At 50.3% G+C, this 115,343-nt stretch carries 101 protein-coding genes, 1 tRNA gene and 1 pseudogene (1 of these 103 running past the window's edge); 51 read left to right on the top strand and 52 right to left on the bottom strand.

Annotated elements, in window-relative coordinates; all coding sequences use genetic code 11:
- The 4 genes and pseudogenes from JMI88_RS00005 to JMI88_RS39185 form a co-directional block, all read left to right on the top strand.
- A partial coding sequence (locus tag JMI88_RS00005; protein ID WP_201359708.1) for a DUF2156 domain-containing protein occupies window positions 1-921 on the top strand: 921 nt, incomplete at its 5' end.
- Between the two features lie 58 nt (window positions 922-979).
- Window positions 980-1,561, top strand: a complete 582-nt coding sequence (locus JMI88_RS00010; protein ID WP_236022748.1) for a GtrA family protein — start codon at window positions 980-982, stop codon at window positions 1,559-1,561.
- 104 nt (window positions 1,562-1,665) lie between these two features.
- Window positions 1,666-2,088 (top strand): annotated as a pseudogene (locus JMI88_RS40450) (glycosyltransferase family 2 protein); the annotation flags it as partial.
- A gap of 99 nt (window positions 2,089-2,187) precedes the next feature.
- A complete protein-coding gene (locus JMI88_RS39185) occupies window positions 2,188-3,423 on the top strand; it encodes an epoxide hydrolase family protein (RefSeq protein WP_373323723.1) in 1,236 nt (411 codons plus the stop codon).
- Between the two features lie 184 nt (window positions 3,424-3,607).
- Here JMI88_RS39185 and JMI88_RS00025 read toward each other — a convergent pair whose 3' ends face one another.
- The 3 genes from JMI88_RS00025 to JMI88_RS00035 form a co-directional block, all read right to left on the bottom strand.
- Window positions 3,608-4,519 carry an LLM class flavin-dependent oxidoreductase gene (locus JMI88_RS00025; RefSeq protein ID WP_201359710.1) on the bottom strand — a complete coding sequence of 304 codons (912 nt, stop codon included), beginning with the start codon at window positions 4,517-4,519 and terminating at the stop codon, window positions 3,608-3,610.
- A gap of 148 nt (window positions 4,520-4,667) precedes the next feature.
- Complete coding sequence (locus JMI88_RS00030) at window positions 4,668-5,018, bottom strand: hypothetical protein (RefSeq protein ID WP_201359711.1); 351 nt, start codon at window positions 5,016-5,018, stop codon at window positions 4,668-4,670.
- A gap of 36 nt (window positions 5,019-5,054) precedes the next feature.
- Complete coding sequence (locus JMI88_RS00035; protein WP_201359712.1) at window positions 5,055-5,906, bottom strand: helix-turn-helix transcriptional regulator; 852 nt, start codon at window positions 5,904-5,906, stop codon at window positions 5,055-5,057.
- Between the two features lie 204 nt (window positions 5,907-6,110).
- On the opposite strand from JMI88_RS00035, the gene JMI88_RS00040 reads away from it, so the two are divergent.
- From JMI88_RS00040 to JMI88_RS39985, 4 genes are all read left to right on the top strand, one after another.
- Window positions 6,111-6,944 carry an aldo/keto reductase family oxidoreductase gene (locus JMI88_RS00040; RefSeq protein WP_236022750.1) on the top strand — a complete coding sequence of 278 codons (834 nt, stop codon included), beginning with the start codon at window positions 6,111-6,113 and terminating at the stop codon, window positions 6,942-6,944.
- Entirely contained in the window at window positions 6,934-7,326 is a 393-nt protein-coding gene (locus tag JMI88_RS00045; RefSeq protein WP_201359714.1) for a hypothetical protein, read from the top strand. The genes JMI88_RS00040 and JMI88_RS00045 overlap by 11 nt, the downstream gene beginning before the upstream one ends.
- Window positions 7,327-7,338: 12 nt before the next feature.
- Window positions 7,339-7,509, top strand: coding sequence for a hypothetical protein (locus tag JMI88_RS00050; RefSeq protein WP_201359715.1), 171 nt, complete (start codon window positions 7,339-7,341; stop codon window positions 7,507-7,509).
- A gap of 268 nt (window positions 7,510-7,777) precedes the next feature.
- Window positions 7,778-7,912, top strand: coding sequence for a hypothetical protein (locus JMI88_RS39985; protein WP_268905947.1), 135 nt, complete (start codon window positions 7,778-7,780; stop codon window positions 7,910-7,912).
- A gap of 85 nt (window positions 7,913-7,997) precedes the next feature.
- On the opposite strand, the gene JMI88_RS00055 is transcribed toward JMI88_RS39985, so the two are convergent.
- The 5 genes from JMI88_RS00055 to JMI88_RS00075 form a co-directional block, all read right to left on the bottom strand.
- Entirely contained in the window at window positions 7,998-8,441 is a 444-nt protein-coding gene (locus JMI88_RS00055; protein ID WP_201359716.1) for a cytochrome P450, read from the bottom strand.
- 507 nt (window positions 8,442-8,948) lie between these two features.
- Complete coding sequence (locus JMI88_RS00060; protein WP_201359717.1) at window positions 8,949-9,716, bottom strand: ABC transporter permease; 768 nt, start codon at window positions 9,714-9,716, stop codon at window positions 8,949-8,951.
- Entirely contained in the window at window positions 9,717-10,478 is a 762-nt protein-coding gene (locus JMI88_RS00065; RefSeq protein ID WP_201359718.1) for an ABC transporter ATP-binding protein, read from the bottom strand.
- Between the two features lie 10 nt (window positions 10,479-10,488).
- Entirely contained in the window at window positions 10,489-11,358 is an 870-nt protein-coding gene (locus JMI88_RS00070) for a pentapeptide repeat-containing protein (RefSeq protein ID WP_201359719.1), read from the bottom strand.
- A gap of 15 nt (window positions 11,359-11,373) precedes the next feature.
- Window positions 11,374-11,703: a PadR family transcriptional regulator gene (locus JMI88_RS00075; RefSeq protein WP_201359720.1), complete on the bottom strand. Its 330-nt coding sequence runs from the start codon at window positions 11,701-11,703 to the stop codon at window positions 11,374-11,376.
- Window positions 11,704-12,021: 318 nt separating this feature from the next.
- On the opposite strand from JMI88_RS00075, the gene JMI88_RS00080 reads away from it, so the two are divergent.
- The 3 genes from JMI88_RS00080 to JMI88_RS00085 are packed head-to-tail and all read left to right on the top strand — an operon-like array spanning window position 12,022 to window position 13,094.
- Window positions 12,022-12,507 carry a hypothetical protein gene (locus tag JMI88_RS00080; RefSeq protein WP_201359721.1) on the top strand — a complete coding sequence of 162 codons (486 nt, stop codon included), beginning with the start codon at window positions 12,022-12,024 and terminating at the stop codon, window positions 12,505-12,507.
- Window positions 12,500-12,625, top strand: a complete 126-nt coding sequence (locus JMI88_RS39990; protein ID WP_268905948.1) for a hypothetical protein — start codon at window positions 12,500-12,502, stop codon at window positions 12,623-12,625. The genes JMI88_RS00080 and JMI88_RS39990 overlap by 8 nt, the downstream gene beginning before the upstream one ends.
- Window positions 12,612-13,094, top strand: a complete 483-nt coding sequence (locus JMI88_RS00085; RefSeq protein WP_201359722.1) for a Tn3 family transposase — start codon at window positions 12,612-12,614, stop codon at window positions 13,092-13,094. Before JMI88_RS39990 ends, JMI88_RS00085 begins: the two co-directional genes overlap by 14 nt.
- 127 nt (window positions 13,095-13,221) lie before the next feature.
- On the opposite strand, the gene JMI88_RS00090 is transcribed toward JMI88_RS00085, so the two are convergent.
- Entirely contained in the window at window positions 13,222-13,440 is a 219-nt protein-coding gene (locus tag JMI88_RS00090; protein WP_201359723.1) for a helix-turn-helix domain-containing protein, read from the bottom strand.
- Between the two features lie 148 nt (window positions 13,441-13,588).
- Between JMI88_RS00090 and JMI88_RS00095 the strand changes: the two genes are divergently transcribed.
- Window positions 13,589-15,079 (top strand): zinc ribbon domain-containing protein, encoded by a 1,491-nt coding sequence (locus JMI88_RS00095; RefSeq protein ID WP_201359724.1) that lies wholly within the window; start codon window positions 13,589-13,591, stop codon window positions 15,077-15,079.
- A 134-nt stretch (window positions 15,080-15,213) separates the two neighbouring features.
- Here the strand turns inward: JMI88_RS00095 and JMI88_RS00100 are convergent, their stop codons facing one another.
- Together JMI88_RS00100 and JMI88_RS00105 are read right to left on the bottom strand one after the other, a co-directional pair.
- On the bottom strand, window positions 15,214-16,356 hold the full coding sequence (locus JMI88_RS00100; RefSeq protein ID WP_201359725.1) for a hypothetical protein: 1,143 nt from the start codon (window positions 16,354-16,356) through the stop codon (window positions 15,214-15,216).
- A 215-nt stretch (window positions 16,357-16,571) separates the two neighbouring features.
- On the bottom strand, window positions 16,572-17,648 hold the full coding sequence (locus JMI88_RS00105; RefSeq protein ID WP_201359726.1) for a LacI family DNA-binding transcriptional regulator: 1,077 nt from the start codon (window positions 17,646-17,648) through the stop codon (window positions 16,572-16,574).
- A 205-nt stretch (window positions 17,649-17,853) separates the two neighbouring features.
- Between JMI88_RS00105 and JMI88_RS00110 the strand changes: the two genes are divergently transcribed.
- The 6 genes from JMI88_RS00110 (at window position 17,854) to JMI88_RS00135 (ending at window position 22,584) form a co-directional block, all read left to right on the top strand.
- On the top strand, window positions 17,854-18,645 hold the full coding sequence (locus JMI88_RS00110; protein ID WP_201359727.1) for a sugar phosphate isomerase/epimerase family protein: 792 nt from the start codon (window positions 17,854-17,856) through the stop codon (window positions 18,643-18,645).
- Between the two features lie 92 nt (window positions 18,646-18,737).
- Window positions 18,738-19,727 (top strand): Gfo/Idh/MocA family protein, encoded by a 990-nt coding sequence (locus JMI88_RS00115; RefSeq protein ID WP_201359728.1) that lies wholly within the window; start codon window positions 18,738-18,740, stop codon window positions 19,725-19,727.
- Between the two features lie 11 nt (window positions 19,728-19,738).
- On the top strand, window positions 19,739-19,912 hold the full coding sequence (locus JMI88_RS00120) for a hypothetical protein (protein ID WP_201359729.1): 174 nt from the start codon (window positions 19,739-19,741) through the stop codon (window positions 19,910-19,912).
- A 91-nt stretch (window positions 19,913-20,003) separates the two neighbouring features.
- Entirely contained in the window at window positions 20,004-20,765 is a 762-nt protein-coding gene (locus tag JMI88_RS00125) for an SDR family NAD(P)-dependent oxidoreductase (RefSeq protein WP_201359730.1), read from the top strand.
- Between the two features lie 2 nt (window positions 20,766-20,767).
- The gene (locus JMI88_RS00130) at window positions 20,768-21,502 is read left to right on the top strand and encodes an SDR family oxidoreductase (protein ID WP_201359731.1); all 735 of its coding nucleotides are present in this window, start codon (window positions 20,768-20,770) and stop codon (window positions 21,500-21,502) included.
- Between the two features lie 212 nt (window positions 21,503-21,714).
- Window positions 21,715-22,584: an aldo/keto reductase gene (locus JMI88_RS00135; RefSeq protein WP_201359732.1), complete on the top strand. Its 870-nt coding sequence runs from the start codon at window positions 21,715-21,717 to the stop codon at window positions 22,582-22,584.
- A 603-nt stretch (window positions 22,585-23,187) separates the two neighbouring features.
- Here the strand turns inward: JMI88_RS00135 and JMI88_RS00140 are convergent.
- Window positions 23,188-23,790: a plasmid pRiA4b ORF-3 family protein gene (locus JMI88_RS00140; protein WP_201359733.1), complete on the bottom strand. Its 603-nt coding sequence runs from the start codon at window positions 23,788-23,790 to the stop codon at window positions 23,188-23,190.
- 1,009 nt (window positions 23,791-24,799) lie between these two features.
- Here JMI88_RS00140 and JMI88_RS00150 point away from each other — a divergent pair.
- The 6 genes from JMI88_RS00150 to JMI88_RS00175 all read left to right on the top strand — a co-directional run bounded on the left by JMI88_RS00150 (window position 24,800) and on the right by JMI88_RS00175 (window position 31,968).
- Window positions 24,800-25,417 (top strand): hypothetical protein, encoded by a 618-nt coding sequence (locus JMI88_RS00150; protein ID WP_201359735.1) that lies wholly within the window; start codon window positions 24,800-24,802, stop codon window positions 25,415-25,417.
- A 31-nt stretch (window positions 25,418-25,448) separates the two neighbouring features.
- A complete protein-coding gene (locus JMI88_RS00155) occupies window positions 25,449-27,641 on the top strand; it encodes a hypothetical protein (protein ID WP_201359736.1) in 2,193 nt (730 codons plus the stop codon).
- Window positions 27,642-27,773: 132 nt separating this feature from the next.
- The gene (locus tag JMI88_RS00160; RefSeq protein WP_201359737.1) at window positions 27,774-29,246 is read left to right on the top strand and encodes a protein kinase family protein; all 1,473 of its coding nucleotides are present in this window, start codon (window positions 27,774-27,776) and stop codon (window positions 29,244-29,246) included.
- Between the two features lie 87 nt (window positions 29,247-29,333).
- Window positions 29,334-30,890 (top strand): amidohydrolase family protein, encoded by a 1,557-nt coding sequence (locus JMI88_RS00165; protein WP_201359738.1) that lies wholly within the window; start codon window positions 29,334-29,336, stop codon window positions 30,888-30,890.
- A gap of 76 nt (window positions 30,891-30,966) precedes the next feature.
- Window positions 30,967-31,674 (top strand): hypothetical protein, encoded by a 708-nt coding sequence (locus tag JMI88_RS00170; RefSeq protein WP_201359739.1) that lies wholly within the window; start codon window positions 30,967-30,969, stop codon window positions 31,672-31,674.
- 135 nt (window positions 31,675-31,809) lie between these two features.
- Window positions 31,810-31,968 (top strand): hypothetical protein, encoded by a 159-nt coding sequence (locus JMI88_RS00175; protein ID WP_201359740.1) that lies wholly within the window; start codon window positions 31,810-31,812, stop codon window positions 31,966-31,968.
- A gap of 5 nt (window positions 31,969-31,973) precedes the next feature.
- On the opposite strand, the gene JMI88_RS00180 is transcribed toward JMI88_RS00175, so the two are convergent.
- Together JMI88_RS00180 and JMI88_RS00185 are read right to left on the bottom strand one after the other, a co-directional pair.
- Window positions 31,974-32,129, bottom strand: a complete 156-nt coding sequence (locus JMI88_RS00180; RefSeq protein WP_201359741.1) for a hypothetical protein — start codon at window positions 32,127-32,129, stop codon at window positions 31,974-31,976.
- A gap of 19 nt (window positions 32,130-32,148) precedes the next feature.
- Window positions 32,149-33,045, bottom strand: a complete 897-nt coding sequence (locus JMI88_RS00185; protein WP_201359742.1) for a polyprenol monophosphomannose synthase — start codon at window positions 33,043-33,045, stop codon at window positions 32,149-32,151.
- Window positions 33,046-33,317: 272 nt separating this feature from the next.
- On the opposite strand from JMI88_RS00185, the gene JMI88_RS00190 reads away from it, so the two are divergent.
- Both JMI88_RS00190 and JMI88_RS00195 read left to right on the top strand, forming a co-directional pair.
- Window positions 33,318-34,178 (top strand): YwqG family protein, encoded by an 861-nt coding sequence (locus JMI88_RS00190; RefSeq protein ID WP_201359743.1) that lies wholly within the window; start codon window positions 33,318-33,320, stop codon window positions 34,176-34,178.
- 405 nt (window positions 34,179-34,583) lie between these two features.
- The gene (locus JMI88_RS00195; RefSeq protein ID WP_236022751.1) at window positions 34,584-37,592 is read left to right on the top strand and encodes an alpha-mannosidase; all 3,009 of its coding nucleotides are present in this window, start codon (window positions 34,584-34,586) and stop codon (window positions 37,590-37,592) included.
- Between the two features lie 102 nt (window positions 37,593-37,694).
- On the opposite strand, the gene JMI88_RS00200 is transcribed toward JMI88_RS00195, so the two are convergent.
- The 4 genes from JMI88_RS00200 to JMI88_RS00215 all read right to left on the bottom strand — a co-directional run bounded on the left by JMI88_RS00200 (window position 37,695) and on the right by JMI88_RS00215 (window position 41,087).
- Window positions 37,695-38,249 carry a hypothetical protein gene (locus JMI88_RS00200; protein ID WP_201359744.1) on the bottom strand — a complete coding sequence of 185 codons (555 nt, stop codon included), beginning with the start codon at window positions 38,247-38,249 and terminating at the stop codon, window positions 37,695-37,697.
- A 38-nt stretch (window positions 38,250-38,287) separates the two neighbouring features.
- Complete coding sequence (locus JMI88_RS00205) at window positions 38,288-38,965, bottom strand: hypothetical protein (protein WP_201359745.1); 678 nt, start codon at window positions 38,963-38,965, stop codon at window positions 38,288-38,290.
- Between the two features lie 56 nt (window positions 38,966-39,021).
- A complete protein-coding gene (locus JMI88_RS00210; protein WP_201359746.1) occupies window positions 39,022-39,594 on the bottom strand; it encodes a PadR family transcriptional regulator in 573 nt (190 codons plus the stop codon).
- A 281-nt stretch (window positions 39,595-39,875) separates the two neighbouring features.
- Window positions 39,876-41,087, bottom strand: a complete 1,212-nt coding sequence (locus JMI88_RS00215; protein ID WP_201359747.1) for a cytochrome P450 — start codon at window positions 41,085-41,087, stop codon at window positions 39,876-39,878.
- A gap of 235 nt (window positions 41,088-41,322) precedes the next feature.
- Between JMI88_RS00215 and JMI88_RS00220 the strand changes: the two genes are divergently transcribed.
- Window positions 41,323-42,342 carry a zinc-binding alcohol dehydrogenase family protein gene (locus JMI88_RS00220; RefSeq protein WP_201359748.1) on the top strand — a complete coding sequence of 340 codons (1,020 nt, stop codon included), beginning with the start codon at window positions 41,323-41,325 and terminating at the stop codon, window positions 42,340-42,342.
- Between the two features lie 174 nt (window positions 42,343-42,516).
- On the top strand, window positions 42,517-43,140 hold the full coding sequence (locus JMI88_RS00225; protein WP_201359749.1) for an NUDIX hydrolase: 624 nt from the start codon (window positions 42,517-42,519) through the stop codon (window positions 43,138-43,140).
- Between the two features lie 119 nt (window positions 43,141-43,259).
- Here JMI88_RS00225 and JMI88_RS00230 read toward each other — a convergent pair whose 3' ends face one another.
- The 16 genes from JMI88_RS00230 to JMI88_RS00305 form a co-directional block, all read right to left on the bottom strand.
- A complete protein-coding gene (locus JMI88_RS00230) occupies window positions 43,260-45,077 on the bottom strand; it encodes an ABC transporter ATP-binding protein (protein ID WP_201359750.1) in 1,818 nt (605 codons plus the stop codon).
- 6 nt (window positions 45,078-45,083) lie between these two features.
- Window positions 45,084-46,169, bottom strand: coding sequence for an energy-coupling factor transporter transmembrane component T (locus tag JMI88_RS00235; protein ID WP_201359751.1), 1,086 nt, complete (start codon window positions 46,167-46,169; stop codon window positions 45,084-45,086).
- Between the two features lie 253 nt (window positions 46,170-46,422).
- Window positions 46,423-47,472: an ABC transporter permease gene (locus JMI88_RS00240; RefSeq protein ID WP_201359752.1), complete on the bottom strand. Its 1,050-nt coding sequence runs from the start codon at window positions 47,470-47,472 to the stop codon at window positions 46,423-46,425.
- A gap of 13 nt (window positions 47,473-47,485) precedes the next feature.
- A complete protein-coding gene (locus JMI88_RS00245) occupies window positions 47,486-48,445 on the bottom strand; it encodes an ABC transporter permease (RefSeq protein WP_201359753.1) in 960 nt (319 codons plus the stop codon).
- An 88-nt stretch (window positions 48,446-48,533) separates the two neighbouring features.
- Window positions 48,534-50,246, bottom strand: coding sequence for a peptide ABC transporter substrate-binding protein (locus JMI88_RS00250; protein ID WP_201359754.1), 1,713 nt, complete (start codon window positions 50,244-50,246; stop codon window positions 48,534-48,536).
- A 264-nt stretch (window positions 50,247-50,510) separates the two neighbouring features.
- Window positions 50,511-51,191 carry a GTP cyclohydrolase I gene (gene folE / locus JMI88_RS00255; RefSeq protein WP_236022752.1) on the bottom strand — a complete coding sequence of 227 codons (681 nt, stop codon included), beginning with the start codon at window positions 51,189-51,191 and terminating at the stop codon, window positions 50,511-50,513.
- Between the two features lie 49 nt (window positions 51,192-51,240).
- Entirely contained in the window at window positions 51,241-51,999 is a 759-nt protein-coding gene (queE, locus tag JMI88_RS00260; protein WP_201360137.1) for a 7-carboxy-7-deazaguanine synthase QueE, read from the bottom strand.
- A gap of 6 nt (window positions 52,000-52,005) precedes the next feature.
- Complete coding sequence (locus JMI88_RS00265; RefSeq protein ID WP_201359755.1) at window positions 52,006-52,461, bottom strand: 6-pyruvoyl trahydropterin synthase family protein; 456 nt, start codon at window positions 52,459-52,461, stop codon at window positions 52,006-52,008.
- Window positions 52,462-52,498: 37 nt separating this feature from the next.
- A complete protein-coding gene (queC, locus tag JMI88_RS00270) occupies window positions 52,499-53,251 on the bottom strand; it encodes a 7-cyano-7-deazaguanine synthase QueC (protein WP_201359756.1) in 753 nt (250 codons plus the stop codon).
- Window positions 53,252-53,295: 44 nt separating this feature from the next.
- Window positions 53,296-53,745 carry a preQ(1) synthase gene (gene queF / locus JMI88_RS00275; RefSeq protein WP_201359757.1) on the bottom strand — a complete coding sequence of 150 codons (450 nt, stop codon included), beginning with the start codon at window positions 53,743-53,745 and terminating at the stop codon, window positions 53,296-53,298.
- A gap of 302 nt (window positions 53,746-54,047) precedes the next feature.
- Window positions 54,048-55,109 carry a DUF2332 domain-containing protein gene (locus JMI88_RS00280; RefSeq protein ID WP_201359758.1) on the bottom strand — a complete coding sequence of 354 codons (1,062 nt, stop codon included), beginning with the start codon at window positions 55,107-55,109 and terminating at the stop codon, window positions 54,048-54,050.
- Between the two features lie 60 nt (window positions 55,110-55,169).
- Entirely contained in the window at window positions 55,170-55,709 is a 540-nt protein-coding gene (locus tag JMI88_RS00285; RefSeq protein WP_201359759.1) for a GNAT family N-acetyltransferase, read from the bottom strand.
- Between the two features lie 180 nt (window positions 55,710-55,889).
- Complete coding sequence (locus JMI88_RS00290; RefSeq protein ID WP_201359760.1) at window positions 55,890-57,752, bottom strand: protein phosphatase 2C domain-containing protein; 1,863 nt, start codon at window positions 57,750-57,752, stop codon at window positions 55,890-55,892.
- Between the two features lie 168 nt (window positions 57,753-57,920).
- The gene (locus JMI88_RS00295) at window positions 57,921-58,757 is read right to left on the bottom strand and encodes a hypothetical protein (protein ID WP_201359761.1); all 837 of its coding nucleotides are present in this window, start codon (window positions 58,755-58,757) and stop codon (window positions 57,921-57,923) included.
- Window positions 58,758-58,831: 74 nt separating this feature from the next.
- Window positions 58,832-60,715, bottom strand: a complete 1,884-nt coding sequence (locus tag JMI88_RS00300) for a hypothetical protein (RefSeq protein WP_201359762.1) — start codon at window positions 60,713-60,715, stop codon at window positions 58,832-58,834.
- Window positions 60,712-62,181: a DMT family transporter gene (locus JMI88_RS00305; protein ID WP_201359763.1), complete on the bottom strand. Its 1,470-nt coding sequence runs from the start codon at window positions 62,179-62,181 to the stop codon at window positions 60,712-60,714. Before JMI88_RS00305 ends, JMI88_RS00300 begins: the two co-directional genes overlap by 4 nt.
- 688 nt (window positions 62,182-62,869) lie before the next feature.
- On the opposite strand from JMI88_RS00305, the gene JMI88_RS00310 reads away from it, so the two are divergent.
- Together JMI88_RS00310 and JMI88_RS00315 are read left to right on the top strand one after the other, a co-directional pair.
- Complete coding sequence (locus JMI88_RS00310; protein ID WP_201359764.1) at window positions 62,870-63,154, top strand: hypothetical protein; 285 nt, start codon at window positions 62,870-62,872, stop codon at window positions 63,152-63,154.
- A gap of 691 nt (window positions 63,155-63,845) precedes the next feature.
- Complete coding sequence (locus JMI88_RS00315) at window positions 63,846-64,679, top strand: Stp1/IreP family PP2C-type Ser/Thr phosphatase (RefSeq protein WP_201359765.1); 834 nt, start codon at window positions 63,846-63,848, stop codon at window positions 64,677-64,679.
- Between the two features lie 143 nt (window positions 64,680-64,822).
- Here the strand turns inward: JMI88_RS00315 and JMI88_RS00320 are convergent, their stop codons facing one another.
- From JMI88_RS00320 to JMI88_RS00335, 4 genes are all read right to left on the bottom strand, one after another.
- Complete coding sequence (locus JMI88_RS00320) at window positions 64,823-66,487, bottom strand: tetratricopeptide repeat protein (protein ID WP_201359766.1); 1,665 nt, start codon at window positions 66,485-66,487, stop codon at window positions 64,823-64,825.
- The gene (locus JMI88_RS00325; protein WP_201359767.1) at window positions 66,433-68,724 is read right to left on the bottom strand and encodes a DUF6788 family protein; all 2,292 of its coding nucleotides are present in this window, start codon (window positions 68,722-68,724) and stop codon (window positions 66,433-66,435) included. Before JMI88_RS00325 ends, JMI88_RS00320 begins: the two co-directional genes overlap by 55 nt.
- A gap of 530 nt (window positions 68,725-69,254) precedes the next feature.
- Complete coding sequence (locus tag JMI88_RS00330) at window positions 69,255-69,644, bottom strand: secondary thiamine-phosphate synthase enzyme YjbQ (RefSeq protein ID WP_201359768.1); 390 nt, start codon at window positions 69,642-69,644, stop codon at window positions 69,255-69,257.
- Between the two features lie 123 nt (window positions 69,645-69,767).
- The gene (locus JMI88_RS00335) at window positions 69,768-70,736 is read right to left on the bottom strand and encodes a helix-turn-helix transcriptional regulator (RefSeq protein WP_201359769.1); all 969 of its coding nucleotides are present in this window, start codon (window positions 70,734-70,736) and stop codon (window positions 69,768-69,770) included.
- A 213-nt stretch (window positions 70,737-70,949) separates the two neighbouring features.
- Between JMI88_RS00335 and argE the strand changes: the two genes are divergently transcribed.
- Window positions 70,950-72,176, top strand: coding sequence for an acetylornithine deacetylase (gene argE, locus JMI88_RS00340; RefSeq protein WP_201359770.1), 1,227 nt, complete (start codon window positions 70,950-70,952; stop codon window positions 72,174-72,176).
- Window positions 72,177-72,234: 58 nt separating this feature from the next.
- Here argE and JMI88_RS00345 read toward each other — a convergent pair.
- Window positions 72,235-72,306, bottom strand: a tRNA-Asn gene (locus JMI88_RS00345).
- Between the two features lie 301 nt (window positions 72,307-72,607).
- Between JMI88_RS00345 and pulA the strand changes: the two genes are divergently transcribed.
- Entirely contained in the window at window positions 72,608-75,082 is a 2,475-nt protein-coding gene (pulA, locus tag JMI88_RS00350; RefSeq protein WP_201359771.1) for a type I pullulanase, read from the top strand.
- A gap of 133 nt (window positions 75,083-75,215) precedes the next feature.
- Here the strand turns inward: pulA and JMI88_RS00355 are convergent, their stop codons facing one another.
- Window positions 75,216-77,480, bottom strand: coding sequence for a peptidase domain-containing ABC transporter (locus JMI88_RS00355; protein ID WP_201359772.1), 2,265 nt, complete (start codon window positions 77,478-77,480; stop codon window positions 75,216-75,218).
- Between the two features lie 3 nt (window positions 77,481-77,483).
- Window positions 77,484-77,912: a hypothetical protein gene (locus tag JMI88_RS00360; protein ID WP_201359773.1), complete on the bottom strand. Its 429-nt coding sequence runs from the start codon at window positions 77,910-77,912 to the stop codon at window positions 77,484-77,486.
- 645 nt (window positions 77,913-78,557) lie between these two features.
- Between JMI88_RS00360 and JMI88_RS00365 the strand changes: the two genes are divergently transcribed.
- The 6 genes from JMI88_RS00365 (at window position 78,558) to JMI88_RS00390 (ending at window position 86,542) form a co-directional block, all read left to right on the top strand.
- Window positions 78,558-78,806, top strand: coding sequence for a hypothetical protein (locus JMI88_RS00365; protein WP_201359774.1), 249 nt, complete (start codon window positions 78,558-78,560; stop codon window positions 78,804-78,806).
- A gap of 247 nt (window positions 78,807-79,053) precedes the next feature.
- Window positions 79,054-79,443, top strand: coding sequence for a mersacidin/lichenicidin family type 2 lantibiotic (locus JMI88_RS00370; protein WP_201359775.1), 390 nt, complete (start codon window positions 79,054-79,056; stop codon window positions 79,441-79,443).
- 240 nt (window positions 79,444-79,683) lie between these two features.
- Window positions 79,684-80,058: a mersacidin/lichenicidin family type 2 lantibiotic gene (locus tag JMI88_RS00375; protein WP_201359776.1), complete on the top strand. Its 375-nt coding sequence runs from the start codon at window positions 79,684-79,686 to the stop codon at window positions 80,056-80,058.
- 267 nt (window positions 80,059-80,325) lie between these two features.
- Window positions 80,326-83,625 carry a type 2 lanthipeptide synthetase LanM family protein gene (locus tag JMI88_RS00380; protein ID WP_201359777.1) on the top strand — a complete coding sequence of 1,100 codons (3,300 nt, stop codon included), beginning with the start codon at window positions 80,326-80,328 and terminating at the stop codon, window positions 83,623-83,625.
- Between the two features lie 208 nt (window positions 83,626-83,833).
- The gene (locus tag JMI88_RS00385; protein WP_201359778.1) at window positions 83,834-85,075 is read left to right on the top strand and encodes a glycosyltransferase family 4 protein; all 1,242 of its coding nucleotides are present in this window, start codon (window positions 83,834-83,836) and stop codon (window positions 85,073-85,075) included.
- A gap of 228 nt (window positions 85,076-85,303) precedes the next feature.
- Complete coding sequence (locus JMI88_RS00390) at window positions 85,304-86,542, top strand: glycosyltransferase (protein WP_201359779.1); 1,239 nt, start codon at window positions 85,304-85,306, stop codon at window positions 86,540-86,542.
- A gap of 28 nt (window positions 86,543-86,570) precedes the next feature.
- Here the strand turns inward: JMI88_RS00390 and JMI88_RS00395 are convergent, their stop codons facing one another.
- Window positions 86,571-87,485: a CPBP family intramembrane glutamic endopeptidase gene (locus JMI88_RS00395; RefSeq protein ID WP_201359780.1), complete on the bottom strand. Its 915-nt coding sequence runs from the start codon at window positions 87,483-87,485 to the stop codon at window positions 86,571-86,573.
- A gap of 233 nt (window positions 87,486-87,718) precedes the next feature.
- On the opposite strand from JMI88_RS00395, the gene JMI88_RS00400 reads away from it, so the two are divergent.
- The 6 genes from JMI88_RS00400 (at window position 87,719) to JMI88_RS00425 (ending at window position 90,937) form a co-directional block, all read left to right on the top strand.
- On the top strand, window positions 87,719-88,327 hold the full coding sequence (locus JMI88_RS00400; RefSeq protein WP_201359781.1) for a nucleotidyltransferase domain-containing protein: 609 nt from the start codon (window positions 87,719-87,721) through the stop codon (window positions 88,325-88,327).
- The gene (locus tag JMI88_RS00405; RefSeq protein WP_201359782.1) at window positions 88,324-88,506 is read left to right on the top strand and encodes a hypothetical protein; all 183 of its coding nucleotides are present in this window, start codon (window positions 88,324-88,326) and stop codon (window positions 88,504-88,506) included. Before JMI88_RS00400 ends, JMI88_RS00405 begins: the two co-directional genes overlap by 4 nt.
- Window positions 88,507-88,687: 181 nt before the next feature.
- A complete protein-coding gene (locus JMI88_RS00410) occupies window positions 88,688-88,924 on the top strand; it encodes a hypothetical protein (protein WP_201359783.1) in 237 nt (78 codons plus the stop codon).
- A 5-nt stretch (window positions 88,925-88,929) separates the two neighbouring features.
- Complete coding sequence (locus tag JMI88_RS00415) at window positions 88,930-89,484, top strand: sensor histidine kinase (RefSeq protein WP_236022780.1); 555 nt, start codon at window positions 88,930-88,932, stop codon at window positions 89,482-89,484.
- Window positions 89,471-90,124, top strand: a complete 654-nt coding sequence (locus tag JMI88_RS00420) for a response regulator (protein ID WP_201359785.1) — start codon at window positions 89,471-89,473, stop codon at window positions 90,122-90,124. Before JMI88_RS00415 ends, JMI88_RS00420 begins: the two co-directional genes overlap by 14 nt.
- Window positions 90,125-90,262: 138 nt before the next feature.
- Complete coding sequence (locus tag JMI88_RS00425; protein ID WP_201359786.1) at window positions 90,263-90,937, top strand: histidine phosphatase family protein; 675 nt, start codon at window positions 90,263-90,265, stop codon at window positions 90,935-90,937.
- 871 nt (window positions 90,938-91,808) lie between these two features.
- Here the strand turns inward: JMI88_RS00425 and JMI88_RS00430 are convergent.
- On the bottom strand, window positions 91,809-95,879 hold the full coding sequence (locus JMI88_RS00430) for a DUF6788 family protein (RefSeq protein ID WP_201359787.1): 4,071 nt from the start codon (window positions 95,877-95,879) through the stop codon (window positions 91,809-91,811).
- 651 nt (window positions 95,880-96,530) lie between these two features.
- The gene (locus JMI88_RS00435) at window positions 96,531-96,980 is read right to left on the bottom strand and encodes a YiiD C-terminal domain-containing protein (protein ID WP_201359788.1); all 450 of its coding nucleotides are present in this window, start codon (window positions 96,978-96,980) and stop codon (window positions 96,531-96,533) included.
- 345 nt (window positions 96,981-97,325) lie between these two features.
- Here JMI88_RS00435 and JMI88_RS00440 point away from each other — a divergent pair, with 345 nt between their 5' ends.
- Entirely contained in the window at window positions 97,326-98,660 is a 1,335-nt protein-coding gene (locus tag JMI88_RS00440) for a hypothetical protein (protein ID WP_201359789.1), read from the top strand.
- A gap of 54 nt (window positions 98,661-98,714) precedes the next feature.
- Here the strand turns inward: JMI88_RS00440 and JMI88_RS00445 are convergent, their stop codons facing one another.
- A complete protein-coding gene (locus tag JMI88_RS00445; protein ID WP_201359790.1) occupies window positions 98,715-99,662 on the bottom strand; it encodes an aminoglycoside phosphotransferase family protein in 948 nt (315 codons plus the stop codon).
- Between the two features lie 229 nt (window positions 99,663-99,891).
- On the opposite strand from JMI88_RS00445, the gene JMI88_RS00450 reads away from it, so the two are divergent.
- Window positions 99,892-100,866 carry an HAD family hydrolase gene (locus JMI88_RS00450; protein ID WP_201359791.1) on the top strand — a complete coding sequence of 325 codons (975 nt, stop codon included), beginning with the start codon at window positions 99,892-99,894 and terminating at the stop codon, window positions 100,864-100,866.
- A gap of 151 nt (window positions 100,867-101,017) precedes the next feature.
- On the opposite strand, the gene JMI88_RS00455 is transcribed toward JMI88_RS00450, so the two are convergent.
- The gene (locus JMI88_RS00455; RefSeq protein WP_201359792.1) at window positions 101,018-101,935 is read right to left on the bottom strand and encodes a hypothetical protein; all 918 of its coding nucleotides are present in this window, start codon (window positions 101,933-101,935) and stop codon (window positions 101,018-101,020) included.
- Between the two features lie 558 nt (window positions 101,936-102,493).
- Here JMI88_RS00455 and JMI88_RS00460 point away from each other — a divergent pair.
- The 3 genes from JMI88_RS00460 to JMI88_RS00470 all read left to right on the top strand — a co-directional run bounded on the left by JMI88_RS00460 (window position 102,494) and on the right by JMI88_RS00470 (window position 108,114).
- Window positions 102,494-103,801, top strand: coding sequence for an O-antigen ligase family protein (locus JMI88_RS00460; protein ID WP_201359793.1), 1,308 nt, complete (start codon window positions 102,494-102,496; stop codon window positions 103,799-103,801).
- A gap of 114 nt (window positions 103,802-103,915) precedes the next feature.
- Complete coding sequence (locus JMI88_RS00465; protein ID WP_201359794.1) at window positions 103,916-105,178, top strand: glycosyltransferase family 4 protein; 1,263 nt, start codon at window positions 103,916-103,918, stop codon at window positions 105,176-105,178.
- Between the two features lie 194 nt (window positions 105,179-105,372).
- A complete protein-coding gene (locus JMI88_RS00470) occupies window positions 105,373-108,114 on the top strand; it encodes an alpha/beta fold hydrolase (protein ID WP_201359795.1) in 2,742 nt (913 codons plus the stop codon).
- A gap of 64 nt (window positions 108,115-108,178) precedes the next feature.
- On the opposite strand, the gene JMI88_RS00475 is transcribed toward JMI88_RS00470, so the two are convergent.
- A complete protein-coding gene (locus JMI88_RS00475) occupies window positions 108,179-108,412 on the bottom strand; it encodes a hypothetical protein (protein ID WP_201359796.1) in 234 nt (77 codons plus the stop codon).
- Between the two features lie 334 nt (window positions 108,413-108,746).
- On the opposite strand from JMI88_RS00475, the gene JMI88_RS00480 reads away from it, so the two are divergent.
- Window positions 108,747-109,703: an amidohydrolase family protein gene (locus tag JMI88_RS00480; protein ID WP_201359797.1), complete on the top strand. Its 957-nt coding sequence runs from the start codon at window positions 108,747-108,749 to the stop codon at window positions 109,701-109,703.
- A gap of 37 nt (window positions 109,704-109,740) precedes the next feature.
- Here JMI88_RS00480 and JMI88_RS00485 read toward each other — a convergent pair whose 3' ends face one another.
- The 4 genes from JMI88_RS00485 to JMI88_RS00500 form a co-directional block, all read right to left on the bottom strand.
- Window positions 109,741-110,415 (bottom strand): class II aldolase/adducin family protein, encoded by a 675-nt coding sequence (locus JMI88_RS00485; protein ID WP_201359798.1) that lies wholly within the window; start codon window positions 110,413-110,415, stop codon window positions 109,741-109,743.
- A 113-nt stretch (window positions 110,416-110,528) separates the two neighbouring features.
- Window positions 110,529-111,017, bottom strand: coding sequence for a hypothetical protein (locus tag JMI88_RS00490; RefSeq protein ID WP_201359799.1), 489 nt, complete (start codon window positions 111,015-111,017; stop codon window positions 110,529-110,531).
- 207 nt (window positions 111,018-111,224) lie between these two features.
- On the bottom strand, window positions 111,225-113,675 hold the full coding sequence (locus JMI88_RS00495; RefSeq protein ID WP_201359800.1) for a peptidase domain-containing ABC transporter: 2,451 nt from the start codon (window positions 113,673-113,675) through the stop codon (window positions 111,225-111,227).
- Entirely contained in the window at window positions 113,672-114,244 is a 573-nt protein-coding gene (locus JMI88_RS00500; RefSeq protein ID WP_201359801.1) for a hypothetical protein, read from the bottom strand. Before JMI88_RS00500 ends, JMI88_RS00495 begins: the two co-directional genes overlap by 4 nt.
- Before the next feature lie 380 nt (window positions 114,245-114,624).
- Here JMI88_RS00500 and JMI88_RS00505 point away from each other — a divergent pair, with 380 nt between their 5' ends.
- The gene (locus JMI88_RS00505; protein ID WP_201359802.1) at window positions 114,625-114,843 is read left to right on the top strand and encodes a DUF2795 domain-containing protein; all 219 of its coding nucleotides are present in this window, start codon (window positions 114,625-114,627) and stop codon (window positions 114,841-114,843) included.
- 299 nt (window positions 114,844-115,142) lie between these two features.
- Here the strand turns inward: JMI88_RS00505 and JMI88_RS00510 are convergent, their stop codons facing one another.
- On the bottom strand, window positions 115,143-115,343 hold the end of the coding sequence (locus JMI88_RS00510) for an extracellular solute-binding protein (RefSeq protein WP_201359803.1). It continues 1,173 nt past the right edge of the window; the window shows 201 of its 1,374 coding nt (coding positions 1,174-1,374); its start codon lies off the right edge, out of view; it ends in the stop codon at window positions 115,143-115,145.

Consider the following 115,343-nt stretch of genomic DNA (forward strand, 5'->3'; position numbering starts at 1 on the left):
GAACAAGCTACACGTAGTTTCCTTGATTTTTGCTCCCTGCATCGTTGGCGTGTCGCTTTCTATCAAGCAGCCCCTGAGCGCCTGGCCGCCTATCGCTCCCTGCATTTGCGCACATTCAAGATGGGTGAAGAAGCAGTCCTCCATCCTCAAACCTTTACGCTGCAAGGCTCGGCTCTGGCAAATGTGCGCACCAGTTGTCGGCGCGCCGAACGCGAGGGTGTACGCATCCAGTGGTATGAAGGTGTGCCTCCCCTGGAAGTGATGCAGCACCTCGAAGACATCTCAAGGGTCTGGTTGGGCCAGAAAGCTGGCAAGCAGGCAACGGAGAGAGGCTTCGGCATGGGGAGAGTGGATGAATTGACCGAGTCAGCTGAACGGGCTGAAATGATTGCTGCCATCCCCATACCAGCTACCGCCTCACTCCTTGCCGCCCCACAGCATCTCGTCGCAGTTGCTAAGACGAGCACTGGCCAGTCCTGCGCCTTTGTGACTTTTACCCCCATCTATGGATGTTTCACAAGTAAAGCCACGGTGCCAGGGAAGCAATCCGAGATGCAGGGATGGGGGTGGACACTCGATTTGATGCGTCGGGTAAGAGATGCCCCACCAGGAGTGATGGAACTATTATTGGTGCGGGCTATGGAGCGCTTTCGTTTATGCGGAGCGCACAGGGTCAGCCTGGGCCTGGTTGCCCTGGCCGATAGCAGGCAGGAAATGACTGCTGCAGGGCGGGCACTTGCCGGTTTTGTCACTGATCGGACGGCGCTGTTGGGCCCCAGCCGGACACTTTTCGCCTTTAAACAGAAATTCGATCCATGCTGGGAGAGTCGATACCTGGTCGCCAACACCACATTGGGCTTACCGAACATCGCACGAGCTGTCCTCCAACTCCGAAACTCCTCAGGGTATGGACAAGGCTGAGAATACAATGGATACCATTTTTGCAATATGCTCGCTTTTCAAGCGGGAGGGAGTAATCGTGATCTTGAGAGAAAAAAAAGAAAGACAGATACAAGCAGTTATATCGAAGACAATATCCAATACTCCTATCCATCACGACAATAACTGGAGCAGTCTCCTCTGGCAGTCGTTCCGCTACTGTCTAATAGGTGTAGCGAACACGCTCATAGATGTATTGGTCCTCAGTATCCTGCTCTGGCGCTTTCCCACGACACAGGTGCAGATCCTGGTCATCTACAATTCTCTTGCCTATATCGCTGGTGCCGTGAGTAGTTTTTTCCTGAACAAGTATTGGACGTTCGGGCGCAAGCAGAGACCGACCCGCCAGGAAGTGGGACGCTTTCTCTTGAGCATGGCTCTCGAAATCCTGTCGAGCAATGGGCTGCTGTGGCTCATAGGCAATGCCTTGCATCCACTTCTCGCCGATGCCATGATATGGGGGAATGTCTCAAAGCTACTGGCGGTTGCTGCGAACACCGTGCTCTCTTACCTCCTCATGCGCTTCTGGATCTTTAGCAGCGGGTCACACCATCGCCTGAAACAACAGATACCCATTCATTCAGCACTTTCTAGATCGACGAGAGACGAACTCACCCCCTGAAGAAAACGGAGCCAGTTGTGCAAGAGAACATCACCGGAGCGAGTATATCAGTGATTCTGCCAGCCTATAACGAAGAGGTGGTAATTGCCAGCACAGTAGCCACTGTGCTTGAGACACTGGCAACATGGTCGTTGGATTTTGAGGTCATCGTGGTAAATGATGGGAGTCAGGACGCAACTTCCGCCATTTTGGAGAGCATCGCGGCAACTCATCCGCGCTTAAAGGTTCTGCATCATGTCGTAAATCAGGGGTATGGGGCTGCCCTGATGAGTGGTTTCAAAGCGAGCACCAAAGACCTGATCTTTTTTATGGACGCCGATGGGCAATTTGATATTCGCGATCTGGAGCCTTTCTTGCCCTTATTGCAGGAGTACGATGCCGTGCTGGGCTACCGTATCAAGCGCCAGGATCACTGGATGCGCAAGCTCAATGCCTGGAGCTGGAAGGTGTTAGTGCGAATGGTTTTTGGCGTGTCAGTACGGGATATCGACTGTGCATTTAAACTCTATCCCGGCAAGTTCCTGCGCGAGCTTCGCCTGGAGACGCGTGGAGCAATGATCAATACAGAGATCCTCTCTAAATTCAAGCGCGCTGGCTTGACCTATACCCAACTGGGTGTGCGCCACCTGCCGCGTAAAGGGGGCCAGGCAACGGGCGCGAAGCCAGCGGTGATCCACGTCTCCGACGAACAACTCTCGGACCTTCGCACCCGGCTGAAGCTCACCCGATGGCCTTTGGGCGTTGGCAATGACGACTGGTATTATGGGGTTGGTCGAACCTACCTTGAGGAGCTTGTTGACTACTGGCTGGGTGCCTATGACTGGCGCAAAGCGGAGGCGATGATCAACCGCTACGAACATTACCAGGTGAACGTCGATGGCGTTCCCGTGCATTTCATGCGCAAACCTGGTGTTGGCCCGAATCCGATCCCACTAATCCTGACGCATGGTTGGCCGTGGACCTTCTGGCATTGGTCCAAAGTCATTGATCCGCTTGCCGACCCCGGCGCATTCGGTAGCGACCCTGCTGAGGCGTTTGAGGTCATCATCCCCTCACTTCCCGGTTTCGGCTTCTCGACTCCCCTGCCAAACCACCCGGATATGAATTTCTGGAAAGTTGCTGATCTCTGGCACACCCTGATGACAGGCATCCTGGGCTACGAAAAGTACGCCGCCGGTGGATGCGATGTTGGGGCTCTGGTAACTGGCCAGCTTGGGCATAAATATGCCAATGAACTGTACGCGATCCATATTGGCTCTGCACAAAAGTTGAGCTTGTTTAATGGGGATCGGGCATGGGATCTCAGCGGCGGGCATCCCATTCCAGAGGGGGTTCCTGAGCACATCCAGGCCAGGATCATCTCGCTCGATCGCCGTTTCGCCGCACATCTCGCCGTACATGTGCTCGATTCGAGTACCCTCGCGTACGGACTCAGCGACTCCCCGGTGGGGATGCTGGCCTGGATTCTTGAACGATGGGCGAACTGGAGCGATAACAATGGCCATGTTGAGCACGTCGTCTCAAAAGACGATCTCCTCACCCATGCCATGATTTTCTGGGTGAATAATGCCATCGAAACCTCCATGCGCATGTATGCGAATGCCAACCGCTATCCGTGGGCACCTGTCCACGCGCGCTGGCCAGTCGTCGAAGCTCCCACCGGGATCACGTTCGTGGGCTATGAGAACCCGCCCGGGGTTTCTACGGAAAATCGTGTGCAGCATTTCCTGAGCAGTGATCGGGCTGCCTGGTACAACCATGTGAATATCACCGTTCACGATCGCGGTGGTCATTTCATCCCCTGGGAAATTCCGGACGGTTGGATTGACGACGTGCGTCGCACCTTCCGTCACCACCGATAATCGAGCGCAGGAGGAAGAGCTTGATTAAGCTCGCGCGAGAAGCTCACAACGCAAGGCGTCAGATCGCTTGAGGTCGAGCAGCGCAATGGAGAGCTGAGAAATCTCTACGGTGCTGGCAGAACTCTACCTGAACATCACTCTGTGTTCGATCAATTTTATATGGTGTGCTGCCTGTAGGGCCATCTTAGCGATTGAGTAGCGGCAACACCTCATAGGCTAACATTTTTAACGTGGTCAGGTTGGGAAAGTCGCTTGTGTCGATGATAAAGTGATCGAAACCGAGATCAATGAAAGGGCGCAATTGTTCTACAACCTGTGCGGGTGTGCCAGAGAGCGACCAATTGGGATTGACCTCTTTGTTGCCGATGATCTGCTTGAGCTCTGTTTCGGTTGGTGCGCAATAGCAGCCTAATTGTAGGAGACGTTTGATGCTTGTCCGGCCGCGTCCGATTTTATCGCATGCCTCATTTAATGATTCGACCTGCGCAGTGATTTTTGGTATTTCAGCTCCCTGAGTCACCCACCAATCGGCATGACGAGCGGCAAGGCGCATCATGCGTGGTTGGAAAGCTGCAACCATGATAGGAGGAATAGGGTCAGGCTTTGGCTGACAGTTCGCATCTTTCACGCTGTAATATTTGCCCTCGATCGTCACATGGTCCTCGCGCCACAAAGCCTTCACAATCTGGAGTGTCTCTTCGAGCTCCTCGATACGCACGCCTGGGGTCGGGAACTCAAAGTTATAGGAATTGCACTCTTCCTGATGCCAGCCGGTGCCCAATCCAAGGATAAAGCGTCCTTCGCTCATGTATTGTAGGGTTGCGGCCATTTTTGCCAGCAGGGCAGGATTGCGGAAGAGTTGACAGAGGACGAGGTGTCCAAACGTGATATTTGAAGATCGAGCCGCCAAGTAACTCATAGCTGTCCATGCTTCAAGGACAGATTTCTCGCCGAATTGCACATGATCACCCATCCAGGCAGTATCAAAATGGCCAGAGATAATATCCAGACCTTGCTGATAAGCCGTGAGTTGCTCTGTACGGGATCGATCGCCACTTTCAAATGGGATACACCAACCAAACTGAATACGAGCCATTGTATTTCTTTCTAGTTCCGGGGAACAAATATTGGGATCACGTAAACGGGCGAAAGTAGGTGGGCGATGCCAGTATGTGACACTGACTATCTCCTGTCAAAACACAACATTTATTTCATAAAGTATAACACATGAATATTGCACATGCTCACCAGCTCAAGGCCCACGTGCTCCTCCACAGAAAACGAGCCAGGGAGCCCCAGTCTTTGCAAGCCGGGGCTCCCTGGCGGTTCCTTATGGGCTGGTTCAGGAAGCCAGGACGTTTCCTAGCGATCAGCCACCTGCTGGCTTTGGGCCGGTGCGCCTGGAACAGAATGATGTGGCCGTGCTCCTGCGCAGTGATTCGCTCAACAACATCATGGAGGGCACCAATACGTTGTTCGGAACGGGAAGCAACCAGACGGGCAGTCTGTTCAACGTGACGAGTATCCGCAGAGGCTTTACCGGCGGCGGGCACACGGGCAACAGAGTCTAGCGAGCCAACTCGCATTACATACATCTAAGATCTCTTGAAGAAGTGCAAGTTGCCGGGTGTTCATAAGAAGATCCTTGCTACACCCTGATCCATCAACTGCTGTAGCTTTTCCAGCGTATCTGTTTCGGGTAGTGGTGTATAGATCATGATTTTGAGTTCGGGCATAGTAGGCACCTGCAAGGTTGTATGCTCGAACATCAGGCACCCCACCAACGGATGCTCTATGTCTTTCCGTGCATCGGCTCTACCGCGTACATCGTGACGGGGCCACCATGCGCGAAACTCAGGACTTACGCGCTGCAAATCAGCTATCAAGCGTTTGAACCATTCTTCATCGGCATAACGCGCACTATCAGCACGGAATTCCGCGAGCACTCTCTGCGCTACCTGCTCCCACTTCGGGTTGTATAAATGACTCATCGGATCAGCAAACATACGCCAGACCGCATTATATTCATATGGCGGCACCGACTTCGACAGCAACAAGACATGCTCAGCAGCGGTGTTCCAGGCGAGATAATTCCAACGACGACCAATGACGTAGGCCGGTATAGGATTGAGCGCGTCAAGCACACGGCGTAACGCAGGGCTTACCTGTTCATCAGATGCGTGTGTATCGACGAGGTGTTGCTGATTAGCAAGCAAGAAAAGATGTCGCCGTTCGTCGGGCGTAAGTTGTAACGCATCAGCAATGCTCTGGAGCACCTCGCTTGAAGGGTGAATAGCGCGTCCTTGCTCCAAGAGGGTATACCAGGAAACGCCCACATTCGCTAGCTGCGCCACCTCTTCGCGCCGTAATCCTGGGGTGCGCCGCCTCCCACCACGTATCAACCCGACCTGTTCAGGCGAGAGGCGCATACGTCGAGTGCGTAGAAAATCCGCAAGGTCCTGTCTGCGTTGTTCGTCGCTCATCGTCCTCTTTGCTCCTTATCCTGCGAGTCTCAATCATATGATAGAGGGACTCTGGTTATACGATAGCCCTCGTGCCATACTCTCAAGTGTATCACACATCGTGATTATCGTCGTTTCAACGAGAGAAAGAGGACATTTTCTATGGTATCGCATTCAGCAAATGAACAGAGTAATCTGCCAGCCACAGCCGCAGGAACGTTCACCATGGCCGAGGATCTGACGGTCACTCGCATAGGGTACGGCGCGATGCAGTTGGCTGGCCCGCACGTGTTCGGCCCACCTGCCGACCGCGACGCTGCCGTGGCCGTACTGCGTGAGGCAGTGGCGCTGGGTATCACGCACATCGACACCAGCGACTTCTATGGCCCATACGTCACCAACCAGATCATCAAAGAAGCCCTGCACCCCTACCCCGACTCGTTGCACATCGTGACCAAGGTCGGAGCGTTGCGTGACGCCGAGGGGAACTGGCCGCAGGCGCTAGCCCCCGAGCAGTTGCGCCAGGCCGTATTCGACAATCTAGATCACCTCGGACTAGACGCACTCGACGTCGTCAACCTGCGCGTCGGTGGATTCGACAGCCCCACTCCTGGCTCGATCGCCGAACCGTTCACGGTACTTGCGCAACTGCAGCAAGAAGGACTGATCAAGCACCTCGGTCTCAGCAACGTGACCGCCGAGCAGATCGCCGAGGCACAGTCCATCGCGCCGATTGTGTGCGTGCAGAACTTCTACAACCTCGCCCACCGGGTCGACGACGACCTGATCGACTCCCTCGCCGCACAGGGCATCGCCTACGTGCCCTACTTCCCGCTCGGTGGCTTCTCCCCTCTTCAGTCCGACAAGCTGGAATCAGTCGCCACCCGCCTCGACACCACACCGATGGCCGTTGCGCTGGCATGGTTGCTCCAGCGCTCACCGAACATTCTGCTTATCCCAGGTACCTCATCCGTCGCGCATCTGCGCGACAACGTCACCGCTGCTGCGCTGACCCTTTCCGAGGATGATCTGGCCGAGCTGAACGGCGTTGCCTCATAAGCACGACCACCGCACGACCTACGATCGGGTTCATCGGCCTGAGCGACCAGGGACTACTTATGGCGACCGCCATCGCCGAAGCGGGCTCCCTCCCCCTTGCATGTGTGAGCCCGCGTCACCCCGGCTCGCTCGATGCGCTGGGCTCGCGTCGCGCACGTCCGCCACGACGCGAGCCCAGACCTGGCCGCCTCGTGCGACATCGTCGCGTTGTGCGTCAGCACCAATCGTTGCGACCATCTATCGACGCGCCGATCTGTTTATGCTCGTCCAGCACGCAAACCCTGCTCTTCAGAGGCGTCAGGCGGAGCAGGTCTATCAAAAAACCATTCAGCAGCTGCAAGAAGCGTTAGAGAAAGCGCGAGCTGATGCTGAGTATTACTAGAAAGAAGCCCGGATGGCAAAACTCGGAGAGCGTCGGATGCCACAGGAAGTGATCCAGCTCAAGAAGACAATCCTTGCCTTACAGCGTCAAGTGACGTGCCTCGAAGACTTGTTGGCCCGCTGTACCTATGGTGTGCATCAAGCAATGCCTTCACCTTTCATGGTCTCTGATACGCTCAGCTAACGATACAGGCAGAAGCTGAGACAATCAGGCGAGCTACAGGACAGACAAGTTGGGATAGCGGGAGGACGTGGACGAGGAAAAAGAGATGAGACCAACAACTCTTTTTGGAGAAGCCTACAACTTGACGCGCGTCGTCTCGCTTCCGGCAGGACCAAAGCAACCAGCAGAAGTAACCTAGATCACGCCCGGATCGCATATGCAGCAAACACATACTTCGCGCGTTGGGGTGCCCAACGCGCGAAGTTCTATCCCCAGAAAGGAATGAGATATGGCACTCTCACATACTTCAAGAACCCTCCGGTCCCATACTGAATTCCTCAAATTGTGGATCGGGCAGTCCATCTCTGGCTTTGGGTCTGCCATTACCACCCTGGCTCTGCCACTGACCGCCGTCGTCTGGTAGGATTGTGAAGATCAAGATGATCCTTGCTCTTCCGCAAATATAAGTCTACGAAAGAATTGCAGTGTGGGAATGTGTCTTTCGACGATCAGGCATATCTGAAAATTGCATTGAAGGCATCGGACCACTGCTTGAAATCCTCACGCTGCTCTGTAGGGATACCCAACAACTCCGCAATGACCGTGACAGGCAGAGGAGCAGCCAGATCCCTGATCACATCCATCTCACCCAAAGCCTGCACCTGGTCGAGCAATCCGCTGGTGATCTCCTTGATGCGCGACTCCATTTGAGCCACCATGCGCAGCGTGAAGGCTTGCGAAACGAGCTGGCGCAATTGGCGATGGCGCGGCGGGTCCATGCGTAGAATGCTCGAACTGAGCGGGCTGGAATCGCGGTACTCGGCTGGCACGAAGCGGTTCTGATCGGAAGAAAACGTCGCGTGATCACTCAGCAGGCGTGCCACATCGTCGTAGCAGAAGATGTGCCATGCCTGCACATTCTGGTCGAAGAAAACTGGCTGTGTCTCACGCATCTGACGATACTAGTCATACGAGGCAGTGAGCTGTTCTCTATTGGGCTTTGTCTGCATAATCCTTCTTTTTTCTCTTTTTAGTATCTTCTACTTGATTAGTGTAAATATCCCACGCACGTGAGCAAATCTGGCCCGCAAACGTGGAACATTGCCAAGAGTCTTGAGCGCTGTCGTCGTTTCGTGCTACCTGGTTGCATAAACCAGGTGTTCTTTGCTGCCGAAAGCGCTGGCAATCTCGCCGGAAGAGCGCTCTCTCATGACGGTAGCTCCTTCTCACGAGACGACGACACGGAATCTTGTCATGGAGAGCATAAGACCAGGATGTGTTCTTCTGTGACGGTAGAAATGGCCGCATTTTGGCTCGTCTTCTCTCAGGTCTTCTGGAAGCATTTCCGTTCTTCACAGGCTACCGTACGTCCTGTCGTCTCTATGTCATATGGACGTACTTAAAGTGCCGATCAAGAGTAGAGATGGTGTGAACTCCTTTCCTCGAATACTGCCCTCTTTTCACACTCGCTTTTTATATGCCCTCATCGCAAAGATGTAGGCCACACACAGAATGCCGACGCACCATGCAAGAGCAACCCATATATCATGAGACACTGGCTGTCCAGACAGTAACGCACGGATGGTTTCCACTATCGCTGTCACTGGCTGGTTTTCGGCAAAGACCTTGACGACCAGCGGCATCGACTTAGTTGGCACAAACGCCGAGCTGATAAAGGGCAGGAAGATAATCGGATACGAAAATGCGGTGGCGCCGTCTATCGATTTTGCGGTCAGTCCGGGAATCACCGCAACCCAGGTTAAAGCCAGCGTAAACAACGCGAGGATGCCGACGACGGTCAGCCATGACAGGATGCCCGCCGACGAACGAAAGCCCATAATCAACGCGACGAGAATGATGACCACCACCGAAATCGCGTTGGATACCAGCGAGGTCAGGACGTGCCCCCACAGCATGGTGGAAGGGGCAATCGGCATGGAGCGAAATCGCTCAATGATCCCCCGTTGCACATCGGTAAACAAACGGTAAGCTGTATAGGATATCCCGCTCGCAATAGCAATCAGTAAGATCCCAGGTAATAAGTAATTCACATAATTACCTGTCCCGGTTTGAATTGCGCCGCCGAACACATACACGAACAGCAACATAAACCCAATAGGCATGATCGTGACCGTGATGATGGTGTCCATACTGCGGAAAATATGCCGCATGGAACGACCAAGCATCACGCTCATATCGCTGAAAAAGTGTTTCTGTATCGTTTCCATTTACTGTTCTTCCTTTTTGCCAATGATGGTAAGAAAGATCTCCTCCAATGTTGGTTGTTTTTCAACATACTCCACCTGAGCAGGTGGAAACAGCTTCTTTAGCTCCATGAGCGTGCCGCTGGCGATAATCTTTCCCTCATGGAGAATGGCAATGTGATCAGCAAGCTGTTCAGCCTCTTCCAGGTACTGCGTGGTCAAGAAGACGGTTATGCCACCATCAGCAAGCTCCTTCACAACCTTCCACACCTCGATGCGTGCCTCGGGGTCAAGCCCGGTGGTCGGCTCATCAAGGAAAAGGATCTGCGGTGTTCCCACCAGGCTCATGGCGAGGTCAAGCCTGCGGCGCATCCCGCCTGAATACGTCGACGCCCTACGGTTTGCGGCATCTGTTAAACCGAAGCGGGTCAGCAAATCGTCGGCAACCTGGCGCGGATGTTTGAGGTGTCGCAGCCGGGCGATCATGATAAGATTTTCTTGTCCGGTCAAAATCTCATCCACGGCGGCAAATTGCCCGGTCAGACTCAGTGATTGCCGCACGTGGTATGGCTGTGACGCCACATCAAATCCGTTGACGATGGCCGTTCCGCCGTCCTGTTTGAGCAGCGTGGTAAGGATTTTGACAAGCGTGGTCTTGCCCGCGCCGTTGGAGCCAAGCAGGGCAAAAATGCTGCCCTGCTCCACGGTGAAATTCACGCCTTTTAAAACATCGAGATTCTTGTATGATTTCTGCAGATCTTTTACCTGAATTGAAATGTTTTGCACAATGTATTCCTTATGATAGAACAGTCACCTTCGACAAATCAACCTCCAGGCCTTTGAGCGCGGCATACGTGAGCTTATCCATCATCGCGCCGTCAAAGGAAATGGTTTTCAGGGCACGATAATATTTCTTCGACAAGGGAAACCTTGAACGGAAAGACACATTTTTGAGGGTCGCGCCCTGAAACGATGCGTCCTTGAGTCCCGCATCGTCAAACGTGACACCGATAAAGGTCTGCCCATCAAATCGCTGTCCGCTCAGATCCGAAGAGGTGAAGTCCACGCCGAGAAAGCGACAGCGTTCAAAGGTGGTTTTTCCCAGGTAGGTCTTCGTCAATTTGACATCAGTCAGCGTGACGCCGATGAATGTTGCTCCGACCAGCCACGACGTGCTGAAGTTGGTGCGAACAAGGATGGCTTCACGGAAGTTCGCATCCTGAAGGTCAAGGGTAGAGAAGTCGCAATCGGTCAGATTTGCGCCTGCAAAATTGGCTTCACGGACGTCGCTGCTCCGAAACGAGCTCCCGGTTAAATCTGCGCCCGTAAAGTCAGAGCCGCGCAACGCACTCGCTTGAAAATTTCCTTTCTGCGCGATAACGCCCGCAAAGTCGCTCTGTGTCAGATTGCTCGCACTCAAGTTGATGGCCACCTGCCGCTCCAGAGAGCGGGAGAGGTTGGCGACCTCCTGGACGGTTTGCTCAATGTCGCCGATACTCTCAATGGTCATGTTAAAGGCTGTTTCATCATCCTTGCCCTCGGCTTTGAGTTCACGGAATCGCTCCTGCAAATCGGAGAGCAGATCAGCCTTTAATTCGGTAGCGCTTTTTACCCCATCGTAGGGAGCAAAAACGCCGTTTACATAGTTGGTCAATTTCTCATCCATAACAACATCTTTCCTTTACAAGAGGTTATCCAGCACGCGCTTCGCGTACTCCCAGTTGCTTTTGTTGCGATCGTACGTTGCTTTCCCTTTTTCAGTAATCCTGAAGTATTTCCTCCTTCCGCCTTGAGATTCATCACCCCAATACCATTCGATATCACCGTCCACCTCAAGCCGCCGAACGCTGGAGTACATCGTGGCTTCCTTTAATTCATATTCCCCACCCGAGCGCTCAGCAATCAGTTTGACAATCTCGTAGCCGTAGCGGTCAGCTTCCGATAAGAGCCGTAAAATCATCGTATCGGTATGTCCGCGCAGCAGGTCGGAGGTCAGTTTGTTTTCACTCATATCATCACCTCGTAGTTGGATTATACGTCATATTACTATGATTGTCAAGGTACTATTTCGATTTTAATACTTTGTTTGATAAACCAGCTCTCCGTTCTTTCGTCACTAGCACATCAGATGAAGCGTCCTGAGAAGACCTTTCAGAGCTTACCGTATGTTTCGCCCGCTGTGATCTAGTGACCCCTTGCACTTGCAACGGGAACCACGCTGTATGAGACCATCATAGGCCGATTAGACGAACAGGCGAAAGCCTCGCTTGATGCCTTACTCGTTGAGACGCCTCCATCGGAGGGGGACCAGACCACCGATGAGGAACCGGTGACGATTCATATGCTTCGGATGGACCCTGGTCAGGTCGGAGTCGAAACCTTGCTCAAGGAGGTGGCAAAGCTGCGTCAAATACGTGCTTTGGGTCTGCCCAAAGACCTTTTTAGCCACCTGTCTCCAAAGGTTGTGCGTGTCTATCGGCAGCGTGCGAGCGCGGAAGCACCCAGTCACTTGCGCGCTCACCCAGATCAGATCCGTTACACGTTGTTGGCGGCACTGTGCTGGCAGCGCAGCCAGGAGATTACTGATAGCCTCGTCGATCTCTTGATCCAAATTGTGCATCGCATTGGCGCGCGAGCGGAGCGGAAAGTCGAGGAGGTGTATGTTCAGGAGCTCAAGCGGGTGGTCGGAAAGGAGAGCATCCTCTATCACATTGCCGATGCTGCCGTCAAACAGCCCGATGAATTGGTGCGCGATCTGGTGGTCGAAAAGGATGAGGATGGCACCGAAAAAGTCAACCGGATTAATTATGAGTGAGGTCTGTCTCTTACAGGCGCTGCGCGACAAGGTACGCAGCAAGGAGATCTGGATCGTGGAGGCCAACCGCTATCAGAATCCTGATCTGGACTTACCGACCGATTTTGAGCAACTATGAGGCCCTCAAGCAGCCGACGGAGGCAAACGCCTTTGTAGAGCAAGTACGTACAGCACTCCAACAGGCGCTGCGCTCTCTCGACGCGGCGATGCCGCGTCTTTCCCCACAGGTCAAAATCCTCACTCGCCGCAATGGCTGGATTCATCTTTCCTCATTGGAGGCACAACCAGAGCCGGTGAACCTGGCCCGCTTGAAGTTGGATGTGGCGACCCGATGGCCAATGACGAGCCTGTTGGATATGCTCAAGGAAACCGACTTGCAGGTGGGATTTACCGATCTGTTCACCAGCATCAGCCAGCGCGAGATCCTTTCGCGTGAAACCCTTCGGAAGCGCCTCTTGCTGTGTCTGTATGGACTGGGAACCAATACGGGACTCAAGTCGAGCTGTGTAGGCTCTGCCACTATAAGGGCGGCCTGGCCTCCTGTCAAGTTCGGAGGAAGGCGCGTCAGGGCAGCAGGGCACGTGTGAAGAAAGGTGCCTCTTTGTTTGAGCTTATCTCGTTGCGCATCCCGTGGGCCTTTCATACGATCGTTGACAAAAGGGGCTTTAGCCCGCCGCAAGCCGCTGGGGTTTTAACCCAGGCGGTTAGGCGTGTTCAGGCTTTAGCCCGTGGCCCCTTCGGACCTGGTTTCCTTTTCTGTGCCAGAAAAGCATCAAGGGAATCGGTATAAACAAACCATTCCCTTGCTAAACGGAACCCTTCTACCTTATTATTCCTCAACAAGTATGTAATGTAACTGAGTGTGAAGTCTGCATGCTCGGCAGCCTGTGGCGTGGTGAGATACGGTCGGTTTGGGTCCATAATGTTTGACATGATTCCCCTCCTCAATAGAGTAGAGATAGTATATCATAATCACCTTATTCACACAAATATTTTCTCTTTGTCAAAATTTTTTGTTTTGACGAATCATTTGTTTTTATGATATAATCCAGAAAACAAAACGGAATGAGAGGAGCCAAGGATGGCGAAAGCAACCACCACTATCAGGCAGGTCTTGACCTATCAGGCCAATTATGGCGACTGGTTTGCCTCCAACCAGGCTCTTTTCAATCAAGTAGCATCCTTCTATTTTGATGTTATCCAGGCACATATCAATGTGCTGGATCATCCCAATAAAGAAGCACTTACTATTCTTGAAACACTTACTCATACTACACAACGCAATCCCAACCCGGTCATGCCTCTTTCTGACATTGCAAAAGATATTCCCGCTTATTTTCGTCGAGCGGCAATTCATGCAGCCTTGGGCTCTGCTCACTCCTTTCACTCTCACCTTGAGAAATGGAGGCAGCGCAAAGAGAAAGTCATAGCCAAGGGTAAGAAATTCCATCAACGTCCACCAGTTCCCCCGCGTTCTTGGAATAAATCAGTAGTCCTCTATCAAGGCATGTGGAAAGAGCGTACTGAGAACAGCATGATGATCAAGGTATGGAACGGGACATGTTGGAGTTGGATCAAGGTTCGTATTACCGGGCGTGAGCTGCCTGCTGATGTGGAATTAGGAAGCCCTCAACTCATTCGAAAAGGAACGCAGTGGTGGTTACATACCCCTATTGAGAAACAATTTCAAAGTCCTGGAAAAATTGAGAAGCAAGTCACCACGAATGCACAAACAAAAATCTGTGCAGTCGATTTAAATATCAATGAAAATCTTGCTGTGTGTACGATCCAAACTGTTGAAGGTACGATCCTTGCCACCACATTTATGAAAGGTGGTCAAGAGATATCCGGCTTTAGGAAGAAGCAGTTGGGCCGTATTGCACGTAACCGATCCCTGACAGGTATCATTGCAGAGAATGAACAAGATAATGGAGACCTCTGGAAGAAGATTCGCCATGTAGATGAGCAAGCCGCCCATCTTATCAGTGCTCGTATCGTTCAGTTTGCTAAACGGCATGAAGCTACCATACTAGTATTTGAACACCTGGAGAATCTTCGACCTGCCAAGGGCAAGTATAGCCGTAGGAGCAATACCAAACGGGCCTACTGGATGAAGGGACGTATCTTTAACTACGCCAAATATAAAGCGTACAACATGGGTATCTTTACCAGTAGAGTGAGTCCAAGAAACACCAGTCGGGAATGTGCATGTTGCCATAGCCTGATTGCTCGTTATGATGCAGGCCAGCCAGCAGAAGGGTATACGCCTGGTGCTCCGTTGGCTTATTGTGCTGAATGTGGGATGAAGGGAAATGCAGATCGCAATGCCAGTCTGGTGATTGGTCAACGCTTAATAGAACGTTATCATCCAAAGGAAAAGCCTCAAGCTCTTCGGAGGGTATCGAAAGATACAGGTGTTGTTGTTTCCCAAGACGCCAAATGTGAAGAAGGACCATCTATCCTTCCATCAGGGCATGGAGATAGCAACGAGCATGGCACCGCTCAAGATGCAATGTTCAGGATGGATGAACATGCATCAAATATTCCTACTCAACTACGGTTTCTCTTTTGAGACGTAGCTATGCTACCCATTCTCAAGAAACCGCGTACAGAGGAGTGTCAGAAGCTACGGGGCTTTAGCCCCTGCGGAGTGTCACAGACTACTAGTCGTAGCTAATCGCAATGATGCCGTGCCTATTTGAACCACTAATCCACAATATATATCTCCCAGCCCGTCCCAGTTGGTCCTCTGTCAGCCTGCATCGTCACGTGTCCATCATTGGGATTACCGCCCAGGTATCGATAATCTCCATTCTTCCCGCAGCACTTTAGGGTGTAATAATTTCTTGCACTGGAGACCTGTTCAACGTACCATCGCGTTCCAGTAGGGCTATTGTTGGCTTGCAGCTCGACTTTTCCGTTGTTTGGGTTACCATCAAGGTACAATCCTGAACCATTGCCATTGAATGAATACAGGCTCGGCCCTATTTCCACCAGTGACCAAGCCGTAGCTTGACTTGTATCGGGCACAAGAGAAACACTGCCGTTTTCGTTCGCCTTGAGCCACCTGCGATCTCCGGATGCTCCCAAGCACTTGAGCCTGGCCTTTTTTCCTCGCCAGTTTGGGTACCGAGGGCGCTGATCGTCGGTGAAACGGAAGGGGGTTCCGCCAAGGATCTGTGAACTAAGCATGGTAGGACACCACTTCTCCTCGATGTATTTCACAACCAGGTCCGTCCCAGCGAAATGATCGATCTTTGGGTTTTTACGATGGTCATACATCGTATCAGTTAAATCGCGTAATAAGTAGACTTGCTTCAGCTTCCCTGCGTTTTTCAGAGCAACGAGGGTATTGATAGAAAAGGAGCGGGTATGAAGGATGCACATGTTGGCATGTACACCCATGACGATCACGTTCTCAATGTTCCTCGACTTGAACAGATTATAGATTTCTTGGATATTATCACTCACCGCATCCTTCTCCTCATCAACAATGATAGCAGCATGTTCGCGTGTCCAAGGGGTTCCTTGAGAACAGTGAGGGGTATCATCACACCCCCCTCCCGAATCATCTATCGGCAAATCCACTCCATGAGCATGGAGGCCGTCAAGTGATTGGAAAGGCGCCCTTTCTGCATTATGGCGAGCACTACAATCCTTATAATATCCCATCGTATCACTTGGCGCATGAATGATAAGCGCGCCTTTTGCGCGGGCATATATGATGACTTCATTGACAACTGGAGCTAACTCCCCAACTCTTTTTGTTGCCCCTTTGCACCAATGCTGATTCCAAAGGTCAGTAAGAATCAGTGCGTAGCTGCCATCAATTGGTTTAAAATCGACCATAGCAATCCTGCCTTTCTGCTTCTGAGGAGATCATTCTCCTCTTGCTTTATTCTCTCAGCTTCTTCCTGCCAGGCAAACACGCTCTAATACTACAGTGCCACTTGGCTCGTAAGACGGCCTGGGAAGACGATTGACGTTATGGCATGTGCTGATTGCTCACCCAAGCTCTCAGGCCACTTCGCGGTGAATTTTCTCACGTAAGTGGTGCTGTAGTACTAAGTGGGCGCGGGACCCGTTGAACCTCGGATGATCAGCTCGGGAGGAAATGAATGATGGGCGACACTCCTGGCATCGTCTGCCTTTTCGAGACGTTCGATCAAGCACTCGACCGCGACGCGTAACATTTCTTGCAATGGTTGGCGAATCGTGGTCAATGGCGGTTGAGCGATCTCGGCAAACATGATGTCGTCAAAACCAATGATGGAGCAGGCGGATGGGACAGAGAGCCCTACATCATGCGCCCCTGCATAGGCACCCAGCGCGTAGAGATCGTTAATGCCAATGATGGCCGTGGCAGAATTTTCCTGGCTGAGCACCTCGCGTGCGCCCATGCGACCTAACGCTGCTCCCTCAATATCACCAAATGGTGAGTCGGATGCCGCTTCCCAGATCAGATGAGGATCAAATGGAATTCCGGCGTTTGCCAGAGCTGCGCGATAACCTCTCAGACGATCAATGCGGCTAACTGTACGGATGGGACCGGAGAGGAGGCCGATACGTCGGTGGCCCAACGCAATAAGATGCTCCGTTGCCAGGCGCCCTGCCAGCATATTGTCGATGCTGACACTATCGATATCGAAGGAATCATCCTGCTGAGTATGGCGATCGAAGGTAATGGTATGTAAGCCACGCTCTACCAGACTGAACAGGTGTGTCAATGAAAGTGATGATGAGCCAAAAATAATCGCCCGGATACCCTGAGCCCACATATCCTCTGCATATGATTGCTCACGCGTCAGATTGCGCTCACTGTTACATAACAAAACACGGAACCCATGCCGCAATGCCGTCTCTTCGGCTGCACTAGCAAAGGCACCCCAGAAGGGATTTGCTACGGACGGGACAATGAGACCGATAATAGGCACATAACCGGTCTTCAACTGACGGGCTACCAGACTGGGCGTATACCCCAGTTGCTTAATTGCACGTTGAATACGCGCAACCGTTTCCTTTCCCATGCGTTCAAAACGCCCATTGAGGACATTGGAGACGCTTGAAGGTGATACTCCCGCCAGACGGGCGACATCCTGGATCGTCACCTCACGGAAGGATTTCTTTTTCTCTTTGACCATGCATTTATCCTTTTGCTGTATCGATATACTAATTATCTATAATCAGGATGTAATGCGGAATTTAGCTGTTTCTAGCCTTGAAAAGTGTATCGATTTAGTGTAACCTTACATTAAGACTAGTATAGATCAGATTGATTGTCAACCATTTCTTTGGCAACGAAGTCAGGAGCGAATACCTAACGAATATAAAGAGGAGAAACAGTTAATGAGCACTTCACAGGTCACTTTTACTGTTTTCACGAAACCCTGGAAAACTCCGCTTCCACAGTTGGGAGCGTTCCTCCAGAAACTGGGTTTCAATGGGGTTGAACTACCAGTCAGGCCAGGCTATCAGGTAACACCGGAAAGCAGGCGTAAGAGACTTCCAGAAGCTGCCCATATTTTAGCTGATTGTGGTCTTACCATCAACAGTATCGCCGGGCCAACAGATGAAGCCATGATCGCGCTTTGTGCAGAGTTGAAAATCCCCATTATCCGTATCTGCCTGGATATCCCGAAAGAGACAAATTATCTCGTATACGAGGAGCACCTGCACCGTGAATTTGATGCGCTGGTACCGTTGCTGGATAGATACGGTGTGACGCTGGGCATACAGAATCACAATGGACGCAATGTTGCCAATGCCATGGGTATTCGTCATCTTATCGAGAAGTATGATCGGAAACATATTGCGGCCGTGCTCGATCCTGCTCACTGCGCGCTGAATGGAGAGATTCCCGAACTAGCACTGGATATTGTCTGGTCGCATCTTTGTATGGTGAATCTGAAGAATGTTCTCTGGCAACGTACGAACGGACCCGAAACGCCGGTCGCGGCCTATACGCACTACTGGACGAGTGGACGGCAGGGCCTTGCTTCCTGGGAATGTGTCACATCGGAGCTCAAACGGCGCAACTATAGCGGTCCAATCTGCCTGACCGCCGAATATAGTGACGAAGCTGCCGTGGATCGTTTGATTGCAGAAGATATTGCTTACGCGAAGTCCCTCTTTGCATAACTGTGCGTCTGTGTAGGGTCACAAAAATAGATCTCTTGTTCCATTTTCCTATTTCCTATGTCTCCTATGTAAAAAGCGGGAAGGAAGTATATATGTCCGAGCAGTTTGTCAGGAAAGAAAAAGTACGCATCGCCGTCATTGGAGCGGGAAGGCTGGCCAACCAGATCCACTATCCCTCCCTGGCATCTTTTGACGACGTTGAGATCGTTGGCATCTGTGATCTGGATGAGCAGCGGCTCCATGCGACAGCTGATACCTATCACATTCAGAATCGCTATACCAACTATCAGAGCATGATTGAATCCTGCGCACTAGATGGTGTCTATGCGATCGGTCAACCGCACATCATGTTCGACATCTGGCTCTGGTGTTTACAGCAGGGACAGAATCTCTATATTGAAAAGCCGATGGGTATTACCTGGCATCAGGCGCAACTATTGAGCTACCTGGCTGAGCAGAAAGGCGTCATGACGCAGGTCAGCCATCAGCGCCGGAGCAGTCCCATGCTGGTCAAACTGCATGAGGAGTGTCTCAAGCAAGGTCCGATTACCCATGCAATATGCGAGTTTTATAAGTATGCACAGGAGCCCTTTTTCAATGCACGGGACCATATGCTCGATGATTGCACGCATGCGATCGATACCCTCCGCTATATGTGTGGAGGCGAAGTAATTGGTATTGAGAGCCAATGTAAGCGCATTGGGGTTCCTGATATTAACTGGATCGGGGCTCAACTCCACTTTGATAATGGCTCAACAGGCTTTGTCATCAATAGTTGGAGCAGTGGCAAGCGCGTATTTCGGGTGCAGATGCATGCACCCGGCATCTTTGTCGAGGCTGATGTAGAGGGGGAGGCGCGTCTCTATAAACATGGAGATCTCGAGGGCAAAGTCTATCATGCCCGGGAAGAGGCGGGGGGAGATCAGTTTTTTATTTATGGTGGCTTCCAGGCAAAAAGTCGCGAGTTTATCGATTCATTGAAATATGGAAAAGAAGTTACGACTTCCCCATTTCGTGATTGCCTCAAGACCATGGAAGTGGCCGAAAAGATTTTAGCGCGTGCTGTGCTGTCAGGGGAATAGAGGCCGAACATGTGTCCTGGCGTGCGCTGTGTAGAAATCGTCCACGTAAACGCCATACCTCAATCTCCTGGAACTTACTCATGGCGGCCGCGACTTTAGCGATCGTACCAATTGTTGCGCTGTACATCTTTGCACAGCGCTGGTTTGTGCGTGGTATCGTTATCTCTGGCTTTGGAGGACGCTAGTAAGCGATACGCATAGAGAGTGCGACAGGAATTCTCACCATCCGTTCACGGCTGGTCACGGCTGGAACAGCAACAGAAAGGAAAAAGATACATGGATTTCGCATTTAAGGATCAGGTCATTTTAGTCACCGGCGGCGCTTCTGGCATTGGTCGCAGCATTGCAGAGGCGTTCGGGCGCTACGGTGCGTCCGTGGTGTTGACCTATTATACCAGCGATGCCGATGCCAGAGAGGTCGTGGCGACTATTGAGCAGGCAGGAGGCAAGGCGCTCTCGTTCTATGGTGATCTGACGCAGGAAGCCGACGTCGCACACGTCGTGGCCGCGACGATAGAGCGTTTTGGCAAGGTAGATGTGCTGGTTGCCAATAGCGGGGGCATCCTGCAACGTTCGAAGGTCAAGGACTGTTCACTTGAGTTATGGAATCAAGCGATTGCCGTCAATCTCACGAGCACGTTCTTGTGCTGCCGGGCTGTGTTGCCACATATGGAGCGAGCAAAGCAGGGCACAATCATCACGATAAGTTCGCTTGCTGCTCACGATGGTGGCGGAGCAGGGGCCGCGCACTATGCGGCGACGAAAGGTGGTATCCTGACCTTTACCCGGTCGCTAGCGAAAGAAGTCGGTCCACTGGGTATCCGCGTTAATGGTATTGCGCCGGGCCTGATCGCAACGCGCTTCCATGATCGCTTTAATACGCCGGAGGGTCGTCAGGCCGCAGTGAACCGCACACCGCTGGGTCGAGAGGGCTTGCCAGAGGAGGTTGCAGGCGCAGCCCTGTTCCTGGCCTCGCCGTGGTCAACATTTATTGCTGGCGAAACCATAGAAGTTAATGGCGGACAGGGGGTTTTTTAAGTATGACACATCAACACGATCTCAGTAAACAGGTAGTTCTGGTGGCAGGGGCAAGTAGCGGCATGGGAAAGGCCACAGCCATTGCTGCGGCGGAAGCAGGCGCGCACGTGGTACTTGCCGCACGTGATGCTGCGGCTCTTGAACACATCGCTGCCTCCATCCAACAAAAGGGAGGATCGGCCCTCGCGGTCGCAACGGATATGCTGAAGCGGGATGAGATAGACCACCTGCTAGAGACGACCTTGCAGACCTACGGTCGGATCACCACCGTCGTCTACTCGGTCGGCACCAATCTTCTCCGTCGCACCATCGATGAGCTGACCCCTGAGAGTTGGGCGAACATGATGGCAATCAATTTAACGACTGCGTTTCATCTGACGCAGGCCATCGTCCCAATTTTTCGTCAACAGGAGGAGGGACTGCTGATCTACATCTCCTCATCGGCCGCGAAAAAGCCCGATCGCTCCGGCATCTCCTATCAGACGGGCAAGGCCGGGATCGTCGGGCTTGCACATGGCACCATGGAGGAAGAGCGCGAGCATGGCGTACGCACGACGGTTATTTTCCCGGGTCTGACCGATACGCCGATGGTGTTGAAACGGCCAGCACCAACGCCCCCAGAGGTGATGGCTCGGGCGCTGCAACCGGAGGATGTTGCGGACGCATGCCTCTTCGTGATAGGTCTGCCTGCACGTGCGCATGTGCCTGAGTTGACGCTGTATCCAAGCCGCCTTTAAGGCGATTGCAGAGAAAGCATGTTCCGCAAAGCATCTTTGATCTCTTGGAGATTCGTTGACTGCATATCCCACCTCCTCATGGGGAAGAAGCTATATTGGGCGTGGTAAGAACGAACAACTGATCATGTTTCCCCATCAGAACACTGAAACCTTGCTTCCTGCTGTCTCGTGCAATAGACTAAAGGAAGTCGACGAAAAAAGGAGCCACCTCTATGAGCACGATTAATGCTGCGGCCAGTGGTCAGTTCACCATTGGCGGTGACATTCCCATACATCGTCTTGGCTATGGAGCTATGCGCATCACGGGGAAAGGCATTTGGGGAGAGCCTGAGGATCGTGAGGAGGCGCTGCGTACATTGAAACGGCTACCAGAGCTTGGCATAAACTTTATTGACACTGCGGATAGCTATGGTCCTGAGGTCAGTGAAAACCTGATTCATGAGGCACTCTATCCCTATAAGAGCATGCTTATCGCGACCAAGGGCGGTTTGACCCGTCATGGGCCGGATATCTGGGCTCCCGTAGGACGACCCGAATATTTGCGGCAGTGTGTGCTGATGAGCTTGCGCCGCTTAGGGCTGGAGCGCATCGATCTCTGGCAATTGCATCGTATCGACCCAAAGGTGCCGCGCGATGAGCAATTTGATGCGATCAAGCAGATGCAACAGGAGGGCTTGATTCGTCACGTTGGTCTCAGTGAGGTCACTGTCGAAGAAATTGAGGCGGCTCAGAAGTTCTTTCAGGTGGTAACGGTACAGAATCTGTATAATCTGGTGACCCGCCAGAGCGAGGATGTCCTTGATTATTGTACCACGCATACCATTGGTTTTATTCCATGGTTTCCGCTGGCTTCTGGCGATCTAGCCAAACCAGGAACACTCCTTGATACCATCGCCAAGAAACATAATACCACCCCCAGTGGCATCGCTCTTGCCTGGATCCTTAAGCGTAGCCCTGTGATGCTCCCAATTCCTGGGACCAGTAATGTGAAACACCTGGAGGAAAATGTCGCGGCGGTCAATATTCAGCTCAGCGACGAAGACTTTAAACAACTCGATCTTCAAGGACGTCAGGCTCAATAAAACCCGACACAGACCTGGTACATGCAGGCCTGGAGAAGAAACAGAGCTCAAGCCTCTCTTCCTTTCATACCTGCCTACAAAGCAAGGTTGCTGCATAGGCAGAGCAAACAGGGATCGCATCCCGCACGGACCCGAGGAACATTCGTGATTCCTGGGGGTCTGTGCGGGATGCGACCAGTACTACACACTCAATTTCCTCTCCGATTCGTCATTGCACGTTGAACATGGATCTTATCTTACCGATAAATAAAACGAGGAAGACAATAGGTCTGATCATCCATTCTGATCTGCTATAGCTCTACGTACAAATAAAATCTGGTGAGATCGAGATCGAGAGGTTTCTTCCAGGCTGGTTCCGCGAGCAACTTATTCGATCCAGCCCACTCGATCTCTAAGGCTGGGTTTTTCTTCCGCTTCTTTGCCCTGGTGAGCATCAAGGAAGGCTTGTATACCTGAGTTTGATGCGGAAACCGGAATAAGCGCAAACGCTTTTCTGCTGCAAGAGCGGAGGCAAAACGCCAGGGTGTGAAAGAACGCACTTCATTTCCCTGGCTTTTTTGAGACTCCGCATCAACCACTTCAATGCGTGTTGAGAGGTTCCCATCAGTCCACAACCGCCAGCGCTGAATTGACCTGCTGGACGGAAAAAAGCTCAGGGTTGTAATACGCGCCTGCCCACTGGCGCAGACGCGTGTGCTCAGGATGCGTTGGATTCTGCCATGCCTCAAGGAACAAAGCGTATCCGCCTATCCCGCCGACATCCTCTGGGGGACAAGCTCGTTCACCAGCCAGACAACGAGGTGTAATCCAGAGAGCATCCTCATTCAGGTTTTCATCATCCAGATGCTCAATTTTTTCAATCGTAATCTGGTGCATCCAGCTATCTCCCAGGTCATATTCGTATGTCAGCTTCAGCCAATCGGTCCAGACGGTCGCATCGAGCTTTGTTCGTCGACTATCTCTGATGCGTATGTCTGCGCGCTCCCAATCAGGGTCAGGGAGACCATATATGGTTGTCTTCTCGTTGATCGTCAGCCTGAACAAATAGAGATGAGCGTTTTCCCACCCCATCACCACTTGAAGCATTTTATGGAGGGTATGAAGGCTGATGGCTCCAGGCACAACTATTTTCCGCCAAATAGGTGGCTCAATGCCAGTTAACTGGATGTGCAGGTAATAGCGGCTCTCTGACTGATAACTTCCCATGTGCGTCTTTTTTCTCCGTCTTATTTTCTAGTAAAGCCCGGCTTAGCTCAGTATCTTTCCAGAACTGGAAGGTTTTCGTGAACGTTGTTTGCTCTTTCGCCATGCTCCTTTTCCCCTTGTCTTTCTCTAGTATATTCCATCCTTTCTGATTGGACCAGAGTGGGGCAAGTTCAGTTGAGCATTGGCAGCCAGCATATTACACAAAGAACAATCAACCAGAGCGAGAGAGGCAGCACAGGGGAAAGGCAGGAAGAGGTAGGGGCAGCTTCAAAGCTATCCTTAATAATTCACCTTTACAGCAATTAACTGGCACACAGATACAAAAGCTGTATACGCTGCTGCGTAACTATGGTATCTCACCGAATACGGTACATCTTATTCATACCATCTTGAATGCAGCCCTCAATGATGCGGTCAAGTGGCATCGCATAGCACTCAATCCTTGTAAGCACCTGACTGCACCACGAACCCAGAAAGCTGACAGCCAATTTATCCGAACAAGACGGTTTAAGACGCATCATGACGCGTCGGTACGCATGCACTTTTGAGATCACTTCTCCAGAAAAGACATCTTCTGCGCTCCCCTCGTTGAAGCGGATTTGGTAAGACTGGTATAAGACGGTACAATTTTTGTGCTTCCATTGCAGTCTTATGTACAAGACATTGCACTCCGTTTGCAAAGACATCCTCGTTTGTTTCCGCCGTTTTTGCTTACATGGGTATATAAATATTGCAACACCCCCATAACAATATTTTTTCCTTATCTCTATGGCTAGCGATTCGAGTAATTACGTCTTTTGCTAATTACGATGGTAGTGCTCGCCACTTTCATGGTGTGGCTCTAGTTGTGAGGCCCGTATTAAGGCCGCATAAAGAGGGAAGAATTTTGGGAGATGGTCGAAAGCTTGAAGCTCTATACTCATCATAGATTTTGTACCTGTAGCTGTATTGTTTGTTGGTAGGATTGCACCTCTGATGCATGAGAGAGCGGCATGCAAAGGGAGTCGATTTGGTAAAAAATAAGTCGGTTTTACAGTTAGAACGGAGCAGGCGGCCAGAAGCTATCCAGTCGCATGCTACTAATCTGCCCGCCAGGATCTATACGCCAGTGCCCAGGGCGGCTGCTACTGCCGTTACGGACAATGGGCAAAAAATGGGGCTCTGGCGATGGCGTATTGTTGCCTTGCTACGCGTCCTATGCGGTTGCTTTTGCCTGGGCGATGCCTGGTTGAAGTGGCATGGTTCCTTCACTGATGCGTATCTCTTGATGCTGTCCCATGCCGCTGGAGGGCATACGCCGGTGATAGCAACCTGGTTTGCCTGGTGGCTCCATGTGGCACAGCTGCATACACAGGCTTTCGTCGCTACCACGCTATTGTTGGAAATATGTCTGGGCATTTGCCTTATTTGTGGCGCGCTGACCACGCTTTCTTGCCTGATGGGTATGTTTCTAACGGCGCTGGGTTGTATGGGCGCGGGCCTGCTCGCCGGTTTCTTTGGGCAGGTTTCACTGGATGTTGGTGTGCTGGTCGTTTTCTTGCTGGCCTTCCTGGGTCTGATACTGAGCCGCGCGGGCCAGTACGCGGGCCTGGATCGCTGGCTTCGTCCAGCCAGATTAGGCTTGTAGATAATGTACACGTAGTCTGAGAGGATCGTTTATGGCATACAATGAAGCATCTCAATTTTCGGGCTACCTGGGTGGGTCTGCGGGTTCACAGCTTCCCAATCCCATGATGCAAGGCGCCGGACCGGGGTTTAATCAGAATCAGATGCCTGTCGCTGGTCAGCGGAAGGCAAATGAGAAGGACACATCTTTCTTTCATGGTGAAGCATTGGCGCGCGATTTCTGGGCAGAACATAATGGACCCTGGGTTGTACTGATCTTTTCGGCGGCCTTCTCGCTATTCCTGGTCTCTATGGTTCTGTTCGGCCAGGTTCCTGGTAAGAGCTTCTCTTTGAAGAGCGCGTCGGATATCTTCCAATTTGTTGGCGAGGGTATTGGCCTCTTATTTTGTACACGTATTGCTTTACGTCTCCATAAAGTTTCCAATCAATTGCGTCGCCAACTGCTTGAGAGGAGGGCTGGCCGGCACACTCCTAATGAACTGGCCAATATTCATAATGAAGCGCAGGCGGCCCGCCGGGCGTTTATGGCCTGGTCATTGCTGGCCTGTGGTATTGCTCTCTATGCCAGCGGGCAGGCTATCTGGACCAGCTATGATATCCGTATGAATAGCGCCGATGTGCCATTTCCTGGCCTCTATGATATCGGTTTTGTAGCTTCGTATCCTTTCTTTCTGCTGGGTACACTGTTCCTGACGCGACGCAATAAGGCGTCAGTTGGTCGGGTACGCTTACTCCTGGATGCTCTGGCGGTCATCGGAACGGCGCTGGCCCTGTCGTGGTTCTTCCTGTTGAGTCCATTGATCGCTGGTCTGGCTCAATCTCCAAGCACGGGCGCCGCGATCCTTTCGATCTACTTTCCAACCGGGGATTTGTTCCTGGTGGCGATTGGTGCCTTCTTGATGTTTAGTCCGTTGGCCAGTCGGGCACAACAACCTGTCTTTATTCTCTTGTGCATGGGACTCTTCTTCCTGGCTATTACCGATAGCCTGTTAGCGTTCTACAGCCTTTCTGGTAACTTCAATACAGGTACGCTGCAGGATGTGCTCTGGCCACTGAGCCTCTCTCTGATCGGGCTGGCTGCGATTGAGTATCCACGCAGTGTGGCCCGAGAGCAGGAGCAGGAAGAGCGCCTGAAGAGTTTACGGCTCCCAAATAATTCGAGCCTGGCTCCCAATCGTCTGACACAAGTAAGTATGACCGCCCAGACGATCGCTCCCTTTATTCTGGTTCTGGCTACCTGCGCCATTCTGTTAACGAATATCGCGCACCGTGGTGGCATAGTATTGATCCAGGCCGATATTGTTGCTCTGCTGCTGATCTTGATCGTGATTGCTCGCCAGGCCATGACGTTGCTGGAAAATAACCGTTTGACGATGCAGATGCGCGGTGAGCTGGTAATTTCCAGGCGTGAGCTACAGGTGACACGGCGTGAAGCAGATGAGGCAACGCGCGACGCGCAGGAGAAACTATTGATGGAGCAGGGAATCGCGGCTTTACGCGATGTACATGCTCGGGTGGCTCGTGGAGATATTGTTGCTCGCGCCCCAACGGTCAGCGGACCCCTGCTACCGATCGCCATTAGCTTAAATCTGATGTTGGACCGTATCAGTGCTCTTTCACAGCGAGGAGCGAAATACGATCAAATGGCCCAGGAGTGCCGGGTGTTGCAAGAAGGGGTTGATCGCCTCGGACAGGGTCTTCCTCCATGGGCACCTAATCAGGCAATGCCACAGGGCGCGCCCGAACTGCGCTCAGTCTATCTGGGACTGGCCCATATCCAACGCCGCCAGGAAGGTCAGTGGCGACGTATTGGAACCGCCCTGGATTCTATCAGCAACCTTACGCACCGTATTCACGAGGCCTTAATCGAGATCAAGCAATCCAATCTCTTTAAGACGCAGGTAAATGCCAGTTTTGAGCGCATGGTATTAGATCGCGTCATTCGTGAGGTGGATTTGCTGGCCGAACAGCAAAATAATCTGGTTGGCCAGGTCTCACAAATCACTATGCGCAATGAGGCTTCAGGACCGAGCAACGAGAGCGACAATCAGCAGAAGTCGCCATTTCGAACTCAGCGACCCATCACTGATGCGGCCCATGAGATACGCACATTGCTCCCTCCTCGCCAGAGTCATTCACAGGCCTTACGGCACAGCGGACATGGTGAGCTCAGCCAACATTTTTATCAATCACATCACCTGGATCATTTACCTTCGGACGAGTAAGCGATCAATGCAGGGAGAAGGTTCTCACACATTGTATGTATTCCATAACTGATGTGCTCCCCTTCTCTCTTTATCTGGTTCATATGTGGCACTGACTGACATTTCCTGAACTCAGAAGAGAGGCCGAACGAGATGGATCATAATACACAATACGAGCCGCAAGCTGGACCCAGGGCTCCGTTTTGTCTGGGACATCCTTCGCACGCTCTGCGACCGGAGGAAGTTATTTGTAGCGTATGTGGCGCGCTGGCGGCCCATACAACACTGGGGATCTATGAGGTTCGCAAGCTTCTGGGGACTGGAAGAAGTGGCCATGCGTATCAGGCAGTGCATCAGCGCTCTGGCCAGCCAGTGGCGATTAAGCTGTTTCCGGCCTATACAGCCAATCCCGAACAATGGGAGGCAGCGCGGCGCGAGGTGCGGGTGACGACGGCGTTGCGTCACAGCTCCATTCTTTCGGTTTTTAGTTGCAGTACCTGGTCCTTGGAACAGCTAGATGGTGGAAGCGGCGTTCACTTTGAGCGATCATCTTCTGGCTTGACCAATCTGTATTTGCTGACGCTCTGCCAGTATATTCCTGGCGCGCTCAGGCATTTTGTTGCCTATCTGCAAAACAGTGAAAATCAACAGGCGCTTTACGAACATGGAAGTTCGCCGCGCGCCCTGATGATGCATGTACTGATACAAATTGGCTCAGCCCTGACTGCAGCGCACACACGCGGACTGGCCCACGGCGCGCTGGTCCCGGGCAATATACTGTTTTCTAGCTACGATCGGGTCTGGGTGGCTGATTTTGGCCTGGCACGTTTGCAACCACCGCCCTCGCCTTACCTGGCCTCCGAATTATATACGGCGGCCCAGGCCAGTCAGCAGGGCAATGCCCAGGCTTATTGGAATGCGGTAAGTCCGGCCAGCGATCAATATATGTTTGCGGCCCTCTGCCAGCAATTGTTACCACAAACGTTGCAGAGGCAGGATTACGAACCCTTATTACCAATCCTGAATCGAGCGCTGCATCCAAGACCTGAACGGCGCTATCCTTCTCTGCATCTGTTAATACAGGATATGGTGGCGCTGACATCCAGGCCAACTCATCCGGCAGTAAGCCAGCAGTTTAAGCAGCCGCAAATTGCTGCCTCAAAACACCAATCGGCGCCATCTAGCGTATCATCATCTGGCGTTCAAAAAGCAAGCAGCCCGAACAATAGCGCGCCATTGACGCCTATCCCGACTTTCTCATCTGGACCGCTAACGCCGGCCTTGCCAGCGACGCCGATTACTCCAGCGATACCGCTGACACCTGAAGATTGGGAGAAGCGCGGCGATAAGCTGTTCACCATGCGCGACTACGATGAAGCGCTCAAGGCCTATCATCGAGCCATCGAAGTAAATGCTGGCAAAGCATCGATCTGGCTCGCGCTGGGCGATACCTACTTTGCGCTTGAACGCTACAAAGAAGCATTGATGGCCTATGAGCAGGCAATGCATATCAACCCGAATGATCCACAAATCTGGCTCAACCGGGGCACAGTTCTGGATGCGCTGGGGCGCCATCAGGAGGCGCTTGACTGTTACGAACGGGCCGATCAATTGCGCTCGGCATAAGCTCTATCTCCTGCTTGTCCGCACTCTCCATGCGCTCTTCTCAAGCGCGTGTGTGGATAAGCAGCGAATGCAGGGGAGTTCTTTTGTATGCAGACACTTACTAGAGGGCAGTCGCTTAAGGATGAAGTAGAACAGTATCATCGGCAGACCAACCTGCGCCATCTCTTGATTCGCGGCTGTACCATACTGGCACCAGATGAACCAGGCAAGTTACTACACGATCAGGATATTCTGGTTGTAGGCCGCTATATCGCGGCTGTTGGCCCCAGTGGAACACTACCATTTAATCCATTGCGACTTGATAGAGTCATTATAGGTAAAGATCGTTTAGTATTACCAGGCCTGATAAATGCCCATACGCACTCATTGGAGAATTTGCTGAAGGCGACTTCTCCCTCGCTGCCACTGGAACTGTGGTTAGTGCCGCTATTTGGCAATTCACTTGAATGGTCGCCGCACCTGGTATATCTCAGCACCTTGCTGGGTGCGCTGGAAATGCTGAAAACTGGCACGACCGCTGTTCTGGATCATCTCTGGACCAGTGCGGGGGTAGCTGGCGAATATCTAGATGCTACAATGCATGCATATCATGACGCGGGCATCCGAGCAGCCGTGGCTCCCTCGATTGAGGATCGCGACCTGGTACTGGAGGCCGGCACGAAATATGGTCTGCACTTCCCGGGCCATCCTTTTACCGATCGTTTCACGGACTGGGAACCTATCGAGACCCAACTGGAGGTGCTGGAACAATTTATTGCCAGATGGAATAATAGCGCTAATGGGCGTCTGCGCTGCTTTACTGGTCCTAGCGGCATTCATTGGTGTAGTCCCAAATTATTGGAGGCGTGCCTGGATCTCACCGAGCGCTATCAGACCGGCATGCATCTGCATGCGGTTGAGACAGAGTTGCAGGCGGCTGTCATTCATGAGACGCTGGGACAGGGCGGCATTCGCTATCTGGAACAGATGGGGCTCTTGCGGCCGGGAACATCACTGGCACATACAATCTGGCTGGACCCGGGCGACTTGAAGATACTGGCCCATACTGGCACCACGGTAGTCCATAATCCGATCAGCAATTTGCGCCTGGGCAGTGGTCGTTTTCCTTTGTCAGATGCGCTGGATCAAGGAGTGAGCATAGCTCTGGGTAGCGATGGCTCGGCCAGCAATGATCGGCAAAATATGTTTGATGTGCTTAAGCTGACGGGATTGATGCATAATCTTCCTCAGATAGATTATCATAGATGGCCTCAACCGACGACAATCTTACAGGCGGCTACGGAAGGTGGGGCGACGGCACTGGGGCTGGCGGGAGAGCTTGGGCGCATTGAAGAGCAGCAGCTGGCTGACCTGATATTGCTGGATCTTGATGCGGACGCTTTTGTACCTTTACGCGATCCGTATTTACATTTAATTTATTGCGAGCATGGTACGGCGATTGATAGTGTGATTGTCAACGGCGAGATCGTGGTAGAACAAGGAAAGTTGCTGAATGTTGATGAAGCGGCCCTGCGTCAGGAGATCCGCGATCAATGCCGCTTCGCCCTGGCACATGCGCCAACGTCACAAACTCTTGTAGCCCACACCAATGAAATTCTGACCCAGCTCGATAAATTACGTCACTTAATCCTGCAGAAAGATTAAGTACCGCAGTTATTTCTAGCAGGCACCTGTATTTTTATGTTATCTTCACTCTAATTTTAAGGAAGGATTTTTCCAGATGGAAGATTCGTTGAAACGACCAGACAATGTTGAGGTGAACCGCAATTATCCGGACGAGCCACCGGCAATTGAGGGAAGTGAATCAACCAGTATCCGCTATACGTTCCGCTTTACTGGCTGGCCTGGCTTATCTCAACTGGTAGCGGTAGCTGTGGCGACGGCGGTCTATACTGTCTTATCCTGGCTTACGGTTGCTACATTGCCGAATCCGGCCCTTGGTGTCAGCCCTCTCTTTATAGCCATTGGCTTTGGCATCCCCTTCGCCCTCTGGTTTGGTGGTTGGGCCTTTGTCATTGCCTATATTGGTAACTTTGTGGGCGCGGGCCTGCTCTCAGGCCTCCCGGTGCTGGTGGCGATCCCATTCGGTGCCGCTGACTTTATTCAGCTCTGTATCCCAATGCTGCTCTATCGTTTCCTGGCCTATCGTTTCGGTGTCAGCCCGGTCGGCAAGGATGTTTTCACCAAACGCGGCTTTATCTTTTTCCTGGTCTGCGCCGTTATCCCCAACAATATTATCGGTGGCCTCTATGGCAACCTTGTACTGCTAGTAACGGGACAAGAAGTGCCAAAGGCGTTTTTCTTCTCCTGGATTACCTGGTCTGCCACCAATATTGTAGTTGTGCTGGTTATCAGCTCAATCCTGTTCTCAACCCTGACTCCCATCGTTGAGCGCTTCGGCCTGACCATCCGTGATGCCTTGCGCTAAGCCTCTTCTCTTTATCTGAATATAAATAATCCCGCCCCTTTTCAGTTGGAAAGGGGCGGGATTATTTTATTTGCAGTTATTGTTGCATACATTATATAGTCACCAATAAAATCACAGAACCGAGGTTTATCGACAATGGTAGAAATCTCGATCATGATCGAGGGCCAGAATGGACTGAACTGGCCTTATTGGAAACAACTGTCGGCAGAAGTTGATCAGCTTGGCTTCGCCGGACTATTTCGCTCCGACCATTTCACCAATCCCAATCCACCCGATTTAGATTCGTTGAAATGATTGTTTCATTTGCGCAGGTTGGAGCCGCAGAAATTATGCTGCAGTGGTTTGATTTTGAGGATATAGAAGGCTTGCGTGCTTTCGCCACCAGCGTTCTGCCACACCTGTCCGCTTCCTAAAACCAATGGATGCACATGAACGTCTCTTACTGGTTTGTCCATGTGCATCCATTGAAAATCACTATAAACGTCGCGTGGGGCGCGGTGGAATGGCAAAGGTGGCTTTCTTTTGATTGGAAGGTTCTTCCTGCTCTGCTCCGGGCTTCACTTCTCCTTGCATAGACGGTGATAACTGCTGATCTTCTAAGCGCTGCGGCAGAGGTGGCGGTGGCAGGATGCGATGTACATAGCTGATCTTTGCACGCGACCGCCCGGATAAGAGACTGTTGAGACGTGTGCTTAAAACATAGGTGAAGGCTTCCAGCACAATGCTGCGCGACATTTTAGATTGGCCCAGCCGACGATCCACAAAAGTGATGGGAGTCTCAACCACAATGAAACCTTTATTCAGCACTCGATATGTCATCTCCACTTGAAAAGCGTAGCCACGCGATTGTACGGTATCCAGGTCGATAGCCTCTAAAACCTGGCAACGGTAACAGCGAAAGCCACCGGTACAGTCACGCACCGGTAACCGAAGAACGGTGCGCGCGAAGATATTGCCACTACTACTGATCAAGCGGCGCATCAATGACCAGTTAGGCGTACCTCCACCCGGAATGTAGCGCGAACCAATTACCAGGTCAGCATCTTTAATAGCGCTCAGAAAGGCTGGCAGGTGTTGGGGATCGTGGGAAAAATCTGCATCCATCTCAAAGGCAGCATCATATTTATGGGCAATTGCATACTTAAAACCTGCTATGTATGCAGTACCCAGCCCTAGCTTTCCCGGTCGATGTATACAATGAATACGCCCATCCAGCTTGCTCATTTCCTCTACCAGCTGACCCGTTCCATCTGGCGAATGATCATCAACGACCAGCACATCTGTTTCTGGTACATAAGCAAAAATACCACGTATTAACGAGGGTAGGTTTTCGGCTTCATTATATGTTGGAATGATAATTAACGTTTTCATGTACTTTCCTTTTGCTGTTGGCTTAAATTCAGAGTTCTGTTCAACACAACGTTAAACAGACGTATTCAGCTACACAACAAAGTGTACCGCTACATCCAAATCTTGATCGGCATCCCTCCGATCGATACTTACGCGATGCCTCAAAAAGCGCTGGTGCCTCGTACTAAGAGTAAGATTAAGATATAGAAAACATATAGGTCTATGCCTTCCGGGCTTCCAGGGCAGAGAGCCTGATGTTTTCGGGATCAAGTGTAATGGAGGGTGAAAAATAGATGAAAGCTGGAGATATTCAGACAGCTTTGAAAAAAGCTAGCCTGGAACGTTTGGTGGAATATACGCAAGTCCTGGTACAACCAGCAATCTCCCTGAAGGCGACTCCGGTTAAGGATGCCCAGGCGGAGGCCAAATTGAAGGTTGCTATTTCTAAGCTGGGCGGAGTGCCAGATCTCCCTGCGGGACAAAAGTGGCCGATGTGGAAAGATGCGCCTCAATCGTTTGTGGGTCAGATCCGTCTGGAGGAGACCGCTCCCTACGATACCAATCATCGACTACCACAGCAGGGCATGCTCTGGTTTTTCTATGATTCTAGACAGGAAACATACGGAGAAAATCCACAGGATGCTGGTGGCTGGAGCGTCTTCTATAGTAGCGACATACAACAGTTGCAGCCCGCAAAGGTGCCCGAGGCGCTGGCGGAGCAGGCTCGTTTCAAAACCAGTACCATTAGCTTTGCTTCTACTCTTATGATGGCACAGCAACCACAATTGGAGATTGCTGGTCTTGCATGGAATAATGATGATCAGGCAAAATACGATGCAGTGTACGCTCGCTTTATGAGTAAAGCCTCGACTACTCAGCCCCACCATCAGATGCTAGGCTATCCTGAGACGCTACAGGATGATATGCGCTTGCAGTGCCAGATGATGACCAACGGTATCACTGATATCGATGATCCCAGGGTCGCTGAACTGACAAAGAGTGCCAACGAGTGGCAGTTGTTGTTGCAGGTTGATAGCGATGAGCGCATCGGCATGAATTGGCCCGGTGCTGGCATGCTTTACTATTGGATCAAACTTGCTGATCTACAGGCACAGAAATTTGACTCCACCTGGCTGGTAGCCCAATCAGAATAAATTCCAGTAGATTACCACAACTGAAGGATCAGACAGAAGGAGACGTTGAATTATGCGGAAAGGCATTTTGATAGCTACTACTCTCCACTAGAGGCTTCATATTTTATTCGCTGGTGCAGCATTCGCGCAAAGCGCGAATGCTGCACCAGCGAATAAAATACCTTTTGAGCGCCGAAGGCGCGTAGCGTCAGGGGCCGAAGGCGCGAACAGCAAGGCATTCAGACACACTTTAACAACGCATAGAATGTTTTGAGCTTATTCATTTTTGTGACATGTACTATAAATTCGCGACCAGATATCGATATAGGTTAACATTTATATCATTCCAGTGTTACAATACTCTCCAATGACGAAATTGCCAAAATAAATATTTATTTATGTAGTAGTCAAGAAAGAGGAATACATTTGCCTTATCACCATATAAAAACCCATCGTGCATTAGCAGCGACGCTACAGCGTATTGAGAAGGCTATTTATACCCCTCTCACAGAGCTGTATACCGAGGCATGGATCACTCCTGAGCCAGTGCCTTTTGCTGAGCGGCAGTCGGGTCGACATGAAACCATTGCCCTGGGTCAAAGTTGGGGTAAATTGTGGGATTGCGCCTGGTTCCATTTTACCGGCCGGGTGCCAGAGCAGGCTACAGGCCAGGCTGTTGTACTGCTGATCGATCTCAGCGGCGAGGCCTGCGTTGTGGATTCTAACGGCAACCCACTGCAGGGGTTGACGACGGTGAGTTCCACCTTTGATTACAGTTTGGGCAGGCCGGGTAAGCATGTATTCCCTTTAACCGAACGTGCACAGGGCGGGGAAAACATCGATCTCTGGGCTGATGCAGGCTGTAATGATTTGTTTGGCCGCTATCAGGATAGCGGCACCTTAAAAGAGTCGCATGTTGCGCTCTTCCATGAGGAAATGTATCACCTCTATTACGACTTTGAGGTTCTCCACGAGCTGATGAACCAGATCTCACCGGATACTGCCAGGCATCAGCGCATTCTGTTTGCGCTCTCCAAAGCGGCCAATGAGCTGGCAGATTATACGGTAGAGGAGGCCAGATTGGCCCGAGCCCACCTGGCTGCTGAGCTGGCGAAGAGCGGTGGCACGCCGTCATTGCAATTGAGCGCGATTGGTCATGCTCATATCGATCTGGCCTGGCTCTGGCCGCTACGGGAAACGATCCGCAAAGGAGCGCGCACCTTCTCAACCGCGCTGGCCCTACTGGATCGCTATCCCGATTATATCTTCGGTGCCAGCCAGCCGCAGCTCTATCAATGGATGAAGGACTATTATCCGCAACTCTATAAAAAGATCGCGCCTAAAGTCGCTGAAGGCCGCTGGGAAACTCAGGGTGCGATGTGGGTCGAGCCCGACACGAACATCTCAGGTGGTGAGGCTCTGGTGCGTCAGATTATCTACGGAAAACGTTTCTTCCGCGAAGAATTTGGGACCGAGCCAAAGATGCTCTGGCTACCCGACGTCTTTGGTTATTCAGGAGCACTACCTCAGATTCTAAAAAAAGCTGGAGTCGATTATTTCCTGACCATTAAGCTGTCCTGGAATACCTTTAACGTGTTTCCGCATCATACTTTCTTCTGGCAGGGCATCGATGGCTCGCGGGTGCTGTCCCATATGCCGCCCGAGGGCACGTATAATAGTTCGGCCGCGCCACGCGCTTTGATCGCTGCCGAGAAGAACTTTGCCGATAAGGCTATTTCCGAGTACAGTACGCTGCTGTTTGGTATTGGGGACGGAGGTGGCGGCCCCGGAACCGAACATCTGGAACGCCTGGCCCGTGAAAAAAATCTGGCTGGCCTGGTGCCGGTCAAACAGGAGCCGATCGAGACGTTTTTTGAACGCATCGCCGCCGATTCAGATGAATATAAGACATGGGTTGGCGAGCTCTATCTGGAAAAACACCAGGGTACGTATACTACCCAGGCTCGTAACAAGCGCTTTAATCGTAAGCTAGAGCTGGCTCTCCGTGAACTGGAGTTCACGGCCGTTCTGGCAGCTCGCACACCAGACTATACCTATCCCACAACCGAACTGGACACAATCTGGAAGGAGGTCCTGCTCTATCAGTTCCATGATATTCTGCCAGGCTCCTCAATCACGCGTGTTTACGATGAGTCCCTGGCTCGCTATGAGGAAATGGCCAGCCAGGTGCAGGACCTGACCCGGCAGGCTCAAGCTACATTGCTCAAACAAACTGGCACCGTCACTACCAATCAGCCCATCACCCTCTTTAATTCGCTCTCCTGGGAGCGCCAGGAGTGGTTGCAGGTCGAGGGACAGTGGCACCACGTTACCGTTCCTGCGCTGGGCTATATCTCCCTTGAACACGCCAGCAGCAGTGGCACGGATACAGCTAGCCAGCTAGAGGCCAGCACAGATGTGTTTCAGAACGATAAGCTGCGCGTACAGTTTGCTCCTGATGGCAGTATTCAATCCATCTTTGATAAAGAGCAGCAGCGCGAGGTGCTTGAGGCTGGCGCATATGCCAATAGATTAGCGGTTTACCATGATGAAGGTGACGCCTGGGACTTCCCAATCCAGTATGATGAGCAGAAACCACGCCATTTCAAGCTGGAAGAGATGTCCGTCCGCGTTGAAGGTCCTCAGGCTATTGCGGAGCAACGTTATAGCTTCGGGAAATCAACCTTGCAGCAACGCATTGTCCTCAGGGCTGGTAGCCAGCGCCTGGATTTTGTGACACATGTGGATTGGCAGGAAAACCACAAAATGTTGCGCACCAGCTTTCCGGTGGCCGTTAACGCCTCGGAGGCCACCTGCGACATTCAGTTTGGCTCCATCAAACGTCCAACCCACCGCAATACCAGCTGGGACATGGCACGCTACGAGATCTGCGCCCACAAGTGGATTGATCTCTCGCAATGGGATTATGGGGTCGCCCTGCTAAACGACTGTAAATATGGGCATAAAGTCACCCAGAATATACTGGATCTTAATTTACTGCGTAGCCCATCATATCCCGATCCGGTCGCCGATCGAGCTGAACATGACTTCACCTATGCGCTCTATCCTCACGCTGGTAACTATATAACCGGCAATGTGGTGCGCGCTGGCTATGAACTGAATGTCCCTGTTCAGTATGCCCAGGGCGAACCGCAACAAGGATCATCGAGTGTTACCTCCTTTGCTCAGGTGGCGGCAGAAAATGTGATCGTCGAAACAATCAAAAAGGCTGAGGATGGTAATGATATCATTGTGCGGCTCTATGAAGCTTCGGGCTCCAGCACGCATACAACCTTGACCATCAACACACCAATCCAAGCGGCCAGCAGTACCAACCTGTTGGAAGAAACTGAGGCCACCCTGCAAGTGCAGGATAATACAATCGGCCTCACCTTCAAGCCGTTTGAGATTATCACGTTACGCATTCAGATATAAATATGTAGTGATCATAGGGGCGGCTTTACATCTTCAAAAGAGATGAAGGGCCGCCCATTGTTTTAGGTTCTAGAGGTCACTTTGCTTTCGTCACAGGTCAGACTATGATAAGCGACGCGCGGACTTGCCGAAAAACGCTGGCACATGCAGCAGCAGTAGTACAGGTAAGGCGATATCAGCAATGAGGCTGTACGTCAGGGTTGTGGTGCTGTAGTGTGCTATGGCAAACGTATAGGTGAAATTTGCAAGCATGGGAACCCAGCAAGCCCACCATGCCCAACGGGCACGTCGCCGAAATGGAATGATGACAATGATGAGAAAAAGCAGCCCGAAGACGAGTTCATGAACGGCGTATGTCACCTCTAACAGGGTGGTATACTGCGTGATCTGGGGCGATGTAACTTTTGCGCTACTCCAGGTCATACCAGTAATGCCGTGGAATGCCTCCAAATGATCAGAGGGAAGGCCGATTCTGGCATCAGATGCGAGGTCAGAGATGGAAGCAAAGAGGAAGAATCCCCCAAGAAGTAGAAGCAGAATCCAGGCCACTAGCAAGTAGACTGGCTGTTTGGGAGCGATGCGATTCTGGGATATATGATTTCCAAATGTAGATTGAGCTACCTCTTCTGAGATAGGCTCGTCGGATTGAGTGTCCATGATGCTTCCTTTCATCGAGAATATTGATTTACAATTGGCTATTTTTGTTTTTGAGCATGGCCAGGGCAGATGGGATGGCGCCAATAATCAAAAGAGCACAGATCAGGTATTTGACTACGTCCTGAAAGACGCTGTTGTGCACGGGAAAGACGAGGATGGTGAGCGGGCTGGAGAGGGCAAAGGCCCAGGCGGTCCAGGCAGGGATAATACGTAGCCGACCCAGCATAAAACCGATAAGTATGGCGCTGAGCAGATGACCGATGATATAGATGAGCAGGTAAGTCGTCATGAAGGGGTCGCCGTTGAAGTGCCACCAAAGCGCTGAGAACTGACTGGTGCTGCCAGCCTGGACAAATATCATAGGCCAGGTCGTCGAGCCCCATGAGCGCAGCCCAGGGGATCCAACCGACGAGTGAGAGCGCCGCCGAGAGTGTGGCAAGCCAGGGCGCACGTCGCATGCCTAGCAGCGACATGCCCAGGTAGCCCAGTGGCAGAAAGAAGGAGGCGGCCATCCCGCCAATAAGGTGCAGGATATTGCCAGTTGAGCTAGCCACTGCGCTGGCGGCCAGAGGATCGCGTAGATTTCCCTCCCAGGTGACGAGGTAGAGCGTGATGCTCAGCGGCGCGAGGATGATACAGGAGGCAAGACAGATGCGCTGAAATGCGAATGCATAAGACGTTGATCGCTGTTCAGAATGAGATGCAGGTAGTTCCATCTTCGTATTCCTTCCTTGCATAAAATGAGTATCAATCCAAATGAAACCGATGTCTGCTATGAGAGAGCTTCAGGGCGCAGGCGGGAAACGACATGTTCACGTAGCGATTGCGCCCATGTGATTTCAAGTTGCACCTGCTCAATTTTAAGGCCCATAAATGCCTGGATGCCCCAGAAAAACGTACCACTGATGTGTTCTTGTTGGCCGGGCTCGGTACCAAACATTTGCAACTCGGTTTGCTTATCTCGAACGAAGTTCTGACAAGAGAGCAAGAAATGCTCTATGAGGAATAGTCGCTTTTCTAGCGGGAGAAACTCCAGATGCAATGCTTTAATGTGGAAGCGTGCGACATCCAGTTGGGACGGCACATCTAGCATAAGTTGCAAAAAGCGCTCCCGACCTGCAGGGGTAATAACGAGGACGCGCGAGGTACGATCCGAAGGAAAAGGCGCCTCTGAAGGCGCGGCATCCGTGACGAAACCAGCCTGTTCGAGCTTTGTCAGCAAACCGGAGAGAGTACCACGGCTGATATGGCCATCTGGACCAAGAATGTTATTGGCAATTTTGGCAAGCCTGTAGGCATGCAGAGGCCAGTGCATGAGAAGGCCGAGAACAAGCAGTTCGTTCATCGTATGTGCTCTTTTCTCGCTATATTAACTGCAAATGATAGTTTATTTCAAACTGTTTGTTTGAATCTATCGAAAATAAGTATACAAAGGAAAGGAAAAAGTGTCAAGAGCATTCGCAGGATTTGGTGATGATGTCTTTTAAAATATATCTGAAACCCATTCCCATGGGAAGCAAAGCGCCCCTGTACTGTCGGGCGCGGGCGCGCCCGAGTTCTTTTTATTTGTTGGTGCAACATGGTCGCACAGCGACCGTGTTGCACCAACAAATAAAAACCTTTGCTTTATATTCCTGAACTAACAGCATGCACGCTGGCGGTTGGGGTAAAGATTATCGGCAAATGGTTAACCCGGCGCAGGAAGGTCAGGGTAGTTGGCTCGGTGACAGTGCCTGGAACAACGTGTAAATTGGGCAGTTGTTCTAGAATCATAGGCAGGGCGATAGCCGATTCTAGCCGCGTGAGAGGCGCTCCCAGACAGGTGTGAATACCATGACCAAAGGCGAGATGCTTCCCTGGAGCACGCTCAATATTAAAACGTTCGGGATCGGAAAAACGCTCTGGATCACGGTTGGCCGAAGCCATCCAGGCAAATACGATATCTCCAGCAGGGATGAGCTGATCGCCCAGAAGCACATCATTCTTTGCCAGGCGGAACGTTCCCCAGAGGATAGCTCGATAACGTAATACTTCTTCAATTGCTCCTGGTATCAACTCAGGCTGGCGCAGCAACTGCTCCATCGTACCAGGATGTTCGTCAAAACACATAATCGCCAGTGCCAGCAAATTCTTTGTAGTTTCATGTCCCGCAAACAGGAGCAAGATACAGAACGAAATTAATTCTTCCTCCGTGAGATGCACACCATCTACTTCCGCTGCCAGCAGCCGGCTCATTAAATCTTCCCGCGGCTGTTGTCGTCGCAGGCGCAGCATACCAGAAAAGTAATCCGACATCTCATCCAGGGCCTGAGTCCGCGCCTTCTCTATCTCTTCATCAGGCTCGTTCCCATTGCCGATACTATCAGCCCAGCGCCGATAAAGGTCTCGATCGCTCGGCGGCACCCCGATCAACTCTGCAATGACGGTGACTGGAAATGGATAAGAGAAATCCTGCACAAAATCACACGCGCCCTTTTGCTTCATATCGTACAGTAAATTCTGCGCGATCTCCTGTATACGCCCCGAGAGCTGCGTAATCGCTTTGGGAGTAAAGACCTGAGCCACAATATTGCGCAACTGGTTGTGACGTGGCGGATCCATGGTCAAAAAACTAACCCCCCTGCGCTGATTAGGCCTATCCTCTGCTAGCCGTTGTGCCCACTCCGAGGAAAACTGATGATAATCCATGAGTACGCGCTCAACGTCCCGATAGCGAAATACATACCAGCGTTCGGTCTCCGCATCATAATAAACCGGATGCTCAGCACGCATCTCGCGAAACCAGGCAAAGGGATCTTGTTTATGGATCGGCATGAATTGATTCATCTTACGTGCCATTAGATACTCCATTTCATAGCACTGTATAGAGGGTAAAGTATTAAGTAAGTGCGTCGCTAAAATGGGGCGAGGTCACAATCAATAAACGTCTCGCTAAACTACATTGAGACGCTATGGCTTTGTTAAACGTGCCTACAAAGAAATTAGTAGGCTGATGGTTTTACGTCATTACTTTCGATGTGCATGGTTCCGCATGTATAAATGAGCAAGCCATAGTAGATAAAAGGATGATTTTATGAAGGCTATTGGATTATATCGCTACCTGCCGATCAACGATCCGGAGAGCTTGATTGATCTTGAAATCGACACGCCTACTCCTACCGGACATGATCTCCTGGTCAGGGTGCAGGCGATTTCTGTCAATCCTGTTGACACCAAGATACGAGCTCCCAAACCTCAACAAGAGCAGTCGCCTAAAATTCTGGGCTGGGATGTAGCTGGAATTGTTGAGCAGACTGGCCCGGAGTGTCAGTTATTTAAGCCGGGCGATGAGGTCTATTACGCTGGTAGCGTTGCGCGTCCGGGTGGTAATAGTCAGCTTCACCTGGTAGAAGAGACCATTGTAGGACACAAGCCCAAAAGCTTGAGCTTTGCGCAGGCGGCCGCACTCCCACTTACCTCGCTTACAGCCTGGGAAGGATTGTTTGATCGCCTGGAAATCAGCAAAGATGCAGCTTCCAATGCAGGGAAAAGTATCCTGATTATCGGGGCCGCTGGCGGAGTAGGTTCTATCGCCACGCAACTGGCCCACTTTGCTGGCCTCAAAGTAATTGGTACCGCTTCGCGGCCAGAAACAATCCAGTGGGCGAAAGACCATGGCGCCGATGAAACCATCAATCATCATCAACCCTTTGGGGAACAATTGAAAGCGCTAGGACTGGCGAGCGTTGATTATATCTTCTGCTTGAACAGCACCGATAAGCACTGGGATAATATGGTAGACACCATCGCGCCACAGGGGAAGATCTGCTCGATCGTTGAAACCCATGGACCACTGAATCTCAGCGCGCTCCAACCCAAAAGCGCGACATTTGTGTGGGAATTTATGTTTACGCGCTCGCTGTTCCATACCAGCGATATGATCAAGCAACATCAGATCCTCGATACATTGGCCGAGATGATCGATAGCGGCAAAATCAAAACCACGCTGACAGAACGTGTATCGCCAATCAATGCAGCCAATCTACGTGCGGTTCACGCCAAACTAGAGGCGGGCAACACGATCGGTAAAATTGTGCTGGAAAACTTTAACTAGGCTGCTACTCAGCTAGCCTGGATGCCAGCTGAGTAGCAGCCTAGTACCAGGACATGAGGAGAGTAGAGTGTCTGCACTCTGCTCTCCATTAAGCGTGCCTCGCTATAATCTGTACGTTCAATATAGATTGGCAAAACTATACTTCAATGCCTTAAGAGAGGATGCAGAGCTATCATGGAGACGGAACAGCTGGCCATTTTTAGTGCTACCATGGAACGTATTGGTGTACGTACACGGGCGGAGGTCCACAGCAAAGGATACTGGCATGAGACCTTCCAGTGCTGGTTTTTACAAGAGCAGGCGGGCAGGCGCTATATACTCTTTCAACAACGCGCGCCACAAAAGAAAGATTTTCCCAATCAACTGGATATTACGGCGGCTGGACATTTACTGGCAAACGAAACGCCCCAGGATGGTGTGCGCGAAATCCATGAGGAGTTGGGCCTGGAGCTTTCTCTAACGGACCTTGTTCCAGCTGGTATCGTGCCAGATCCAATCTTGCTCCCGCACTTTCAGGACCGCGAGTTCTGTCATCTGTTCTTCTATGTGTTGCCCGGTCCTGTCACCAATCTGGTCTTACAACGAGAAGAGGTGGCTGGCATCGCCTATATCGAGCTCAACGCCTGCGAATGCTTACTGCACCGGGAAATCAGCGAGCTTTCAGCACAGGTCTATCTCACCGATGCCCATGATCCACAAAAAATTATTACCAGACGCTTCCAGAGGCAAGATTTTTGTCCGCACAGTGATCAGTATTATGATACCGTATTGAGTTTTGCCCGCCAGTTACTGTCTTAACACAAATGCTCCTGTCAGCGTGCTTGAAAAGTTTATAAAAGGTGCGGCGCTAGTCTTCATAAACAAAACGATAATCCCTTTCTTGCTCTCAAGAAAGGGATTATTTTTATGCCAAGTTACTAATGGGGAGCCAGGACGTCTTGCCACTGTTTAACCGTGAGTAAGGGTGGCAGGGAGGGCTGAAGGTAGCGCAAACGGCTACTAAGGGCCGCCGCAGCCGGTGAACGTAGTCCGGTGCGCTGTAACATCTCGCCATTGTCAAAGAGCTCCGCTGGCGTGCCGGTAAAGGCCAGGTCTCCATCCCGAAAGGCCACCACACGCTGACAATATTCGGCGACTAGCGTCATGTCATGCGTAATAATCAGAATGGTCTTCCCCTGCTGTCGCAGCTCACAGAGCAAGCTCATAATGCCGGTAATCGAACGATAATCCTGGCCGGTCGTGGGTTCATCCACCACCAGAATTTCAGGTCCCATAGCCAGTACGGCTGCTACAGCCAGGCGCTGACGCTGTCCTTTGCTTAAGAACAGAGGATCTTCATCCGCGTAGTCCGATAGGCCAACGGCGGCCAGCGTTTCCTCCACCATACTACGTCGTCGTTTGGCGTTGATGCCCAGGTTTTTCAAGCCATATTCAATCTCGTCGCTCACCTTACGGCAAAAAAGCTGGTGATCGGGATTTTGAAAGACGTAGCCGACAGAGCCGGGCAAGCGGACACGCACCTTGCGCGCCGCCACATTTTGTCCAAACACCAGCAGTTGTCCCTGCGTGGCACGATAAATGCCCGCCAACAGCTTGGCAAAGGTGGTTTTTCCGCTGCCATTTGGACCCAGCAGAGCCAGCATCTCGCCACGATACAGGGTAAGATCCACGCCCTTTAAGGCCAGCGATCCGTCCCCATAGTTATAAACAATGTTCTTCGCCTCTACCACCATTTCTTGCTGGACTGGCGTAGGGAGCTGGCTGGCTGCGATGTGCTGCTGGAAAGCAGGTGTAAACGCCTCTTCGGCTTCCGCAAAGGTCAATGGTGGGCGCCCATGAAAAGTATAGCCGGTCTGCCAGGAGATGCGCGTCAGTTCACCGACAGAGGCACCGCAGCGCTCTAAGATAGTACGCTTGCTATAGAATCTGGCGGGCGTCGCAACCAGTTCAATACGCCCTTCGTGCAGCAAAGCGATACGATCGCAGAAGGTAGCTAGAATCTCAGGATCCTGTTCGACCAAGATCACGGTCATATTGTAATCCTGGCGCAGGCGGGCAATGGTCTCAATCACCTCACGCTTACCCGCCGGATCCAGGTCGCTGGTAGGCTCATCTAGAATCAATACCTGGGGTCGCAGGGCCAGGAAGGCCGCAATCGCGACCCGCTGCTTCTGGCCTCCTGAGAGATCAGAGGGATGTAGGTAGAGCGCGCCCTGCCAGAGCTTCTGTAGTCCTACCCACTGCAAAGCCTCATGAATGCGCTGCACGATTTCGTCCTGGGGCAGCGATTGGATCTGCAGGCCCAGCGCCAGCTCATGCAAAAGACTCATACGCAGAAACTGGTTCTCAGGATCTTGCAGTACCATGCCGATCTTATGCGATGTAGCGGTCTCATGTGTCACCGGCTGTTGCAAAACTTCGAGATGGCCGCGAAAGTGATGCGGCAACTGCTCTTTAGTCAAACGCGCCGTATATGGGAGAATCCCCATCAGCACCCGACAGAGCGTGGTTTTCCCGGCTCCGCTTGGGCCAGTAATGCCGAAGCATTCTCCTTGCTTGATTTGCAAGTTGATGTTGCGCAGGGTCCATGCACCTGCCTTCTCGCTAAAGGTGGGATAACGCCACCAGAGGCCAGTTACGCTTACCGCATCCTGGCTGCCTTCGATGGTGCTCATAGTTTGAGTTCCCGCCTGCGCATTGGCAGGCTGCTGATCGCTGAATTCTTGTGCCACCATCGGTAATCACCACCTCTGAATTAGCGCCGTCAGACCGGGATAGGGGCCAACAGCCAGGTACAACAGGACGAGACAGGCTAGCAAGAGCAACCAGTCGATCGCGTGAAAAGGACTTGTCTCATAGAAGTCAACGTCGCTCTGGCGCAAGGTATAGCCACGGGCCAGCAGGGCATCGCCAATTTCACTGGAACGTCGAATCATCATGGCAACCATAGGTACCGCGATGCTGGCCAGATCACGGAGGCGGCGGAAAAAGCTACGTGGTCGGGCATTCACCGCCCGCGCAATCTGTGCCTGGTAGATCGTCTCGTAATCAGTCAAGGCAAGATTGAGGGCGCGAAAGACGGTACTTAAAAAGAAAATAATTGGTCGCGGAATATGTAGTTGGCGCATCGCCCCCATCAATTCAATGTCCCGGCTGGTCACGACCAGCGCAATGGTGGACAGCATCATGCCTGAGTAGCTAATCACCTTGGTCAGAGCCAGCAACAATCCTTGCTCACTGATATAAAGCGTTAAAGGATGGAAGAATGGAACGCGTGCGATAGTCCAGGTGGGCAATGGCAACAGGTAGGAGACCACGATGGCGGCCACGCTGGCCAGCAAAATGCCATTCACGATGCCGCGCTTCCACCGATAGTAGAGAATCACAATGCCAATCCACAACAACTGCCACACAGCCAGGCTAAAGGTCAAAAAGCCCGAATAGACCTGCTGCCTTACAAAGACAATGCTGCCTGTGACTGGATTGAGCAGCGTCCAGGAAAGAAAGAGGCTAAATACGGTCGGCAAGATCAAGAGAATATAGATGCGGGCCACCTTGCCATGCATGCCACTGATTAAGAAAATCGAGATGCTGGGCACCCACAATACGATGGCACCCACAATATCTGGATGGGCCGTGTTCATGGTACGAAGCTGAACCGCTGATAGACAGATAACCAGAAGTGCGCGCACCAGCAGATGCACCCGGGCTAATGGAGCGTTGACGCGGCGCGAAAACAGGAATGACCGCACATAGCGACGTCCAGCAGGCGGCTGTAAATAGATAGCCTCCTCAGCAGTGGTTGAGAAAGATTTCTGGTCAGACAAGCAGTATGGCCTCCCTCGTATGGCATCCGATGAAACAATTTAGCACATATGAATTATACGATATGCTCGATATGCTCAAGTTAAGCTCTGCTTACCCGTCTACCATGGCAAAATTATTTCACGGCGTCGTTACAAACAATCATTAAAAACATAACAATAACAGCACATCTAGCAACATTGCTAGAGTATATAGAAACAAACAGCTCTCCCTCATATTTTGGGATAGAAGTCCTTTTATCGCGCCTGCGACGCGTTAGCGATGGGGATCGAAAGCGTCGCGCAGGCCATCACCAATAAAAGATATGGCCAGCACAATAATAGTCAGAACGCAGGTAGGCACAAAGATTTCCCAGGGATGCGACTCAGTAACCTCCAGAGCGTCCGCGATCATCAGTCCCAGGCTCGATCCAGGGTCCTGCACACCTACGCCCAGCAAACTCAGACCAGCCTCGCCGATGATGGTTCCAGCGATATTGAGGGTCGAGGCAATAAAGACCAGGCTGAACAGGTTGGGGATAATATGCCGGGTAATGATGCGCCAGTCAGAGGTACCAACCGTACGAGCAGCCTCAATAAATTGCCGCTCCTTTAGCTGCAAGGTCTGGCCGCGTACATAGCGAGCCATCAAGGGCCAGGCAGTAAAAGCCAGGGCCAGTGAGACAATCAGCAGTCGGGAGTTACCGGGATCTCCAAATAATGGAACTTTGTCGAAGAGGTCATTGGCATTAGGGCCGAACACACCCACCAGCAGCAGAGCAAATAAGAGCGAGGGAAAAGCGAACATGATATCGGTAAAGCGAGCCAGTAGCTGATCGATCCAACCACCATAATAGCCCGCCAGCAGGCCGATGCACAGGCCAAGTCCAACATCGACAATCTCGACCATAATCGCGACCGTAAACGAGATCAGCAATCCTTGCATCAAGCGCGCCAGGATGTCGCGACCAACACTATCTGTACCCAGCCAATAAACTAGCGAGGGTGTCTGATCCTGCCTGGATAGCTCTTCATGATAATAGACATGATAGCGCTCTGGTCCGATGCGCCCCGCTAGATCGCTTTGAATACTGATCCCTACGCGTTGATAAATAAATGGACCCAAAAGGGCTATCAGCAACATTACTAGCAATACCAGCATACTCGCCAGCGCCCTGCGATCAGCGATAAATCTCTTCAGGGCCTCCTGTAAAGGACTACGCACACGCCACTGCTTATCGTCTTGATGTTCCTGGTCAGATGGTAGCTCCTGGACGGTACCGGTAGCCGCTAGCGAGCGTTTTCTTTTGAAGTTTTGCGTATCCATTCCACACACCTCTCTATGATAACTTGATGCGTGGATCGACGATAGTATACAGGATATCCGAGATCATATTGCCCGCGACCACTCCCAGGGCCGCCAGCAAGGCCGTAGCTTGAATGACTGGAAAATCACCTTGACTGACAGCATTGATGGTCGTCAGCCCTATGCCTTGAATGTTGAAGATACGCTCGATAAAAAATGCGCCGGTGATTAACAGGCCAATCGAGAGACCAAGCACTGTAATCACAGGTAACAGCGCGTTACGCAAAGCGTGGCGATACACAACGGTCCGTTCGCGCAACCCTTTGGCTCGCGCCGTTCGAACATAATCCTGACGCAACACTTCCAGCATGCTGGTACGTGCCAGGCGTGCATAGTAAGCATAGCCAGCCAGCCCATACACCAGGATAGGCACCAGCTTAAACTGGATATCGCTCCAACTATATTGCCAGGGAGTGCCCCAACTGGTGACCGGCCATTCCAGGTCCCAGTTGACATTCAACCAGACGACCAGGAGTTGGGCAAAGATAGCGATGATAAAGACTGGCAGTGCGTAAAGTGTCAGGGCCAGTACCATATTGGTGGTATCGATCCAGGTATTGGCTTTGATCGCCGATAGGATGCCCGCAGGAATACCCAGCAAGAGCGTTATCAGCAGCCCCCAGGTCGCGATCTCCGCCGAAATAGGGATACCGTCTTTGAGCAGATCAATGACACGCCGACTTTGATTGTGGATGGAACGGCCAAGATCAAAATGCAGCAGGTTGACAATATAATGGAAATATTGCAGATACCACGGCAGATCCAGCCCATAGGCATGGCGCAGGCGTGCATAACTTTCTGGCGTGTAATGTTGTCCTAATAGCTGCAACACCGGATCAATTGGTGAAAAGTAACCAATGATAAAAGTAATAAAAGAAACGCCGAACAGGACAAAGAGCAGTCCAAGCAGGCGCTTTAAGAGAAACTGCAACATGAGCTCCCTCGCATTCAATCATACTTTCAAACATTCTGTATGGCAGGGCACATCGGTTACGGCTACTGCCATACAGAATGGATCTGGCCTACTGCGTTATGTAGATGTCTCCCCAATCTTCAGGGTCGATAACCCCAAGAGGATTATTGCTGTAGCCATGAACATGTGGACTGAGCATGGCATCAGCGGCGGTCTGATACATTGAGATCCAGGCTGCCTCAGTCGATAGCTTCTGCTCCAGTTCATTGTACTTTTTGGCGCGCGCATCTTTATCCAGCATGTAATCAGCTTTTTGTAGCTCAGCCTGTATTGCTTGCTGATCTTTAGCCATCGGCGAATTGTTCTGACCATAGTTCATGTTGTTCTGCAGTTCGCCTTTGCCAAAGAAAACGTTCAACCAATCATGCGGATCCGGGAAATCCGCTTGCCAGGCATAATCCCACATCTGGAGGCCGGTCTTGCCAGTATTATCGTGAAGGAGCTTACTATAGGTCTGCGCGTCGACGGCGTTGACCTTGATATTTACACCCAGAACCGTTTTCCACTGGTCAATCAAGGCATTGGCACGCTTAAGGGAATTGGTAGCGTTTGTTTCGGTAAAGGTGATTGTTGGTAGGGCAGTTACACTGCTATAGCCTTCTTCCTTTAAGCCTTCCTGCAGGAGCTTCCTGGCCATATTGGCATTGCCAGCCGTACTGGTTGTGCCGTCGGGACCTTTAACCTGCGCCGGATTAGCACCATACATCCCTTCAGGGATAAAGCGGTTGGAAGGGATGACCAGGCCGCGAAACAGGGTTTTGGCCAGCAAGTCACGATCCAGGGATATATCAAAGGCCTGCCGCACCTTCAAATTATCAAACGGCTTTGTGAGATAATTCATCTGGATCATACGCAACGCCAGCACCGGCACGTGCACGTGGTCTGGGCGCTTCAATGCCTCATCTAACTTGCCATTAGGAATACCACTATAGTCTAGCTGTCCACTAACATATGCATTATAGGCAGCCTCGGGCTGACCCGTCATATGCATTTCAAGTTGTTTCAGCTTCGGCTGTGCCCCATAGTACTCGGTATTAGGTACCATGTCCAGGCCAACCGTATGACTATATTTCGCTACTTTAAAAGGTCCAGCACCACCACCCTCGTTAAGATGGTCAGTCCAGTTTTTGCCGTATTTCTCAACAATGCTTTTCTCCACCACATACGAGACAGGATAAGCCAGTGTTTGCAGAAAATAGGCTACCGGTTGCCTGATGACTATAGCAATAGTCTGAGGATCTTTAACAATCAAGCTATCGTTAATAAGCGTTTTTATTTTGCCGGTTACCATCGCATCGGAGTCTTTAATCAAACTAAGGTAAGAGCTCACGGGCGATTGCAGTTTGGGATCAAGGGCCCGGTTGATGCTATAAGCGACATCGCTGGCCGTTAATGGCTTTCCATCACTAAACTTCAAGTTCGGCTTCAAGTTGAATGTATACATCAAACCATCGGGAGAGACCTGATAGGAAGCGGCCAGTTGCGGTTTGATGTCGCCTTTATCATTAAACTGGACCAGGCCAGTAAAGATTGTCTGAATGGCCGCTACGTCGGCGGCGTCGGTTGCCAATGCCGGATCTAAAGTAGTGAAATCTGTGCTACCAAGGATACCCCAGCGGAAAATTTGTTGACTTTCCGGGGCAATTATACCCGAAGTTTTTGCCGCTGTCCTGGTATTGGTGCCACATGCTGACCCAAATAAGCTCAACATTGCGAGAACCGAAAAGAGAAGAATGCTACAATTTCGAACACTTTTATGCATATACAGTACTCCTACAAAACTACATCAACAACATATCCTACCCATCCTGTTATTGCATACAGTACATTATGCCATATTAATGTTTAAATTGCTACAAAAAACACTTAAGGTACTTTAATGATTCGTACATATGTATTATACAATACAAAAAAGCAAGCGACCTCCCCTTTCTATTCGAAAGGGGAGGTCGCTCTCATTCCCAGCAACGTGTTTATCGCGATGACAATAAAATAGCTAGATGCCTATCTTGTTGTCGAAAAGTATTTAAGGTTGGATCATCTGCATGAATTCCATGCGTAGGTCACGATCGGTGCGGAATGTGCCACGCATAACAGATGACGTCATCACGCCTGGGGTGCGGATACCCCTGGCGGACATACAGAGATGCTCACCTTTAATGACAACCGCTACATGATTGCTGCCGGTAATACGACTGACCTCATCAGCGATCTGCTGACCCAAACGCTCTTGAATCTGCAATTTATGAGCAAATTGGTGGGCGATACGTGCAAATTTTGATAGCCCTAAAACTTTGTCACCAGGAATATAGCCAATGGCTACATCACACCACATTGGCAACAGGTGATGCTCACAGAGAGAGAAAACACGCATACCTGATACACAAACCATTTGATCGGTTGAGACAGCGCTAAAGGTGGTCTCGGTCGTTCCTGGATCATATTCAATAAACTCGCGCCACCAGTCCGCCCAGCGGCGTGGGGTCCCTGCTAATCCTTCACGATCAGGATTTTCGCCCAGGGCAATGAGCAACTCGCGCCCCAGCTCAAGCAAGCGGGGATAATCAACCTTTGCTGCCGCTGGCTGCTCTCCAGCCACAACAACCTGCTCCTGTTCACGATCTAACACATGGACATCTTCTCTATGCCCATTATGTTGAGCATGGCCATTGTTCATTGAGTGATCCCGATCTAAGTGCAATACCATAATTTATCTATCCTCATTTCAGTGCATTTGCTGCGTTGCTCTATGGGAATTATACGCCACGCTTGTTTCCCCACAATAGTGTATGTAGTTGTGGGAGCACTGTTACCCCATACCAGCGATCCGCGATTGTGCGCTGTATGAGCCAATCCATACGATTCAAAATGCCTGATATGTCAATCTCTTTTGCCTGCTGCGGTGGCGTATGATTTCCTGCCTGTAGATACATCGGTACGGCTGGATAACGCTCGGCAACATATCTGGCATATGCGTAATCTTCCTCATCAAAGATAACAATCTTGAGGTTGATTTGTATTTCATGTTCGTGCCCGGCATTCGTTGCATACAGTATACTACGATCCAGTCGTTCCCAACGAGTCACTTGCTTGCTGCTTGGTGGCTTGGGTGAAAGCGTCAGGTAATCTAATTTAGAGAACCAGGGCTGTGCTACACTGCCTTGAGTTTCAATGGCGAATGTATAGCCATGCTCATGCCCGAGATCGATCAGTCCTTCAAGTGGCTGAATCGCGGGATTACCGCCAGAGAGCGTCACCAGGACAGGTGTATGGCCCGAAAGTCGTTCTACCTCAGCAAAGATTTGCCGGGTGTCCATAGCCTGCCATTCCGCTTTGTGCTCTGGCAAGACAGCATATAAGCTATCGCACCAGACGCAACGATAGTCACAGCCACCGGTGCGCACAAAAACCGTCGGTTTTCCTATCAGTGCACCTTCACCCTGAATCGTGGGTCCAAAGATTTCGGACACCTGAATCGTTTTCGTACCTACACGGATATTCTGCGCTGTTTGCATCATCCCCTACACCTCCTCGCGCTCCGCATGTGTGATCTCTACATATCCTTTTTCTGTTTCCCACAATCTGATACGGTAAAGCAACGCATCGGGTACACCGCCTGCTACCAGGGCGTCCCAGATCCAATGCACCAGGTTCTCGGCCGTTGTGCGAATACCAGTCAGGGCATTGAGATCGTTGTGATCCATACCGCCTTTTTCCACCACCTGCGCTGAGTCTCCACGCGGAACTGCATCTGAGAGACTCTCAATGATTGTGGCATTGACGATGGTTTTCAGATCGTCAAAGTCCATCACCATGCCGTCGCTGGACTCGCCGGGCGCTTGTAAGATTGGCCCGCGCAAGGAAATCTGGAGGCGATAGGAATGTCCATGCGGACGACGGCATTTGCCACGATGATTGGGAAGATGATGGGCAGCCTCAAAGGCAAATTCTTTTGTGATAATGGCATATTTTGTCATCAGATTTCCTCGCATCGTTTATTTCTGTTTCTGTGTGCTATGCGTTGGCGCGACCAGGGATGTGCAGATATTGCTCCGGATCGTTAGCGTAAACGGTTGGGTCCGGTACACCAGCTACTTTGAAGGCTTCGTACCGTTCAACGCAGGTGCCACAGATGCCACAATGTTGGTCGCCCAATCCTGCGCTGCCGCCCTCGTAGCAGCTCCAGGTGAGCTCAAATGGCACGTGCAGGTTGGCACCCAGTTGAGCAATCTGTGCTTTCGAGAAACGCATAAATGGGGACTCAACTTCGATCTTCTGTCCCTCCATTGAGATGGCCAGCAGGTTGTTAAAGGCGTCCACGAAAATTTTGCGGCAATCGGGATATTGTGCGTAATCGCCCTGGTGCGCGGCATAGGCCACGACGCTGGCATGCTCGTTCCAGGCAACGGTAGCAGCCTGCAACAGCATATTCGGATTGCGATAAGGTACAACAGTAGCCTTCATGCTATCATCGGTATAGTGACCGTGTGGCATCTGGCGCTCAGGATTGATCAGAGCTGAGTCTGAGTTGGTCAGCAGTTGAGCAATCGGCAGATCAATGGTATCGTGTACGATTTCCAACTGGCTATAACGCGTGCGCAGATCGGCGATATAGCGCCTGGCATAGTTTAATTCTTTGACGTGTTTTTGTCCATAATCAAATGAAAGCAGGTGCAGGTGAAAGCCCGCTGCAGCATAGTAGTGGGCCAGCACACAGCTATCCATTCCGCCGCTAACAATCAACACAGCACGGTTGTTTATAGGCATATGAAAACCCCTTTCAGAACCTGGTGAAAATGTGCAGAATAGAGTTAACCAATAGCGGGTAAGAACCGTTTGAGTTCGGGGCGTGGGCCATGATACTCGGGGTTAGCGTACTCTGTAGTAATAACCGTTTTAATATTGCCGCGTACAGTGAAGTCTCCCACCACACGCATCCACCGTGGTGCCAATAGTGCCACCAGGTCATCCAATATCGCGTTCGTCGAAGCTTCATGACTGATCTGACGATTGCGATATCCATTGATATATAACTTCAAACTCTTTAATTCAACAACGTGCTTATCAGGAACATAATCAACAATAATGGTCGCGAAATCCGGAAAACCAGAACGGGGACATAGACAGGTGAACTCTGGAATTTCAAAATGGGTAACATAATCGCGATCGGGATATGAGTTAGGCCAGGCTTCTAACTGATTGGCAGCAATTTCTTCAAAGCCATAGCGACCGATCACGCGATCTTGCTCAGACTCTGACATAGGTAACCTCCATATAGAACTAGATGATCTTTCAATATCAACAATATCATAACCTTGCAATACAATCGGGCCAAAAAATCACCTTGCCTGGGCATGTCTTGAAGTCATTTTACTGCGATAGCATCCAGTTCTTGTACGCAGGTCCAAAAAACTGAGGACGTCTAAGTGCTGAGACTATTCAGCTACACCTCCTGGGTGCTCCTACTATCACTGCCTTATCTACACATGCCTACGAGCCTCTGCGCTGGTCAGACAGGCATATCTGATCTCAGGTGCGTCATAGCCAGCCTGCGTCATAGAAACTAGGCAAGCCATTCCATCCAGTTACCATGAGCCGACGCTCGCGCCAGGGCCTGTTTCGTCTCGAGATTCTGCAAATAAAGGTAGAGTTCAAGCACAGGATCTTCAGCTTCCGATAGCGATTCATAAGCAATGCGAAAGACTTCTCGCTGCCTGCTGGCCTCTATCAAAATACTGGAGAGCTGCTGGCGCTGCTCGAGCGAGAACTGATTGACCGTAAACGAATGGAAAATGCACAACGTGGTGTCAGATGGCACGTTGGATATGATAATCGGCAGTAGCTTCAGAGCATCCCCGGCCATCAGCAAGGGCCGCTGTTGCCTGGCTATTTCCAGTGCACGCTGCAGACGTATGACCCGCTCATGGTGTTCGGGCCAGATTAAAGAGCGCAGCCAGAGAATCGAGTCGGGATTGCTAACATTGACCGGCTGCAGGTCTAGACCCACCTTTAAAGCAACTTTTGGCATTTCAGCCGGAAAAGGTGGCGTCCTGGAGCCCAGCAGATCACAATTGAGCTGTAAAGCCGCGGTACGCGTACCCAGGGCAAATGTATTGCCATAGCGATAGCCATACTGGTCCCACAACAGATTCAGGCCGGCACTGCTACCAATCTCAATAATGGCCAGGGGACGCGCGCGTCCCAATTGCGCCACAATCTCAAACATAGGCAATAGACAGGCGCAACGACGGACCTCGTTGGTCTGGACGATCCGGCTGCTGATAATATCAGCAATTTGCTCGTCATACGCCTGACAGAAGGCACGAAACGCTGGATAGAGATCCCTCGATCTTCTGGGTATGGAAGTTAAACTAGGATAAAAAGCAGCCAACGGATGCTGCACGCCACTGAGCAATAAATAGTGAACAGCACCCAGAAGAAGATTTGGCACTGGCTGGTCAGCTCTGGCTAGCCTGGCCAATCTGAGGACATCTGGATCCATCGAAATATTGCGCGCCAGCATTGCATAAAGAGGCGAAAAATCAGCCTCACTTTCCCTATCAGCAAAACGTCGAAAGTGGTACGCAAGATCATCTAATCCCAGAGCATGATTAGACTGAGACATACATAACTCCCTCCGGACATATATCACCTAAAGCGCGATCTTTAATCTCATTTAACCGTTTCACTGCTTCCACTCTCTTTTCAAGATTGCAAAAAATAATGAGTCGCACACCTGGCCTTTGATAAACTTATTTTCGCGCAGGTGTCCCTCTTCTTGCATGCCAATTTTCTGCATGACGCGGATCGAGGCCGCATTGTCAGGCACGCAGGTGCCAAAGATGCGTCGTAGCTGCAATGTTTTGAAGCCATAGTTCACCATGGCCTGGGCCGCCTCAGACATATAGCCGTGACCCCAGTAAGCACTGTGCAAGGCGTAGCCCAGCTCGGCTTCACCGACAGCCCGATTAGTAATTTGCAAGCCACAGGTGCCAATCAGATGCTTTTCACGCGCTAGTACTACCGCCAGGTGAAAAATCAGACGCTGCTGCTCATGCTGATGCTCAACCAAAAAATCCAGATTGCTCTGACATTCGTGCGGAGATGATGCAGAATAAGCCAGATAGCGCGCCACCGCAGGATCGCTTTCATAAGCATAGACATCGGGCCAATCCGTCAGCTTGAATTCACGCAACTTTAAACGTTGCGTGGTTAACAATACCATCTATCCTCTTTATTTTTGCTGGCTATCCAGGCGATATCAAATACATTTCTTATCATTTTCAACCCTTTGTTATATCTTGTCAAGTCAAAATATGCACAAAACCAGATATATCTATCCCAGCAATATTGTGCCGGGTTAGATATGTCTGGTTTGGTCCACAGTAGAACTGACTATGCTTGCCTACAGCATCCAGTTAGTATTCTCTTCCTCACCGCTCACCAGACCAACGGCGATTACGCTGATATTGTCAGCCCCTCCGTGGTTGAGGGCGGCCTGCACCAGCAAGGCGCTCAGCTGGGGAGGATTATGCGCGGAAGAGGCAATAATACGCTCCAGTGCCCGGTCGCGCACCATTTCCCAGAGACCATCCGAACAGAGCAAGAGAACATCGTTGAGCTGCAACGGGACGGCAAACGAGTCGATATCGACCGAGGCGTGCTCACCCAGGCAGCGGTAGATCTGGTTACGCTGAGGATGGGTATAGATGTCGTCACGAGTAATGACACCATCTTCTACCAGCCGGGCAACTACTGAATGGTCATGTGTAATTTGCGATAGGCCTTCAGATGGCCGATAGAGATAGGTGCGGCTATCCCCCACATTGGCGATATAGGCCATCCTTTCAACGACCAATGCCGCGGTCAGCGTGGTGCCCATCATGCGTGGCATTTCTCGGTTGCGTCGATACAGAGCAATGTTGGCGCGATGCACACCGTCTTTAAGCATGTCCTGGAATAGTGTCTTTTCTTCTTTGGCGTTACTGCCACTGACATCACGTAGCAGGGCAGGCACAATCACATCGCTGATCGTATGAATAGCCGTGCGGCTGGCCTCACGCCCATTGGCGTGCCCTCCCATACCATCCGCGACCATAAACAGGCCAGCTGGCTTCGATTCTTCATTGGTGACGCGCATTCCCTGGATAGCGAAGATACTATCCTCATTCGGCGCATCTTTGCGCACCAGACCCGGGTCCAGACCAATTCCTACCACGAAACGTGTCGCGGCTATATCAGCGGTAACAGGTGCCTTGCGGGAGGCACGAGCTGGCTGATATCGCTGCTGATCAAAATCAAAACTGTCGCCGACGCTGTGGGCTTCCCTGGTCCCTGGTTGTTGACGTGGTTCGGATGAAGGGGATGGCAAGGTATCATCCAGGCCATAGGCAGTATCATACTGCTCCACATCAATATCTTCGTCAAAATCGCCTGGCCGTGTCTCCCAGAGATCTACATCGAGATCATCCTCGTCTGTTTGTCGTTCCAATTGTAATTGTTCACGTTCTACCCGTGGCCTTTGCTGTTTCGGTAGCAGCTCGGTAAAGGACTGATCGATATCAACATCTTCCTCGGTATCGGGCAGATCATCCAGCTCAGTTGGAGGTACGAGCCGCAGTTGCTGGTGTACGGTGGTAGATTGCTGCATGGTGGGTCGCGCCTGCTCTGCTGGTCCTCGCCTCACTGGCTGGCGTAAATCGGTAGTGCGCCGACCGGCGATTGGTGCCGATAGCTGGTTGCTCTGGCGCAGTACCGGCGTTGGATATGTCAGGCCAGGAAAGTGTATATCCCCGACTGCTTGTGGCGCGGCTGCATAGGCTGCCTGGCGCGCCATAGGGACCGGAATTGTGCGTGTCTTGGATCTGGTCATCGTTCTGGCTGGTTGTGGGGCAGCTGCCTGGGATGGCGGCGTTCGGCTCAATGAGGCTGTAGTCCTGGTACGTCTTGCTGGAACGGGCACCGGTTCTTCTTCTATAAGATCAGCTTCTTGCTGAATCGCCTGCGTGGCCAGCAGTTCGGCCTCGCGTAGATCATCTTCAAACGACTGATGGACCGTAAAATCATTCCAGATATGCCTCGACACTTTTACCAGTAGTATTATAATGACTAGCCATAAGATGAGCAGCGCCAGCGAAAGCAAGCAGAGTCCAAACAGTGGCAATAAGATCGCTGTCCCCTGCGCCTGCCAGAGTACAGGGAGTTGTGGTAAAACCTGGAACAGGAAACGCCACGCCCACGGCGGAAAACCTCCCGAACATAGTGTCATCAGGAGGCTGCTAATACATAGGCCCAAAAACGCTGCTATTTTAACCCGGCGCTGATGTGTATATGCCTCTTTCAAATTCTCGCTCATCATATCCCATCCAGACTTTCTTTCTAGATCATTATTTACGTCACCATTGTACATACAAGTAGCTCTGACATATGCACCCCTCTATAAATCATTTCCCATTGTTGCAGGCACGGCCTGAAATGAGGTGATGCTCATCACTGTTGTTGGCTGAAGAACCACACGTAAGCCAGCCTGCCCATTTTTTAAATCAGGATCAGAAAGTGTGATCATCCAGCGCGCAGGTTCTGGTAGATCGTTGCGCCACACTTTTGCGAAGAGCATAGCCCCAATAGCCTGAAATCGGATGTTGTAAATCTTGCCATCTTGTGCTTGAAAGGGCACCGTACGTACCTGGGTAGATTGTCCATTGACTCTTTTTAAAATGCTTAAGTGTTCGCCATCGATCAGAGCTTTATACCAGTTTTGTCCATTGGTCCAGCGCAGCACGACGCCCAGGTTAACCCCATTGCCAAATTGATTCACTGATCCGCTTAACAGCGCATTGGCATTGTCACTCACAGGACCCAGCACGGCATTCACCGTACTCTGCCCGTTGGCGATCTGCCCTGTAGCCCCAACGATCGAGAAAACCTTCAAGGTATTAGCATCGCCCTGCCACTTACGTCCATCGGAAGCCTGGCCCCAGAATAGCTGATCTGTGCGCTGGAATGTGTCCTGGGCCAGCACATTAGTCTGTGCTGGAGCGGTTATATTTTGCATATTGCCTGCATTCGGGGTTTTCGTCGGATTGGCCTGCTGAGTGCCTTTGCCAGGGAGCGCCGGGGAAGCCTGTCCCTGAGCCGCAGTTTTTCCCATCGTATTCATATTGGTCATCTGCGTTGTCAGAGCTTTCTGGATGGGGCCAGAAAAAAGTCCTGCCACCAGACCGCCAATGACAAGCATAATGGTTAGCGTGATAGCCAGCAAACGTCTATTCATGCGCTCTTTCCCCCATCATTATGCGATCAATAAGCATTGTAAAGCTGTGAGTTTATATGATTTCTGGCGTTCCATCATCTTTTGGCCTCATTCGGTACAATTGCTCTGGGGCGTATGTTGCCGGGTATGATCTGTGGCACGACCCCGCTGGCATCAGGTTTGACCACGGTCAGATCAATGGTAGCCAGAGCTTGCATGTGATCGTGCAACCAGATAACTCCCTGGCGCATCTGATTGGTCGATGGATCAAGCTGGCCAGCAAAGGCATGGTTGGCGTTATCTATCATGTCATTGATCAGCGTGAGCGTATCTGGCTGCCGCAGCTGGTTATCATCCATTTTGACGATTTTTTGCGCATCCTGGCGGATCTTCCCCAGCCAGAAGTTGATACCATCCAGCGCTGTTGTAAGGTCATTTATTTGCTTGCGCAGCGTTGTTGAAGTATTATCTGCCTGCAGCAGACCACTCAGGTGATGCTCGATATGGTCCATATAGCTTGGCGGCTGCTGATTAGGACCTGCCACATCCACCAAGCCGATCCGCGCCAGCCGCTCATTCACCAGCAACGGCGATTTGGGTGGCAGATCTTTATAGAGATAGGTGGTCCCATCTAGATAAGCCAGTACGCGCAGCGTCTGACGGCGAATAAAAGCACTATCCTTGGTATCCTGCCAGGTTTCACGCATACTGGTGGTCCATTCAACAATTTTTCCTGTGTTGTTATACAACCAGATGTTCAGTCCACCGGGTAGCTCAAGCTCATCCAGCGTGGGATCGGCCGCCAGCAAGTGGCGCAAATGGTCCAGATAGCTATAATTTTTGACATTATCGGCAGCTTTAATTGGCGTGCTAGAAAATTCTCCATAGTAGCGCCAGCTATGCATATCCACAGATGGGGAAAGCGGCGGCATTGTTGCGTCTTCCTCTGTGATCAGGACGCGGCTGGAGTGCAATAAAAGGTTGGAGTGTTGGGCATCTCCTGCATAGAACAAATGCGCATTACCATTATTGATGGTGAGCGCTCCCAGCGCTATCGAGGTTGGGTCATTCTGGCTTTTATCGCCCAGTAGCCAGGCATAATATTTTTTCCCCGCAGCCGGCGTAGGCAGGTTGTGCGCATCCAGCACTACTTGATCTGCGATGCCCTGGCTGCTATTCTCGTTGACCTGGCCACTACTGGTAAAGGTCAGGCGTCCGATATTGACCGGGGCCGCCGGCTGTGAAGCTATCGATTGAAACGAGCGCGAGAAGACCAGAAATGAGCCAATGATTGCCAGTATCAGCGCCATGGTAATCACAGCAAACACCGCGGGTAAGCGCCGAGGATGCTGCTTGTTTGGTCCGCCAGGTGGCAACGGTTGCGATGTCTGTTGCTGCGACCTTACAGGTGGCAACGGCTGCGATACCTGTCGTGTCTCCGTATTGAAAGCGATTTGTGGCGCAGGCGCAAATATGGGGGACTCTTCATGGATCGGGAAAGGTTTGCCAACCAGCGGAGATGGCTGCACGGTTTCGGCAGGCCTGGTGGCCGGACTGGCGAGTTGCTCATTTGTGCCCAGCGGCAGAGTGTTCCTGCTAGCTATCTCTGGCATTTTTGTCTCGTGCCGGGGCGCTAAAGGAACAGTTGGACGGGCCAGAGCACGCTGGCGCACGAACTGACCAGCGCTAACTGCCTGAACCAGGCTCTCCATAGATTGATAGACCGGAAAACCATTCCTGGATGCCAGTTGCGCCTGCTGTGAGCTATGCGCAATGACAAAAATGATCGTCAAATCATACTGGCGCTTAATATACTTAAGCATCGTAAAATCATCCGGTCGTTGAAAGGTCTGTACCTGCTCAGCCAGCATCAAAACGATCGGTTTCTTCTGTCCGGCAATTACCGGAAAGAGCTCTGCCTTTTCATCAGTAGGCTCTACATAGAGCACACTGAAATCGCCAGCATCGTTTTTCTTCATCGTTTTCTCGCTTCCATGGCTCCATGTTCGCCCCCTCCGGGCCAGCGCTCTACATCTCGATACGTCTGTCTCTGCGCTACAATAATACGTCGACCGGGGACATGTGTTGGAGCTTCATATATCTGATCATCTACCGGCTCAATATGTGCCAGTCTCACTGGCCGATGAGTACGGCGTGGTTGTAACAGCTCTGCATTGATTACAGGAATAGCTATCGTGTCTTGCGTATGCCTGGCATATCCCATCTGCCTCAGGGCGTGTATATCTCGTTCAACCACCGGAGCGGTAGTGGAGGCAAACAATTTGCTGCCTACCCGGTAAAAGACCAGCACACCTAGCACAATCAGTGCCAGCCAGGCCACCAGCCAGGAAACGGACTGAGCGAGTAGCAAGAGCATTTCCATACGTTGTCCACTCTGCAAGAGCGTCGGCAATTGTGGCCAGTCCCGATAGAGGTCCAGCCAGACGCCAGGGGGAAAGCCGCCCAATTTGAGGACGATACAGGCTCCCAGTACACAGCAGATCAGTGGATAGATAAAAGATTGAAACCAGGACTGCTGCAGTTGCTGTCGACCCTGGGATTGCGCCTGGATACGTGGCCGCTCGACGGTGCCCCAGGTATGGATCAACACGCCGATTACCACCAGCAATCCACCCAGATAGCCATCCAATGACACTACTTCGTGTAGATAGAGATAGGCAACCAGCGCGCCAAAAATTGGTTCCAGAATATAAATGAAGGAGACCGTTACCGGCGAGATATATCGTTGCAATAATACCGTAAACAGGGTAGGTAAAAAAATCGTGCCCAGCCCAATATAGAATACGATCCCCATATCCCAGGGCAACGACAAATGTACCACGTTCCAGTCGCCAAATAATAGGGCCAGCAGATTAGCCCACAATGCCATCGTTAATAACTCGATACCAAATAGCGGCCAGTACGCCGCCTGGTCCTTTTGCTCATGGTCGGCCAGGAATACATACAGTGTGCATAATAGCCCACCAATAAAGGCGATCAGGGCGCCCCGCGCTCCACCCATGGATGCATTGGCCATTAATAAGATGGCGCCGCTCACCGACACCACTCCAGCAAACCAGGTGGCTTTACTGATCGGCTGGCGCAAAAACAACCAGGTAAAAATAGCGGCCAGCAATCCATTCAGCGATGGAAAGAAGGCGGTGCCAGTAGCGCTGTTATATTTGAGGGCTACGGCCAGCGAAAACAAACCCAGGCATAGGCAGGTTCCCAACAAAAAACCACTCTTGACCGCATTGCGCGTAATATGTCGTCGTGAAAAAAGTAATATACAAATAGCTGGAGGCACCAATGTCATCATCGTGAAAAAAGTAAAGACAATAGGATCAACACGTCCCAGCATCTCTTTTCCAACTGAATAGTAAGAACCAAAAAGAAATGTATTCAGCACGAAAGCGATACCAGCCAGTACCTTTAATTTTTTCACAGGACACCTCACAAGCCTGTTCAGGTAAACAAAATCTGGGGGTGTATGAGGATTTTCTCCGATCCAGCTAGAGCGCGGCCAGAACGGTAACCAGGAGCTCAAAAAGCATACGGCGGTAGGAAGCGGTATACCGTTTGATGTTTTACAAGAAAGCAGCTATACGCAATAAGCGTGCACTTCAGGTAATTTCGATATACTTCTCAAGTTCTCAATCACACACCCTGCCAAAAGTATACCTAAATACAGTCATGGAATGAGGCAGATTCTTCTACAAATTGCCTGTGACTGCTAGCAGAGCAAAACTAGAAAGCCATTACAATTTTGGACGGCATGCGCACTATTTTCAGTCATGGCATTGCAGAATTTTTGGATGTCGGATCGCCCTTTTAATAGCAACATAACCATAGATACCATGTTCGAGGTCGATATGGGCTATCCTTTTCAATCAAGCTCCAGCAGGTTCTCAGTCTGCTCCGGTTGCATCTCTAGAGCAGGTACAGTATTCTCAAATAGTGACATAATAATAATAGATATACTATGTTATTCGATTGCATAAGCTCCGTCACCGGAGAAGTAAAACTCGTCTTCCAACACTGGCTGTGTATCCGTGGTTGAGCAGCCGAGATACAGCAAGCTACCAATAAGTGGCGTCCAGAATGATCCTGTACAACATGAAATGGAAGAAGGAATGATGAGCAAAAAAAAGCGCAAGCCACAACCCTCACAGAGAACAATTTCGCGGGGCACCGCATTTATAAGTTGGGGCATCTTCGCCTTGATTGGAGGTATCTCCCTCTTCATCTTCAACATACTCTTCATTTACTTTGCCTATCGGCCCGCTCATCCACAAGTTCAGCTCAGCCTGCCATTGGTCCTCACTCTGTTATCAGGCCCATTGATTATCGAAGCCCTGCTCGTCATGGTTGGAATCATAGCGATTATCATCGGAGTAAGAAAAAACAGAAAATTATAGTCACTGCTAATGATTGCAGTGGCATGTGAATAAACTCATCCAAAAGTACGTGCCTGTTGAAAACTATAAGTGGCAAAAAAACATGGCTCAGGACTCTTGTGGCCTTTGTTGAGTAGTACTTTATGATTATTGAAGTATACAAATTTATGTCCTTATACTATAAAATAGAGCGTAAATAACTTATGCGCATATCTCGTGTAGCCAGCGTCAGCAAAAAATATGATATGGGATTAAATAAACAACTGTCACCTTCTGCCGTTCGCAGCAATATTGAAAATACTCAACTTGAATCAGTGAGTATACTTGTAAAAAGAGGCTTCATGTAAATCCCGTTTAGATAGGATCTGCATGATACTATAAGAAGATGACGGTGCTGACAAAGGATGCGTTTATCCGGTGCCCTTTTTTAATAGATATATCCGCTGTAGATATATGGAAGCTATAAACTATAGGCAATAGCACTTACCATTTAATAGGAATTTCCGCCTTCAAGTTTGTTAATTGTGGTAGTTGTGCTATTCTTCTTATTGAACGAGCAGAATAGTCGCAAGCGTTTTATAATAGGCAGCATAGCAGGATCTGGCACATATATTTTATAAATGATTGGAATTGGAGAAGCATAATGGAGATATTTCCTTCACATACCATTCATGACCTATCCACATCGCCACAGAAAGAACAGCGGCAGAGTATGAGCTCGCGTATTCGACAATTTTTTTTTAAATCATCTGCAGCACCCGTAGCCACACAGAAAAAACGTGGACAAAAAACACGCCCCCTGGCCCTGAATGTAGCACAACGTACCGATGTAGGGCGTAAGCGTCAGCATAACGAAGACAGCGTCGCCTATATTATCCCCAAAGATCAACAGCTATTAGAACAAAAGGGCGCATTATTTATTGTGGCCGATGGCATGGGCGGTCATGCAGCTGGTGAGGTAGCCAGCGAGATCGCGGTTGATTCGGTCTGCACGCTCTACTACCAGGATGCTGATCCTGATGTGCCTGCCAGCTTAACCCGCGCTATTCGCTATGCCAATGCAACTATTTATCAACGTGCAACCGAAAATGCTCAGCATAGCGGCATGGGAACAACCTGTGTGGTCGCGGTCCTGCGCGGTAACATAGCCTATATCGCCAATGTAGGCGATAGCCGGGCCTATCTGGTCCGCCATGGGCAGGTGCGACAGATCTCGCTGGATCATTCCTGGGTCGCGGAACAGGTTCGTATGGGACAGATGTCTGAAGAAGAGGCGCAGATGCACTCTATGCGCAATATTATTACTCGTTCCCTCGGTCCTTTTCCAGATGTTGAAGTAGATGTCTTCGTGGAGCAGGTTGAAGAGGGTGATGCCCTGGTTCTTTGCAGCGACGGGCTGTGTGGCATGATCAATGACCAGGAACTAACCAGCATTGTAGAACAATTTGGTCCACAGGAAAGTGTCTATCGGCTGGTTGAATACGCTAATGCTCAGGGTGGTGTCGATAATATTACAGCTATTGTGGCTCGCGTCTATCAAAGATAGCCATCATCGATCACACAATTATATCGTCATATATCGATGTATCTGACTGGAGCTGTTACTGCTACACGCTAAAAAAGCGTTATTTTGGCCTGAATTCAGTAGCAGATGGTATGCTCTATGCTCTCCTTGCCGCATACCGCTCGTTATACTTGTGCGAGCCATTGCCTGGCTTTCTCCATAATTTGCAGATGTTCTGTGCTCCGTGCCTCTTCCATGATGTGTTTAAATGCCTGCCTGGCCTCCTGCTGTCGGCCGCGCATCAATATAATCTGGGCTAACGCCAGTTGCCCCTTCATACGTGTCTCGGCTTCAACTTCCAGATCTAGTGCGCGCTCGATATCTTTCTGGGCATGGCACAATAAGAGGGTACGCTTTTTCTCATCTGCCTGGACGGCAGTGGCTTGCGCCAGACGGATGTTGGCCAGAGCGACCAGCGCCTGACCAATCGATGGGGAGTTGTGCATTGAGCGGGCCACCGAGAAGGCTTGACGAATACACCTGGCTGCTTCGGATAGTTCGCCGCGTGCCTGTAAGATGCCGGCCAGGCTGGAGTTCCACTTGCTGGTATATTCGCGGTCACCCAGCACAATGCTCAACTTTAAAGCAACCTCATATTGTTTTTCGGCCTCGGTCAGATCGCCTAGCGCGGCATCCAGCTCACCAAGATTGCTGGAGACTAGCGATAACAGTGGCCGGTCGCCAATACTTTCAGCCAGCCATTGCGCACGTCGCAACGCAGCCTGAGCCTGTGAATATTGAGCCATTTTAAGATGAATAAAACCCATATTTGAGGAGACATGGGCAATTTGCCGCAACTCTTCGGATTGCTCGAAGAAGGCCAGCGCCTTGTTCTGATAGGCCAACGCCTGGCTTAGCTGTCCCATATCAACTGCGATCGAGCCCATGTGACGCTGCAGGCGGCCCAGCAGATCAGGATAGCCTTCGATAATACGCTGCATCAGTGTCTTGCACATTTTACGCTCTGAGGGCGCTCTGACAGGACTTTGCTGCTGGCCCACATCCAGTAATAAGAGGGCTTCTTGCGCACTATGCAGGGCTTGCTCATACAAACCCTCCAGTTGATAGAGATTGCTTCTGGTATAGTACAGACGCGCCCAGACCGGTCCGCCGGCAATATCGGCATCGCGCAGTAATTGCTCACCCTGGTTCCAACAATGCCAGGCTTGCTGCAGGTCGCCCCGATAACGCCAGGTCCAGCTCATCTGGTCCCAGAGTAGCGCCTGCTGCGACGCTTCAGACTGTGAGTCCGGCGTGGTCATATGGCTGCGACGCAGCTCAAGCGCTTCGTAGAAAATGTTACAGGCTTTCTCGGAGTCGCCACCGCCATTCATCGTACATTCAGCCAGCCGTTCAAGTAACGAAATAAGCTGCGGCAGCGTGTCCCTGGACTGAATCTTCTTCAAATAGTGCACGGCTGTCTGATAGTGGGTAGCAGCATCAGCATAGGCCGATACAATATAGGCATTATTACCGGCCAGCTCTGCATAATAAACGATTCTGGCGGCATCGGCACCGGCTTTCTCCAGATGCATGGTTACAGTCGCGGCAACGTTCTCTTCGCGTCCTTTGTTCAGTCTGATAATGCTCTCAGCCGCCTGCTTATGCAGCTTCGCCCGACGCATTGAAGAGAGATCATCATAAAGGTACGTTACCAGCAAAGGATGCCAGAAGTGATAGGTAATGCGCGTTCCACTTCCTTCATCGGTAATGACACCAAATTTCCATGCCTCATCTAATAAGGGCAGAATGGTATCATTATCATCTGTATCTGAACCTGTTTCGAGCATACAAATAATGGGAAGTTCAAATGATCCCCCAGGACGGCGGCATGCTGTAATAATTCCCGGCACTCGGGCTTGAGCAATTTTATACGCGCACCCAGCGCCTCGGTAATCGTCACCGGCAGATTTGTGGCATCGGAACAGGCCAACTGCTCGGCGAAGAAGGGGTTGCCATCCGCATGGGTCTGAATGCGGTTCACTACTTCCTCCGGAAGAGGAGACAGGTTGGTGACCAGCAGTTTGATTTGCTCCGGGGAGAGCGGCTTGATATCCATCGGCAGAATAGTATGCTCGCGTTGCATCTCCAGGATCATTTTGCGCAATGGATGGGAAGCTTCTTTCGGAACTTCAGATTCACGGCAAGTGGCAAAAAAGGCGATTGGATAGCCGGTAAGTTGACGGGCCAGGTGACCAAGCAGCTCGTAGCTACTTACATCGGCCCACTGGATATCGTCCAGCACAATCAACATGGGACTATTCTCGCTCGTCTGTTTGAGTAGTTCGCTGACCGCGTTATACAGTGCATATTTGGCTTGCTCGGGAAGGAGCGCCAGGGAGGAATTATTGATGGCGATATCTGCCGGAAGGACATCAAGGAGTCCACTTAAAGTAGATAGGGCGCGCAAGGTTTCCATGCTGAGCGAGGAAACAACACCGGGACTCTTGATCAAGATGTTGCGTAATGCCTCGATCCAGACACGATAGGGGATCACGCTTTCTATCTTGTAGATACGGTTCCATATGACGTTCCAGCCGTTGCTTTGCGCCTCGCGCCCTAACTCTTCGGCAAGACGCGTCTTGCCAATACCGAGGTCACCCTTCAATAAAAGGAATTGTGGCTGACGCTGCGTATCTAATGGAATGCCGCCAACTCGGCGTGCTCCCACCAGTTGTAAACGAGCGTTTTGCTCTACACTGCGTAGGAGCATGCGCATAGCGAGCAGTTCGTTATCGCGACCAATTACATCCCCTTGATGAGCACGCCCGATCGGCTCGCTAGACGGTGGCGCTGGAAGCATATGGCGCGCATGTGATAAGCCTGTGGTGGCCATGTGGCGACCTGTTTTCTTGCGGGTTGAGACCACCTTTTCTGAGCGTTGCATGGTTGATGGATTGGATAGGAAGGCTGTATCAACTAACTCTTCACCAGAGCGAATGGCCGCGTGGAGGGCACGCGTTTCAGCAGCAGGCACGGCCTTGTAGTCACGATGCAAGATCTTTTCAAAGTGTTGATAGGCCTGTATGGCCTCGCCACGGCGTTTCAATTTCATCAAGGCAACGAGCAATTGCTGGATCGCCAGTTCATTAGCCGGTTCTTTAAGCAGCAAATTATTCAGTACATTGATAGCTTTAGCATAATCATTGCGACCCGCATAGAAACTTGATAGCTTTAGTAGGAGGTCGATCCATTTTTGCCGCAATAGCTGGCGACGACTGACTGCCCATTCGGAGGTGCGTTCTTCAAGCAGAAAATCGCCTTTATAGAGCGCAATCGTGTCCTGGAGTACTTTCTCATATTGCGGCAAATGATTTCCGCTCTGATCGATCTGTTCGGCCAGCCGTTCAAATTCATCGACATCAATCCAGACACGTTCCTGGCCCGCCAGTGCAAACCAATCTCCATCCGTCAAAAAACGCTCGCCAGAAGCTCCAGGCTGCTCCTGACCTTGTTTGATTGATGGATGACCCAGAATCTTTCTTAGCGCATTAAGAGTTTTGTTGAGTGTACTGCTGGCTGTCGCAAGGTCATCGTTTGGCCACAGTGCCACCATGGCCTGAGAGCGTGTAGAACGTCGTCCCGGACAACAAAGAAGATAGGAGAGTAAAGCGCGCACTGAACGTTGTTGCCAGGCAGCGTCGTCAACTACACGCCAGCTACGGCCCTTCTGCTTACTACGCGTTGGCGGAACCCGTTCTTCGAGGCGAAATTGACCCAGTGTAGAAATTCGCAGCACGACATTCTCTTCATCAGCGGCTGATTCTTGCCCGAGCGCACTCGAGGAGAGTGGAGAAAAATTCAAAACCACAGCACGACCTCCTGTAGTTGATGATGGTGTATCCAAACCCTGCTGTACCTCTGGAGGAAGATGCTTGCCAATATAGGTCCGCGTGGTCTGCCCATTCACTGTCTTATAAGCATACCAGTACGGACCATGACCAATCCCTTCCCGGCACCTACGGCAACGCAGCTTTCCACAATAAGTCACTTGCTGATGATAGGTGATCCTGTTATGCTGTGTCATGCCACACGCTCCTCGTTATGGGTCTATGCTTATTGTGCTTGCCCACGCCATGTATAGACAGCAGAATGATGCGTACTCTGGTATAGGTCCAGGCTATTTTTCTATTGTGACACATGCTTTGTTACTATCACGCGATTTCTACTTTTAATGGAGAAAAAACATTCTGGCAAATAGCTATAACCTGGTCAACATATATGCGCTTTAACTTCAGAAAATATCACACTTTTTTAAAATCATCAATATTTCTGTAGAGCCTGTGAGTAATTGCTTAAATGCACGCTTGCTTATCACATGAAATACGATAGCGATCTTTGTATCTGATAAAACAATTTTACTACTATCTTATAACAAAACACAAAAAATAGGAACTATTGTGCCTGGTCACACAGGGCTTTCCAATACATAATTATTCTTTTTTTAATGGGGAAATGTTATATGTGTAGTACGTTTAGATAGGGTAATGTGTAGAGAAAGTTATAACAATGACAAAGGGGCCATGAGGCCCCTGTATTTTTTGCTTGCGGTTGTGGTTAGAAGCTGGATATTTGTACGGTTCGCTGGCGAGGACCGTCCAGTTCTACCAGCACGATACGCTGCCAGATGCCCAGGAGCAGGCGGCGGTTCGTATAAGGTATCACAAGCGAGGGTCCAATCAGCGAAGACAAGATGTGATCTGGCGTATGTTCAGGATCATGGGGGTGACGATAATTGAGATCCGGTAGCATGACTCTCAGAGCATCCAGGAAGTCCAGGTCGGTACCAGGATCGAGATCAGCTGTCGTGATGGCACAGGTAGTGTGGGCCACAAAAAGTGTACAGATGCCACTTTCATTCTTGGAACGCTGGATATACTCTTCTACTGTTTCGGTAATATCAACGATCTCATCTTTTTTCTGTGTGCGAATATGCAGAGTCTTCATTTGAGTATCGATACTGGCCTCCTTCGCTATAAAACGTCCAATTGTGTTCGATTAAATTTTAGCATGTCGCACCATAGCGTAGCCGTATCCAGACAACATTTCCATCTGCTGTCTATAGCACTATCAAGCAAAGCTTTTCTTTGTATAATACTCCAGGACACGGGCGGCTTGTTGAATAATTTCTGCTCGCAATTCTGCTGGCTCCAGCACTTCCACTTGATCACCAAAACTTAATATGTAGGCACATGCTTCATATGGTGTATCAAAACCCAGATGAAAGGTCAGCCAGCCATCCTGGTCGACGACATCGGTCTGCTCCATACGAAATAATCTGCTCGATCCATAAATACGCGGCACAACTTCGGGCGCGGCACGCACGGTAGCCTGGTACCAGCGCAGGGTCGAGGTAAAATCCCGGGACGACTGTGTCCAAAAAGTGGCCAGATCAAAATCGGGCGGGCGGACGTACGCCTCCTCCATAATCCGTACACTCTGAATACGTGAAACCCGGTAGCTGCGACTCTGCCCCTCCACCACTGCCACCAGATACCATGTGCTGCCTTTGGCTACCAATCCCAGTGGATCGGCGATACGCTCCACCAGCGTCTCGCCACGCAAATAGGTAAAGCATATTTTATGTTCTTGCCAGATGGCCTGCTGTAAGGTAGGTAGAGCGGGAATGGGCTCTTCGCGACTATGCCAGTTGGATGTATCGATATGAATGCGCTGGCTCACATACTCGGCGTCCTGCCGACGGACCGCTGGTAGAGCGGCCAGCAATTTGATTAAGGCGCCCTCGGATGCCTTATGCAGACCCAGATCGCTCAATACATGTGAGGGCCTGGACAGAAAAAGGGTCTGTATCTCATACTCGTTCAAACCGGTCAGATTGGTACGATACTCTTCCATTAAGCTCCAACCTCCACCGGTACCACGTTCGGCCTGTACCGGTATGCCCGCGCAGCTTAAAGATTCCATATCACGATGAATCGTACGCTCAGAGACCTCCAGGCGTTGCGCCAGTTCACGAGCCGTCAAGCGCCGATGCACCTGCAAGAGCAACATAATCGAAAGCAAACGGTCTGCACGCATACGTGTCCTCCTCTAGCAGGGATCAGGTTATTTATTTCACTCACAAATGTAACACACCAATATGACAATATATGTCATGAATGAGTACATCTGAAAATCGTCGCCCTTAAACGCTGATAACATTATTTTGAAAAAGGTAATCTATACATATAACCATATGTTACTATTACAAAGGACGTGATCCACACATTGTTAAAAGGACGGAAGACATACGTGAGTACTAATGACATTCAAAGCAGCGAGTTGTGGGAAGTTTCTCGTCAACTGATCAATTTTGACACCGTCAGCGCACATAGTAACCTGGAAGCCGTCAAGTATCTGGAAAACTATTTAAAAGAGATTGGCTTTACAGTTAAAGTTATTATAGATGACATTGATGGGGTTAAAAAGGCGTCAATCCTGGCGTGGTTTGGTCCCAGCCAGCCCGGTGGATTAATGATCTCGGGCCATATTGATGTTGTCCCATTTGATGGTCAGCCGGGCTGGAAGACAGATCCATTGGTAATGCAAACGGATGGTCAGCGCATCTATGGACGTGGAACGGCCGATATGAAAATCTTTATCGCGCAGGCGTTAGTGGCAGCCAAACAGGTCGTTCAGCAGCAACAAGACTTTAAACGTCCATTATTGTTTGTCTTTACGTATGATGAAGAAGTTGCGGGCCAGGGATCAGGCCGACTGGTCAAAATTTTGCCGCAGTTTTTTAAGGAAACAATTCCAATGCCAGAGATGGCACTGATTGGAGAGCCCACTAACTTTGAAATCTATTCGGCCCATAAAGGCTATGCCACCTTTGATCTGGTTGTGCGCGGCATGGGCGGCCATAGTAGTGTGCCGAAAAAGGGCTTGAATGCCATTGAAAAGATGGGTGACGTGATCCGTATCATCTCTGAAATCGACGCCGAGCTTGAGCAGCGCATCACACCAGAAAATACCCAGCTCTTTCCCGAGTGTCCTCCTTCGGCCTTCAACTGTGGCATCATTAACGGTGGACTGGCCGGGAATATGATCGCAGATACCTGTCGCTTGAAAATGAGCCTGCGTGTCTCACCCGGCGATACATCGGAGGAGATTATCGGCACCATGAAAGAGCGTATTGAGCGTGAAGTTGCCAGTAAGATGCGCGCCTTCTCGCCCGATTGCGATGTATCCATTGAGAATCTACACGCCACACCACCGATGAAATCTCCCCAGCAAAGCCCACTCAGTTCATTGCTTAGTCGCGTTTTTAACAAACCTGTTGAACATGGCGCTCCCTATGGCACCGATGCAGGCCAATTCCAGCATATCGGTATCAACTCTTATGTCTGTGGACCGGGCGCACTAGATCAGGCGCATCAGCCCAACGAGAGCATCCCGGTTGAGCATTTTTTGAGTGGACAGGAAAAGGTGGAGCAGATCATTACAGCCTGGTGCATTCAAGATGAGGGTGCGCGTTAGTCATCATAAACCGACAAAAAGAAAGGACCACTGCAATAGTGGTCCTTTCTTGATCAGGCTCCTCGAATAGGATTCGAACCTATAACCCATCGGTTAACAGCCGATTGCTCTACCATTGAGCTATCGAGGAATATAGCGCTCTTTGAATGTAGATAATAATAAACCACCCCCCAGCAATTTGTCAATACCTCACCACGCTTAAATCCTCACCTTTTCAATGGAAGAGATCTATCTGTATTTTTGACAGCTGAGTATACTCATTAATAGAAGAGATAAAAAAGGGGGTATTGACCGTTCCCTTAACAGAAGCTAAGCGTATAGCAAATGCTCATCTGTACTTTGCTGCAAACAATTATGAGCTATACAAAAGTAGAGGTATAATCAAACCTGAACAGGCTACTTGTCTAAACACAGGAAAAGAGAGAATTACATTGAAGAGCTCAGATGAACCCCTGATATCAATAAACAATGCCTTTTTAGATAGCGATACTACTGTGCTGGCAGCACTGTCAGTTGGCGTTACGCTACCATATGCTCCCCAGGATGTGACAGTCACTGATGTCACCACAGGACAACGCATTGGTGTAACGGCCATTAAAAATGCTCACACCTACCACGCTATTATCGTAGGTGATCTACAGCACCTACTGGGCGCGCCCAATGATTGGAATACAGATGACGATCATACGCGTTTGCAAGAAATACATCCCAATCTCTATCAATATACGGCCTCCTTGCCAGCTGGCACCTATCATTATAAAATCGCTTTTAACAATGGTTGGAGCGATGTAATACCGCATGAAAATATCACGTTGACCGTTCCGGCTGACAATACGCCGATCACGTTTTCATACGTGCCATATAATCCGATTATGCAGCAGGCAGAAGTATACGATACCATCAATAATCCCAATGCCATCCTGCCAAATGCGGCCGATACCACCACTGATTTGATTGCCATTACCCTGGACGCCGTTCCGGATGTTACACATACGTTGGAGCTCCAATTGAGCGGCTATGCGGAAACGTCCATTGTAGCTCGCTCAATTCTGGATAATGAGCGCTTTGTCTATCAGGGAGATGACCTGGGTTATACGCTAACGCCCCAATCCACTTCATTTCGCCTCTGGGCACCTACCGCTGCGGATGTGCAGTTGCTCCTTTTCGAGAGTGAAACGGGCGGTATCAGTCGTCAGCTGGCAATGCAACAAGCAGAAAAAGGAACCTGGTATGTCAGCGTAGAGCAAGCGCTAGAAAACTGGTATTACCTCTACCTGGTAACTGTGCAGGGAAAAACACAAACGGCGCTGGACCCATATGCGCGTGCATTGGCGGTCAATGCGACCCGCGCGCTGATTGTCAATCTGTCACAGACCAATCCCGTCAGTTGGGAAACAGACCACCAGGTCGAGCTGACCAATCCAGTCGATGCCGTCATTTACGAGCTCCATGTGCGAGACTTCTCGATCAATCTTAACTCTGGCATGAAGCATAAAGGTAAGTTTCTGGCCTTTACCGAGCACAACACCAGTAGTCCCGACCAGATGTCAACCGGCGTTGAGAGCCTGAAAGAACTTGGCATTTCCCATGTGCAGGTGCTACCAGCCTTTGAATTTGCCAGCGTTGATGAGCGTAAGCCCGATCAATATAACTGGGGCTATGATCCTCGCAACTACAATGTGCCAGAAGGAGCCTACGCCACCACCCCGCATGGTCCAAACCGCATCAATGAGTTTAAGCAGATGATCCAGAGCCTGCACCAGGTGGGGATTGGTGTCATTATGGATGTAGTTTACAACCATACTTTTTCGGTTGGTGACTCAGATTTCGATAAGATTGTGCCCCAATATTACTATCGTACGGATAACAAAGGTCATTACACGACCGGTTCGGGTTGTGGCAATGAGATCGCCAGTGAGCGTCCGATGGTGCAAAAATTTATCCGCGACTCACTCATCTATTGGGTGCGGGAATATCATGTTGATGGTTTCCGCTTTGATCTGATGGCTTTGCTGGGTGTGGATACGATGTTCAAAATTGAACAGGATCTACACGCGATGCATCCCGGGCTCTTGATCTATGGTGAGCCCTGGATTGGTGGTTCTTCAGCCCTACCAGTCAACCAGCTGTTTACTAAAGGACAACAGCGCGACAGAGGCATAGGGGTCTTTAATGATCATATCCGCAATGCCTTGATCGGCAATGTCTTCGCGCATGACATGAAGGGATTTGCGACAGGCGATAACGGGCAGATAGCAGAAATTAGCAGTGCGGTCACCGGAAGCATCCATGATTTTACGGCCACACCAGCTGAGACCATTAACTACGCTTCCAGTCATGATAATCTGACGCTGTGGGATAAGATTATGGCCAGTAGCGCGCAGGCCAGTGAGGCCGATCACATACTGATGGATAAGCTGGTGCTGGCTATCCTGATGACTTCTCAAGGCGTACCATTTTTCCAGGGGGGCGATGAGTTCCTGCGCTCAAAAGGTGGCAATGATAATAGCTACAATGCGGGCGATGCCGTCAATCAGTTCGATTGGTCGCATAAAGCTAAGTATAAAGATGTGTTTGAATACTATGCCGGGCTGATCAAGCTGCGCAAGAATCACCCCGCCTTCCGTATGACCACGGCGGAGGACATCGATGCCCATCTGACCTTTCTCGATGGTCCAGCAAATACGGTTGTGTTCAAGCTGGGTCCGCATGCCAATCAGGATAGCTGGCAACAGATTCTGGTCTTTTATAATCCCAATAGTGCCTCCACCTCATTCGCACTGCCAGATGGCAACTGGACTCTGGTCGTCTCGGTAGATCAAATCAGCGAACAGGGTCTACAACAGGTAACTGGCACACTGGAAGTTCCAGGCATCTCCTGCCTGATTCTGTATCAAAATGCATAATATAAAAGGACACTATTGCCAGGACAGAACGTTTTTGTGGAGCATTGCAGAAAATGTGTTTCACACATTTTCTGCAATGCTCCACAAAAACAGCTCGGGCGCGCATGCGCACGTCCGCAAAAGAATGATAGCATCAGAATTTACGGAGAAGCGGACGCGGCGATTTCTTTTCCATCTGCTGTTTAATCAGATTGGTATAAAAGCCATTCTTCAATAATAGATCCTGGTGTGTGCCACTCTCTACAATCGTACCTTGATCCATGACCAGAATCAGATCGGCATTGCGAATAGTGCTCAGACGGTGCGCGATAATAATTTGGGTGCAAGGTAGAGATTCCAGATTCTGAGCAACCAGTTGTTCCGTAACCACGTCCAGGTTACTGGTGGCTTCGTCTAATAGCAGGATAGCAGGATGATGGGCGATGGCGCGTGCTAGCGAGAGACGCTGGCGTTGGCCGCCCGATAGCGCGCTGCCTCCTTCAGCCACCGGCGTCTCATACCCCAGCGGCATGCGCACGATGTCATCATGGATAGCGGCCATCTGAGCCGCACGCACCGCATAGTCTTTATCCATGTGTGGATTGTTGAACAGAATATTCTCCATAATGGTCCCGCTAAAGATGGCCGACTCCTGCAAGACCACGCCAAATTGCCTTCTCACTTCCTGATATTGCAGTTCCTGCAATGGTATGCCGTCGTAATAGATCTGCCCTTCACCAGGAATGTACAGGCCCAGCAGAAGCTTGCCAAGCGTGCTTTTGCCAGATCCAGTACGTCCTACAATAGCAACTTTCTGGCCCGAGGCAATAGTAAGGTTAATGCTGTGCAGTACGCGGGGCGTCTCGGGAGAATAGCGGAAGCTCACGTTCTCCAGGCGAATATGACCGGCCAGTTTGGGCGGCGATTTTACCGTCTGGGCATGCTGCTCTGGCTCGGCCGTCATGATGTCGGCCAGACGTTCGAGGTGCGCCTGCACAATCTGTAACTGTTGGCCACTACTCACCAGCGATGATAGAGGTGAGAGAAAGGAGGTTGCCAGAGAACTCAAGGCTAACATGGTACCAATAGAGAGCGTTCCATTGAGTACCTGGGTCGCTCCTACCCAGAGTAGAGCCATAGGGGCAAATCCACGTAGAAGCATCATGGCCGTACTGGCGATAGTTGAAATGTAGCCTCTGCGCGTCGAAATGTTCAGCTGGTCAAAAAACAGATTAGTCCAACGATCATGGGCACTATATTCGGCGCCTGCCGCCTTGAGGGTCGCGATACCAGCCAGGGCCTCAGCCATGTACCCCTGTGATTTACCCTGAGCCGTCAATTCTTGAGCCGCCAGGCTGGCAATCGTACGGTACACGCTTAACATTAAGACTATCTGCAATAAACCAATTACCAGGGCCAGCAGCCCAAAAGTAGGCGCCGCAACCAGCAAAATTGCCAGATAGAGGATCACCATACTCCCATCCAGGCAGGTAGAGATCACCTGGCCGCTGAGTGTGTCACGGATGATAGTATTGCTGCCCATGCGCGTCAATAAGTCGCCACTGGAACGCTGCTGAAAGAAACTATAGGGCAACAGCAACAGGTGCTCAAAAAAGCTGAGCATCATATGTGTATCAATGCGTGCTCGCACATAAATGAGTAGCCATTCTCTAAGTAGAGAAATAAACGCTTGCGAGAAGAGCATCATCAACATGCCAGCACCCAATAGAATCATGGCATTCGTGAGATGGAAGGGGATAATCTTATCAATAACCGTTTGCGTTAAGATGGGAGGAAGCAGACCAATACCCTGCAATATAATGGAGGCCAGAATCACCTGAAGCAGCGCACCCGGCGCCTGACGAACAGCCTGCACTGCATACATTCTCAGGGAAAGCGAGGAAGCAATTTTGCGGCGGTGGAAATTCATTCCTGGCTCAAGCATCAAAACGATACCAGTAAATCCCCCGTTGAATTCCTCTGCATTCATCTGCCTGCGTCCCGACGCAGGATCCACCACCGTCACCTGGTCGGGAGTCCAATTTTCAACGATCAGAAAGTGGTTAAACTCCCAGTGAATGATGGCTGGCAAGGCAACGTCTTTGAAATCGTTCCTCTGTAAGGCCACGGCACGTGAAATCATACCCATGTTACGGGCAGCTTTCACCAGGTTTAAGGCCGAGATACCATCTCGACCCGCTCCATAGTTAGCACGCAGTTCAGAGATAGTTGTCTGGCGCCCATGGTAAGTCATGATCATTGCCAGGCACGCCAGTCCACACTCAACTTCGCTCATTTGTAGTATAACAGGAACGCGCTTTTTCCATATTCGATTAACAATCGAGCGTTGTAAATATGGAACTCCTTTTTTTTCTCCTTCTTTCGGTAGAAGCTGCGTCTTTTGCTCGCTGGCATTCATAACCTACCCCTTCACAAAACTACCCAGACCCGGCAACATCGAGAGAATTCGTTGCGACCCTGTTCTTACATTAGCCACCAGAACAGTCCCAGCAAAGGTGGCGGTTGGCATATTGTTAAGTTGTATCAACACCACAATCGATGGTTGCGTCACAATTTGTGCCATAAATCCATAGCGCTGATGAATCAAACTTGGGCTGACTACTGTGGGCTCGATCTTGATCACTTTACTGATAAGCTCTTCTTTAGATGCACCAATATGCACCAATGCTTGTTGGCCTACCCGCAACTGTGGCAACTGACCGGCCGCAAAAAAGAGCGCAGCCTTAGCCCCCTGTTGATCAGCAGCTCCCTGGCTATGCTGGTCCAGCACAATTCCTGGTGCGGTCGCATAGATAGGAATTTCATCATTCCAGGCAATGCAGCCTACCACTAAAGCTGACCCGAATAAGATCCATATCAAAAGCGCTGTTGGCAAAGCTCTAAAGTGAGGCAGTGTTACTTTATCCCTTCTCCTCTTATAATGCTTTATAGCTTCATCTCTGAAAATTTGCGAAGATGTCGACATATCTGCTGTTCACCAATATTCTATACTCTATAATTTTGTCACTGTATATAGTATAAGAATTCACACAAATGTGCTTGTATAACGTTTTTGCATAATTTTTATTCATCGTAAAATCTCTACCTAAATTTATAAAATATAATGTATCTGGGAAGCATAAGTTCATAATAATAGTTATCAAATTTATCTTCGATGCTCACATAGTCAGCAATATTAAAAGTGTTTTCATTGCAACTAGACATAATATTCAATTACAGCGTTATTATGAACTTCCTTTCAATTTTATGCTTCTTTTTTACCGTACGGTTGTTTTATAGATTTTTATAATGCACTTAGGTACCGAGTTAGGGACAAGAAAAGAGAAAAATACAAGAAGAAGTATTTAGCGACAGCTGAAACTCTTCTATTGAATAGTAATTAAATCGCTAATACCTTCGTGTATCTCTTATAGATTTTGTACGGTACCAGAAACATTTGAGTCTTTGTGTGAAACAAAGAGAAAGGATACATACCATGAACACTGAGAACACAAATATAATTGAACTAAAAGACTCCGACCTGGAACAGGTTGAGGGAGCATTTGGCATCGGTGGCTTGAGGCTCCTCAGACGCGGTTATGGCTATGGCTATGGTGGTGGCCTTGGCTTAGGCTTAGGCTTAGGCCTCTTCGGTTGGGATGAGGGATGCGGCGGCGGCTATCCCGGATTCTACGGCGGCTGCGGCGGCGGCTATCCCGGATTCTACGAGGGGGGCTGCTACTAGTCATTAGCACCTTAGCTAATAGCTGTAGACATTCACTTCATGTTTGCTTGTATCAGGCAAAAATTGTTGATACAAGGCAGGAGAGGAATTACCAGATTCCTCTCCTGGTCGGTACACCTGAAAGATCTATTCTGCCAACAAAAACAATGTGTTTGCACCTTTTTACCTTGTAAAGGCCCATCTACTTGCAAGGGTCCAGCAAGGTAGTCGCGAACAAAGATTTTGAACAAACGGAAGGTTACATATCATGAATATAGACATTGCACGCGCCTGGAAAGATGCCCAGTATCGAGGAACTCTCACCAACGAGGAGCTCGCTCAGCTTCCTGAGAATCCTGTTGGTGCCCTTGAGTTAACAGACAATGATCTGGCCAGCGTCAGCGGTGCCTACAGCATTGGTGTCCCTGGGGCTGCCTCAAACAGCTGCTGCAGCGGACTCGGCCTCAATATTAACCTCACCGGGTGCTGCGCAACTGGAACTGGCAGTGCTGCCAGCCCATCTCCGTCAAGCACAAGTGGCCCGGTAGCCACCGGTTACCAGGGTGGCAGCTGGCACCTCTCCTATGTCTATGACGCCGGATATAGCGCCAGCGACTGCTGCAGCACAGGCTACTATACAACCTGCAACGTCTGCTAGTCATTCTCAAACCCATACTAATTCGCATTGCCTTGTTACTTGTACCAGGCAAAAATTGTTGATGCAAGGCAGGAGAGGAATTATCAGATTCCTCTCCTGGGCAACCAGCATAAATGATACTACTCTGCCAACAAAAACAATGTGTTTGCACCTTTTTACCTTGTAAAGGCCCATCTACTTGCAAGGGTCCAGCAAGGTAGTCGCGAACAAAGATTTTGAACAAACGGAAGGTCACATATCATGAATATAGACATTGCACGCGCATGGAAAGATGCCCAGTATCGAGGAGCCCTCACCAGCGAGGAGCTCGCTCAACTTCCTGAGAATCCTGTTGGTGCCCTTGAGTTAACAGACAATGACCTGGCCAGCGTCAGCGGTGCCTACAGCATTGGTGTCCCTGGGGCTGCCTCAAACAGCTGCTGCAGCGGCCTCAATATTGACCTCACCAGCTGCTGTACAACTGGCAGCACCGCCAGCGCATCTCCGTGCACCGGTTGCGCGGCCACTTCCGGTTACCAGGGTGGCAGCTGGCACCTCTCCTATGTCTATGACGCCGGATATAGCGCCAGCGACTGCTGCAGCACAGGCTACTATGCAACCTGCAGCGTCTGCTAGTCATTCTCAGGTCTACGTTTATGCACATTACTTTATAATCTCAAGGCTATAAAGTAATGTGCAGCCAATTTCACATTGCCAGATCAACAATTTGATCGGCTTGTCGCGCTACAATGCCACTCACGGTGCGACAAGCCAGGCTTTTTAAGCAACTACAAACCAGCGGTCAGGATTCGGATCTATATCCATGGAGTTATCTCTATTACTGCATTATGTGTTGTACTTGAGGCTTTTATCCTCGGGGATGTTTGATGGGAATATAATAAAATGAAACAAAGTTTACAGATCAATGAACAACAAGATAGTCATAAAGCTGCGTGGTATCGCGCTTTGAGTTTAACTGAGCGTGCGAACTTGCTGCCCCGGCATGAATCAGAAGAATCGATCACGGCGTCGGAATCACAGCTTGAAATCGCGCACAAGCGCCTCCACCGCTGGAAGAGGCAGCCGCCTTTTCCCAATGCTTCCTATTTTGAGCAGCGCCTGGCCAGTGATGCCCTGACAGAGCAAGAGTTATTGTTTTTACTTGCCGAGTCGCCAGAACAGCTCCAGAAACGATTGGCTGAAACCATTTCGTTGCCCTGGTTGAACACCCTGATTGATACATTTAAACTTTACATGTCTGAGCAAGCTCCCTTACAGATTTATAAGCCCCAGGAAAGACCAAACAATGCGGTAGCCTTCTTGGAGACGGTTGAGCCTCTGATTAATAGCGGGCTGATGCGTTTGCAAGCAGGCATCCGGGAATTATCCCAGATGTATACACACATGCCCTTTGAGCCAGATAAGGTAATTCCGCTGCTGCTGTCACATATCCCAGATCGTCTGCTACCGAAAATGGTGAAGACAATGGTGTTAGAACTACATATTGCGCGCCTGCAGGGACGTTTGCAGGGTGAGACGGCGGAAAAGCGTTTTCAAGATTTTATTCAACAACTCAATCAACCACAGAACATGCTTCAGCTACTTGAAGAATATACGGTTCTGGCTCGCCTGCTGGTCGAAAGCATAGATATGTGGGTAGACTATGGATTGGAATTGCTGACGCGTCTATGCGATGATTGGCCGGAAATCCTGGCGACTTTTAGCCCCCAGCACGATCCGGGAACACTGACTGAGATTCTTGCGGGACAGGGCGATACGCACCGCCGAGGCCGCAGTGTCGTTGTGCTGGTGTGGAGTTCGGGCTTTCGCCTCGTCTATAAGCCGCGCTCGTTGGCTATCGATGCCCACTTTCAGGAATTGCTGACCTGGCTCAATCAACATGGCTATCAACCAGGCTTCCGTACAACTAAATTCGTTCAGAAGGCCGCCCATGGTTGGACCGAGTTTATCGCGCCCCAGCCTTGCACTTCACTGGAACAGGTACAACGTTTTTATGAGCGCCAGGGAGGATATCTGGCCTTATTACATGCTCTGGCCGCTACCGATTTTCATGCCGAAAACATTATTGCCGCCGGTGAACATCCTGTTCTGATTGATCTTGAGGCCCTGTTCCATCCTTATCTGGTCAAAGAAATTGAACGACAAAAGCAATCACCTGCCATTCGAGCGCTGGATTACTCGGTGCTGCGCATTGGTCTGCTACCCCAGCGTATCTGGAGTAGTGAGCAAGGAGAAGGTATCGATGTCAGTGGACTGGGAGGAGCCGCAGGGCAAATGACACCAACGCCAGTAGCGCGCTGGGCCGATATAGGCACCGATACTATGCAGATGCGCCTTGAACATGTTGCGGTCAGGCTGGGAGATCATCGTCCGACCCTGGATGAGCAGGATATTGATACAAACACGTTTCGTGCTACTATCTGCGCTGGCTTCCGAACCGTCTATCAGCTCCTGAGGCAGCATCGTCAGGAGCTGCTGACCGAGGTGTTGCCGCGTTTTGCCCATGATGAGATACGTTGCCTGATTCGGCCCACCGGCTACTATGGCATCCTGGTTAATAATAGCTTTCATCCCGATGTTCTACGCGACGCCCTGGATCGTGATTGTTTCTTTGATCGTTTATGGATTAACGTTGAGCAAGACGCACAACTGGCGCATGTCATCCCACAGGAACGTTTAGACTTGCTGCGAGCAGATATTCCTCTCTTTACGACGCGTCCGAACTCCCTTGATCTTATCAGTAGCCAGGGCGAGATCATTGCGGATTTCTTTGAAGACACAGGTATGAATGCGGCCATCCGCCATCTGCAGTCCTTTGATGACCAGAACCTGGCCCGACAAGAATGGTTGATCAATGCGGCCTTTGCCAGTATCACGCCAGTCAAGGATCGGCAGGTGCAGCGCTCTATCCGCTTTGATCCCAGCAGTCGCGCCACGACTACAGAGGATTGTCTGGCACTGGCAAGAGAGATCGGTGATCGTTTGATTGCCACTGCCTTCCATAGCGATGAAATAGTTGAGTGGCTCGAATTGGCACAGTTGGGCGAGCAAGAGTGGCAGGTGGTGTTCACAGATGCTGATTTATACAATGGCTCGGCTGGCATTGCGCTGTTCCTGGCCTATCTGGGAAAACAGACAGGTGCCGAACAATATACGACTCTGGCCCGCAAAGCGCTTACAGCCACGCGCATAAAAGTTCATATGCATATTGTTCAAGGTGATGATTATGGGCTGGGAGCCTTTATAGGCCTGGGATCATTCATTTACCTGCTGACCCAATTGGGAACGCTGTGGCAGGATGAGCAGTTGCATGTAGAGGCGGAACAACTTATTCAACAGTTATCACCTGTAATTGCGCGGGAGACAGTTTTTGATGTTAACGGTGGAGTGGCTGGTTGCCTGCTAACACTGCTGAGTCTATATAAAGTCAAGCCCACTCAGACCATTTTACAGATAGCGCTTGAGTGTGGAGAGCATCTACTGGCCCACATGCGTTCCACCCCTGAAGGAAAAGGCTGGAGCCCAACTGATAATCAGGTGCCATTAACCGGTTTTGCCCACGGCAATGCTGGCATTGCGCTGAGTCTTTTTCAACTCTATGCCATCAGCGGTGAGCAGCGCTTCCTGGCTACAGCTCGGGAGGCCGTGGCATATGAAACGGCGCACTATTCGCCGGAACGGAAAAACTGGCGCAACCTGCGCAAACAGCGACTAGCTACAACACAGATACAAACGCCATCATCACAAGATGAGGAAGAGGCCGCCTATATGGTTGCCTGGTGTCATGGCGCAGCCGGTATCGCGCTGGCCCGTCTGGGCTCGCTGGAAGCTGATCCCCTGGATGCTATATATTCAGACATAACGGCCGCGCTGGAAACGACGCTGGAACAGGGCTTTGGCGCTAACCATTCTCTCTGTCACGGCGATCTAGGCAATCTGGATATCTTGCTTTCCGCAGACCAAATGCTGGCAACAGATAAATATCAAGCAGATATTCAACGCCTCTCTGCAATGCTATTGCAAAGTATACGCGAACAGGGCTGGATTACAGGTGTACCGCAGGGCATCGAAACGCCAGGCCTGATGACTGGCCTGGCCGGTATTGGTTATGCGCTGTTGCGCCTGGCCGCGCCCACACAAATTCCCTCAGTTCTCCTACTGGCGCCACCAGCCAAAAATTAAAACACAACCTCCGATATGCAAAAAGTTTATGCCGCGGTGCAAATGTGCGCTCAAGGCACGTTCTGCACCGCAGCATAAACTAGCTCAGGCGCGCATGCGCGCGTCTGCATAGCCATTATCTCTACTGATGGACAGTTTTTCACTGCCTCATGCGTTATAAGAGATGAAACAGAGAGAATTGTTATGGTTGTAGAAGGTTGGTGGTGGTATGCATATCCTCTTTATTTCCCGTTATTACTATCCGGAAAAGGCGGCGGCCGCGGTGTGCGTTGGCGAGACCGCTAAACGCCTCAGCAAGTATGGACACAAAATTACGGTCCTGACCACACTACCCAGCTATCCCAGCGGTATCGTGCCACAGCAATATCGTGGGCGCCTGGTGCAGACTGAATATATCGATGGGGTGCGGGTAATCCGTACATGGAGCTATACCAGTCCAAATAGTGGCTTCTTTAAGCGCGTCTGTTCCTATCTCTCCTTTGGTTGCCTGGCAGCCCTGCTGAGCCTCAAAATACTTGGGGCACCTGACCTGATTATCGCTGAATCGCCTCCGCTCTTTAATGTGATTGCCGCCCACCTGCTAAGCTGGCGCTGGCACGTGCCACTAATCTTCTGGGTCGCAGACCTCTGGCCTGAATCAGCCATTCAATTGGGAGCGGTGCGTAATCCATGCTTGATTAAGCTGGCCAGCTGGCTGGAAGGGTTTACCTATCGACAGGCCAGACTGGTATGGGCAGTAACGGCCAGTATGCGTGATACGCTCATACGCCGGGGACTACCACCCGAAAAGGTTTTTCTGCTGCACAATGGCGTCGATACGCAACGCTTCTATCCTTCATCCAGGTCCGCGGCTCGTCGAGCGCTGGGCTGGGGACAGGGCTTTGTCATCCTGTACGCGGGCACACACGGTCTGACCCATGGACTCAATACTGTGCTGGCAGCGGCTGAGCGGTTACGTGGCTATCCAGCTATTCGCTTTGTGCTGGTGGGGGATGGAGCAGAGAAATCAGCCCTCATGGCCGAGGCCCGGCACAAAGCTCTGTATAATGTGCACTTTCTCGATCCTTTGCCACATGAGTGGGTGCCTACCCTGCTGGCAGCCAGTGACGTTTGCCTGGCCCATACCCGCAAGCTACCCATCTTTGAAGGTATGCTGCCAATGAAAATGTTCGAGGCCATGGCATGTGGGCGTCCATTGTTACTGGCAGTCAAAGGCGAAGCACGCCAGCTTGCCGAACAACAAGCCGGGGCAGCCATCTACTGCGAACCAGAGAATGCCGAGGCCCTGGCTGCGACGGCCTATTATCTCTATACCCACCCTGAAGCGGTCGAGCAGCTTGGCCGGAAGGGGCACGCTTATGTCAAGGCACATTTTGACTATACGAATTTAACGCACAAGCTTAACATACAGTTGCAAAAACTCTTACCTGAGGCAGCGTTGCATCGCTGATCATACCCGGCTTGATAATGCAGTTGTCAACAGCGCCTGACGCTATTGGGATAGCACCTATATTGCTCCACAATTTAACGTAAACGTATACGTATACGTTTACGTCGCTCGCACGATCCAGCATCATGGCTGTACATCTTCTTGCTCTACTTGCCTGCAAAATGGGGCATACAACTGGCCAAGAAATAGGTGGCACGGAGAATAGTGGATATGGAAAGGAACCGACCGATGAATATGATTTTTCCTGCGAGCGAGAGCAAATATAGGGAAAATTTGCGGCTCCCGGCTTCGCTACATGTGTGTATGCATGTGGTGCGCAATGCTCAATCCGATGTACGTTTACAGCGTAATGCGGCGACCCTGGCTGCGGCAGGCTACCAGGTTACGGTATTGGATGTGGCTGCACCAGATCATCAACAACCCTTGGAGACGCCTGCATATCAGGTTAAACATATTGGTGTTGGTCAGCAGTTTGAGCTAACGCGCTTCGAACGCCATGGCTGGTTCAAAGCCTCCTCAGTGTTTATCCGTGGCACCATCGCTTTGCTTAAACAGTCAGCTGATATCTATCATGCCTGTGAATTGACGGCATTACCCGCCTGCTATGTAGCAGCCAGGCTGCGACGCAAACCGCTGATCTTCGAGGCATATGAGTTACCGCTACAGGATGTGCCGCTGGTAGCCATGTCACGGAGTCGCCGCTTCTTTTATGCCATCATGAAAAGTTGTTTGCGCTATTTGTTAGCGCGTTGCGCGGCCGTGATCACGGTATCACCTCCAATCGTGCAGGAATTACAGCGGCGCTATCGCGTGCCACAAATTATCCTGCTGCGCAACCTGCCACATTATCGCGCCAGCGAGAAGACGGATAACCTGCGCCAGCACCTGGGCCTGTCTCCACGCACACGCATCGCTCTCTATCAAGGAAATATACAACCGGATCGTGGCCTGGAACGCCTGGTACGGGCCGCCGCCTACCTGGAACCCGAGCATGTCATTGTCATTATGGGACAAAATGTTGGAACCACGCGCGCAGAATTGAAGCAACTCATCATGCTGCAGCAGGTAGACGCGCATATCAAAATCATTCCGGCCATTCCCTACAACATCCTGCTTGAATGGACGTCTTCGGCAGATATTGGCCTGACTATCATTCCGCTGGATTATACGCGCAACATGCGTATGTGCCTGCCCAACAAGCTGTTTGAATATATTCAGGCTGGCCTGCCGGTGCTCTCGTCGCCCCTTGAGGCGGTGCGCGAGATTCTGACCACTTATGACGTTGGTTGTGTTGCGCGCTCAATGGACCCGGCCGATGTCGGTAAAGCGATCAATACTATGCTCAGCAATGAAGCGGAACTGATCCGCATGCGGACCAACGCTCTGCAGGCCGCTCGTCAGGATCTTTGCTGGGAGAAGGAGGGCCTAAAACTGCTACGCTTATATCAGCAACTGCTTGCTACCTGATCCCGTTGTTTGTGTAGATACCGGCTTTTCACTGTAGTTGTCTCATCTTCCAGTTACCTTTGAGAGAGAGCCACGCCAGCACGACCATCAGGGCCGCTACCAGCAGGCCAGATTCGCCCGTCCAATGGGAGGTGTCGCCGTCGCGGTTGAGCGAGTTAAAGATCTCTACGATAAAGCTATTCCAGGCGGCATGCAGAACGATGGAGGGCCAGATGCTGCCGGTTTGCAGGCGCAACCTTGCTTCCAGACAGCCGAGACTGGTGATGGTGACCAGGAAAATGCAGGCGGAGAAGACAACCGGCCATCCCATAACGGGTGCGGTAAGAAAGATAAGCGGCCAGTGCCAGAGGGACCAGATCACGCCACTGATCACGATCGGCTGCGGTATTTCTGCGTCGATCAGGCGCGTCAACATGTAGCCGCGCCAGCCGAGCTCTTCGCCAGTAGCGTTGAAGAGTTCGACCACGAAAAAGGAACCGATCAGGAGAAGGGTCAATGGCCAGGCAGCATGGGCACCAAACAAGCGGATAGCAAACCCGAGGCTTTCAGATGGCCGAAAAGGAATCAGTCGTGCCAGCCCGGTTGACCAGGCCAGGCCATAGGCTACCAGCGCGACCACAAGTGGCGTAAGTACAGCGATCACAATCGCGCTCCAGGTTCGGCGCCCACCAAACCGGAAAGAGATATCACGCCAACCTTCATGCAAGATCCAGCGCGTCAACAGGGCCGCACAACCAGGAGACCACATTAATAAGAAACTACTCAGTACGCTTTGAGTGGCCAGGGTGAACCAGGCGGCGAAGATAGAACAAACGAACAGCAGAATGAAAAAGAAAAGCAGACCGCGACGAGCGGCAACTTTTGGGGATATCCCCCCATCGGTCCTGCTCAGGTCAGCATTACTAAGCTCCACTGAGGAGCTACTTTCTTGGGGTAGAAGCATATTTGCAAATCCTTTTGTGCAGGCCCGACATTCATATATCTCTATTGTATCATACGATTAAAATCGCAAATTCTCCAACCACTCAAAGTGCCTTTTACATAAGAGAAAATATAATTGGAGCGTAGTATGGCGTTGTCAAACTGAAGCATAAAACAGAACAGGATTATAACAACTCCAATCTGAGAAAAACGATTCGTGCGAAGCATCACGGATCAAAAAGGAGGACCTGCAAAGTGGATTATGTTCACACACTTTTTACACATACACTGGACGCATTCAGTCGGCGCGCAGAAGTGCAAGAAATTCTGGCTTTTGGTTCATTTTGTCGCGGCAATTATGATCAGTATTCAGATGTGGATCTGCATGTTATATCAGCTGATGTTCAGCAAACTATCAAACAACTCCAACAGATACTCGCACCAGTAGGTAATATTCTGCTACAGTATCCACTCCGTATTGAACCCGGAGAAGCAGCTTATACGTTGCTTTTTACAAATTATCCACTCTACCAAAAGTTAGATATAACTATTTTAAGTCTCTCAGCTAAAATGCCTTTTGATGGTTATCAGAGCATTTATCAAACCACTTCTCCTATCTCTGACAGACCTACAAATTTTCTGCCCCTGGGCTGGAGGAGCCTGCCCGGACGCTCTACGATTATTATCTGGGAGCGTTGCGCTATGCTAAATATCGCAAGCGTGGCAAGCATTTTAGCGCCTATAAGTTTTACCGTGCCCAGGTCGATCACTTTCTACAGCACATATACCAGCAAGCCACGGGAGAGACAAAAACTAAGCTGGGTATCCTGGAATATCAGGCACTCGATAAAGAGCCTGACATGAACTCATGGAGCAAGTATCTCTATCCAGCCAGCAGTGAAGGTATGAATATTTTATATGCCGAACTGCTTCAGCAAATGTTCGACGACACACTACCTACACTCGAAGAGTCTCACCAGATAGCTATAAAAACGATGCTGGCATTTATTCTACAGGAATTGCAGATCAGCGCTACTCGATAGCAGGTGCTATCACTTGGGCATTTTTCCTGCTGTGTATGGGAATTTTTCCCCTTTAGATTGCCATACATAACGGGAATTTCACTCATGACATGGGAAGAGCCTGGCAGGTATCTTTTAAGCAACACATTGATATTGATGAATATTCAGTTACGCAGGATTTCCTGCAAGGAGGCAATTCTCTATGTCATCAACTACTCTGTATCGTTTAAGTGGCCTTAGTTTATTGATTGGCAGTGTATTGGTTATCCTGGGCATTGTGCCTGGCTTCTTCATTGGAGATCAGAATCCGGCCAGTACGATTAGCGTTGTCACTGCTATTATTCGTCTGGTTGGTGCAATGCTGGCCGCGCTGGGTTTGCCCGGTGTCTATGCAGCAAGCCATAAGAAAGCCGGCGTCCTGGCCTGGGATCGGCCTTGACCAGTATGACCTTTCAACTGGATGCTGCCTATAATCTTCTGGAGATCGATCCACAGACGGTTAAGACGCTCCTTAAAGAGCTAAAAATACAGGCACAGGCTTCAATCAGTGACATTCGGCAGTTGGTCTATAATCTGCGCCCACCAATCCTGGATGAGTGGGGCTTGACAGGAGCGTTGCGCGAGCAGGTGGCTCAATATCAGTTGAATAATGTGCAGGTCTCGGTGGAGGTGGAAGAACCGTTGCCAGCGCTGCCAGCGGCAGTCGAAGTAGCAGCGTATCGCATTGCCATGGAAGCGCTGGCCAATGTAATCCGCCATGCACAGGCTTCTCGTTGCACTATACGCCTGTCTATTTGTGATCAAACTCTATTGGTTGATGTTCAGGATAATGGGCAAGGTCTACCACAGAAGTATCAAGCAGGTGTGGGTATGCATGCAATGCATGAGCGTGCGGCCGAGCTCGGTGGCTCTTGCGTTATCACACCTATAGCGACTGGTGGCATGCGTGTCCTGGCAAGCTTGCCGCTGGTAAAGGAGCAAATATATGACGGTAAATGAGCCACTGACTATCCTGCTGGTTGATGACCATCCGCTAGTGCGCAATGGGTTGCGTGCTTTGCTATCTTCGGTGCCGAATCTGCAGGTAGTGGGCGAGGCGGCTAATGGCAAAGAAGCCATCACGCAGGCAGCAACGCTACGACCCTCTATTATTTTGATGGATCTACATATGCCAGAAATGAATGGCATCGAGGCCACCCGTCATATCTTACAGGTTAATCCACATATCGGTATCCTGGTACTTACGATGCTGGAGGATGACGCCTCGGTCTTTGCCGCCATGCGGGCAGGGGCGCGCGGCTACCTGCTCAAAGGGGCCGATCAGACCGAAGTGTTGCGCGCCATCGGCGTGGTAGCCCATGGCGAAGCCATCTTCAGTCCACCAATTGCGCGCCGTTTGATGCAGTACTTTGCCAACATGCAACCTATAATACCAGCCAGCAGCTTCCCCGATCTGACCGAACGTGAACGAGAGATACTCGTCCTCATCACAATGGGTAAAAGCAACGCGGAAATTGCCGAAGAGCTGGTATTGAGTCCCAAGACCGTCAGTAACCATGTCTCCAATATTCTCAGCAAGCTCCAGGTAGTTGATCGCGCTCAAGCCATCCTACGCGCGCGCCAGGCCGGATTGGGCTAACCCACAGAGAAGATAAATATGAGCCGCGCCGCCATCGCTTAGAGCAATGCATGTGCTATAGTAAAAAAGGAATTACCACAGCACTAACAATGGTGAAAAAAATCATTGATGCATTATAAATAAGGATATATAAAAAGCATGGCAAACAATACAACTACTCTTTATATCACCAGGCATGGCCAGACCCAATGGAACGCGGAACGGAGGATGCAGGGCCATGCAAACTCGGAATTGACTGAGTTGGGAACGCAACAGGCAACGTGGCTACATGATGCTTTGCAAGACATCGATTTTGCCGCCATCTATGCCAGCCCCAGCACACGCGCCTACCGAACGGCTGAAATTATTCGTGGACAGCGCGAGCAAGCGGTCATTGCCTGTGAGGAGCTAAAAGAGATTGGCCTGGGCTCATGGGAGGGGCACCTGACCAGCGAAATAGAACAGCAACATCCGGCTGAATTCTTTGCCTTCTGGCATGCTCCTCAAGAATATCAGGCCCTCAACGGAGGCGAGACCTTTCCGCAGATGCGTGAGCGTGTGCTGCCCAAAGTTGATGAATTGATCAATCTACATGCAGGTCAGACCATCCTGCTCGTCACTCATGCGGTCACGCTGAAAACCATCGTAAGCAGCTTTGAAGGGCGCCCACTCGCCCGCCTGTGGGACCCGCCGGTGATCCATCCCACCTCGCTCAGCAAAATCGTAATCAAGGATGGAATCGCCAGCATTGAACTCTACGCGGACGTCTCGCATCACCAGATCAAACCATCTTCGCCCATCCTAGAAAAAAGCGCCCGGGGACCCAGCGTTTAGATGGATGCCAGACACACGTAACTTCCACCATCCATGAAACGCTTTATAGGCGGCACAGGACTCTACCACGCCATCCACCAAAACATTAAGAGGCCCACCTTCTAGATCAATCGATCACGGCGGGCCGCTTCATCTATTGCTATGTACTTATTCATGCTAATCAAAATGAGACATCTGAACCGCTCCTTTCTTAATAGTCATAACCGGTGATTATTTACGTCTTTAACCAGGTCAGCATGTCATGCGAACATGATTTTTACATGTCAATTAGCTATGTGGATATATGATATTAGGCACAATATGTAAGGCTTGATGGACGTTGAAATGAGCAACGCTCAATAATACAAAAATGATTGCGAGCAAAGTAAAAAATGCTACAAGAGCTACCATCAAGAGTTGCTTATTGCGCAGTGCAAAAATCATGGTTTTCATCCTCTCTGCTGAGTAAAGTACTCAAAGCCCACTAAATGAGGGCAATCACCGGCTGGTGCAACGCATCAAACTGAACAATTATCACCAAATCCAAATACTAAAGCACAAAATTTTTTTCTTGTTTTGCAGTATCTACACCAATATTCAATTGGTTCGTTACTTGTTGATAAAAATATACATGATTATACTAAGAATTATGGCCTTTTTTATCCATAATTCACAGTACAATAAGTCTAGGTGGTTAAGTAGGAGGGTCTCTGATTTGGAGGAAGGGATAATAATTTGTAGAGGAAGATCACAAATTTGGGTGAAGATCCTTAAATGATATGCACATTACAAATTTTTTGGACGTCAAAATATAGGTAGCTCTTCCCTACGCGGGGAGAGCTACTTCGTTGTCCACAAGGTTTTTTTTCTCATAAATTTTCATTGAATTTTTTCACACTCTATTTTCTTGCACATTGTATTTACGCATTAACTTTTCTGTTAACATTTCATCCAAAAATGATTTACTTTCGACAAAAATCCTACGAGACTCATGTAAGTAGTCTAAAGCAGTATCATATTCTTTGCCCTTTCCAGTGCTTAAGCTAAAGATTGCTGTTGCGTACTGACACAAAATACGTGCATACTCTAATTTATTTTCATTTTTACGAATAGTTGTCAATGCTTGATTCAAATATTGTAAAGCATGGTCTTTCATTCCCAGATTACTATAAATACTCCCTAAAACACGTTGCCCACGAGCAGTAAATCCCACTAACCCATATTGTTTTATCTCTTCTAAAGCGTTTTTAGCCTCTTCAAGCGAATGTTGAGTTTCTCCTAGTGATAACAATACTTGTGACAATATAAGCCTACCTTCAGTTCTAGCTTCAGCTTCTATGCCTTCATAATTAATTGCTTGAGTTAATGTTTTCTTAGCACGCCTCAGAAATTTATTTTTTCGATCACTAGATTTATCCAGGTCATAATCATTAATTGCTTGAACAAAACGCAGATTTCCAAGCACTATTAAAGCCAATCCTATACAGGGAGCTGCATAAGTAACTCTGCCTATACACAGAGCTTTTTTTAATGTAGTAATTGCCTCTGGAATTTGTCCTTTCTCTTGAAATATTAAAGACAAATACGAATAAAAAATGCTATGAATTATAGGATCGTTAGTATAGTGTTCAGCTAATAAAATTGCTTGTTGCAATTCATTTTGAGCTTCCAAAAAATTTCCTATTCGCAGATCTAATACACCTAGATTTCCCATAACAACAGATACTAAGGGCATTTCTCCAATACGTTCTGCATCATTTAAAGATCGCCTCAGCGTAGCTTGTGCTTGAGAATATTCAGCAATTCTTAAATACAAATCACCCATATTACAGCTTGCTATGGCGATTTCTCTTGATCTATCGTATTGTTCAAATATTTCTACAGCTTTATTGAGATGTGGTAATGCATCATTGCATAGACCACTGGCAGCTTCAATATTACTCAATAGAATATAAATACGACCAAGATCAACAGGATCATATTGAAAAACACGGCCAATATAAGAAGAATATTTACCAGTATTTGGATTGCCCCTCTGACTCTCAAGTACACCTTCAAACAGCCTCAAAGTTTCATTTGCAATAGCACGAGCTTCATGATAATTACCACTGCGCCACTGTACATAACTTTGTTGTAAGCGTATTCTCGCCAATATTGGCCCTTCTACTATGTTTGAGTCTTTGAGTAATTTTTCTCCAAGGCGATAATATTGATCAGCCCTTACTAAATCTCCCGTATCATAAAAAGTTCTTCCTATCTCTCCAAGCAGCATAGCCTGCAATTGTACTTCTTTTGGGGATGCTTGAGATCGTGAATCACTTGTATAGCTTCTACGTATAGCTAAAGATTGCTCATAAAATACACGCGCATCATCATATTTTCCTTGGACTCTTGTACATTCAGCTAAACGCTCTCGCAGATATGCCAGGTGCGGATAGTCATTACTATCAAAATGATCTAGTGCGATATGATAAAATTCTTCAGCTGCTTTGTAAGAAGAAAGCATATATGCCTGGCTACCAGCTAGATCAGAGTAATAAACAATATCTTGATTACTAGCGCCACCTTTTACAAGGTGATTAGTAATGGTAGCAGCTACTTCCTCTTCGTGGCCCTGGTACATGTTGCGGAAAACTTCGGCGGCTTTGCGGTGCAGGCTAGCGCGCCTGGCGGCGGACAGGCGGTCGTATAGATAGGTTTTGAGCAGGGGATGCCAGAAGTGGTAGGTGATTTTGGTGCCGGTGCCTTCTTCGGTGAGCATGCCCGAGCGTAAAGCTTCTTCGAGGAGGTCGAGGACGATGTCTTCATGATTGGGGAGTTGCGATTCCATTTCGCTGATGGCCTGGAATTCGAAGGAGCCTCCGATGACGGCAGCTTTGCCGAGCAGTTGCTGGCATTTTTCGCTCAGGCGCGTCAGACGCAGGGCGAGCACGGCGTTGATGGTGTCGGGCAGGCTGTCATTGAAATTGTCTTTGTTGGTAGATACTTCGGGCGAGGGCGCGTCAACGACGCTGCGGGCCAACTCTTCGGCGAAGAAGGGGTTACCACCGGCTCGCCTGGTGATTTCTTCGATCATGGTTTCGGGGGCGTGCGAGACCTGGGAGACCAGCGAGTTGATATGTGCTTCACTCAATAGCTCCAGGGAGATGGTTTCTACGGCGTTTTCACGGCGCAAGTCGGTGAGCAATGAGCGCAAAGGACTGCTCTGGTCCAGTTCGTTTTCGCGGCAGGTGCCGACAATGGTAATGGGATAGCCATAGGTGCGGCGGGCCAGATAAGCCAGCAGTTCGCAGCTACTACTATCGGCCCATTGCAGGTCGTCCAGGGTAATCAGAAGCGGAGTGCTCTCGCTGATCAAGGTGAGTAGCTCACGGGCCGCCTCCCAGAGGCGCAGTTGCTCCTGTTCAGGAGAGAGCGAGGAGGGGAAGTTGACCGTCGAGAGGAGGTCGTGGATTTCGGGCAGCAAGGTGCCCAGTGGCTGGAAGACCAGCGGGCGCCGCTTCACTTCCTGGCGCTGCCAGACTCCCTGGTCCATGGCTTTGCGCAACACTTCGGTCCATAGACGATAGGGGATGGTACCCTCCTGGGCGTAGACACGGCTCCAGGCGACAGCCCAGCTGCGCCTTTTGGCTTCACGGCCCAGTTCTTCCGCCAGACGTGTCTTACCAATGCCGACATCGCCCATCAACAGCACGCACTGTGGGCGGCGATTGGGGTCCAGCGTGGCGACGGTTGAGCGGCGCTGGGCACCCAGACGGAAACGCGCAGCCTGCTCGGTCGTCGTCAGCAGCTCACGCAGCTGCTCTAGTTCTTGCTGTCGGCCCACCAGCGGACTCTGATGGCTACGGCCAATCTGTATCGCCGGAGCCTCGGTCATGCCTCCGGGATTATTGTTTGTATCGCGAGTAGCCCGCTCGGCAACGGCCGCTTCGGTGGCGCGAGCCTTATTGCGACCCCGCATCAAATCATCATAGAGCTTGCGCGTATCTGGCAGGGGAGCAATATTATATTCTTGTTGCAGCACCGTAGACAGCTTCTTATAAACACGCAGAGCCTCACCGCGACGCCCCAGCTTCTCCAGTACAATCATCAATCGCTGCACACCAGCCTCATTAGTAGGATCAACCGAGATCAATTTATCCAATGGATCAATCGCATGCACCAGGGCATCGCGAGCAATCATCAGATCCGCCAGTTCCAGCAACAATCCAATCCAGCTGCGCTGCAATGACTCACGGCGCGCACGCGTCCACTCATTACGCCGATCTTCGGGTAGGAACTCCCCGCCGTACAGGCTGGCAGCCTCCTTAAGCAGCTTCTCCTTGGTACCAATGTCCTCTTCATCCTTAATCTCATGGGCCCGCGTCAACAGCTGCTCAAAGACATCGGCATCCACCCAGATCTGCAAGGGATCGGCCAGCGTCAATACTTCACGCTCAGTCAACAAGAGCGGTGAGGTGGCAGGACGATTGCGACCCGGCTCAAAAACCTGGCGCAGACTATAGACAGCGCGGTCCAGGCGACTACCCGCGGTATCTATATCCAGATCAGGCCAGAGCGCCTCTGTAATCTGTTCACGCCCCAGCTTGCGTCCAACCACACTTACCAGGCAGCCTAACAAGGCCCGCACCCGTTGATGCTGCCATGAAGCATCCGTCACCGTCTGCCAATCCAATGGATCACGCGGATCGCGCCGCTCCAGGCGAAATTGTCCCAGCGTATAAATACGGATAACGGCCTGGTCCTTCTCATTAGTCTGCGCGGGCGATGGCTGCTGATTTCCCAGCATCGTCGCTTCCGCCTCAGGTGGCAAATGTTTTCCAATATAGGTGCGAGTCGTACGCCCTTCTACCGTCTGGTAAGCATACCAATAAGGGCCGTGTCCGACCCCTTCTCGGCACCGCTTACAACGTGGTTTTCCACAATAACTAACCTGTTGGTGATAGGTAATCTTCGTATTCATCGCACGTGCTCCTGAGTTCGCCACCCGAAAGTCCTATATTAAAAATAATTCATTCAAACTTCTGCCTGATTATGCCGTCATCACCTCTCACAATCTATTCCTTCCCATGCCTGACAGTCATATCAGCGTCCGGCATCCATGCGCTCCAGGGCGCCCTACCTGTCCCCAACCGCCTGCTATCTACGCCGGACAATAATCAATCCAGCAAAAAGAGGATCATTACAAAGACGAACAATCCCCCTGGTACATCAAATAATGTATAGCAGGCAGTATATATCATGATAAATAAAACTTCATCATGGTATGAAAATAGTATTAAAAAACAGGTACATTGTCTTATAATCAATGCATACTTGTCGTACACTTGCGGACGGGCGCATCCGCGCCGAGTCTTGTTTTTATGGTGAAGTGCAAGAATATTTTTTGCATAGCAATGATGCGAAACTTTTTACATAAAAATACTGATAGAGCGCGAATCAAATGCCTAGAAAGAGGATAATTTGGGGAAAAGAACACATATAAAAAATTACATTCTTTGTATACTAAAAAAGGGTTGGCTGGGGTTCATTGTATGAGGAACTTTTTGATAGAGCTGTGAACCCACTACTACATTCTTTCTCGCACTATTAAAAAGTTCCTCGCTGTTTTATGCTAGGCCAGCCGCACCACATAGCGTCCCACAAAAGAAACTGCCAGGGTATCACCTTCGAGGATCTCAGCCTTCAATTCCAGGCGTCCTTTTTTATGGGTGCGCAACATCTTCTCAAAGCGCCCTAGCTGCTCGTTAGAAGGACGATAGCAATAGGCCGAAAAATCCTTTTTTACCGGGGCCAGGTAGCGGCAATTACTATCTTGAATAATAATTTCGCCCGTCAGGTTATACTCCTGGAGCATAAACCAGGTCATGCTCCAGCCGGCCAGCGTTAACAGGGCGCTCAGGCTACCGCCAAAGGCAGTGCCGGCATGATTAACATTCTCAGCCAGCGGAGCATCTAAACGCAGTATGCGCTCATCATAGGCACCCACCGTCAGGTTAAAATGTCTGGTGATTGGTATTTCTGTATTGAGTAAAGTCTGGAGCTCGCGTAATCTGTCCTGCATCGTATAGCTACCGGCCTCCTGCATAAAATCGTAAGCGTCTATAGTGTACCCCTTTTGAAGGGGCTAATCAAATACATATATTATCAGGAGGGTAGGTAAAAGCAGCTAATATCGAACTCACGTATGATTTATGAATAATAGAATTTTCTATATAAAAACTTCCTTGACAGAAATAGTAGTTACGCGTATCTTATAAGGGCTCTCGCTCCTGAGAGAAAAAAGCTTTGAAATTTCAAAAAAAGCGGACATGATTTTGTCTGCACATGAGGTGATAGAATGCCCCTGGAACTGCTTTTTTTTATTGCTCTGCAATTTATATTTATAATAATAAATATCTCAATTGGAATGATTAGCTTCGTACGTAGCCGAAAAATCCTGCGAGAAACACTCACTACTCCTGGTCAGGATCCTCAATCCATCAATAACTTTATGCACTACATGGTCAGGCGCAATCATGTCGTACGCCAGAGTAGCTACATTAATGCATTGGTACTCATTGCTGGCATAGTGCTACTTGGAATTGGCTTCATGCAGCTGCCCAATTCACTTATATATGGGCAGATAGTGATTATCAATAATAACGAGCACCAGACCTTTCTTAACCTGACCGCTGTTATTTCTCTGATCATCATTTGTTCGCCCCTGCTAGGGCTGGCAATTGGTGGCAACATTGCTTTCTATCTATCCAACGTTTTTATAGATGCCATTGCCAGCGAGTTCTTCCATGTCTCTTCGCTCACCAGGCAAGAATTTGCCCGTATCCGCCTGAAGTTTATGCTTAATGCTTCTTTGCCGCTGATTATTTTTCTGGAAATCGTAACACTGGTAGCCACTATTACGGGACAGATCCTGCCAGCATCAATCGTCGGGCTTATTTACATAGTTGCAATCATATGTATACGCCTTCTTTTGGGGCGCAAGATATTGAAGACTATCAACAATTTACAACCAATCGAGCAAACCAGTTGGGCCTATCTACAGCCGCGCATCGCTGCCTGGTCGCGATTAGCAGGTGTGAGCTTCGGGGAAGTTTTGATCCAACCAGACATAATTGGCACCAATATTCGCGTCATCGGTCGCAAAAATACGATGTTAATCATTGGGGACCAGATATTGCGCCACACCGACTGGCGCCAACAGGATGCTATGATCTGCCTGGAACTGGCACTGGTCAGGAAAAAAGTGCTCAATTGGAACTTCTGGAGAATCATCAGTATGCTTGTGGGTCTTGGCCTCCTGTTTGTACCCCTTATCGTGCAACTAAGCATAAACATCCTGGATATCACCATATTCTTCTTATGCACTTTTTTAATGCTGCTGATAACGATATTTGTTAACCGTGGCTTCCGAAAAAAAATGCACACGCTATACCAGGACGCTGACTGTATTTCCTGCTACTTTACAGGGGATCCAATGGCGACGATGGTAGCCCTGACTACAATACAGGCCCTCAATGGCGTTCAGGCCACGCAAAAATCAAATGCTATTCCTTCGGCCAATACGCGCCTGCAACAACTAGACCAGTTGGCGCGCCAATCCTGGCCGCGTGCCCCCTACGCCAGCGAACTGGTACCAGCCATTACACCAGTGACGTTTGGTCCCTATCAACTCAGCACAGCCTTCGACAAGCAAAGCGAGCCCGCGCCCGTCCCGGATGCGCCGTATGTGCTATTGGCATAGAACAACAAAAAGAGGGAGAGGTTGTAGCCTATAACCTCTCCCTCTTTTTCATACTCAGGATATTTTTTGCGCGTACTGATCGATATTACGGATCATGGCAGGGATCCATTTTTTGGTCTCAGGCAACTCATACATGGCTTCGGTCAATGTCCAGCGAATGCTGGTGATCAAGATGCACACGGCACCTAGAGCGATTTGCCACTCAAGCGGTCGGCTTAACATGGGTCGCACACTGGGATAAGTTGCCGCCCAATGCTTGACCTCCGCTTCATAGGCCTGCAACATTAGCTGCGTTTCGACTTTACGAAACGCAGCCGCATGCACCAGGCTATACAAATCACCCAGGTAGGGACTGAGATAAGCCATCGCCCAATCAACCGGAACGATGGTGTCGTCGCTGATCACCAGGTTTTTTACATGGTAATCGTTATGGCAGAGAGTCAATGGTAGCTGGCTATAGAGTTCATGCAACTGATCTGGTAACCAGCGCTTCACAGCCTGCAATACCTCCTTCTTCCCCGTCTCCAGTTCGTCGCACTGCAGCAGATAATCGAGAGCCTGGATATAATAATCTGCGGAGATACAATAGTTCTCGAATCGCCCGGCGTCCGCATCCTGCAATTGTACCAGAGCGGCACAACGCAAGCGGGCCAACACACGCGCAGACTCCAGAAAATGTTCCGTCTGCGGCTGCTGCTCAAGAGTATTGAGGCCAACATCCTCTAAAATAAACAGATGCTCTGATGCACCTAACCAATAGGAATGGAGTTGTGGTCGGGGCGCATGTAGTGGCAGCAAAACTTCCTGGTAAATGGATAGCTCAGCTGCCATTGAACCGCGGCTCTTCTTCGCAATCCACGTCGCCCCATTCCGTGTCGTCACCCGCCACACCTCGGAGAGCCCCCATTTACGTAAAAGTTCCCACTGTACTGTTTCCGCCAGCATAGGCAGCTGCAAGATGTAATTGCGCCATGGTAGAGGAATCATATTAATGTTTGACATATATTTTCCCATTATATGGAACAACATAGCACATTACTATATAGAATAGTATAGGCAATCTTCTAAGAAGATAGCAAGTAATTATGCCCTCCTCCTATCTGCCTCTCTTTTCATGTTACTTGATCGGGGGTACACTATCAGGAGATGGTTCGGCTTGAAAGATATTCATCAGGTCAGCACTATAGATTAGAAAACGCTATACAAATTATATATAAATCTGGGAGTTATCATGACAAATCATTCTTATAATATACATACGGCAAAACAAGAAGGTGCTCTGGCATCCTGGCGAGATGGTTCAACGAAGCAGGCCATCCTCAATTTTGTCCAGCAGGTCAGTGCTCAAGATAGTCCCACCTATGTTCCCCCGGCTGAGCGGATTGCTGCTTTCGACAATGACGGGACCCTCTGGTGCGAGAAGCCGTCTTATGTGCAGGAAATCTTTGTTATCAAATATTTCCATGAGCAGGCAGAACTCCATCCAGAGCTGCGCGAAGTACAGCCATTTAAAGCTTTTGTGGAAAATGATCGCGCCTATTTTCAGGCTTTAAGTATCCAGGAAGTAGATAAGCTAATTCTGCAGGCCGTCTCCGACATGCCGCAGGATGAGTATGTACAGAAGGTGCGTTCTTTCTTTCAAGAATCGTTGCACCCACACTATCAGCGTCCATTTACTGAGATGGCTTATGCTCCTATGATCGAACTGATGGCATATTTACGGCAACATGAGTTTCAGATCTATCTGGTTACAGGTGGCGAAACAGATTTTGTGCGTCAGGTAGCTGAAAAGATGTATGAAGTTCCCCACAGCCACGTGATCGGTAGCTCGGTGATGGTAAAGCTGGAAACTCACCATGATCAGCCACGGCTCATCAGGCAAAAAAGTATGCTGGAACCACTTAACGAAGGACCTGGTAAAGTCATCAATATGCACGTGCATATCGGCCAAGCACCAATCCTGGCGGTTGGCAACTCGAATGGCGATCTGGATATGCTCCTGTACACCGAGCACCAGGCACGTCCAAATCTACCACTGCTGATCCATCACGATGATAGCGAGCGCGAATTCGCCTATGATCATGGGGCGGAGCGGGCACTCCAGGCTGCCACCATGCACGACTGGAATATCATCAGCATGAAAAATGACTTCAACCACATTTTCTCAGAGATTCCCGCAGAGGCTGCATGCGGTACCTATAAATAAGGTATTGCTGATAGAAAGCTGTCCCTGTTTGAGACGCTCCACCAGAGCTTCCCATACAGGTCCATCTTCTGGGCTGCAAAGATCCACAACACCACAGAGCGCCCGCGTATAACTTGAAAGTACGCGGGCGCTCTGCATATCAATACGTGACTTAATTGGGACGATATGGAAGAGTCTCATCCGAGGACTTATCAGCGTCAGCCGCCGGATAATTATTAGTTGATGGTGGAGCTGGCTCCGATTGAGGATCAGAGGCATAAACTGTTTTTTGTTCGGCCTCAGAACGTGGCTGCTCTTCTTGTGGCTCTGCGGGTCGCTCTGGCACCGGCTGACCATATGGAGGTTGACCGGGATGAGATTGACCATATGGAGGCTGTCCCGGCTGAGGTTGGCCGGGATAGGGTTGCCCTGGATGAAAATACCCATGTTGAGGCTGACCGGGATATTGTCCATATGGGGGTTGACCAGGATAGGGCTGTCCATAGAACGGTTGCCCTGGGTACGGTTGGCCAGGATATGGGGGCTGGCCATATGGGAGTGGGCCGGCCAGGTAAGGATTACCAGACTTTCTGGCCAGGCTGCGACCCAGCAAACCACCGAGTGCTCCCATGCCAGCTCCGATACCGATTGTAAGCAGCAGCAACATCACCACCCCAAAAATGCCGCCCGCTACCATTAACGAGCGTGCCGTTTCTGGTGAAATCTGCTGGCCACTGCTACTTTGTTGATAGGCCCCAGAGACTCGATTTAACGTAACGGCATAGAGCATGATCACGCTAAAAATAGCATATAGCACGCCATCAAACACGGCAGTCCAGACACCAGCTACGGTCGCGGTGCTTACCTTACCAGTCTTGCGGGCTGCTAGCGTACCAACTAAAAAGAAGAAGCCCAGGTCAAGTAGCCAGGCCAGACCGGTAACAAAAAGAGTGAGAAATGGGGTAGAAGAAAGTGCAAATGTGTTGATGCAGTAAAAAATGACGCCCACCACAAACATGCCCACGCCAAAAATGAGACCATAGAGAAATGAGACTTTTCCTCCCTCTGGAGGACGCTGATAAGGCTGCATGAGGTACTCCTTACTATAAGCAGCGCGACATCTCATATATATTGAATAGAATGCATTCAAATGAGATGATAGGGCATAATAATTCCATTTTGCTTCATTATAAATGAAAATGGGATACACCACCAATATGGGATGCTGAACTTCAAGTTTTATGGCCGCTGCGCCCGCTATCTCCTTATACGCAACTACCATGGCTCAGGTTTCGAAAAAGACGACGCTAGCTCATTCGCTGACCGCAGGAGCGTTACTCTCTTGCTGCGCTGACGCGATGGCAGATTTTTCCATATGCAAGCGCTTCTCACTCTGGCTTTGTACAAAAAAAATGAGTCTAATAAAAACAGGGCTGTACTGCATTTTCTATTTTAATTGTTTCGAGGTACTTTGTCTACCATGGGTATCGAGGGCATATAACCATCATAGGAGAAGCTTGTTTTGGCGCAATAGCTATCATACTAGTATAGATGTGTCTGGGCTCGGCACTCTATGTCTGAAGAACACGCCAGATACAAAAGAATGAGAATATACAAGAGCAGTCAGCCCCATCACTGGATAATTCCGTTGTATCTATTGATTGCGGCCCCTAGCATCGCTTTCCCACTGGCACCAGGCGGCCTTCCTTTCCGTCTGTTTGTGGGCAATATTGTATTTACAGTGTTTTTGATAGTTGGCCTGCTACGCAGTATCAATACTAAAACCAGGCCCAGCGCCGCGTTGCTTCCAGCACATATTTTGCTGCCCGCCATGCTCTTGATTTTGCTAGGATTTGTCTCGATTATATACTCCAGGCTTAATCCTGCAGTCAGTATAAGCGGTACATTTCCACACACGCACGTCGCGTGGACACTATTAAATATTGCGGAGATGCTGCTGCTCTTTGGGTTACCTGTAGTGCTGATCGCCACACCGCAGTTTATCCAACACGTGCGCGATGTGCGGCGGATCATCATCGCCTATGCGGTTCTGGGCGTAGTCTATGCCCTGGTCGTTATCTGGACTACTCCGCTTGAACATTATATCCAGCTAATGATCCTAACCAGCCAGCGACCATCGACATTTAGCATGGTTACCGGCGTAACTGGCACACAGCTTGTTTTCTTTGTGTGTATCGCCCTGGGGCAAGCCCTGTATGCACGTCAGCGTGTAGCGGCCTGCTGCTGGTGGCTGGTGACGCTCATTCTAATACTGGCAACAATACTTTCCTTTGAGCGCACAGCCTGGATTACACTATGTATTTCAAGTATGATGACGCTCGGCCTGCGCTACAAAAACATCGGTGTGCTCCCACTTATCCTGGCTATCCTGCTGCCGTTGCTGATACCAATCATACTTAACACGATTATTCCAGTTCAAAACAATAGCACTGACTACCTGCTCAGGTGGCAAGAGGCTTTCAGCATCTGGCAACGCTATCCATGGCTGGGTATCGGGGCTGGCAACTACCAGTTTGTGGTCAGTGCTTATGGTGCGGATGCCGAAGGAGGGGCGCATAATCAGTTTTTGGAGGTTCTGGTAGAAATGGGCCTGCAGGGCATCCTCTGTCTGTTGTGGATGGTAATTGCGATCGGTTATATTAGTCTGCGGCGCTTCAAGCAGGCCGCAACTGCGGCGGGAAAAGCCATCACACTATCCTATCTGGGCTACTACGTAACCCTGCTTATACTGAGTGTCAGCGGCGACTCATTCCTTCCCTCGGTCACTAACGCGAATGGAACGGCAACCCAGATCCTTGCCTCGTATCACTGGTTTCTACTGGGCATCGTGCTCACCTTACCCAAATGGGAAACCGCTGGCACGCATCCAGTGCTACCTAAACCTTTATCTGGTCCCCAAAAACAACTACAAACGGAAAAAAAGCCACTCTCATAACGCATCCAGAAATTTGATAAATAACTAATTATAACTTTTATGCTGCACTGTACAATAATCATAAGTAAACAAAATAAGTAATCCATCTTCTGGTGTAGCTAAGGATTGACTATTATGCGCATCTTGTTCTTTACCCCGCAGGTGCCTTCGCGCATTCAGGCACGCTCAATTAATTTGCTCAAGGAGCTCTCGAAAGAGCATGACATATCTCTGGTCTCGTTACTCATGGATCAGAATGAGCTGACATTATTAAAAGAGATTGAGCCCTATTGCGTCTCTATAGATCTGGTGCCTCATTCAAAGTGGCAGATATGTATCAATCGTCTGCGGGCACTTCCAACCCGCATCCCTTTGAACATCGCTTCATATCGGTCCGTCATAATTATTCAATGCCTCAAAGAGGTTATCCAGCGCCAAAGGATCGACCTTATCCATGCGGAAGTCGCCGCCGTGGTCCCTGCTCTTAATACTCTCCGTGAGGAAATACAGGTGCCAGTTGTTTATGATGCTGTCAATTGCTCCTCCTGGCAGCTACAGCAAAAACTGGATACGCTGCATCATCCGCTAAAAAAATGGTTCACCTACAGCGCATGGCAGAGGATGCGCCACTTTGAACAATCGGCATTGGAACAGCTTGAGCAAATCGTGATCGCCGACGCATCGGATCGGGACCGCCTGGGCTTGCTGATGGGGCGGTGGCATAATATCAAGGTGGTTCGTAATTGCGTGGATATCGATTATTTCAAACCACGGCAGTCTCGACCCAACCATTCCAATGCGCTGGTTTTCTGCGGCCATCTGGATAAATGCGCCAATGTTCAGGCGATCCTGCATTTCTGTGAGCACATTCTGCCGTTGATCTGGCAGCAGAAACCAGAAACCACTTTGACGATTGTGGGTCCTAATCCTCCTCTGGCCATTCAAGCACTAGAAGATGATGGGCGGATTACAGTGACTGGCTATGTGCCGGATGTGCGTCCATATCTGGATCAGGCGACGGTTGCCCTGGCTCCGCTACTGGTCGCTAGCGGTCCTCAGTTCAATATACTGGAGGCCCTGGCGATGGAAACTCCGGTCGTGACGACACCCCGCTGTAGTCGGGCGCTGGGCACACTCCACGGCCAACACCTGCTCGTCGCCGAAGGTCCGCAGTCCTATGCGGAAGCTGTGCTGACATTGCTCAATTATCCCTTTCTGGCCAGGGCGCTGGGAGAACAGGGCCGCAAATTTGTCATCAATCATTACAGCTGGGCGAGTGCTGTAGCCGTTCTTAACCAGCTCTACGCGGCCCTGCCAGGTATCTCCGAGCTATATGATGCAGAGACGCCTTTGCCGTTTATACATAATTCCCATACCGAACATATTCGAAAAGTGTAGCTTTGCTTCCCAGTACACTGGGGAACAAAGTGCCCCCTTGCGGGCGGGCGCATACGCGCCCGAGCTATTTATTATTTCTTTGGTGGCGCAACACGGTCGCACAGCGACCGTGTTGCGCCACCAAAGAAAAATATTTTTGGGGTCCAGAGGCCCCCAGGCTGGCAAGCCATCATACACATGGAAAGGCTCGCTTCATGACAATTCACCAGTATGTACATGCGCTACGTAAGCGGTGGAAATTGATTGCATTATGCTTTCTGGCCGTAGGGTTGGGAGCATTTACCGCTAGTGAACTGATCATTCCACGCTATGAGTCCACAGCAATCATCCAGATCGTGCTGCACTCGACTACCAACCAGGTAGATATTACTGGCCAGCAGGCCAGTGATCAATTGGTGCAGACGCAGGCCCAACTGGCTGGCAGCATGCCTGTGCTGCGTGAAGTCGCATCACGCTATCCCAATCTCACGCCGGAGCAACTGACCAGCAACATCAACATCACGCCACAATCCGGCACCCAGCTCTTCAGCATTCATGTTTTGGATTCCGATCCCAGACGTGCGGCGGCTATCGCCAATGACATCGCCAGTACCTTGATCAAGCAGCAGGTTGCGCTCATGCAGCAAAATAAAACTGTATCGCTGCAACAAATACAATCTGACCTAAAACAAACTCGTGCCCACATCGATGATATAGAGGCACAGCGCGCTAAACTGGTGAATGATAAAACGAAAGATCTGGAGTTGCACTCCCTCGATGAGCAGGCAAAAGATCTATATTTACACTACAATCAGTTGCAGTCACTCATAGTCCAGATTGAACTGGCGGATGCTCAGGGCAGTACCTTCTTGCATGTCGTGCAGCCAGCTCAACCATCAGATCAACCAGCCCAACCAGATGTACGCCTGAATACAGTGCTGGGCCTGAGCGGCGGACTCCTATCTGGACTGCTGCTCATTTTATTCCTTGAACTCTGCGATGCGCGCATATATAGCGAAGAAGACCTGATGCAGTTGGTCGATTGGCCGCTACTCACTACAATCTGGAAAGAATCTGCTGTCAGAAAGAAAAAAGAACGCAAGCAAGCGGAATTGCTGCTGCCCGCTGATCAGAGTCCTAATAGTGAGGCCTATCGTCTCTTGCGCGCCAACATTGGTCTCTTTCAGGCGCACAAACCCACCCGCACGGTGATGGTTGTCAGTGCTACTCCACAGGATGGTAAGAGCACCATCACGGCTAACCTGGCAATATTTATGGCTCGGGCCAACAAAAAGACCCTGTTGATCGATGCCGACCTGCGCCGTCCGACCCTGGCGAAAAAATTTCACCTGCCACCCGATCAAAGAGGCTTCAGCTCTGCTATCTCGCATTATGAAACGGCGCAGGCCAGTCCCAAAAATTTCGCCACCATCCTGGAAGAAATCAGTACGGGCAAGAATAGCCTTCTCAAAGACTATCTGCACACTGGCAATATTCCCAATTTGCTGGTGATGCCCAGCGGCCCGCTACCTCCCAATCCACCAGAGCTCTTGGATTCAAAGGCCGTGGATCAATTTATGGCGGAGCTCGATCAGAGCGATTTTGATACGATTATTTTTGATACGCCACCCCTGTTAGGTTTGTCGGACGCCACCATCCTTTTACCTAAAGTCGATGGGGTGTTAGTGGTGGTTGATATTACGAAGGCGCGCAAGAAAAGTATCCAGCGCGTTCAACAGCAGTTAGAGCAGTTGGGGATCCGGGTATTGGGCTGTATTATCAATAAACACAAGCTTCATGCCCACGATCTGCCCACTCGCTATTACCATAACCAGCCAGGTGATCCTCAGTCCAAAAAGCAGCCAGAAAAACCAGCCCCTCTATCACCGCCAGAGAAGAAACTGCTCAAACCACGCAACAAATCTACCTCTCCCAACCGAAAAATAGATGTCCTGAAAGGTGCGAGCAGACAACAACAAAAGCAGGCACAAGAAATCGCTATCATGGACACATTGCCGCTGCCAGCGATAGGAAAGCGCGAGCCCGAGGGATACCTGCAGATCGAGGAAGGTGCACGTCTGTACTATAAAGTGGTCGGAGATAAACCACAGACGATGATTATTCCAGCGGCGAGCTGGCTTGCCGCTGATCTGACAGCGCTGGCGCAGGAATATACCCTGATCTTCTACGACCAACGCGGTCGTGGCAAATCTAGCGCTATTACCTCTGCCGCCCAGATTGGGATGCAACAGGACATCAGTGATTTGGAGGCCATACGCCAGCACTTCAATGTGCAGCACTGCGCGCTGCTTGGATGGTCCTACCTGGCCAGTATCACAGCCCTATACAGTCTGCAACATCAAGAGTATGTCAAAGCCTTAATCCTGGTGACGCCAATGGCGCTGCATTGTGGCAAATATGAGGATCCGCGCAAGCTAGATCCAGATAAACGCCTGAACCCCAAAGCGATCAAGCGATTAGAGGAAATGCTCAAGCAAGGCGTTGACAAAACAGATCCTGGCACCTATAACCGCGAATATATCAAGGCCACCCGCCTGCCACGCCAGATGGGCAAGCCGGCCGCTATCGCTAACATGAAAAGCGATCCCTGGGTCTCACCCAATGAATGGCCAGATGCCATCTCAACCTTCTTTGACATCTTCGCCCGCTCAATCGGCGACTGGGACTGGCGTGCGCTGGTCGCTAACCTCAGGATCCCCACCCTGGTCATCCATGGCGCAGAAGATCTTGTGCCACTTTCTTCTTCCACAGAATGGGCGCAGATCCTTCCTAATAGTCGCCTCTTAACTATACCGGACGTTGGCCATTATCCCTGGCTAGAAAGTCCTGAGGTTTTTATGCCAGCAGTCATACAGTTCATCAAGGCACAATGGCCGCCGGAAGCACTGGCGTTACCAGATATGGTCGCTTCGCAGCCGCGTCGCAGCAAACGCTAATTCCCAGCGCACAGAACGGGACCGCATAGTTGCAGCAGCGGGCACACCACCCCGGATGACCGGCTTAGGAGCGGTGCTGAACAACGGAGCGTAAATGGACACGTTCAAGTAGTGATGCCGCCTGCTCACAGAAGGTCCAGAAAAAAGAGACCTGTGAGCCAGAGCGAGCTAGATCTTTATCCATGCGCTCCAGCGAGGCAAACCAGGATATGGGGTTGACAATTCTCAGGCATAGTACGCCAAACGATTGGTCGTCAGCCTTCAAAGGGATCAAGCGCAGAGTCGTAATTGGCGGCACAGCCTTTATAATAGCTCTAGCTATTATAAGACCTTTTGAGCACCACAGGCGCGTAGCGTCAGGGGCCGCAAGCGCGAAAAGTATGGCATTCAGGCGCACTCTAAGGGTAATGGAAAAAGGCTCAATATTTGTTCAAAATTTTCCCGAAACACTCAAAAATCATGGAGGAGATAACAGGTATCAGCCATATTTTGAATCTGATCGTTGAGGAACATAATAATTGGTCAAAAAACACATAAATTATGCATAAAAATATCCATTGAAATGCACAAGAAAGCATGCTATAACAGAAGAACAATTTTTGTAAAAGACTATCAGAAATAAGGATTTGTCTATGCATTCACAGGACCCGCCTCGCCTGATTGATTTCCACAGTCATTATTATGATGAGGGTTGGCTGCCTCTGCCTACACCACAAGGATCGAGCAGCATTGCACGTGCCTGGCCTCTTCTTACGAATATCGATGCTCAACTGGCTGCCATGGATGTGGCTGGTATCGATGCTAAAGTGATTAGTGCGCCAGCCAGCACGATCGTTTCACCGGTCGAGCAGCTACCAATGGTTTTGATGGAGCGCATCAATGATCAGATAGCTGAGTTGGTGGCACGCTATCCACAGCGCTTGCTCGGACTGGCAACCATCGATGCCTTTCAGGGTAAAGCGGCGGCCCGTGAGGTTGTACGCGCAATAAAAGAACTGCATCTATCTGGTATTTGTATCGATTGTTCACAGGGTGGCCATTATCTGAACGCCCCACAAGTGCGCCCGGTATTTGAAACCGCGTCCGAACTGGACATAACTATCTTTATCCATCCAGTTAGTCCATCGGGACTTACAGAGCGGTTGGCACATATAGGCCACACAGGCACGCTTCTGGCCCGAGGCACAGAGAACGCGGCCAGCATCCTGACACTGCTGCGTAGCGGTATTCTAGACAAATATCCCCGCCTGAAAGTTGTCCTGCCCATGATCGGAGTGGCGGCTCTTATCTTCGCCGGCATAGCCGAACAGGAATATATCCATGATGACGGCTGGAAAGGTTCGGCGCCAGCTATTGCACGCAAAAACCTGTATATTGACACGATGGGCTTTGATCTCCCAACACTGCGCTTCGTTCTGGATCTGCTGGGCCCTGAACATCTTCTCATCGGCAGCGATTGGCCAATTATGCCAATCACAACCCGCCGACGCGTTGACGAGCTACTGGCCAATCTAAATCTGACCGAAGCACAAAAAGCGGCCGTGCTTAGTGGCAATACAGAACGGCTGCTCACGCCAGGCGCAAACTGAGCAGTTCTTCTTTCAGGGTTCCAACGAACGCAATCCGCTAGGAGAGAGAGCCAAAGCGTTGCATATGCTGACGCTCTCGCTTCAGCGCATCGGCAGGGAAGGGCTTTTCACCACCAATGGAGCGCGCATCCAGCGTCATCTCGGCTGCTTCTTCCATAATAATGATCAACTGCGTTGCGGCCTGGATGTCTCGGCTAAACGCTAGCAGGCCATGATTCCCCAACAAGACGGCAGGAACCAGAGGATGGGCGCGCAACTGCGCCACAATATTGTTGATCGACTCCTCAGAACCGCGAGGCGCCCAATCAGCCACCGGAATATCCTCAACGATCCCAAAACGTAACATGGCCTCATAAACACAGGGGAGTGGCTGGTTGGCCAGGGCAAAACTGGTTACGCGGGGCGAATGGGTATGGATAACGGCATGCACATCCCGGCGCTCACGATAGACGCAAGCATGCATGCCAACAATCTCGCGCGTCGTTGGATCTAGCTCGCCCTCGACGATCTCACCATCAAAAGTTACCACTACCAGTTGTTCGGGCAGCAAATGAGCGATATGGCTGATCGAGGTAATCAACATGAGATCTTCCCCTGGCAAGCGAACGCTCATATTACCATGTCCACTGCGAGAAAGTGCACCCGCTTGCGTAAGGCGGCGGGCCGCTCCAATCACCTGCTCTCGCACCTCGCTATAGCTTAATGATGCCATTTCATCCCTCTCAATCCTTATTGTTTCCTGCTCTCTTCTTCGATCCTAAACATAACGCAGGAACAAGTATTTGCCAAACTAAGCAAAAGAATAGTGGTAAGATTGAAGTATGTTCAGTTTTTTGTGTGTTGCACATATCGTGTATAAATACCTGTCCCCCCTACAGTACATAAAATATCTTTGGCCGGATCATAGGTCATATCACCCTGCTTCCGCAACTGCATTTCAGCAGAAGTCGGCAGCAGAGATAATGTACTTTTATCTGGTACCTTTGTGAGCGGATAGCCAAAATGTTGGAACACCTGCTGCGGATGATCACATATCTTTTGCAGACCAGTCATCAATGTGGTCTCACGATTATGGATAGTCTGTACGGCTTCAGTTTCATCTGGCATCGGGAGCAGCCAGACCGTTGCAAGCAGGCAGAAAATAAGCAAAATACCTGCGACACGCCAACGATGCTGTCGCAGACGGTATATGGCTTTAAACATGCTGAGTCGACAACGCACCATCCATCGATCGAGTTCGTCGGGTGCCCCACCGAGAGATTTAGAGTTTCTTGCTCCCAGTGGAGAGGAGAAGCCACGAAAAGAGTATTTCATTGCATGTTATCCTCTCTAGCTTGCTAGATAAAACCAGAGGGTTAGCCAGGTGGCTTGATAGGTTTTACGCTTTCAAGAAGTATATAGGGCTAAAAAGTACATCGGCCTTAAAATAATAATAATATAAAAAGTTCTAGAATGGTAGATATTAGTATAGCCTGCACTAATATTCACCATTCTGTAGCTTTTATTCACAAAACGCCAGCATCAATCACTTTTGATTTCGCCACTCTCCAACTGGCTCTGAATCAATGTGGAGTAGAAGCCACCCAGGCTTGAGAGTTCGCGATGTGTGCCACGCTCGATAATTTTGCCTTGATCTAGAACCAGGATCTGATTGGCGTTGCGAATGGTGCTTAAGCGATGGGCAATGATGATCTGCGTACAGGCGAACTTGCGCAGGTTGCGCTCGACTGCCGCTTCGGTGACTACATCCAGACTACTGGTGGCTTCGTCCAGCATTAAAATGGCGGGAGCGGTAGCGATCGCTCGCGCCAGTGCAATGCGCTGGCGCTGGCCGCCAGACATTGCACTACCGCCTTCCGAGACAAAGGTCTCGTATTCCATTGGCATACGCATAATATCATCGTGCAGCGAGGCGATCTGGGCGGCTTTAATCACGCGCTCCATACTCATCGAGGGATCATTGAAAGCGATATTTTGCCGCACCGAGCCGCTGAAGATGTTGGCCTCTTGCATGACGACTCCAAATTGCGAGCGTACCGCCTGATAATTCATCGCGCTGAGCGGGATATTATCATAAAAAATCTCGCCCTCGGTTGGTAGATACAGGCCAAGCATTAACTTGCCCAGCGTCGTCTTGCCTGATCCTGATTTACCTACCAGCGCTATTTTCTGGCCGGCGGCAATATTGACATAAATGTTTTTCAAAACAGGAGGCGAGTTTGGATCATATTGAAAGGACACGCCTTCCAGGCGTACGCTACCATATAAGCGTGGCGGCAACTTGACCGCCGTCACGTCCTGCTCCGGTATGGCATCCATCACATCCGAGATACGCTCAAGATGAGCCTGAATATACTGCAAGGTCTGTGCGCTGTTAATCAAGGAAGACAGTGGTGTCAGGAAAGCGATGGCCAGCGCATTCAGGGCCAGCATCGTGCCAACGGACAATTGATTATTGAGCACCTGAACTGTACCTACCCAGAGCAATAAAAATGGGGCCAGCGAAGAAAGGGAACCCATAGCGGTTGAGATGATTGAGGAGATGTAGTTGCGCCGGGCAGATACATTCATTTGTTCAAAAAAGAAATTGGACCAGGTGCTACGAGCCCGCTGTTCAGCACCCGCCGCCTTTAACGAGATGATCCCTTTGAGGACCTCTGTGAAGTAGCCCTGGGCTTTGCCGCTGGCAATCAGTTCCCGCCGCGCCAGCTCGTGCACTGGGCGAGCGGTCCAGAGCAATAACACTCCTTGTAGCGCGCCAATCAAAAGCACAATAAAGGCGATAAAGGGAGAGGCGGTTAACAGGATAAAAAAGTAGACCAGCACAAACACTCCGTCCAGGGCCGTGGAGATGAGTTGATTACCGATGGCATCGCGAATCACCAGGTTGCTGCTCAATCGTGAGATAATATCGCCGCTGGAACGCTGTTGAAAGAAGCGTAAGGGCAGCTTAAGCAGATGATCAAAAAAATTGAGCATCATTTCCATGTCCAGCCGTGCCTGCAGATACGCTAACACGGTGGCGCGCAACAGAGTGGTGACAGTCTGTGAAATAATAAGCAGCAGGAGGCCAATACTCACCAGGGTCAGACCATCACGTAACTTCAAAGGCAGAATCTGGTCCACTACGATCTCGGTAAAGATTGGCACCACCAGGCCAAAGACCTGCAATAACAGCGAGGCCAGCAGGATCTGCCCCATCGCGCCCGGAGCCAGTCCCAGGTAGCGTGTTATATATGCACGCAAGTTTACACGCTGCAGTGGTGCCGTTTCCGTCGAGAAATCCGGCCCCGGCTCCATCATAATCACGATGCCAGTAAAGCTGCGGTCGAACTCTTCTCCAGTCACACTACGCCGCCCGCTGGCAGGGTCTACCAGTTGCACAGCATCAGGGGTCCAGCGCTCAACGATCAGGAAGTGGTTAAATTCCCAGTGGACGATCGCGGGAAGCTTGACATTGCTGAAGTCATTCTCTTGGAGAGAGATGGCTCGTACCTTTAAACCAAAGGCCCGGCCAGACTTTACCAGAGCCAGCGCAGTAAGGCCATCGCGCCCCACGCCACAAAACTCTCGCATCTCAGCAACAGTGGTCTTGCGCCGATAGTAGCTCATGATCATCGCCAGACAAGCCGCCCCACACTCTACTGCCTCCATTTGCTGCAAAGGAGGAACCCGGCGCTTATGCCTATATCTTTTCGTCGGTGCGGCTGGAACCTCCACTTTGGGAGTAGGTGGAGGAGTTTGCACTTGAGGAGGAGCCTGAACCGCAACCTGCCCCTGGTCCTGGTCACGAGCCATTGCCGCCTGTAGAAAAAATGCCTGGGTCATCATCGTTTTCTCACGATGGTCCATCAAATCCTGTACTTCAGGCGCAATCGGCTGATTTGGATCCCGTAAATCCGCCAGGTAGGCAGAGCGGCGCTTGCCAGATTGCAAAATCGAGGCATCCAGATCATTAGCTTTATTGCTCACTTAGTCCCCCTCACAAATTGACCAATGCCAGGAATCAACGCCAGCACAGGTCGGGTCCCCACCTGTATTTGAGCGCTTATAACACTTCCTGCAAATGCCTTCAACGATAGCGCTGGAACCATTTTGATCCTGGCTACAATTGATGGCTCCTGGACTACGCTCCAACCATTGCTTCCTGGATTAAACTGCTGGCGTATATCGGCTGGCGCCAGCACCTTCTGCGTTACACTCTCCACCGTCGTCGTGAAATCAGGTCCGTTGATCCCAACATGGACGCGCACAGGCATGCCCACCTGTACCACATTCAACTGACTGGCCGGTATAAAAATGTACATACCTGCAGCTTCTCGAGCCGTCTTCTGTCCCAGCACAATACCCGAAGTGGTAGCGAAAAGTGGAATCTGACCAAACCAGGAAACCACCACCGCGACTAACAATACGGCCAGCGCGCCCCATAGCACGGCGGCCGTGCGCAAAGAAATCAAGCGCGGCAATACTGTTTCTTGCTGCTGCTGCTGCGAATAATACTTTAATGCACGCTCACGATATGGAGAAGGCCTGGTAGACATGCCCTATCCCTTCCCTCTGCTAGATATTTCCCAACAATGCTTTGTTCTATAAACGCCCGGCATGTCAGTTTTTAAGCAATTAATATCCTACAACACTAATGCTTTTCTACATCTCGCGTCAATAGATAGAAATATGTATTTTCACTGAACACACGCTCCCTCTTCAGTAAATGTCAATCAGGCCGAACATTATTAGTAGCAAGACAGACAAGGATTAAAAAGCAAGTAAAGACTGAATAGTCCTATACCTATGCTTTTTTTCTACAGCGCAAATGAACAGCTTCAGCGACGAAGCTGCTTCAGTGTGCCTTATGTCTACTAACCGTAGAAATTGTTCAGCTCTTTAGATAGAGGCCTGAACGCTAAGGAGATTTTTTAACATGCCTAAAGAAGAGTCAATGAATATTGAACGGTACATGCAAGGTTTAAAATTTCCGGTTCAACGAGCAGAAATTGTCAATTGTGCCCGCAAACAGGGTGCTGACGAGCAAATCTGCCGTCAGTTGAATAAGTTGCCTAACCTGCACTATCGCTCGGTCAATGAAGTGAACCGCGATTGGCAGCAAATCTGTAATGAGTCAAAAGCCAGCCGTAACTAATACACGCACGCCACTGTTTCCGTTTTTTCTAAAAAAGGTGCCTGATAGATACAATTTTGCATCTGCCAGGCACCTTTGATATATCCATCTATGCTGAGTGCCAGACTCCCATAATCATGGGAATCATGTTATGCGCCAGTCTGGGGACGCTGACGCTCCCAATTCTTTTTATGTTGGTGCAAAAAGTGCGCTGCGCGCACTTTTTGCACCAACATAAAAACCTCTTTTGAGCTCCGCAGGAGCGTAGTGTGAGGCGAAGAGACCACGATGGGCGTGGGAGTCAGACACTTCTATCTTTATCAATGTGAAGCCGACAGCGGCTTGACCGGTCCAACTTTCTGGATGGTCTCTTGCAACTGCTGCTGCACATCCTTCATGGCCGTAGCCGGATCGACTTTGCCAGTACTATAGACGGGCGATAACACATTGGAAATGACACTATCAAACTGGCCATAGCTGATCGCCAGGTGGTTGATCGATTCCCGGCCGTGATCCAGCGA

The organism is Dictyobacter formicarum, assembly GCF_016587435.1.

Coding starts and splice junctions, on each gene's coding strand:
- JMI88_RS00025 (WP_201359710.1), bottom strand. CDS start 4,519: ATGGCTCGTATTCAGTTTGGTTGGTGTATCCCATTTGAAAGTGGCGAT.
- JMI88_RS00030 (WP_201359711.1), bottom strand. CDS start 5,018: ATGTATGTAATGCGAGTTGGCTCGCTAGACTCTGTTGCCCGTGTGCCC.
- JMI88_RS00035 (WP_201359712.1), bottom strand. CDS start 5,906: ATGAGCGACGAACAACGCAGACAGGACCTTGCGGATTTTCTACGCACT.
- JMI88_RS00040 (WP_236022750.1), top strand. CDS start 6,111: ATGGCCGAGGATCTGACGGTCACTCGCATAGGGTACGGCGCGATGCAG.
- JMI88_RS00050 (WP_201359715.1), top strand. CDS start 7,339: ATGGCAAAACTCGGAGAGCGTCGGATGCCACAGGAAGTGATCCAGCTC.
- JMI88_RS39985 (WP_268905947.1), top strand. CDS start 7,778: ATGGCACTCTCACATACTTCAAGAACCCTCCGGTCCCATACTGAATTC.
- JMI88_RS00055 (WP_201359716.1), bottom strand. CDS start 8,441: ATGCGTGAGACACAGCCAGTTTTCTTCGACCAGAATGTGCAGGCATGG.
- JMI88_RS00060 (WP_201359717.1), bottom strand. CDS start 9,716: ATGGAAACGATACAGAAACACTTTTTCAGCGATATGAGCGTGATGCTT.
- JMI88_RS00070 (WP_201359719.1), bottom strand. CDS start 11,358: ATGGATGAGAAATTGACCAACTATGTAAACGGCGTTTTTGCTCCCTAC.
- JMI88_RS00075 (WP_201359720.1), bottom strand. CDS start 11,703: ATGAGTGAAAACAAACTGACCTCCGACCTGCTGCGCGGACATACCGAT.
- JMI88_RS39990 (WP_268905948.1), top strand. CDS start 12,500: ATGAGTGAGGTCTGTCTCTTACAGGCGCTGCGCGACAAGGTACGCAGC.
- JMI88_RS00090 (WP_201359723.1), bottom strand. CDS start 13,440: ATGTCAAACATTATGGACCCAAACCGACCGTATCTCACCACGCCACAG.
- JMI88_RS00095 (WP_201359724.1), top strand. CDS start 13,589: ATGGCGAAAGCAACCACCACTATCAGGCAGGTCTTGACCTATCAGGCC.
- JMI88_RS00100 (WP_201359725.1), bottom strand. CDS start 16,356: ATGGTCGATTTTAAACCAATTGATGGCAGCTACGCACTGATTCTTACT.
- JMI88_RS00105 (WP_201359726.1), bottom strand. CDS start 17,648: ATGGTCAAAGAGAAAAAGAAATCCTTCCGTGAGGTGACGATCCAGGAT.
- JMI88_RS00110 (WP_201359727.1), top strand. CDS start 17,854: ATGAGCACTTCACAGGTCACTTTTACTGTTTTCACGAAACCCTGGAAA.
- JMI88_RS00115 (WP_201359728.1), top strand. CDS start 18,738: ATGTCCGAGCAGTTTGTCAGGAAAGAAAAAGTACGCATCGCCGTCATT.
- JMI88_RS00125 (WP_201359730.1), top strand. CDS start 20,004: ATGGATTTCGCATTTAAGGATCAGGTCATTTTAGTCACCGGCGGCGCT.
- JMI88_RS00130 (WP_201359731.1), top strand. CDS start 20,768: ATGACACATCAACACGATCTCAGTAAACAGGTAGTTCTGGTGGCAGGG.
- JMI88_RS00135 (WP_201359732.1), top strand. CDS start 21,715: ATGAGCACGATTAATGCTGCGGCCAGTGGTCAGTTCACCATTGGCGGT.
- JMI88_RS00140 (WP_201359733.1), bottom strand. CDS start 23,790: ATGGGAAGTTATCAGTCAGAGAGCCGCTATTACCTGCACATCCAGTTA.
- JMI88_RS00155 (WP_201359736.1), top strand. CDS start 25,449: ATGGCATACAATGAAGCATCTCAATTTTCGGGCTACCTGGGTGGGTCT.
- JMI88_RS00160 (WP_201359737.1), top strand. CDS start 27,774: ATGGATCATAATACACAATACGAGCCGCAAGCTGGACCCAGGGCTCCG.
- JMI88_RS00165 (WP_201359738.1), top strand. CDS start 29,334: ATGCAGACACTTACTAGAGGGCAGTCGCTTAAGGATGAAGTAGAACAG.
- JMI88_RS00170 (WP_201359739.1), top strand. CDS start 30,967: ATGGAAGATTCGTTGAAACGACCAGACAATGTTGAGGTGAACCGCAAT.
- JMI88_RS00175 (WP_201359740.1), top strand. CDS start 31,810: ATGGTAGAAATCTCGATCATGATCGAGGGCCAGAATGGACTGAACTGG.
- JMI88_RS00180 (WP_201359741.1), bottom strand. CDS start 32,129: ATGGACAAACCAGTAAGAGACGTTCATGTGCATCCATTGGTTTTAGGA.
- JMI88_RS00185 (WP_201359742.1), bottom strand. CDS start 33,045: ATGAAAACGTTAATTATCATTCCAACATATAATGAAGCCGAAAACCTA.
- JMI88_RS00190 (WP_201359743.1), top strand. CDS start 33,318: ATGAAAGCTGGAGATATTCAGACAGCTTTGAAAAAAGCTAGCCTGGAA.
- JMI88_RS00200 (WP_201359744.1), bottom strand. CDS start 38,249: ATGGACACTCAATCCGACGAGCCTATCTCAGAAGAGGTAGCTCAATCT.
- JMI88_RS00205 (WP_201359745.1), bottom strand. CDS start 38,965: ATGGAACTACCTGCATCTCATTCTGAACAGCGATCAACGTCTTATGCA.
- JMI88_RS00210 (WP_201359746.1), bottom strand. CDS start 39,594: ATGAACGAACTGCTTGTTCTCGGCCTTCTCATGCACTGGCCTCTGCAT.
- JMI88_RS00215 (WP_201359747.1), bottom strand. CDS start 41,087: ATGGCACGTAAGATGAATCAATTCATGCCGATCCATAAACAAGATCCC.
- JMI88_RS00220 (WP_201359748.1), top strand. CDS start 41,323: ATGAAGGCTATTGGATTATATCGCTACCTGCCGATCAACGATCCGGAG.
- JMI88_RS00225 (WP_201359749.1), top strand. CDS start 42,517: ATGGAGACGGAACAGCTGGCCATTTTTAGTGCTACCATGGAACGTATT.
- JMI88_RS00230 (WP_201359750.1), bottom strand. CDS start 45,077: ATGGTGGCACAAGAATTCAGCGATCAGCAGCCTGCCAATGCGCAGGCG.
- JMI88_RS00240 (WP_201359752.1), bottom strand. CDS start 47,472: ATGGATACGCAAAACTTCAAAAGAAAACGCTCGCTAGCGGCTACCGGT.
- JMI88_RS00245 (WP_201359753.1), bottom strand. CDS start 48,445: ATGTTGCAGTTTCTCTTAAAGCGCCTGCTTGGACTGCTCTTTGTCCTG.
- JMI88_RS00250 (WP_201359754.1), bottom strand. CDS start 50,246: ATGCATAAAAGTGTTCGAAATTGTAGCATTCTTCTCTTTTCGGTTCTC.
- folE (WP_236022752.1), bottom strand. CDS start 51,191: ATGGTATTGCACTTAGATCGGGATCACTCAATGAACAATGGCCATGCT.
- queE (WP_201360137.1), bottom strand. CDS start 51,999: ATGCAAACAGCGCAGAATATCCGTGTAGGTACGAAAACGATTCAGGTG.
- JMI88_RS00265 (WP_201359755.1), bottom strand. CDS start 52,461: ATGACAAAATATGCCATTATCACAAAAGAATTTGCCTTTGAGGCTGCC.
- queC (WP_201359756.1), bottom strand. CDS start 53,251: ATGCCTATAAACAACCGTGCTGTGTTGATTGTTAGCGGCGGAATGGAT.
- queF (WP_201359757.1), bottom strand. CDS start 53,745: ATGTCAGAGTCTGAGCAAGATCGCGTGATCGGTCGCTATGGCTTTGAA.
- JMI88_RS00280 (WP_201359758.1), bottom strand. CDS start 55,109: ATGTCTCAGTCTAATCATGCTCTGGGATTAGATGATCTTGCGTACCAC.
- JMI88_RS00285 (WP_201359759.1), bottom strand. CDS start 55,709: ATGGTATTGTTAACCACGCAACGTTTAAAGTTGCGTGAATTCAAGCTG.
- JMI88_RS00290 (WP_201359760.1), bottom strand. CDS start 57,752: ATGACACTATGTTCGGGAGGTTTTCCGCCGTGGGCGTGGCGTTTCCTG.
- JMI88_RS00295 (WP_201359761.1), bottom strand. CDS start 58,757: ATGAATAGACGTTTGCTGGCTATCACGCTAACCATTATGCTTGTCATT.
- JMI88_RS00300 (WP_201359762.1), bottom strand. CDS start 60,715: ATGAAGAAAAACGATGCTGGCGATTTCAGTGTGCTCTATGTAGAGCCT.
- JMI88_RS00310 (WP_201359764.1), top strand. CDS start 62,870: ATGATGAGCAAAAAAAAGCGCAAGCCACAACCCTCACAGAGAACAATT.
- JMI88_RS00315 (WP_201359765.1), top strand. CDS start 63,846: ATGAGCTCGCGTATTCGACAATTTTTTTTTAAATCATCTGCAGCACCC.
- JMI88_RS00320 (WP_201359766.1), bottom strand. CDS start 66,487: ATGCTCGAAACAGGTTCAGATACAGATGATAATGATACCATTCTGCCC.
- JMI88_RS00325 (WP_201359767.1), bottom strand. CDS start 68,724: ATGACACAGCATAACAGGATCACCTATCATCAGCAAGTGACTTATTGT.
- JMI88_RS00330 (WP_201359768.1), bottom strand. CDS start 69,644: ATGAAGACTCTGCATATTCGCACACAGAAAAAAGATGAGATCGTTGAT.
- JMI88_RS00335 (WP_201359769.1), bottom strand. CDS start 70,736: ATGCGTGCAGACCGTTTGCTTTCGATTATGTTGCTCTTGCAGGTGCAT.
- JMI88_RS00355 (WP_201359772.1), bottom strand. CDS start 77,480: ATGAATGCCAGCGAGCAAAAGACGCAGCTTCTACCGAAAGAAGGAGAA.
- JMI88_RS00365 (WP_201359774.1), top strand. CDS start 78,558: ATGAACACTGAGAACACAAATATAATTGAACTAAAAGACTCCGACCTG.
- JMI88_RS00370 (WP_201359775.1), top strand. CDS start 79,054: ATGAATATAGACATTGCACGCGCCTGGAAAGATGCCCAGTATCGAGGA.
- JMI88_RS00375 (WP_201359776.1), top strand. CDS start 79,684: ATGAATATAGACATTGCACGCGCATGGAAAGATGCCCAGTATCGAGGA.
- JMI88_RS00380 (WP_201359777.1), top strand. CDS start 80,326: ATGAAACAAAGTTTACAGATCAATGAACAACAAGATAGTCATAAAGCT.
- JMI88_RS00385 (WP_201359778.1), top strand. CDS start 83,834: ATGCATATCCTCTTTATTTCCCGTTATTACTATCCGGAAAAGGCGGCG.
- JMI88_RS00390 (WP_201359779.1), top strand. CDS start 85,304: ATGAATATGATTTTTCCTGCGAGCGAGAGCAAATATAGGGAAAATTTG.
- JMI88_RS00395 (WP_201359780.1), bottom strand. CDS start 87,485: ATGCTTCTACCCCAAGAAAGTAGCTCCTCAGTGGAGCTTAGTAATGCT.
- JMI88_RS00405 (WP_201359782.1), top strand. CDS start 88,324: ATGAACTCATGGAGCAAGTATCTCTATCCAGCCAGCAGTGAAGGTATG.
- JMI88_RS00410 (WP_201359783.1), top strand. CDS start 88,688: ATGTCATCAACTACTCTGTATCGTTTAAGTGGCCTTAGTTTATTGATT.
- JMI88_RS00415 (WP_236022780.1), top strand. CDS start 88,930: ATGACCTTTCAACTGGATGCTGCCTATAATCTTCTGGAGATCGATCCA.
- JMI88_RS00420 (WP_201359785.1), top strand. CDS start 89,471: ATGACGGTAAATGAGCCACTGACTATCCTGCTGGTTGATGACCATCCG.
- JMI88_RS00425 (WP_201359786.1), top strand. CDS start 90,263: ATGGCAAACAATACAACTACTCTTTATATCACCAGGCATGGCCAGACC.
- JMI88_RS00430 (WP_201359787.1), bottom strand. CDS start 95,879: ATGAATACGAAGATTACCTATCACCAACAGGTTAGTTATTGTGGAAAA.
- JMI88_RS00435 (WP_201359788.1), bottom strand. CDS start 96,980: ATGCAGGACAGATTACGCGAGCTCCAGACTTTACTCAATACAGAAATA.
- JMI88_RS00440 (WP_201359789.1), top strand. CDS start 97,326: ATGATTAGCTTCGTACGTAGCCGAAAAATCCTGCGAGAAACACTCACT.
- JMI88_RS00445 (WP_201359790.1), bottom strand. CDS start 99,662: ATGTCAAACATTAATATGATTCCTCTACCATGGCGCAATTACATCTTG.
- JMI88_RS00450 (WP_201359791.1), top strand. CDS start 99,892: ATGACAAATCATTCTTATAATATACATACGGCAAAACAAGAAGGTGCT.
- JMI88_RS00455 (WP_201359792.1), bottom strand. CDS start 101,935: ATGCAGCCTTATCAGCGTCCTCCAGAGGGAGGAAAAGTCTCATTTCTC.
- JMI88_RS00465 (WP_201359794.1), top strand. CDS start 103,916: ATGCGCATCTTGTTCTTTACCCCGCAGGTGCCTTCGCGCATTCAGGCA.
- JMI88_RS00470 (WP_201359795.1), top strand. CDS start 105,373: ATGACAATTCACCAGTATGTACATGCGCTACGTAAGCGGTGGAAATTG.
- JMI88_RS00480 (WP_201359797.1), top strand. CDS start 108,747: ATGCATTCACAGGACCCGCCTCGCCTGATTGATTTCCACAGTCATTAT.
- JMI88_RS00485 (WP_201359798.1), bottom strand. CDS start 110,415: ATGGCATCATTAAGCTATAGCGAGGTGCGAGAGCAGGTGATTGGAGCG.
- JMI88_RS00490 (WP_201359799.1), bottom strand. CDS start 111,017: ATGAAATACTCTTTTCGTGGCTTCTCCTCTCCACTGGGAGCAAGAAAC.
- JMI88_RS00500 (WP_201359801.1), bottom strand. CDS start 114,244: ATGTCTACCAGGCCTTCTCCATATCGTGAGCGTGCATTAAAGTATTAT.
- JMI88_RS00505 (WP_201359802.1), top strand. CDS start 114,625: ATGCCTAAAGAAGAGTCAATGAATATTGAACGGTACATGCAAGGTTTA.